The organism is Mycobacterium liflandii (assembly GCF_022354805.1).
GTDB classification, from domain to species: domain Bacteria; phylum Actinomycetota; class Actinomycetes; order Mycobacteriales; family Mycobacteriaceae; genus Mycobacterium; species Mycobacterium marinum.
In genome coordinates this window covers 2131704-2247046 of the sequence record NZ_CP023138.1, presented here as the reverse complement: position 1 = coordinate 2247046, position 115343 = coordinate 2131704, and the positions used below count along the sequence as shown (strand labels likewise).

General features: G+C 65.8%; 93 protein-coding genes, 1 tRNA gene and 19 pseudogenes (1 of these 113 only partly in view). 56 read left to right on the top strand and 57 right to left on the bottom strand.

Annotated elements, in window-relative coordinates; genetic code table 11:
* A protein-coding gene (locus CKW46_RS10200) for an NADPH:quinone oxidoreductase family protein (protein WP_015354951.1) crosses the window boundary here: on the top strand, positions 1-837 show its 3' portion. The gene continues 135 nt to the left of window position 1, outside the view; 837 of the gene's 972 nt are visible here — the last part of the coding sequence; its start codon lies beyond the left edge, outside the window; it ends in the stop codon at positions 835-837.
* A 17-nt stretch (positions 838-854) separates the two neighbouring features.
* Here CKW46_RS10200 and CKW46_RS10195 read toward each other — a convergent pair whose 3' ends face one another.
* The gene (locus CKW46_RS10195; RefSeq protein WP_482053118.1) at positions 855-2036 is read right to left on the bottom strand and encodes a PE-PPE domain-containing protein; all 1182 of its coding nucleotides are present in this window, start codon (positions 2034-2036) and stop codon (positions 855-857) included.
* Between the two features lie 147 nt (positions 2037-2183).
* Between CKW46_RS10195 and CKW46_RS10190 the strand changes: the two are divergent.
* Positions 2184-3387 (top strand): annotated as a pseudogene (locus CKW46_RS10190) (ISAs1-like element IS2404/ISMul1 family transposase).
* On the opposite strand, the gene CKW46_RS10185 reads toward CKW46_RS10190, so the two are convergent.
* Positions 3384-4214 carry a PPE family protein gene (locus CKW46_RS10185; RefSeq protein WP_238559542.1) on the bottom strand — a complete coding sequence of 277 codons (831 nt, stop codon included), beginning with the start codon at positions 4212-4214 and terminating at the stop codon, positions 3384-3386. The pseudogene CKW46_RS10190 and the gene CKW46_RS10185 overlap by 4 nt on opposite strands.
* A gap of 315 nt (positions 4215-4529) precedes the next feature.
* Here CKW46_RS10185 and CKW46_RS10180 point away from each other — a divergent pair.
* The 11 genes and pseudogenes from CKW46_RS10180 (at position 4530) to CKW46_RS10130 (ending at position 13594) form a co-directional block, all read left to right on the top strand.
* Positions 4530-5632 (top strand): annotated as a pseudogene (locus CKW46_RS10180) (homogentisate 1,2-dioxygenase).
* 2 nt (positions 5633-5634) lie between these two features.
* Positions 5635-6822: an alpha/beta hydrolase gene (locus CKW46_RS10175; RefSeq protein ID WP_482053117.1), complete on the top strand. Its 1188-nt coding sequence runs from the start codon at positions 5635-5637 to the stop codon at positions 6820-6822.
* On the top strand, positions 6819-8024 hold the full coding sequence (locus CKW46_RS10170; RefSeq protein ID WP_015354948.1) for a CaiB/BaiF CoA transferase family protein: 1206 nt from the start codon (positions 6819-6821) through the stop codon (positions 8022-8024). The genes CKW46_RS10175 and CKW46_RS10170 overlap by 4 nt, the downstream gene beginning before the upstream one ends.
* The gene (locus CKW46_RS10165; protein ID WP_011740412.1) at positions 8021-8917 is read left to right on the top strand and encodes a hydroxymethylglutaryl-CoA lyase; all 897 of its coding nucleotides are present in this window, start codon (positions 8021-8023) and stop codon (positions 8915-8917) included. Before CKW46_RS10170 ends, CKW46_RS10165 begins: the two co-directional genes overlap by 4 nt.
* Positions 8917-9558 carry a TetR/AcrR family transcriptional regulator gene (locus CKW46_RS10160; RefSeq protein WP_012393335.1) on the top strand — a complete coding sequence of 214 codons (642 nt, stop codon included), beginning with the start codon at positions 8917-8919 and terminating at the stop codon, positions 9556-9558. The genes CKW46_RS10165 and CKW46_RS10160 overlap by 1 nt, the downstream gene beginning before the upstream one ends.
* Before the next feature lie 24 nt (positions 9559-9582).
* Entirely contained in the window at positions 9583-10821 is a 1239-nt protein-coding gene (locus CKW46_RS10155) for an acyl-CoA dehydrogenase family protein (RefSeq protein ID WP_015354946.1), read from the top strand.
* Positions 10818-11780 carry a phosphotransferase family protein gene (locus tag CKW46_RS10150; protein ID WP_015354945.1) on the top strand — a complete coding sequence of 321 codons (963 nt, stop codon included), beginning with the start codon at positions 10818-10820 and terminating at the stop codon, positions 11778-11780. The genes CKW46_RS10155 and CKW46_RS10150 overlap by 4 nt, the downstream gene beginning before the upstream one ends.
* A complete protein-coding gene (locus CKW46_RS10145; RefSeq protein ID WP_020786332.1) occupies positions 11780-12121 on the top strand; it encodes a DUF6285 domain-containing protein in 342 nt (113 codons plus the stop codon). The genes CKW46_RS10150 and CKW46_RS10145 overlap by 1 nt, the downstream gene beginning before the upstream one ends.
* 11 nt (positions 12122-12132) lie before the next feature.
* Positions 12133-12543, top strand: coding sequence for a nuclear transport factor 2 family protein (locus tag CKW46_RS10140; protein ID WP_482053116.1), 411 nt, complete (start codon positions 12133-12135; stop codon positions 12541-12543).
* A 35-nt stretch (positions 12544-12578) separates the two neighbouring features.
* A complete protein-coding gene (locus CKW46_RS10135; RefSeq protein ID WP_015354942.1) occupies positions 12579-13118 on the top strand; it encodes a YceI family protein in 540 nt (179 codons plus the stop codon).
* A gap of 74 nt (positions 13119-13192) precedes the next feature.
* Positions 13193-13594 (top strand): Rv3143 family two-component system response regulator, encoded by a 402-nt coding sequence (locus CKW46_RS10130; RefSeq protein WP_011740418.1) that lies wholly within the window; start codon positions 13193-13195, stop codon positions 13592-13594.
* 36 nt (positions 13595-13630) lie between these two features.
* Here the strand turns inward: CKW46_RS10130 and CKW46_RS10125 are convergent.
* The 3 pseudogenes from CKW46_RS10125 to CKW46_RS10115 form a co-directional block, all read right to left on the bottom strand.
* Positions 13631-14263, bottom strand: a pseudogene (locus CKW46_RS10125) (alkaline phosphatase family protein); the annotation flags it as partial.
* 21 nt (positions 14264-14284) lie between these two features.
* Positions 14285-15488: pseudogene (locus CKW46_RS10120) on the bottom strand (ISAs1-like element IS2404/ISMul1 family transposase).
* Positions 15489-15631: 143 nt separating this feature from the next.
* Positions 15632-15820, bottom strand: a pseudogene (locus tag CKW46_RS10115) (PPE domain-containing protein); the annotation flags it as partial.
* A gap of 419 nt (positions 15821-16239) precedes the next feature.
* Between CKW46_RS10115 and CKW46_RS10110 the strand changes: the two are divergent.
* The 14 genes and pseudogenes from CKW46_RS10110 to nuoN all read left to right on the top strand — a co-directional run bounded on the left by CKW46_RS10110 (position 16240) and on the right by nuoN (position 31748).
* Positions 16240-16623 (top strand): NADH-quinone oxidoreductase subunit A, encoded by a 384-nt coding sequence (locus CKW46_RS10110; protein WP_011740422.1) that lies wholly within the window; start codon positions 16240-16242, stop codon positions 16621-16623.
* Between the two features lie 8 nt (positions 16624-16631).
* Positions 16632-17186 (top strand): NuoB/complex I 20 kDa subunit family protein, encoded by a 555-nt coding sequence (locus CKW46_RS10105; protein WP_011740423.1) that lies wholly within the window; start codon positions 16632-16634, stop codon positions 17184-17186.
* Positions 17183-17899 (top strand): NADH-quinone oxidoreductase subunit C, encoded by a 717-nt coding sequence (locus CKW46_RS10100; RefSeq protein WP_012393325.1) that lies wholly within the window; start codon positions 17183-17185, stop codon positions 17897-17899. The genes CKW46_RS10105 and CKW46_RS10100 overlap by 4 nt, the downstream gene beginning before the upstream one ends.
* Positions 17900-17918: 19 nt before the next feature.
* Positions 17919-19217 carry an NADH dehydrogenase (quinone) subunit D gene (gene nuoD, locus CKW46_RS10095; protein ID WP_015354938.1) on the top strand — a complete coding sequence of 433 codons (1299 nt, stop codon included), beginning with the start codon at positions 17919-17921 and terminating at the stop codon, positions 19215-19217.
* Positions 19214-19969, top strand: a complete 756-nt coding sequence (gene nuoE / locus CKW46_RS10090) for an NADH-quinone oxidoreductase subunit NuoE (protein ID WP_117437223.1) — start codon at positions 19214-19216, stop codon at positions 19967-19969. The genes nuoD and nuoE overlap by 4 nt, the downstream gene beginning before the upstream one ends.
* On the top strand, positions 19969-21315 hold the full coding sequence (gene nuoF / locus CKW46_RS10085; protein ID WP_482053115.1) for an NADH-quinone oxidoreductase subunit NuoF: 1347 nt from the start codon (positions 19969-19971) through the stop codon (positions 21313-21315). Before nuoE ends, nuoF begins: the two co-directional genes overlap by 1 nt.
* A complete protein-coding gene (locus CKW46_RS10080; protein WP_015354937.1) occupies positions 21312-23798 on the top strand; it encodes an NADH-quinone oxidoreductase subunit G in 2487 nt (828 codons plus the stop codon). Before nuoF ends, CKW46_RS10080 begins: the two co-directional genes overlap by 4 nt.
* Positions 23779-25053, top strand: a complete 1275-nt coding sequence (gene nuoH, locus CKW46_RS10075; protein ID WP_011740429.1) for an NADH-quinone oxidoreductase subunit NuoH — start codon at positions 23779-23781, stop codon at positions 25051-25053. Before CKW46_RS10080 ends, nuoH begins: the two co-directional genes overlap by 20 nt.
* A gap of 43 nt (positions 25054-25096) precedes the next feature.
* On the top strand, positions 25097-25591 hold the full coding sequence (gene nuoI / locus CKW46_RS10070) for an NADH-quinone oxidoreductase subunit NuoI (RefSeq protein WP_420891829.1): 495 nt from the start codon (positions 25097-25099) through the stop codon (positions 25589-25591).
* An 8-nt stretch (positions 25592-25599) separates the two neighbouring features.
* Positions 25600-26375 (top strand): annotated as a pseudogene (locus tag CKW46_RS10065) (NADH-quinone oxidoreductase subunit J).
* Positions 26372-26671 carry an NADH-quinone oxidoreductase subunit NuoK gene (gene nuoK / locus CKW46_RS10060; RefSeq protein WP_015354935.1) on the top strand — a complete coding sequence of 100 codons (300 nt, stop codon included), beginning with the start codon at positions 26372-26374 and terminating at the stop codon, positions 26669-26671. Before CKW46_RS10065 ends, nuoK begins: the two are co-directional and overlap by 4 nt.
* A gap of 10 nt (positions 26672-26681) precedes the next feature.
* Positions 26682-28583 carry an NADH-quinone oxidoreductase subunit L gene (gene nuoL / locus CKW46_RS10055; RefSeq protein WP_482053114.1) on the top strand — a complete coding sequence of 634 codons (1902 nt, stop codon included), beginning with the start codon at positions 26682-26684 and terminating at the stop codon, positions 28581-28583.
* A pseudogene (locus CKW46_RS10050) lies at positions 28580-30165 on the top strand (NADH-quinone oxidoreductase subunit M). The gene nuoL and the pseudogene CKW46_RS10050 overlap by 4 nt, the downstream one beginning before the upstream one ends.
* On the top strand, positions 30162-31748 hold the full coding sequence (gene nuoN / locus CKW46_RS10045; RefSeq protein WP_482053112.1) for an NADH-quinone oxidoreductase subunit NuoN: 1587 nt from the start codon (positions 30162-30164) through the stop codon (positions 31746-31748). Before CKW46_RS10050 ends, nuoN begins: the two are co-directional and overlap by 4 nt.
* 58 nt (positions 31749-31806) lie before the next feature.
* On the opposite strand, the gene CKW46_RS10040 is transcribed toward nuoN, so the two are convergent.
* From CKW46_RS10040 to CKW46_RS10025, 4 genes and pseudogenes are all read right to left on the bottom strand, one after another.
* On the bottom strand, positions 31807-33195 hold the full coding sequence (locus tag CKW46_RS10040; protein WP_412176900.1) for a beta strand repeat-containing protein: 1389 nt from the start codon (positions 33193-33195) through the stop codon (positions 31807-31809).
* 2 nt (positions 33196-33197) lie between these two features.
* A pseudogene (locus tag CKW46_RS10035) lies at positions 33198-33687 on the bottom strand (PPE family protein); the annotation flags it as partial.
* A 462-nt stretch (positions 33688-34149) separates the two neighbouring features.
* Positions 34150-35352, bottom strand: coding sequence for an ISAs1-like element IS2404/ISMul1 family transposase (locus tag CKW46_RS10030; protein WP_420811857.1), 1203 nt, complete (start codon positions 35350-35352; stop codon positions 34150-34152).
* Positions 35353-36003: 651 nt separating this feature from the next.
* Positions 36004-36489 (bottom strand): annotated as a pseudogene (locus CKW46_RS10025) (pentapeptide repeat-containing protein); the annotation flags it as partial.
* A 142-nt stretch (positions 36490-36631) separates the two neighbouring features.
* Between CKW46_RS10025 and CKW46_RS10020 the strand changes: the two are divergent.
* A pseudogene (locus CKW46_RS10020) lies at positions 36632-37835 on the top strand (ISAs1-like element IS2404/ISMul1 family transposase).
* Positions 37836-37854: 19 nt separating this feature from the next.
* Here the strand turns inward: CKW46_RS10020 and CKW46_RS10015 are convergent.
* From CKW46_RS10015 to CKW46_RS09980, 8 genes and pseudogenes are all read right to left on the bottom strand, one after another.
* A pseudogene (locus CKW46_RS10015) lies at positions 37855-38925 on the bottom strand (PPE family protein); the annotation flags it as partial.
* A gap of 220 nt (positions 38926-39145) precedes the next feature.
* Positions 39146-39538: a hypothetical protein gene (locus tag CKW46_RS10010; protein WP_117436503.1), complete on the bottom strand. Its 393-nt coding sequence runs from the start codon at positions 39536-39538 to the stop codon at positions 39146-39148.
* A 58-nt stretch (positions 39539-39596) separates the two neighbouring features.
* Positions 39597-40874 carry a DUF58 domain-containing protein gene (locus CKW46_RS10005; protein ID WP_482053391.1) on the bottom strand — a complete coding sequence of 426 codons (1278 nt, stop codon included), beginning with the start codon at positions 40872-40874 and terminating at the stop codon, positions 39597-39599.
* A 13-nt stretch (positions 40875-40887) separates the two neighbouring features.
* Positions 40888-41856: an AAA family ATPase gene (locus CKW46_RS10000; RefSeq protein WP_015354926.1), complete on the bottom strand. Its 969-nt coding sequence runs from the start codon at positions 41854-41856 to the stop codon at positions 40888-40890.
* A 48-nt stretch (positions 41857-41904) separates the two neighbouring features.
* Positions 41905-42387, bottom strand: coding sequence for a hypothetical protein (locus CKW46_RS09995; protein ID WP_015354925.1), 483 nt, complete (start codon positions 42385-42387; stop codon positions 41905-41907).
* Positions 42384-43364 (bottom strand): annotated as a pseudogene (locus tag CKW46_RS09990) (DUF4129 domain-containing protein). The gene CKW46_RS09995 and the pseudogene CKW46_RS09990 overlap by 4 nt, the downstream one beginning before the upstream one ends.
* Positions 43365-43480: 116 nt before the next feature.
* Positions 43481-44347, bottom strand: coding sequence for an SDR family NAD(P)-dependent oxidoreductase (locus CKW46_RS09985; RefSeq protein ID WP_482053111.1), 867 nt, complete (start codon positions 44345-44347; stop codon positions 43481-43483).
* Positions 44344-44946: a TetR/AcrR family transcriptional regulator gene (locus CKW46_RS09980; protein WP_012393258.1), complete on the bottom strand. Its 603-nt coding sequence runs from the start codon at positions 44944-44946 to the stop codon at positions 44344-44346. The genes CKW46_RS09985 and CKW46_RS09980 overlap by 4 nt, the downstream gene beginning before the upstream one ends.
* A gap of 101 nt (positions 44947-45047) precedes the next feature.
* On the opposite strand from CKW46_RS09980, the gene CKW46_RS09975 reads away from it, so the two are divergent.
* Both CKW46_RS09975 and CKW46_RS09970 read left to right on the top strand, forming a co-directional pair.
* The gene (locus tag CKW46_RS09975) at positions 45048-46127 is read left to right on the top strand and encodes a phosphotransferase family protein (RefSeq protein ID WP_482053390.1); all 1080 of its coding nucleotides are present in this window, start codon (positions 45048-45050) and stop codon (positions 46125-46127) included.
* Positions 46127-47251: pseudogene (locus tag CKW46_RS09970) on the top strand (Rv3169 family protein). Before CKW46_RS09975 ends, CKW46_RS09970 begins: the two are co-directional and overlap by 1 nt.
* A 60-nt stretch (positions 47252-47311) precedes the next feature.
* On the opposite strand, the gene CKW46_RS09965 reads toward CKW46_RS09970, so the two are convergent.
* On the bottom strand, positions 47312-47578 hold the full coding sequence (locus tag CKW46_RS09965; RefSeq protein WP_341723497.1) for a hypothetical protein: 267 nt from the start codon (positions 47576-47578) through the stop codon (positions 47312-47314).
* On the opposite strand from CKW46_RS09965, the pseudogene CKW46_RS09960 reads away from it, so the two are divergent.
* A pseudogene (locus tag CKW46_RS09960) lies at positions 47465-49631 on the top strand (PE family protein). The gene CKW46_RS09965 and the pseudogene CKW46_RS09960 sit on opposite strands and share 114 nt — an antisense overlap.
* 61 nt (positions 49632-49692) lie before the next feature.
* On the opposite strand, the gene CKW46_RS09955 reads toward CKW46_RS09960, so the two are convergent.
* Complete coding sequence (locus tag CKW46_RS09955) at positions 49693-50691, bottom strand: TIGR03617 family F420-dependent LLM class oxidoreductase (RefSeq protein ID WP_015354921.1); 999 nt, start codon at positions 50689-50691, stop codon at positions 49693-49695.
* Positions 50692-50794: 103 nt separating this feature from the next.
* On the opposite strand from CKW46_RS09955, the gene CKW46_RS09950 reads away from it, so the two are divergent.
* Positions 50795-52141, top strand: coding sequence for a flavin monoamine oxidase family protein (locus CKW46_RS09950; protein WP_482053109.1), 1347 nt, complete (start codon positions 50795-50797; stop codon positions 52139-52141).
* Here the strand turns inward: CKW46_RS09950 and CKW46_RS09945 are convergent.
* Positions 52136-53116, bottom strand: coding sequence for an alpha/beta fold hydrolase (locus tag CKW46_RS09945; RefSeq protein WP_161964823.1), 981 nt, complete (start codon positions 53114-53116; stop codon positions 52136-52138). The genes CKW46_RS09950 and CKW46_RS09945 overlap by 6 nt on opposite strands.
* A gap of 160 nt (positions 53117-53276) precedes the next feature.
* On the opposite strand from CKW46_RS09945, the gene CKW46_RS09940 reads away from it, so the two are divergent.
* Entirely contained in the window at positions 53277-54668 is a 1392-nt protein-coding gene (locus tag CKW46_RS09940; RefSeq protein WP_482053108.1) for a flavin monoamine oxidase family protein, read from the top strand.
* Between the two features lie 10 nt (positions 54669-54678).
* Here the strand turns inward: CKW46_RS09940 and CKW46_RS09935 are convergent, their stop codons facing one another.
* From CKW46_RS09935 to prpD, 8 genes and pseudogenes are all read right to left on the bottom strand, one after another.
* On the bottom strand, positions 54679-55083 hold the full coding sequence (locus tag CKW46_RS09935) for a nuclear transport factor 2 family protein (protein ID WP_011740450.1): 405 nt from the start codon (positions 55081-55083) through the stop codon (positions 54679-54681).
* A gap of 69 nt (positions 55084-55152) precedes the next feature.
* A complete protein-coding gene (locus CKW46_RS09930) occupies positions 55153-55530 on the bottom strand; it encodes a nuclear transport factor 2 family protein (RefSeq protein ID WP_117435748.1) in 378 nt (125 codons plus the stop codon).
* 48 nt (positions 55531-55578) lie between these two features.
* A pseudogene (locus CKW46_RS09925) lies at positions 55579-56312 on the bottom strand (DUF2652 domain-containing protein).
* Positions 56313-56382: 70 nt separating this feature from the next.
* Positions 56383-56616 (bottom strand): hypothetical protein, encoded by a 234-nt coding sequence (locus CKW46_RS09920; protein WP_117435747.1) that lies wholly within the window; start codon positions 56614-56616, stop codon positions 56383-56385.
* A 129-nt stretch (positions 56617-56745) separates the two neighbouring features.
* A complete protein-coding gene (locus CKW46_RS09915; protein ID WP_223162077.1) occupies positions 56746-57264 on the bottom strand; it encodes a DUF5994 family protein in 519 nt (172 codons plus the stop codon).
* A 360-nt stretch (positions 57265-57624) separates the two neighbouring features.
* Positions 57625-58758: a bifunctional 2-methylcitrate synthase/citrate synthase gene (locus tag CKW46_RS09910; RefSeq protein WP_015354915.1), complete on the bottom strand. Its 1134-nt coding sequence runs from the start codon at positions 58756-58758 to the stop codon at positions 57625-57627.
* The gene (gene prpB / locus CKW46_RS09905; RefSeq protein WP_482053107.1) at positions 58755-59672 is read right to left on the bottom strand and encodes a methylisocitrate lyase; all 918 of its coding nucleotides are present in this window, start codon (positions 59670-59672) and stop codon (positions 58755-58757) included. Before prpB ends, CKW46_RS09910 begins: the two co-directional genes overlap by 4 nt.
* Positions 59672-61177 carry a 2-methylcitrate dehydratase PrpD gene (gene prpD, locus CKW46_RS09900; RefSeq protein WP_482053389.1) on the bottom strand — a complete coding sequence of 502 codons (1506 nt, stop codon included), beginning with the start codon at positions 61175-61177 and terminating at the stop codon, positions 59672-59674. The genes prpB and prpD overlap by 1 nt, the downstream gene beginning before the upstream one ends.
* Before the next feature lie 110 nt (positions 61178-61287).
* Here prpD and CKW46_RS09895 point away from each other — a divergent pair, with 110 nt between their 5' ends.
* A complete protein-coding gene (locus CKW46_RS09895; RefSeq protein WP_015354912.1) occupies positions 61288-62718 on the top strand; it encodes a short-chain fatty acyl-CoA regulator family protein in 1431 nt (476 codons plus the stop codon).
* A 50-nt stretch (positions 62719-62768) separates the two neighbouring features.
* Here the strand turns inward: CKW46_RS09895 and CKW46_RS09890 are convergent, their stop codons facing one another.
* The 7 genes and pseudogenes from CKW46_RS09890 to CKW46_RS09860 form a co-directional block, all read right to left on the bottom strand.
* On the bottom strand, positions 62769-63701 hold the full coding sequence (locus CKW46_RS09890; protein WP_482053106.1) for a TIGR03619 family F420-dependent LLM class oxidoreductase: 933 nt from the start codon (positions 63699-63701) through the stop codon (positions 62769-62771).
* A complete protein-coding gene (locus CKW46_RS09885) occupies positions 63698-64153 on the bottom strand; it encodes a nuclear transport factor 2 family protein (RefSeq protein WP_231991308.1) in 456 nt (151 codons plus the stop codon). The genes CKW46_RS09890 and CKW46_RS09885 overlap by 4 nt, the downstream gene beginning before the upstream one ends.
* Before the next feature lie 112 nt (positions 64154-64265).
* Complete coding sequence (locus tag CKW46_RS09880) at positions 64266-65606, bottom strand: sulfatase-like hydrolase/transferase (RefSeq protein ID WP_252872329.1); 1341 nt, start codon at positions 65604-65606, stop codon at positions 64266-64268.
* Entirely contained in the window at positions 65575-65844 is a 270-nt protein-coding gene (locus CKW46_RS09875; protein WP_499019371.1) for a hypothetical protein, read from the bottom strand. The genes CKW46_RS09880 and CKW46_RS09875 overlap by 32 nt, the downstream gene beginning before the upstream one ends.
* Before the next feature lie 28 nt (positions 65845-65872).
* Positions 65873-66451, bottom strand: a pseudogene (locus CKW46_RS09870) (sulfatase-like hydrolase/transferase); the annotation flags it as partial.
* 411 nt (positions 66452-66862) lie between these two features.
* Positions 66863-67237 carry an FKBP-type peptidyl-prolyl cis-trans isomerase gene (locus CKW46_RS09865; protein WP_015354909.1) on the bottom strand — a complete coding sequence of 125 codons (375 nt, stop codon included), beginning with the start codon at positions 67235-67237 and terminating at the stop codon, positions 66863-66865.
* 259 nt (positions 67238-67496) lie between these two features.
* A tRNA-Met gene (locus CKW46_RS09860) sits at positions 67497-67573 on the bottom strand.
* 243 nt (positions 67574-67816) lie between these two features.
* On the opposite strand from CKW46_RS09860, the pseudogene CKW46_RS09855 reads away from it, so the two are divergent.
* Positions 67817-68814 (top strand): annotated as a pseudogene (locus tag CKW46_RS09855) (TIGR03617 family F420-dependent LLM class oxidoreductase).
* A gap of 171 nt (positions 68815-68985) precedes the next feature.
* Here the strand turns inward: CKW46_RS09855 and CKW46_RS09850 are convergent.
* Both CKW46_RS09850 and CKW46_RS09845 read right to left on the bottom strand, forming a co-directional pair.
* Positions 68986-71973: a UPF0182 family protein gene (locus CKW46_RS09850; protein WP_482053105.1), complete on the bottom strand. Its 2988-nt coding sequence runs from the start codon at positions 71971-71973 to the stop codon at positions 68986-68988.
* Between the two features lie 121 nt (positions 71974-72094).
* Positions 72095-73117, bottom strand: a complete 1023-nt coding sequence (locus CKW46_RS09845; RefSeq protein WP_011740464.1) for a YlbL family protein — start codon at positions 73115-73117, stop codon at positions 72095-72097.
* Between the two features lie 78 nt (positions 73118-73195).
* Between CKW46_RS09845 and CKW46_RS09840 the strand changes: the two genes are divergently transcribed.
* Together CKW46_RS09840 and CKW46_RS09835 are read left to right on the top strand one after the other, a co-directional pair.
* A complete protein-coding gene (locus tag CKW46_RS09840; RefSeq protein ID WP_240275010.1) occupies positions 73196-74614 on the top strand; it encodes a zinc-dependent metalloprotease in 1419 nt (472 codons plus the stop codon).
* Between the two features lie 38 nt (positions 74615-74652).
* Positions 74653-75492, top strand: a complete 840-nt coding sequence (locus CKW46_RS09835) for a TOMM precursor leader peptide-binding protein (protein ID WP_015354904.1) — start codon at positions 74653-74655, stop codon at positions 75490-75492.
* 19 nt (positions 75493-75511) lie between these two features.
* Here CKW46_RS09835 and CKW46_RS09830 read toward each other — a convergent pair whose 3' ends face one another.
* A complete protein-coding gene (locus CKW46_RS09830; protein WP_012393233.1) occupies positions 75512-75685 on the bottom strand; it encodes a hypothetical protein in 174 nt (57 codons plus the stop codon).
* Between the two features lie 191 nt (positions 75686-75876).
* On the opposite strand from CKW46_RS09830, the gene CKW46_RS09825 reads away from it, so the two are divergent.
* A complete protein-coding gene (locus CKW46_RS09825; RefSeq protein WP_012393232.1) occupies positions 75877-77220 on the top strand; it encodes a macrolide-binding ATPase MABP-1 in 1344 nt (447 codons plus the stop codon).
* Between the two features lie 102 nt (positions 77221-77322).
* Here CKW46_RS09825 and CKW46_RS09820 read toward each other — a convergent pair whose 3' ends face one another.
* Positions 77323-77586, bottom strand: a complete 264-nt coding sequence (locus CKW46_RS09820; protein ID WP_036451446.1) for a WhiB family transcriptional regulator — start codon at positions 77584-77586, stop codon at positions 77323-77325.
* 431 nt (positions 77587-78017) lie between these two features.
* Positions 78018-80117, bottom strand: a complete 2100-nt coding sequence (locus CKW46_RS09815; protein ID WP_482053388.1) for an ATP-dependent DNA helicase UvrD2 — start codon at positions 80115-80117, stop codon at positions 78018-78020.
* A gap of 256 nt (positions 80118-80373) precedes the next feature.
* Between CKW46_RS09815 and CKW46_RS09810 the strand changes: the two are divergent.
* From CKW46_RS09810 to CKW46_RS09800, 3 genes and pseudogenes are all read left to right on the top strand, one after another.
* Positions 80374-81577, top strand: a pseudogene (locus CKW46_RS09810) (ISAs1-like element IS2404/ISMul1 family transposase).
* A gap of 72 nt (positions 81578-81649) precedes the next feature.
* A complete protein-coding gene (gene mrx1, locus CKW46_RS09805; protein ID WP_117437014.1) occupies positions 81650-81904 on the top strand; it encodes a mycoredoxin Mrx1 in 255 nt (84 codons plus the stop codon).
* Positions 81905-82151: 247 nt separating this feature from the next.
* Entirely contained in the window at positions 82152-82814 is a 663-nt protein-coding gene (locus tag CKW46_RS09800; RefSeq protein WP_238559541.1) for a sensor domain-containing protein, read from the top strand.
* A gap of 3 nt (positions 82815-82817) precedes the next feature.
* On the opposite strand, the gene nudC is transcribed toward CKW46_RS09800, so the two are convergent.
* The 5 genes from nudC to CKW46_RS09775 all read right to left on the bottom strand — a co-directional run bounded on the left by nudC (position 82818) and on the right by CKW46_RS09775 (position 92448).
* On the bottom strand, positions 82818-83756 hold the full coding sequence (nudC, locus tag CKW46_RS09795; protein ID WP_174524105.1) for an NAD(+) diphosphatase: 939 nt from the start codon (positions 83754-83756) through the stop codon (positions 82818-82820).
* Positions 83757-83852: 96 nt separating this feature from the next.
* On the bottom strand, positions 83853-84923 hold the full coding sequence (locus CKW46_RS09790) for a potassium channel family protein (RefSeq protein WP_012393226.1): 1071 nt from the start codon (positions 84921-84923) through the stop codon (positions 83853-83855).
* Positions 84924-84984: 61 nt separating this feature from the next.
* Positions 84985-88290 (bottom strand): ATP-dependent helicase, encoded by a 3306-nt coding sequence (locus CKW46_RS09785; protein WP_482053104.1) that lies wholly within the window; start codon positions 88288-88290, stop codon positions 84985-84987.
* Positions 88287-91460, bottom strand: coding sequence for a PD-(D/E)XK nuclease family protein (locus CKW46_RS09780; protein ID WP_482053103.1), 3174 nt, complete (start codon positions 91458-91460; stop codon positions 88287-88289). Before CKW46_RS09780 ends, CKW46_RS09785 begins: the two co-directional genes overlap by 4 nt.
* A gap of 145 nt (positions 91461-91605) precedes the next feature.
* Entirely contained in the window at positions 91606-92448 is an 843-nt protein-coding gene (locus tag CKW46_RS09775; RefSeq protein WP_015354896.1) for a DUF6159 family protein, read from the bottom strand.
* Positions 92449-92617: 169 nt separating this feature from the next.
* Here CKW46_RS09775 and CKW46_RS09770 point away from each other — a divergent pair, with 169 nt between their 5' ends.
* The 3 genes from CKW46_RS09770 to CKW46_RS09760 all read left to right on the top strand — a co-directional run bounded on the left by CKW46_RS09770 (position 92618) and on the right by CKW46_RS09760 (position 94000).
* On the top strand, positions 92618-92839 hold the full coding sequence (locus CKW46_RS09770; protein ID WP_117437016.1) for an Rv3202a family protein: 222 nt from the start codon (positions 92618-92620) through the stop codon (positions 92837-92839).
* 64 nt (positions 92840-92903) lie between these two features.
* On the top strand, positions 92904-93689 hold the full coding sequence (locus CKW46_RS09765) for an alpha/beta fold hydrolase (RefSeq protein ID WP_117437017.1): 786 nt from the start codon (positions 92904-92906) through the stop codon (positions 93687-93689).
* A gap of 2 nt (positions 93690-93691) precedes the next feature.
* The gene (locus tag CKW46_RS09760) at positions 93692-94000 is read left to right on the top strand and encodes an MGMT family protein (RefSeq protein ID WP_015354894.1); all 309 of its coding nucleotides are present in this window, start codon (positions 93692-93694) and stop codon (positions 93998-94000) included.
* Here the strand turns inward: CKW46_RS09760 and CKW46_RS09755 are convergent.
* The 3 genes from CKW46_RS09755 to CKW46_RS09745 all read right to left on the bottom strand — a co-directional run bounded on the left by CKW46_RS09755 (position 93997) and on the right by CKW46_RS09745 (position 97295).
* Positions 93997-94851, bottom strand: coding sequence for a TIGR02569 family protein (locus tag CKW46_RS09755; RefSeq protein ID WP_482053101.1), 855 nt, complete (start codon positions 94849-94851; stop codon positions 93997-93999). The two genes, CKW46_RS09760 and CKW46_RS09755, sit on opposite strands and share 4 nt — an antisense overlap.
* A 65-nt stretch (positions 94852-94916) precedes the next feature.
* The gene (moeZ, locus tag CKW46_RS09750; RefSeq protein WP_012393218.1) at positions 94917-96098 is read right to left on the bottom strand and encodes an adenylyltransferase/sulfurtransferase MoeZ; all 1182 of its coding nucleotides are present in this window, start codon (positions 96096-96098) and stop codon (positions 94917-94919) included.
* A 171-nt stretch (positions 96099-96269) separates the two neighbouring features.
* Complete coding sequence (locus CKW46_RS09745; protein ID WP_482053100.1) at positions 96270-97295, bottom strand: DUF3152 domain-containing protein; 1026 nt, start codon at positions 97293-97295, stop codon at positions 96270-96272.
* Between the two features lie 185 nt (positions 97296-97480).
* On the opposite strand from CKW46_RS09745, the gene fasR reads away from it, so the two are divergent.
* Complete coding sequence (gene fasR / locus CKW46_RS09740; protein WP_011740487.1) at positions 97481-98164, top strand: HTH-type transcriptional activator FasR; 684 nt, start codon at positions 97481-97483, stop codon at positions 98162-98164.
* On the opposite strand, the gene CKW46_RS09735 is transcribed toward fasR, so the two are convergent.
* Positions 98161-98406 (bottom strand): DUF3107 domain-containing protein, encoded by a 246-nt coding sequence (locus CKW46_RS09735; RefSeq protein WP_012393216.1) that lies wholly within the window; start codon positions 98404-98406, stop codon positions 98161-98163. The two genes, fasR and CKW46_RS09735, sit on opposite strands and share 4 nt — an antisense overlap.
* Positions 98407-98420: 14 nt before the next feature.
* On the opposite strand from CKW46_RS09735, the gene CKW46_RS09730 reads away from it, so the two are divergent.
* Positions 98421-99407, top strand: coding sequence for an MmpS family transport accessory protein (locus CKW46_RS09730; RefSeq protein WP_117437020.1), 987 nt, complete (start codon positions 98421-98423; stop codon positions 99405-99407).
* 12 nt (positions 99408-99419) lie between these two features.
* Here CKW46_RS09730 and CKW46_RS09725 read toward each other — a convergent pair whose 3' ends face one another.
* Complete coding sequence (locus CKW46_RS09725; protein ID WP_012393214.1) at positions 99420-100115, bottom strand: ferritin-like fold-containing protein; 696 nt, start codon at positions 100113-100115, stop codon at positions 99420-99422.
* 262 nt (positions 100116-100377) lie between these two features.
* Between CKW46_RS09725 and CKW46_RS09720 the strand changes: the two genes are divergently transcribed.
* A complete protein-coding gene (locus CKW46_RS09720; RefSeq protein WP_482053099.1) occupies positions 100378-101931 on the top strand; it encodes a DEAD/DEAH box helicase in 1554 nt (517 codons plus the stop codon).
* Positions 101932-101945: 14 nt separating this feature from the next.
* Positions 101946-103160 (top strand): Rv3212 family protein, encoded by a 1215-nt coding sequence (locus tag CKW46_RS09715; protein WP_482053098.1) that lies wholly within the window; start codon positions 101946-101948, stop codon positions 103158-103160.
* A gap of 22 nt (positions 103161-103182) precedes the next feature.
* Here CKW46_RS09715 and CKW46_RS09710 read toward each other — a convergent pair whose 3' ends face one another.
* Entirely contained in the window at positions 103183-103983 is an 801-nt protein-coding gene (locus tag CKW46_RS09710; protein WP_015354889.1) for a ParA family protein, read from the bottom strand.
* Between the two features lie 76 nt (positions 103984-104059).
* Between CKW46_RS09710 and CKW46_RS09705 the strand changes: the two genes are divergently transcribed.
* Genes CKW46_RS09705 through CKW46_RS09695 form a run of 3 tightly spaced genes read left to right on the top strand, consistent with a single transcriptional unit; the run spans position 104060 to position 106235 of the window.
* Complete coding sequence (locus tag CKW46_RS09705; RefSeq protein ID WP_015354888.1) at positions 104060-104659, top strand: acid phosphatase; 600 nt, start codon at positions 104060-104062, stop codon at positions 104657-104659.
* The gene (locus tag CKW46_RS09700; protein ID WP_117437023.1) at positions 104656-105756 is read left to right on the top strand and encodes an isochorismate synthase; all 1101 of its coding nucleotides are present in this window, start codon (positions 104656-104658) and stop codon (positions 105754-105756) included. Before CKW46_RS09705 ends, CKW46_RS09700 begins: the two co-directional genes overlap by 4 nt.
* Positions 105753-106235 carry a GNAT family N-acetyltransferase gene (locus tag CKW46_RS09695; protein WP_011740496.1) on the top strand — a complete coding sequence of 161 codons (483 nt, stop codon included), beginning with the start codon at positions 105753-105755 and terminating at the stop codon, positions 106233-106235. The genes CKW46_RS09700 and CKW46_RS09695 overlap by 4 nt, the downstream gene beginning before the upstream one ends.
* Here CKW46_RS09695 and CKW46_RS09690 read toward each other — a convergent pair.
* Complete coding sequence (locus CKW46_RS09690; RefSeq protein WP_036426849.1) at positions 106187-106618, bottom strand: hypothetical protein; 432 nt, start codon at positions 106616-106618, stop codon at positions 106187-106189. The two genes, CKW46_RS09695 and CKW46_RS09690, sit on opposite strands and share 49 nt — an antisense overlap.
* Before the next feature lie 125 nt (positions 106619-106743).
* Between CKW46_RS09690 and CKW46_RS09685 the strand changes: the two genes are divergently transcribed.
* Positions 106744-107778, top strand: a complete 1035-nt coding sequence (locus CKW46_RS09685; RefSeq protein ID WP_482053097.1) for a diacylglycerol/lipid kinase family protein — start codon at positions 106744-106746, stop codon at positions 107776-107778.
* Between the two features lie 215 nt (positions 107779-107993).
* Positions 107994-108248: a transcriptional regulator WhiB1 gene (gene whiB1, locus CKW46_RS09680; protein ID WP_012393205.1), complete on the top strand. Its 255-nt coding sequence runs from the start codon at positions 107994-107996 to the stop codon at positions 108246-108248.
* A gap of 62 nt (positions 108249-108310) precedes the next feature.
* Here whiB1 and CKW46_RS09675 read toward each other — a convergent pair whose 3' ends face one another.
* Positions 108311-109810, bottom strand: a complete 1500-nt coding sequence (locus tag CKW46_RS09675; protein ID WP_015354884.1) for a sensor histidine kinase — start codon at positions 109808-109810, stop codon at positions 108311-108313.
* A 49-nt stretch (positions 109811-109859) separates the two neighbouring features.
* The gene (locus CKW46_RS09670; protein WP_012393203.1) at positions 109860-110075 is read right to left on the bottom strand and encodes a biotin/lipoyl-binding carrier protein; all 216 of its coding nucleotides are present in this window, start codon (positions 110073-110075) and stop codon (positions 109860-109862) included.
* A 190-nt stretch (positions 110076-110265) separates the two neighbouring features.
* On the opposite strand from CKW46_RS09670, the gene CKW46_RS09665 reads away from it, so the two are divergent.
* A complete protein-coding gene (locus CKW46_RS09665; RefSeq protein WP_011728008.1) occupies positions 110266-110340 on the top strand; it encodes a 50S ribosomal protein bL37 in 75 nt (24 codons plus the stop codon).
* A 100-nt stretch (positions 110341-110440) separates the two neighbouring features.
* On the opposite strand, the gene rsrA is transcribed toward CKW46_RS09665, so the two are convergent.
* Together rsrA and CKW46_RS09655 are read right to left on the bottom strand one after the other, a co-directional pair.
* The gene (gene rsrA / locus CKW46_RS09660) at positions 110441-110746 is read right to left on the bottom strand and encodes a mycothiol system anti-sigma-R factor (protein ID WP_011740502.1); all 306 of its coding nucleotides are present in this window, start codon (positions 110744-110746) and stop codon (positions 110441-110443) included.
* The gene (locus CKW46_RS09655; protein ID WP_161628269.1) at positions 110743-111393 is read right to left on the bottom strand and encodes a sigma-70 family RNA polymerase sigma factor; all 651 of its coding nucleotides are present in this window, start codon (positions 111391-111393) and stop codon (positions 110743-110745) included. Before CKW46_RS09655 ends, rsrA begins: the two co-directional genes overlap by 4 nt.
* A 316-nt stretch (positions 111394-111709) precedes the next feature.
* Here CKW46_RS09655 and CKW46_RS09650 point away from each other — a divergent pair, with 316 nt between their 5' ends.
* Both CKW46_RS09650 and CKW46_RS09645 read left to right on the top strand, forming a co-directional pair.
* A complete protein-coding gene (locus CKW46_RS09650; protein ID WP_015354883.1) occupies positions 111710-112558 on the top strand; it encodes an SDR family oxidoreductase in 849 nt (282 codons plus the stop codon).
* Between the two features lie 11 nt (positions 112559-112569).
* Positions 112570-113025, top strand: coding sequence for a YbaK/EbsC family protein (locus CKW46_RS09645; RefSeq protein ID WP_015354882.1), 456 nt, complete (start codon positions 112570-112572; stop codon positions 113023-113025).
* Between the two features lie 25 nt (positions 113026-113050).
* Here CKW46_RS09645 and CKW46_RS09640 read toward each other — a convergent pair.
* A pseudogene (locus CKW46_RS09640) lies at positions 113051-115184 on the bottom strand (EspK C-terminal domain-containing protein).
* Positions 115185-115343 lie beyond the last annotated feature (159 nt).

Sequence of the window (115343 nt, the reverse complement as noted above, 5' to 3'; positions counted from 1 at the left end):
CGCGGCCTCTATCAATACCGACCGCAGCTTCCCTTCGTGCTCGGGGCCGAGATCGCCGGTGTGGTTCGGAGCGCCCCACCGGACTGCCACGTGCGCGCCGGCGACCGGGTCGTCGGTTTGACCATGCTTTCCGGCGGCATGGCCGAGGTCGCGGTGCTCGCGCCCGACCGGGTGTTCCGGCTGCCCGACAACGTCAGCTTCGAAGCCGGAGCGGGCTTGCTGTTCAACGATCTGACCGTGTACTTCGCCCTGGCCGTCCGGGGCCGCCTACAGCGCGGCGAGACGGTCCTGGTGCACGGCGCGGCCGGCGGCATCGGCACCTCGGCGCTGCGGCTGGCCCCGGTGCTGGGCGCGTCTCGCACCATCGCGGTGGTCAGCAGTGAGGAGAAGTCCGCAATCGCGACGGCCGCCGGTGCCACCGACGTGGTGCTCGCCGACGGGTTCAAGGACACGGTCAAGGAGCTCACCAACGGCCGCGGCGTCGACGTGGTTGTCGACCCGGTCGGCGGTGACCGGTTTACCGATTCGCTTCGCTCACTGGCTCCGGCCGGGCGGCTGCTGGTGATCGGCTTCACCGGTGGGGAGATACCGACGGTAAAGGTAAATCGGCTGCTACTGAACAACATTGATGTGGTCGGCGTCGGTTGGGGCGCCTGGGCCGGAACCCACCCCGGCGCGCTGGCCGAGCAGTGGGCCGCCCTCGAGAGTCTGCTGAGTTCGGGCGCGTTACCCCCTCCCGAGCCAGCGGTCTATCCGCTCGAGCAGGCCGGCGCGGCGGTGGCGTCGCTGGAGAATCGCACCGCCCGCGGCAAAGTGGTGCTGCGGGTACGGGGCTGAGTGGCATCGCGAGCGACTCAGAGGACCCCCGGCAAGATCTTGTTGAACGCGTACAAGTAGGCGTAGAGGTTGAAGCCGGCCAGCAGTGTCACCAGCGCGGTGTCGGCGGCGATTGGTGCCCCGAGTGCATAGATCAATCCGGCCGGATCACCATCGAGGACCTGCAGAATTCCGTCCAGGAAAAGCTTGAGGTTGTAAGCCGGAAGCGTCGTGACCATCGCGTTCACCACATCCGCGGTTGGCAGCAAGGTTGCGTACGCCGTGGTGGCATCGAATGAGATGGTATTGGCGATATCGGTAGTCGCGGTCTGGACGCCCTTGATGGCGTTCTCGATCGTCGATACCGAAAGCGTGGGCAAGGTCGCGTTCCTCAGCGCCGACCATGGATCCGAGCCAAGGGCGTTGGAGATGCCCGAGAGCGAAATGTCGGGCAACGACGACAACTGCCACGCACCGATATCGGCCGCGGCATCGCTGATGCCCTGCTGAGTGCCGGCGACCAATGCGTCGAACACCGTGGCTGGGGCGACATCCGGGAACAAACCAAACGGCGTCGGCACATTGGCCGGTCCGGTCGAATAGCCATAGTTGGGGTCGCCATAGCCCAGGTTGACCAGCACCTTCAGGTCCGGTTGCACCAGATCTGCCAGGGTATTCCCGATAAACGGAACCCCACGTAGCGGTTCCAGCAGCGGCAGGTTCTCGGTCGGAATCATGTGGTAGGTGGTCATCGTTGCCCCCTCCGTCGGCAAGGTGAATGCGGTAGCAACTTGCGCGGCGGTGAGAGTCGGATATTGGGTGTGCACGTAGTAAATGCCCATAATGGCGTTCAGGTCGGACACGAAGTTGAGCGGGTACCGGGGGAAGTCCGCGAAGCCGTCGTATTCGAGCGTGTAGACGTCCGTCGTGTAGTAATTGTCGGGCGTTGCGCCCCAGAATGTTTTGCCCAGACTTGGTGAAACCAGGCCGGCGAAACGCTCATATAGCCCCCCGTTGGGGTTCATGGCGTTACCGATCAGCGAGAAACTCACCGACCCGGTCGGCACCCCCGCCGCTTTGAGGTTGGACATCTCCAGCGACGCGATCCCGGCGCCCTGCGAGTAGCCCTGGACGACAACGTTGTTGCCGGCGGCGAGCTGCGCTTTGATCGCGGTATCGAGGATGGTGAGACCCTCGGCCCACGACGCGTCCTCGGTCATGGTCCAGGGCTCCGGCGTTGTTGATTAGCAGGCTTGTGAGCTGGGTTGATGATCTTTGGTGCCGCGCTATTGGGGCCGGAGTGTAGGCACGGGCTATCTGGAGAACGATCGAGTTGGTTACTGTTCGTCGTTGGTCTGGAGTTGCCCGTGCCTACCGTTTCAGTATTGCCTGTGTCGTCGGTTCCAGAGGTGTTCGACCGCTGGAGTCCTGGTGAGCGTAGCGAGCTCATCGGATCGGAGTTTCTCGATGTGTTGGTCTCGGTGCCAGACCCGAGGGACCCACGCGGTCGGAGGTATTCGCTGATGGCTTTGTTGGCGATCGCGGTTCTGGCCACTGCCGCGGGGATGCGCGGCTATGCTGGTTTTGCTACATGGGCGGCCACCGCTCCCGATGATGTGTTGGCCTAATTAGGGGTCCGGTTCCGGCGGCCCAGTGAGAAGACCTTCCGCGATGTTTTGTCTCGGCTAGACCCCGCCGACCTCAACGCCAGGATGGGCAGTTACTTCACTGCACACGTGGCCAGCAGCGACCCCAGTGGATTGGTGCCGATCGCGTTGGACGGCAAGATGCTGCGTGGTGCCTTTACGCGCCAAAGCGACAGCCACGCATCTCGTGTCGGTGTTCGCCCACCGTGCCCGATTGGTGCTCGGTCAACTCGCTGTCGCCGAGAAAAGCAATGAAATTCCCTGCGTACGTGCCCTGCTCACGCTGCTGCCGGGTAGCTTGCGGTGGCTGGTCACCGTGGATGCGATGCATACCCAGGTCGTCACCGCGAAGTTGATCTGCGCCACCTTGAAGTCGCACTACCTGATGATCGTCAAGTCCAACCAAGCCAAAATACTTGCGCGTATCACCGCGCTGCCCTGGGCCGAGGTGCCCACAGCCGCTACCGACGACTCCCGCGGCCACGGCCGTGTCGAGACCCGCACCCTGCAAATCATCACCGCTGCACGAGGAATCGGCTTCCCCTACGCAAAACAAATCATCCGGATCACTCGTGAACGCTTGATCACCGCCACCGACCAGCGCAGCGTGGAGGTGGTCTATACCATCTGCAGCCTGCCGTTCGAGCACGCCCGCCCTACCGCGATCATGACCTGGATGCGTCAACACTGGGGAATCGAGAACAGCCTGCACTGGATACGCGACGTCACCTTCGACGAAGACCGTCAAAGGGCACATACCGGAAACGGCGCACAGGTCCTAGCAACGCTACGCAACACCGCGATCAATCTGCACCGCCTCAACGGCGCCGACAACATCGCCGAAGCCTGCCGGATCACCGCTTTGACCGCCAACCGCCGCCTAGACCTCCTCAATCCACAATTCCCCAGCTCACAAGCCTGCTAATCAACAACGCCGGAGCCCTGGGTCATGGTCTTGATGCCGGTAATCCAATACGACTCAGCGGGGGTAAACAGGGAGATCGCGTTGCTCACCGTGAAACTCGGGAAATTGGGGGTAACGAAATTGTTCACCACATTGTCCACATAGCTCTGTGATGGAATCGGGAAGCCGCTGCCGCCAATCACCAAAGTGACGTCGGTCGCGGCGGCCGGTAGCGCGCTTCCCGCCGCGGTCAGCGCGGTGGGGCCAAGCGCCGCCGCGGCGGCCGCGGAGGTCCCTTCCAGCGCGCTCGCCACTCGACCCGACACACCCGACAGCACCTCCTGCCACGGCGCGAGCCCAGAGAGCGCCTCCGAGACTCCGACGTGGTAGCCGAACATCGCACCCACATTTTGAGCCCACATCTGCTCGTACTGCGCCTCGATCGCCGCGATTGCCGTGGCATTCAGCCCAAACACGTTGGCGGCCACCATCGACATCAACGCAGATCGGTTCGCCGCCACCAGCTCCAGCGGAACCGTGGCCGTGCGCGCTGCCTCGAACACCGCAGCCGACGTCGCGGCTTGACGCGCAGTCTGCACCGCGCCGGACGCCGCGGATCCCAGCCACCGGACATACGACGTCGCGACGCTGGCCATCGCCGCCGCCGACGGGCCCTGCCACGCCGCCCCGGCCAGGTCGGAGGTCAGCGAAGAAAACGCGCTTGCCGCCGCGGCCAGCTCTTGGCCGATCCCATCCCAAGCTGCCGCCGCAGCCAACAACGGTCCCGGCCCCGGACCGGAAAGGATTCGAGCCGAATTTGCCTCCGGCGATAGCACGGCAAAATTCACCTAACCCACCTCGTTCATCCGGATCGAGCAGGACCAGCAATACGCAAGCGTATGGCGCGAACGTTAGCCCAGACGGCCGAATGACGTTCACGTTTCAGCCCAATGTCGCCGGCGCAATTGCGGTCGCACAGACATCGAAATGCGCAGGCATTTCGAAATTGAACGTTTTCAGCCGATCGACCGGCGCCCTGATGGTGCGGCGTTGCCGAGGCCGGCCCCCGACTCGCGCGAAGCTGCGCGCAGGGCCCTTGTTCACCACCAAAAGAGAAAGTAATGTCACTTTTAGTTTTGTATCCGACGAGTCCCGGAGCACCCATGGAATCGTTCGTTCACCTGCGCAAAGGCAGGACACCGCGGCGCCTGCACGCCGACCTCGACGGGCTCAAGGACGACGAGCTCGGCCGCGGCGGGTTCACCGGCCGCACCGCGAACCTCTACCGTCGCCATGACCCCACCGCCTACCGCGCGGTGGGACCGTTGCGCCCCGTCGACGTGCTGGCCGACCAGCTCGAGCCCAGCGATGCCACCGACGCCAACGGCGGCCCGCTGCTGATGTTCAGCAACGCCGACTGCCGCATCCTGCTCAGTCGCCGCCACCAAGTGATGCCGTTCTACAACCGCCATGTCGACGGCGACCTGCTGTGCTTCGTGCACGACGGCGCCGGGCTGCTGGAAACCGAGTTCGGGCCGCTGCGTTACCGCACCGGCGACTGGGTGTATATCCCGAAGGCGACCACCTGGCGCCAGCTGCCGGACACCGAGACGACGCTGCTCATGGTGGAGGCCACCGACGAGTTCCGCGTCCCCGCCCCGGGCGCGCTCGGCCGGCACTTCCCCTTCGACCCATCCCAAGCCGTGATCCCCGAACCGGCCCCCGTCGATAACCCGCCGGGGTTGGGGGCGCGCGACGAATACCAAGTCCGGCTCGTACATGAGGGTGGCCCGACAACGCTTTTCTACCAACATAATCCGATCGACGTCGAAGGCTGGCGGGCGACAACTTCGCCTTCACCTTCAACATCGCCGACTACAACGTGATCACCTCCGACAGTGTGCACCTGCCCCCGACGGTGCACCTGTTCATGCAGGCCACCGGCGTATGCGTGATGAACTTCCTGCCCAAACCCGCCGAAGGAGTTCCGGGGACCGAGCGCACACCTTGGTATCACCGCAACGTCGACTATGACGAGATCGCGTTTTTCCATGGCGGCTCGCTCTACGGCATCCCGATGCCGCCGGGGCTGATTTCCCATGCACCGCAAGGGGTTCATCACGGCGCACCCGAACGTGCCCGGGAACGGGCCCGGCGCAAGTTCGCCGAATATTCCCGCGTCGACTGGCAGGTCATCGCCGTCGACACCCGCCGGCGCCTGACACCCTCGCCCGCGGTGCTGGCCCACGACCTGGGGCAACACTGACCATGGCGACCCGACACGAATACGATCGAATCCCCTATCTCGTTGCTTTCCAGAACAATTCCGGGGTCCGCGATGTTTATGGCGGACTCGCCGAGATCACCGTCCTGGAGAGCTATCTGCTCAAGCCGAAGGACAAACCGTCGGAGACCGTGCTGGTATTCATGCACCCGATCGGCGGCGCATATCTGCCGATGATCAACGCACTGGCCCGCGCCGGCCACCACGTCATCTACTGCAACAGCCGGTTCCGCGGCACCGACTCGGCGCTGCTGATGGAGAAGGTGGTCGAAGATCTCGGCGAATGCATCAAGGACGCGAAGAAGCGGCTGGGCTACTCCAAGGTGGTACTGGCCGGATGGAGCGGCGGCGGCTCGCTGTCGGTGCTCTACCAGCAGCAGGCCCAGCGGCCGACACTGACGGCCAGCCCCTCCGGCGACGGCCCCGACCTGACCCAGCTGGACCTGCCCGCCGCCGACGCCATCATGTTGCTCGCCGCGCACATCAGCCGCCACGGCACGCTCACCGAATGGCTGGACGCCTCGATCATCGACGAATCCGATCCGAGCAAACGCGATCCCGACCTGGATCTCTACGACCCGAACAACCCCAACCAACCGCCCTACAGCGCACAGTTCCTCACCCGCTACCGGCAGGCTCAGATCGACCGCAACCGGCGCATCACCGCCTGGGTGAAAGACAAGCTGGCCGAACTCGAGGCCAGCGGGCGCCCCGACTCCGATGTTGCGGAATTCTGCTTCGTGGTGCACGACACCATGGCCGACCCGCGCTGGCTCGATCCCAGCGTCGACCCCAACGAGCGCACGCCCGGCACCTGCTATCTGGGTGATCCGCAGGTGGTGAACATGAGCCCGGTCGGGCTTGCACGCTTCTGCACGCTGCGCAGCTGGTTGTCGCAATGGAGCTACGACGATGCGCGGGGCGACGGCGTGGTATGCGGCCGGGATCTTGCCGTCCCGGCACTGGTCATCGGTAATCTGGCCGATGACGCTTGCACGCCCAGCCACACCCGACGACTCTTCGAGGCCATCGGGCATGCCGACAAGGAGATGTACGAAATCCCTGGTGCTACTCACTATTACGCGGGCCCCGACCAGCGCGACAAGCTAAGTCAGGCCGTCGACATTGTCACCGACTGGCTGCTGCGACACGACTTTGCGAGCAGGCCATGACCGAACCCGGGGCACTGGACGGTATCCGGGTGCTCGAACTGGGCACCCTGATCGCCGGCCCCTTCGCCGGCCGGCTCCTCGGCGACATGGGTGCCGACGTCATCAAGGTGGAAGCGCCCGGCGCCCCCGACCCGCTGCGGACCTGGGGCCAGGCCGAAGTCGACGGACACCACGTGTTCTGGACGGTGCATGCCCGCAACAAACGGGCCATCACGCTCGACCTGCGCCGGCCGCAGGGCCGGGAGCTGTTCCTGGAGCTGGTCGACAAGTCCGACATCGTGGTGGAGAACTTCCGGCCGGGCACGCTGGAGAAGTGGGACCTGGGCTACGACGTACTGCGCGAACGCAACCCCGGCATCATCCTGGTGCGGGTATCGGGTTACGGGCAGACCGGCCCTGATGCCCACAAGGCCGGTTACGCGTCGGTAGCCGAGGCGGCCAGCGGGTTGCGCCATCTCAACGGCTTCCCCGGCGGACCCCCGCCCCGGCTGGCCCTGTCCCTGGGCGACAGCCTGGCCGGGATGTTCGGCGCCCAAGGTGCGCTGGCCGCCCTGTACCGCCGCAGCGTCACCGGGACGGGCCAGGTGGTCGATGTCGCGCTGACCGAATCCTGTTTGGCTCTGCAGGAGTCCACCATTTCGGACTACGACGTGGGCGGAGTGGTGCGTGGGCCGTCCGGTACCAGGCTGAAAGGTATCGCGCCGTCCAATATCTATCGCAGTGCCGACGAATCGTGGGTGGTGATCGCGGCGAACCAGGACACCGTGTTCACGCGGCTGTGCCAAGCGATGGGATGTCCGGAGTTGGCCACCGATGACCGCTTCGCCACCCACCGCGCCCGCGGCCGCAACCAGGACGAACTGGACAAGATCATCGGCGCGTGGGCCGCGCAGCGCCAACCCGATGAGATCATCGAAACGCTTTCGGCCGCGGGGGTGATCGCCGGGCCGATCAATACCGTCGCCGAAGTGGTCAAGGATCGGCAACTGCGGGCCCGCGGCATGCTGGTCGAGCACTACGACGAACGAATCGGGCGCAACGTGCTGGGCCCCGGGATTGTGCCGGCGCTCTCCGAATCCCCCGGCCAGGTGCGTAGCGCCGGGCCTGCGCGGCCGGGGCAGCACAATGACGACGTCTACATCGGCTTGCTGGGCAAGAGCATCGAAGAGCTCGAGCAGCTGCGCGCCGAGGAGGTGCTATGACCACCCACGTCACCATTCGCGAGGTAGCGCTACGCGACGGATTGCAGATCGAGAAGCCGGTGCCGTTGTCCGCCAAGCTGGAGCTGCTGGCAGCGGTGGCCGCAACCGGAGTCCGTGAAGTCGAGGCGACGGCGTTCGTGTCGCCGTCGAAAGTGCCGTCGATGGCCGACGCCGCCGAACTCGCCGCGGAGCTGCACAGCTACCCCGACATCGAGTTCTCCGCGTTGGTAGCCAGTCCCAACGGGGCCAGGCGGGCGATTGCCGCGGGCTTGCACGCGATCGAATACGTGGTGGCGGCCAGCAATTCGTTCAGCATGGCCAATGTCGGACGGAGCACCGCCGACGCGACCGATCAGATCAGCGAGATCCTCGCCATCGGCCGCGACGGCGAGGTCACCGTCGAGGTGATCGTGGCCACCGCTTGGGACTGTCCGTTCGACGGGGCCGTCGCGCCACAGCAAGTTCTCGACATCGCGGCCACCGCCGTTGACCAAGGGGTGGACCGGTTCTCGATCGCCGACACCATCGGCACCGCCACGCCCGGCCGGGTCAGTGCGCTCATCGCGCAGCTGGGGCCGGTGCTCGGCGACATGCCGCTGGGCGCGCACTTCCACAACACCCGCGGCTCCGGGCTGGCCAGTGCCTATGCGGCGGTGTGCTCCGGTGTCACCCGGCTGGACGCCTCGGTCGGCGGGCTCGGCGGTTGCCCCTTTGCACCCGGGGCCACCGGAAACATCGCCACCGAGGACCTGGTGTACCTGCTGGCCGACAGCGGCTTTGCCGTCGACGTCGACTTGGCCGCCGCCATCGCCGCGGCCGAGGTGGCCAAGGCGGTTGTTGGCCATGACCTGCCAGGCGCACTCTTGCGCGCAGGAGACCGGATTCGCAGCTGATGCCCGCCCGGCAAGAGTCACGAGAACTCAGCTCCAAAGGCCGCCAGACCCGGCAGGCCATCGAGCAGGCCGCGCGCAAGCTGTTCGCCGAGCGAGGATTCCACGGAACCACGCTGGCCGACATCACCTCCGCCGCGGGCAAGTCCTCAGCGGTGTTCTACCGATACTTCACCGACAAGGAAGACCTACTGGCCGCCCTGGCGCAGTCGTTCTTACACGATGTGGTGACTCCCTCCGGGGTCAGCCTGCAACTGCCGGACTCTCCCGACGATGACACGTTCTTCACCGCGGTGGTGACCGGCTACTGGAACATCTTCAAACAGAACATCGGCATCATGATCGCCGTCGACCAACTGGCCGCCACCCAGCAGCGCTTTGCCGCGGTGCAGAACCAATTCCGGCGCTTCGGCATGGACATCATCGCCGCCTCGGTACGGCACGCGCAGGATCAGGGCTACGGAACCGAACTCAACCCGGACCACACCGCGGTGGCCATCGCGTTGTTGTTCGAGAACTTCACCTCGGTCCTGGTCGGCACCTCGGGATCCTCGGGACCCGGCGGCCTGGGTGTCACCATCACCGACGAGGACGCCATCACCACGCTGTCGCGGATCTGGAAGAAGACTCTATACGGTTTCTAGCGGCACGACAGGAGGAGATTCAACGTGGAATTCACTCTGCCAGAACATCTTCAGAGCCTACTCGCCCAGATGGACGAGTTCATCGAGGCCGAGATCAAACCGCTGGAACACGAACACATTCAATACTTCGACCATCGTCGCGAGCACGCCCGCACCGACTGGGACAACGATGGTGTCCCGCGCCGGGAATGGGAAGAACTGCTAGCCGAGATGCGCAGGCGCGCCGACCAGGCGGGCTGGCTGCGCTACGGGCTGCCGGCCCGGTTCGGCGGTCGCGACGGGACCAACCTGGACATGGCCGCCATCCGCGAACATCTGGCGCACAAAGGCCTTGGCCTGCACAACGACCTGCAAAACGAGTCCTCCATCGTCGGCAACTTCCCGCAGGTCATCATGATGGATCGCTTTGGCACCGACGCTCAGAAAAGCGAATGGACCGAGGCGCTCATCACCGGCGAGCGGTCGATGGCGTTCGGGCTGACCGAGCCGCTGCACGGGTCGGATGCCACCTGGATGCAGACCCAGGCCGAGCACGCCGGTGACAGCTGGATCATCAACGGCGCCAAGCGGTTCAACACCGGTGTGCATCGCGCGACCCACGACCTGGTGTTCGCCCGAACCTCGGGCGAGCCGGGGCAGGCCCGGGGCATCACCGCGTTCCTGGTCCCAACCGACACCGCGGGATTCAACGTCCCGTACTACTGGTGGACGCTGAACATGCCCACCGATCACGGCGAGGTCGAGCTCACCAACGTGCGCGTCCCCGATGACGCGGTGCTGGGCGAGGTCGATCGGGGCCTCGAGGTGGGCCAGACTTTTCTGCACGAGAACAGGATTCGCCAGGCGGCCAGCAGCCTGGGCGCGGCCCAATACTGTATCGACCGGGCCGTCGGCTACGCCGGCGAACGCCGCGTGTTCGGCAAGCCGCTGTCGGTGAACCAGGCCATCCAGTGGCCGCTTGTCGAACTGCAGACCGAGGCGCAGATGGTGCGGCTGCTGGTGTACTACGCGGCCTGGCATCTGGACCGAAATCACCATATGGAGGTGTCCGACAAGGTCTCGATGGCCAACTACCGCGCAAACCGACTGGTGTGCGAGGCCGCCGACCGGGCCATGCAGGTGTTCGGCGGCGTCGGCTACAGCCGGCACGAACCATTCGAGCACATCTATCGCCACCACCGCCGATACCGGATCACCGAGGGCGCCGAGGAAATTCAGATTCGCCGGGTCGCGCAGCGGCTGTTCAAGTTTGGCCAGAAGTGACCGAGTTGGCCGACCGCCTGGCCACCGTGTTGCGCCCGATGCTGGGCACCGAGGTGGCCATCGACAAGCTGCGCGCACTGACCGGCGGAGCCAGCAGGACCACCTGGGCATTCGACGCCGTTACCGGCCACCGACGCCGATCGCTGATCCTGCGCACCGGGCCGCCCGACGATGTGCACGCCGGCATGGAGCTCGAAGCCCGCGTTCAGGCCGCCGCCGCGGCCGCCGGTGCACCGGTCCCCCACGTGCTGGTCGCCGACGACTCCCCCGCCGCACTGGGCAATCCGTTCCTGATCTGCGACGAGGTCGGCGGCGAAACCATCGTCCGGCGCATCCAACGCCAGCTCGACGACGCGGGCCGGCAGCGGCTACTGGGTGAATGCGCGCAGGCGCTGGCCGCGATTCACCGCGCCGACGCCGGCGACGCCGGCCTTGTCCACGAAGACCCGGTGGCGCACTGGCGTGAACGGCTCGACGCGATGGGTGAGTCCACCGCCACCTTCGAATGGGCGTTCCGCTGGCTCGATGCCCATCGGCCGGCCGAGTCGGCACCGGTTCTGGTGCACGGCGACTACCGGATGGGGAATCTGATCGTCGAGGGATCCAGGCTTGCCGCCGTGCTGGATTGGGAGCTGGTGCACGTCGGTGCGGGATACGAGGACCTGGCCTGGTTCTGCGTGCGGGCCTGGCGGTTCGGGGCTCCGGCCAGCTACGGCGCCGGCGGGCTGGGCAGCATCGAGGACTTCCTGCGGGCCTACGAGCGGGCCGGCGGCACCGCCGTCGACCGAGGCGCTTTTCACTGGTGGCTGGTGTTGGCCACGCTGCGTTGGGGCGTGATCTGCCAATACCAGGCATGGCGCCACTTGAGCGGGCAGGCCCGCTCGGTGGAGTTGGCGACGATCGGCCGACGGGTATGCGAGAACGAATGGGATCTGCTGGACCTATTGGAGGGGGCCTGATGCGCACCGGCAACTACGGGCGTCCAACCGCGGCCGAGCTCGTGGCCGCCGTCGCCGAGTTCCTGGAGGGCGATGTCCGGGCGGCGACCGACGGCCAGGTCAACTTTCATGCCAGGGTGGCCGCCAATGCCCTGCGCATCGTCGAGCGAGAGCTGCTCGGCCCCGGTGACGCCGAGGTGCGGACCGCGCTGGGCGAGTTGGGCTTCGCCGACGAGGCCGCTCTGGCCGCGGCCATCCGGGCCGGCGAACTCGACGGTCGCGCCGAGGTGGTCATCGGGTGCCTGCGCACACTGGTGCGACATCGATTGGCAGTTGCCCACCCCGGATACGACAGCGAATAGGAGCCCGGCGCATGCCCCCACCGCCCCTATCCAGCACCGAGGCTATCACTAAGGTAGCCGACCCATTGTTCACCGCGATCGAGAACGGCGACCGGGCCGAAGTCGACCGGATGTGGAGCCCCGACATTGCGGTCTGGCGGGTCGGCGCGCGCCGGGACAACGACAAGGCGCGCGCGCTGCGGGTGATCGATTGGTTCCTCTCGGCGACCACCGAGCGCCGCTATGAAATCCTGGACCGTCGGGTGTTCAGCGACGAATCAGCCAGCGGCTTCGTCCAACAACACACGTTGCACGCGACCGGCCGAGCCGGCCAGGTGATCGCGATGCGGGTCTGCATCGTGATCAAGCTGGACAGAGATGGTGTGATCAACCGTATCGACGAATACTTCGACCCCTCCGAACTCGCGCCCCTGCTCGACTAGGGCGCCGACGAGCTCGACAACCGTGAGGAGCGATGATGACGACCCTGGAAGCTCTGCTGAGCGATCCCGCCGCCCAAGGCCCATGGCATCTCGTCGCCGACCGCTCGACCATCACCTTCAAGATCAAGAACATGTGGGGTCTGCTGACCGTCAAGGGCGAATTCACCAACTTCGGCGGCTACGGCGAGTTGGCCGACCACGGCGCAGTCTCCGGTCATCTGGAGATCGAAACGGCCTCGGTGCGCACCGGCATCGGCAGCCGGGACAAGCATCTGCGCTCGGCCGACTTCTTCGATGTCGAGCGTTTCCCGCAGATCCGCGTGGTGGTCACCGGACTGCAGCCGACCAACGGCCGCGGGGCCGACCTGCGGGCGAACTTCACCATCAAAGGCGTCGGCGACCCGGTACCGCTGCCGGTGACAATCACCGAGTTCGGCGACGGCTCGGTGCGGATCTGCGGCGAGGCCGAAATCGATCGCGCGCAGTTTGGCCTGGACTGGAACAAGTTCGGGGTGATGGCCAGGACGGCGACCGTGTCGGCGGTGTTGGTCTTCGCCCCGGCGCGGGTCGTCTGATTCAACGCGGGTCCAGCGCACTTGCCGTGGTGCCACCCGGCGCCGGGCAACCGGAGACCAGTAGCATCTGCACCGTGGCCGACTCCAGCGAAGACCTGCGGATCCTCGTCTACAGCGACAATGTCCAGACCCGCGAACAGGTAGTGCGGGCGCTGGGCAAACGGCTACATCCGGACTTGCCCGCGCTGACCTACGTCGAGGTGGCGACGGGCCCCATGGTTTTGCGGCGAATGGACGAAGGCGGCATCGACCTGGCCATTCTCGATGGTGAGGCGACACCCACCGGGGGCATGGGAATCGCCAAGCAGCTCAAGGACGAACTGGATAACTGCCCGCCGCTGGTGGTGCTCACCGGCCGCCCCGACGACGCCTGGCTGGCCAGCTGGTCGCGGGCCGAGGCCGCGGTGCCTCACCCCATCGACCCGATTGTGCTGGGCCGAACGGTGCTGGGTCTGCTCCGCGCGCCCGCGCTGTAGCCCAAGCGCTTGGTCCGGCCCGGTGTGGCCGACCGGTCAGCAAGGCCCGCTGGGGATCCCGCGGGCGGGGGTGGTTTCCTGCGACGGCAGGGACTGTGGGAACGGCACCCGATAGGGAATTCCCTGCGGGGAGCCGGTGTAGGGATTCGGGTTCACCCCCACCGTGCCCAACCACACGTTGGGAATGCACTGCGGCAGCTTGGGCAGGGCGGCCAATCCCGGATGACTCAGGCTGGGCCGCGACGGGTTGGGCGGGACGGCGAAGTTGAATGCCGAGGTCATGTCGCCCACCGTGCTGTCGCGCCAGGGGGTGAGATTGGGGACCGGTACCGAAAACCGCTTGCTGATCAACTTCAGCTGCGAGGTGTGGTCGAACACGTCGTGGACCATCAAGCCGCCGCGGCTAAATGGCGAGATGACAATGCCGGGGACGCGATAGCCCAAGCGGATCGGCCCGCGTATGCCACCGGCCCCCGAGACCGAATTGATGTCCGGCACGGTGAGGTATTCGCCGGGAGTTCCCTCCGGCGCGGTAGGCGGAACGACGTGATCGAAAAAGCCGCCATTTTCGTCGTAACCGACGATCAGCGCCGTCTTCTCCCATACCGCCGGATTGGATAGCAAGATCCTGAGCAGGTTCACGATGACGACGGCTCCGACGGCCGGCGGGCAGGGCTCCGGCGTTGTTGATTAGCAGGCTTGTGAGCTGGGGAATTGTGGATTGAGGAGGTCTAGGCGGCGGTTGGCGGTCAAAGCGGTGATCCGGCAGGCTTCGGCGATGTTGTCGGCGCCGTTGAGGCGGTGCAGATTGATCGCGGTGTTGCGTAGCGTTGCTAGGACCTGTGCGCCGTTTCCGGTATGTGCCCTTTGACGGTCTTCGTCGAAGGTGACGTCGCGTATCCAGTGCAGGCTGTTCTCGATTCCCCAGTGTTGACGCATCCAGGTCATGATCGCGGTAGGGCGGGCGTGCTCGAACGGCAGGCTGCAGATGGCATAGACCACCTCCACGCTGCGCTGGTCGGTGGCGGTGATCAAGCGTTCACGAGTGATCCGGATGATTTGTTTTGCGTAGGGGAAGCCGATTCCTCGTGCAGCGGTGATGATTTGCAGGGTGCGGGTCTCGACACGGCCGTGGCCGCGGGAGTCGTCGGTAGCGGCTGTGGGCACCTCGGCCCAGGGCAGCGCGGTGATACGCGCAAGTATTTTGGCTTGGTTGGACTTGACGATCATCAGGTAGTGCGACTTCAAGGTGGCGCAGATCAACTTCGCGGTGACGACCTGGGTATGCATCGCATCCACGGTGACCAGCCACCGCAAGCTACCCGGCAGCAGCGTGAGCAGGGCACGTACGCAGGGAATTTCATTGCTTTTCTCGGCGACAGCGAGTTGACCGAGCACCAATCGGGCACGGTGGGCGAACACCGACACGAGATGCGTGGCTGTCGCTTTGGCGCGTAAAGGCACCACGCAGCATCTTGCCGTCCAACGCGATCGGCACCAATCCACTGGGGTCGCTGCTGGCCACGTGTGCAGTGAAGTAACTGCCCATCCTGGCGTTGAGGTCGGCGGGGTCTAGCCGAGACAAAACATCGCGGAAGGTCTTCTCACTGGGCCGCCGGAACCGGACCCCTAATTAGGCCAACACATCATCGGGAGCGGTGGCCGCCCATGTAGCAAAACCAGCATAGCCGCGCATCCCCGCGGCAGTGGCCAGAACCGCGATCGCCAACAAAGCCATCAGCGAATACCTCCGACCGCGTGGGTCCCTCGGGTCTAGCACCGAGACCAACACATCGAGAAACTCCGATCCGATGACCTCGCTACGCTCACCAGGACTCCAGCGGTCGAACACCTCTGGAACCGACGACACAGGCAATACTGAAACGGTAGGCACGGGCAACTCCAGACCAACGACGAACAGTAACCAACTCGATCGTTCTCCAGATAGCCCGTGCCTACACTCCGGCCCCAATAGCGCGGCACCAAAGATCATCAACCCAGCTCACAAGCCTGCTAATCAACAACGCCGGAGCCCTGCATCGCCGCCGAACCCTGCCAGGCCTGACCCGCCAACCCTGCGGTCACCGAAGCAAACGATTGCGCCGCGGTGCTCAGCTCCTCGGCAAGCCCCTGCCAGGCCGCGGCCGCCTCCAGCATCGGCGCTGTGCCAGCACCAATAAACATTCGCAGAGAATTGATCTCCGGTGGCAGCACAAAGAAACTCACGGCATCAATCCTCCCAGATCGCGGGGCAGTATTGCACTGCCTTTCGCGAACTCCCCAGCGACAACCCGCCAGCAGCAAACATTAGCAACAAGTGGTGCCAGTTATCCGACGGTTTACCTGACTTTCATAGGAATCCGCACCGGCACTCGACGGCAACCAGCTACGTCAATCGGCGGCAATCGCCGATGCCGCGACCCCGCGCTGACCCTGGCCGCTCATCACCGTGACCAGCAAGCCAGGCGCGACGCGGCCGCGCATCCTGGGGATGTCCACCAGGTTGACCCCCCGGCATGTAGCCCCGCCGAAGCGCGACTATGTTGAAGGTCACTGTGACGGTCCACACGCCCGGTCCGTCACAGCAGCCCAGTCAGCCGCCCGGCCGCCGTGCTGGCGGCCCGTACGACGGATCATGGAGCGACTTGAACGCTTACATACCCATCCTGGTACTGGCGACGCTCGCCGCCGGCTTCGCCGTGGTCTCGGTTGTGATCGCAAGCCTGGTCGGACCGACCCGCTTCAACCGGTCGAAACTTGCCGCCTACGAATGCGGAATCGAACCCACCGAGGCGCAAGCCGGGGCCAGCGGCCGCGAAACGGCGAGCGGGCAGCGGTTCCCGGTGAAGTATTACCTGACCGCAATGTTGTTTATCGTCTTCGACATCGAAATCGTGTTCCTCTATCCATGGGCGGTCAGCTTCGATGCACTGGGGACGTTTGCTCTAGTTGAGATGGCGATATTCATGCTCACGGTGTTCGTGGCGTACGCATACGTGTGGCGCCGCGGGGGCCTGACGTGGGATTGAGGTAGGTCGTGGGACTGGAAGAACAGCTACCCGGCGGAATCCTGTTGTCGACAGTCGAGAAAGTAGCGGGCTATGTCCGCAAGAACTCACTGTGGCCGGCAACGTTCGGGCTGGCATGCTGCGCAATCGAGATGATGGCAACCGCGGGGCCGAGGTTCGACATCGCCCGGTTTGGGATGGAGCGGTTTTCGGCGACACCACGCCAAGCGGACCTGATGATTGTGGCGGGGCGGGTCAGCCAGAAGATGGCGCCGGTGCTGCGCCAGATCTACGACCAGATGGCCGAGCCGAAATGGGTTCTGGCCATGGGCGTGTGCGCATCGTCGGGCGGGATGTTCAACAACTACGCGATCGTGCAAGGCGTGGACCACGTTGTTCCGGTCGACATCTACCTGCCCGGCTGTCCACCCCGTCCGGAAATGCTGTTGCACGCAATCCTCAAGCTGCACGAGAAGATTCAGGAAATGCCGCTGGGCGTCAACCGGGAACGCGCCATCGCCGAAGCCGAAGAGGCGGCGATGTTGGCCAGGCCCACTATCGAGATGCGTGGATTGCTGCGATGAGCTCGCCAGACCAGAACCCATCAGACGCAGCGGGCCAAACCGGCTCCTCCAATGAAGAAGTGGTCGACGTGCGTCGCGGCATGTTCGGCGTCAAAGGCACCGGCGACACCTCCGGATACGGGCGACTGGTGCGCGAGATCGTGCTGCCGGGCAGTAGCCCCCGCCCGTACGGCTTCTACTTCGACGAGATCGCCGATCGCCTGGCCGAGGCGCTGAACCGCGACGGCGTCGAATTCGAGGATGCCATAGAGAAAGTCGTGGTCTATCGCAACGAGTTGACCCTGCACGTTCGCCGCGAGGCCCTACTGCGAGTCGCACAGTCCCTCCGCGACGAGCCGGAATTGCGCTTTGAGCTGTGCCTGGGAGTCAACGGGGTGCACTACCCGCATGAGACCGGCCGCGAACTACACGCGGTTTACCCGCTGCAATCGATCACCCACAACCGTCGCCTGCGGCTGGAAGTGTCTGCCCCCGACAGCGATCCGCATATCCCGTCGCTATACGCCGTCTACCCGACCAACGATTGGCACGAGCGCGAGACATACGACTTCTTCGGCATCATCTTCGACGGGCATCCCTCGCTGACGCGAATCGAGATGCCTGACGACTGGCAGGGGCACCCACAGCGCAAGGACTATCCACTCGGCGGCATCCCGGTCGAATACAAGGGCGCGCAGATACCCCCACCCGACGAGCGAAGGGGTTACAACTGATGACGAAACAAGAAGAGAAATGACCGACACCGAAACCGTGCTGGTCGCGGGCGGACAGGACTGGAACGAGATCGTCGAGGCCGCCCGCGGCGCCGACCCTGGGGAACGCATCGTCGTCAACATGGGGCCCCAGCACCCTTCCACCCATGGGGTGCTTCGGCTGATCCTCGAGATCGAGGGTGAAACCGTCACCGAGGTCCGGTGCGGAATCGGCTACCTGCACACCGGAATCGAGAAGAACCTCGAATACCGGTACTGGACTCAGGGCGTCACCTTCGTGACCCGGATGGACTACCTGTCGCCGTTCTTCAACGAGACCGCCTACTGTCTGGGTGTCGAGAAACTCCTGGGCATCACCGACGAGATTCCCGAGCGGGTCAACGTCATCCGGGTGATGATGATGGAGCTCAACCGGATCTCCTCGCACTTGGTCGCATTGGCCACCGGCGGCATGGAATTGGGTGCCATGACACCGATGTTCGTCGGTTTCCGGGCCCGCGAGATCATTCTCAGCCTGTTCGAATCGATCACCGGCCTGCGGATGAACAGCGCCTACATCCGGCCCGGCGGTGTGGCACAGAACCTGCCACCGGATGGGCCTACCGAGATCGCCAAAGCCATTGCGGATCTTCGCCAGCCGCTGCGCGAGATGGGGGATCTGCTCAACGAAAACGCCATCTGGAAGGCGCGCACCCAGGACGTCGGCTACCTGGATCTGGCCGGATGCATGGCCCTGGGCATCACCGGCCCGATCCTGCGATCCACGGGGCTGCCCCACGATCTGCGCAAGAGCGAGCCCTATTGCGGCTATGAGAACTACGAGTTCGACGTGATCACCGCTGACGGTTGCGATGCCTACGGCCGCTACATGATTCGTGTCAAAGAGATGTGGGAATCGATCAAGATCGTCGAGCAGTGTCTGGACAGGCTGCGGCCCGGGCCGACCATGATCGAGGACCGCAAACTGGCGTGGCCGGCCGATTTGAAGGTGGGGCCCGACGGCATGGGCAACTCACCCGAACACATCGCCAAGATCATGGGTAGTTCGATGGAAGCCCTGATCCACCACTTCAAGCTGGTCACCGAGGGGATCCGGGTGCCGGCCGGTCAGGTGTATGTGGCCGTGGAATCACCGCGCGGCGAGCTCGGCGTGCACATGGTCAGCGATGGCGGCACCCGCCCCTACCGCGTGCACTACCGCGACCCCTCATTCACCAACCTGCAAGCGGTTGCAGCAATGTCCGAAGGCGGGATGGTTGCCGACTTGATTACCGCGGTCGCCAGCATCGATCCCGTGATGGGAGGGGTGGATCGGTGAACGCGCCACAGAGTCAGCCGGTATTCGTCCGGCTCGGACCGCCACCCGAGGAGCCCAACCAATTCACGGTTGAGGGCGCCCCGCAGGCCTACCCGCCGGATGCGCTGGCACGGCTGGAGATCGAAGCCAAGGAGATCATCGGCCGCTATCCCGACCAGCGCTCCGCGCTGCTGCCGTTGCTGCACCTGGTGCAGGGCGAGGACTCCTACCTGACCCCCGCGGGCCTGCAGTTCTGCGCAAATCAGTTGGGCCTGACCGGAGCCGAGGTTTCGGCGGTGGCCAGCTTCTACACCATGTATCGCCGTGGGCCGACCGGCGAATACCTGGTCGGCGTCTGCACCAACACCCTGTGCGCGGTGATGGGCGGCGACGCAATCTTTGAGACCCTCAAAGACCACCTCGGCGTCGGCAACGACGAGACCATCTCCGATGGCTCGGTCACCTTGGGGCACATCGAATGCAACGCGGCCTGCGACTACGCGCCGGTGGTGATGGTCAACTGGGAATTCTTTGACAACCAGACACCGGAATCGGCGCGCGAACTCGTTGACTCGCTGCGCTCTGGCGAACCGATCGCGCCTACCCGGGGCGCTCCGCTGTGCGGCTTCCGCCAGACATCGCGCATTCTGGCCGGCTTGCCCGACACCCGGCCCGACCAGGGCCAGGGCGGTGCGGGTGCCGCGACATTAGCCGGACTGCGGGTGGCGCAAGACAACGACATGCAGGCACCGCCGGCACCTGGAGGGCAGTGATGACTTCCCAGGCAACACCTTTGACGCCGGTCATCAGTCGTTACTGGGACGACCCCGAGTCGTGGACGCTGGCCACCTACCGTCGCCACGACGGGTACCGGGCGTTGGAGAAGGCCCTGGCCATGGGGCCCGACGCGGTGATCGAAACGGTGAAGGACTCGGGTCTGCGCGGACGCGGCGGCGCCGGCTTCTCCACCGGCACCAAGTGGTCGTTCATTCCGCAGGGCGATGCCGGTCCCGCGGCCAAGCCCCACTATTTGGTGGTCAACGCCGACGAGTCCGAACCCGGCACGTGCAAAGACATTCCGCTGATGCTGGCCACACCGCACGTGCTCGTCGAGGGCGTCATCATCGCCGCCTACGCGATCCGGGCCAGCCACGCGTTCATCTACGTGCGTGGCGAGGTGCTGCCGGTGTTGCGCCGCCTGCAGAACGCGGTGGCCGAGGCATACGCCGCGGGCCTGTTGGGCCGCAACATCAATGGCTCCGGATTCGATCTGGAACTGGTGGTCCACGCCGGCGCGGGTGCCTACATCTGCGGCGAGGAGACCGCGCTGCTGGATTCGCTCGAGGGCCGGCGCGGTCAGCCACGCCTGCGGCCCCCCTTCCCCGCGGTTGCCGGGCTCTACGGCTGCCCGACGGTGATCAACAACGTCGAAACGATCGCCAGCGTCCCGTCCATCATCCTCAACGGCGTCGACTGGTTCCGCTCGATGGGCAGCGAGAAGTCGCCCGGCTTCACCCTGTATTCGCTGTCCGGCCATGTAACCCGGCCCGGACAGTACGAGGCCCCGCTGGGGATTACCCTGCGCGAATTGCTCGACTACGCCGGCGGGATACGGGCCGGGCACCAACTGAAGTTCTGGACGCCGGGCGGATCGTCGACCCCATTGCTCACCGACGAGCACCTCGATGTGCCGCTGGACTACGAGGGCGTCGGCGGCGTGGGGTCCATGCTGGGCACCAAAGCGTTGGAGATCTTCGACGAGACCACCTGTGTGGTCCGTGCGGTGCGGCGCTGGACCGAGTTCTACAAGCACGAATCATGCGGCAAATGCACCCCGTGCCGAGAAGGCACGTTCTGGCTGGACAAGATCTACGCGCGCCTCGAAACGGGCAAGGGCACCCGCGAGGATATCGACAAGTTGCTCGACATCTCGGATTCCATCTTGGGAAAGTCGTTCTGCGCCCTGGGTGACGGAGCTGCCAGCCCGGTGATGTCCTCGATCAAGCACTTCCAAGACGAGTACATCGCCCACGTCGAACAGGGCGGTTGCCCCTTCGATCCCCGGGACTCCATGCTCACAGCAGGCCGGAATACCGCGAAAGGGACTGGGCCACAATGACAAGTGCGGCCAATACCAAGACCGGCGACGGGGTGAGCCAGCCGGAGCTGGTGACGCTGACTATCGACGGTGCCGAAATCAGCGTTCCCAAAGGAACTTTGGTTATTCGGGCCGCCGAGCTCATGGGTATACAGATCCCACGGTTCTGTGATCACCCGCTGCTCGAGCCGGTCGGCGCGTGTCGGCAATGCCTGGTCGAGGTGGAGGGGCAGCGCAAGCCGTTGGCGTCGTGCACCACCGTCGCCACCGACGACATGGTGGTTCGCACCCAGCTCACGTCCGAGGCCGCCGACAAGGCACAGCACGGCGTGATGGAATTGCTGCTGATCAACCACCCCTTGGACTGCCCGATGTGCGACAAGGGTGGTGAATGCCCGCTGCAGAACCAGGCCATGTCCAACGGGCAGCCCGAGTCGCGGTTCACCGACGTCAAGCGCACCTTCGCCAAGCCGATCAACATCTCCGCGCAGGTGTTGCTGGACCGCGAACGCTGCATCCTGTGCGCCCGGTGCACCCGGTTCTCCAACCAGATTGCCGGGGACCCGTTCATCGACATGCAGGAGCGCGGCGCCCTGCAGCAAGTCGGCATCTATGCCGACGAACCGTTCGACTCCTACTTCTCGGGCAACACCGTGCAGATCTGCCCGGTGGGTGCGCTGACCGGGACCGCCTACCGGTTCCGGGCGCGCCCATTCGATCTGGTCTCGAGCCCCAGCGTCTGCGAGCACTGCGCATCGGGGTGTGCGCAACGCACCGACCATCGCCGCGGCAAAGTACTGCGCCGGCTCGCCGGTGATGACCCTGAAGTCAACGAAGAGTGGAACTGCGACAAGGGCCGCTGGGCGTTCACCTACGCGACCCAGCCGGACGTCATCACCACTCCCCTGATCCGCGACACCGACGGCAACCTGGTCCCGGCATCGTGGTCGCACGCCATCGTGGCAGCGGCCCGGGGCCTGCAGGAAGCCCGCGGCCGCACCGGTGTGCTGGTCGGCGGCCGGGCCACCTGGGAGGATGCCTACGCCTACGCCAAGTTCGCGCGAATCACCCTGGACAGCAATGACATCGACTTCCGGGCCCGGCCGCACTCGGCCGAGGAGGCCGACTTCCTGGCCGCACGTATCGCGGGACGGCCGGTAACCGTCAGCTACGCCGACCTGGAATCCGCGCCGGTGGTGTTGCTGGTCGGGTTCGAGCCGGAAGACGAGTCGCCGATCGTGTTCTTGCGGCTGCGTAAGGCGGCGCGCAAAAACGGTCTTCCCGTTTACGCTCTCGCCCCGTTCGCCACCCGCGGCCTGCAGAAGATGTCGGGCCGGCTGATCAAGACCACTCCCGGCGCCGAGCCCGCGGCGCTGGACGCCCTGGCCACCGGCGAGCTAGGTGACCTGCTGGCGACGCCGGGCGCGGTCATCATGGTCGGCGAGCGCATGGCCACGGTGCCCGGTGGATTGTCCGCCGCGGCACGGTTGGCCGACAGCACCGGCGCCCGGCTGGCCTGGGTACCACGGCGGGCCGGGGAACGTGGCGCGCTGGAAGCCGGCGCGCTGCCCACGCTGCTGCCCGGCGGCCGTCCGCTGGCCGATGACACCGCCCGCTCGCAGGTTCGTGCGGCGTGGCACGTTTCCGACTTGCCGACCGCCCCTGGACGTGACGCGGCCGGCATCCTGGCCGCCGCCACCGACGGGGACCTGGACGCCCTCCTGGTGGGAGGCTTGGAGCCCGACGACTTCGCGGACCCTGACGCGGTGCTGGCCGCGCTGGACGCCGCCGGGTTCGTGGTCAGCCTGGAACTGCGGCACAGCCCCGTCACCGAGCGCGCCGACGTGGTGTTCCCGGTCGCGCCGACCACGCAGAAGTCCGGAGCGTTCGTCAACTGGGAGGGCCGCTACCGGGAATTCGAACCGTCGCTGCGGGGCAGCACCCAGCAAGCCGGCCAGTCAGATCACCGGGTCCTCGACGCGCTGGCCGATGAGATGGGCGTCTATCTAGGGATGTCGTCGGTCGAGTCGGCGCGCGAAGAGCTCGCGGCGCTGGGCAACTGGGATGGCAAGCACGCCGCCAGCCCCCATGTCACTGCCGCCGGTGCGGCCCAACCCGCGGCGGGTGAGGCCATCCTGACGGGCTGGCGGATGCTGCTCGACGCGGGGCGGTTGCAGGACGGCGAACCCCATCTGTCCGGCACCGCACGCCCACCGGTGGTGCGTCTGGCGGCAGAAACTGCCGCCGAGATCGGCGCCGCCGACGGCGACGCGGTGACCGTCAGCTCGTCACGTGGCTCGATCACCTTGCCGCTGAACATCACTGACATGCCCGAACGGGTGGTGTGGCTGCCCCTCAACTCGCCTGGTTCGGCGGTGTATCGCCAGCTGGGCGCGGGGATCGGCAGCGTCGTACGAATCGGCGCCGGCTCATGGCCCGCACCAGCGACGATGCAGAGCGAAGCGATGAACAGGAGTGGCGCCCATGACCGATTTCGGACATGACGTCTGGTGGCTGGTCGTCGCCAAGGCGATCGCCATCTTCGTGTTTCTCATGCTGACGGTGCTGGTGGCGATCTTGGCCGAACGCAAGTTGCTGGGCCGGATGCAATTGCGCCCCGGCCCAAACCGGGTGGGGCCCAAGGGCTCGCTGCAAAGCCTGGCCGACGGAATCAAGCTGGCGCTCAAAGAGAGCATCACCCCCGGCGGCATCGATCGATTCGTTTACTTTGTCGCCCCGATCATCTCGGTGATTCCCGCGTTCACCGCGTTCGCGTTCATCCCGTTCGGTCCGGTGGTGTCGGTGTTCGGGCATCGCACGCCGCTGCAGTTGACCGATCTGCCGGTGGCGGTGCTGTTCATCCTGGGCCTGTCGGCGATCGGGGTGTACGGCATCGTGCTCGGCGGCTGGGCATCCGGATCCACCTACCCGCTGCTGGGTGGGGTGCGTTCGACCGCACAGGTCATCTCCTACGAGGTGGCCATGGGGCTGTCGTTCGCGGCCGTGTTCCTCTATGCCGGCAGCATGTCGACCTCGCAGATCATCGCCGCACAGGATCGCGTCTGGTACATCTTCCTGCTGCTGCCGTCGTTCGTGATCTACCTCATTTCGATGGTGGGCGAGACCAACCGGGCCCCCTTCGACCTGCCCGAGGCCGAGGGTGAGCTGGTGGCCGGTTTCCACACCGAGTACTCGTCGCTGAAGTTCGCGATGTTCATGCTCGCCGAATACGTCAACATGACAACGGTTTCGGCGCTGGCGGCCACGTTGTTCCTGGGCGGCTGGCACGCGCCATGGCCGTTGAACCTGTGGCACGGGGCCAACGCGGGCTGGTGGCCGGTGCTTTGGTTCACCGCCAAGGTGTGGGGATTTTTGTTCATGTACTTCTGGCTGCGCGCCACGCTCCCTCGGCTGCGCTACGACCAGTTCATGGCGCTGGGCTGGAAGCTGCTGATTCCCGTCTCGCTGGTGTGGGTGCTGATCGCGGCGGTGATCCGGACCCTGCGCAACCAGGGCTACCAATACTGGACACCGGCGCTGGTGGTCAGCAGCATCGTCGTGGCCGCAATCCTGGTGATGTCGCTACGAAAACCGTTCAGCACGCCCAACGCCGTGACAAAGGCCCGGCGGCGCGGCAAACAGCCGGCCGCCGGCCCCGACGAGCAAGGCGCCTTGGAACCGCTGTTCCCGACGCCGCCGCTGCCCATGAAGCCGCTGGCTCAGCCAGTTGGTGCGAGCAAGGAGAACGCCCGTGGTTAAATTCCTGGACTCCATTGCCGGATTCGGCGTGACCTTCGGGTCGATGTTCAAAAAGACGGTCACCGAGGAGTACCCGGAGAAGCCGGGTCCGGTAGCTCCCCGGTATCACGGCCGCCATCAGCTCAACCGCTACCCCGACGGCCTGGAGAAATGTATCGGTTGCGAGTTGTGCGCCTGGGCCTGCCCGGCTGACGCGATCTACGTCGAGGGCGCGGACAACACCGACGAGCAACGGTTTTCCCCGGGTGAACGCTACGGCCGGGTGTATCAGATCAACTACCTGCGCTGCATCGGTTGCGGTCTGTGCATCGAGGCTTGTCCGACCCGGGCGCTGACCATGACCAATGACTACGAGTTGGCCGACGACAACCGTGCCGACCTGATCTATGAGAAGGACCGGCTGCTGGCCCCGCTGCAGCCCGAGATGACCGCGCCGCCGCATCCCAGGGCTGCCGGCGCCACCGACAAGGACTACTACCTGGGCAACGTGACCGCCGAAGGCTTGCGCGAAACACAGAAAACCGGAGAGTCGCGGTGACTTCGACCCTGGCTTCCAGTCTGGCCGCGGACACCATCACCGTTACCTCGACCGGTGAGGCGGTGACCTTCTGGATTCTGGGTGCGCTGGCGCTGGTCGGTGCGCTCGGGGTGGTGATGGCCGTCAATGCCGTGTACTCGGCGATGTTCTTGGCGATGACGATGATCATTTTGGCCGTGTTCTACATGATCCAGGACGCGCTGTTCCTGGGGGTGGTCCAGGTCGTCGTCTACACCGGCGCGGTGATGATGCTGTTCTTGTTCGTGCTGATGCTCATCGGTGTGGACTCCGCGGAGTCGCTCAAAGAGACGCTGTGCGGGCAGCGGGTCGCCGCGCTGGTGATCGGGGTCGGATTCGGTGTCCTGTTGATCGCCGCCATCGGCAATGTGGCGGCCGGAGGCTTCGCGGGGTTGACGGCCGCCAACGCCAACGGCAACGTCGAGGGCTTGGCGGCGCTGATCTTCTCGCGCTACCTGTGGGCCTTCGAGTTGACCAGCGCACTGCTGATCACCGCGGCCATCGGCGCGATGGTGCTGGCCCACCGGGAGCGCTTCGAGCGCCGCAAGTCCCAACGCGAACTCTCCCAGGAGCGCTTCCGCCCCGGCGGTCACCCCACACCGCTGCCGAACCCCGGCGTCTACGCACGCCACAACGCGGTCGATGTGGCCGCGCTGCTGCCCGACGGCTCCTACTCCGAGTTGTCGGTCCCGGGATCCTGCAGACCCGCGGGGCGGATGGACTCCAGACGCCTTCGCCCGAGGCCATCACAGGTGGTGCGTCATGAATCCCGCCAACTATCTGTATCTTTCGGCGCTGCTGTTCACCATTGGCGCCTCCGGGGTGTTGTTGCGCCGCAATGCGATAGTCATGTTCATGTGTGTCGAGCTGATGCTCAACGCCGTCAACCTCGCGTTTGTCACGTTCGCCCGAATGCACGGGCATCTGGACGGACAAATGATCGCGTTCTTCACGATGGTGGTCGCAGCCTGCGGAGTCGTCGTCGGTCTGGCCATCATCATGACGATTTTCCGTACCCGCAAATCGGCGTCGGTCGACGACGCGAACCTACTCAAAGGCTGATAGCGCCACAGTGACGAACTTTCTGGGGACTCAACACACCTGGCTGCTGGTGGCGCTGCCGCTGGCGGGTGCCGCGATCTTGCTGTTCGGCGGTAGGCGGACCGACGCGTGGGGACACTGGTTGGGTTGTGCGGCGGCCCTTGCCTCATTCGGCGTTGGCGCGACCATGCTCGCCGACCTCGTGGGGCGCTCCGCCGACGATCGGCTCATCCACCAAACGGTCTTCACCTGGATGCCGGTGAGCCAGCTGCAGGTGGACTTCGGACTGCAAATCGATCAGCTGTCCATTTGCTTCGTGCTGCTGATCACCGGAGTCGGATCGCTGATCCACATCTACTCGGTCGCCTACATGGCCGAAGACCCCGATCGCCGTAGGTTCTTCGGCTACCTCAACCTGTTCTTGGCCTCGATGCTGCTGCTGGTGGTCGCCGACAACTACGTGTTGCTCTACGTCGGGTGGGAAGGCGTGGGCCTGGCGTCCTACCTGCTGATCGGCTTCTGGTACCACAAGCCGTCGGCCGCCACGGCGGCCAAGAAGGCGTTCGTGATGAACCGGGTTGGCGACGCCGGGCTGGCTTTGGGCATGTTCGTCATGTTCAGCACCTTCGGCACGCTGTCCTACGCCGGGGTCTTTGCCGGTGCGCCGGCCGCCAGCCGGGGAGCGCTGACCGCGATGGGTTTGCTGCTGCTGCTGGGGGCGTGCGCCAAGTCCGCCCAGGTGCCGCTGCAGGCCTGGTTGGGCGACGCGATGGAGGGCCCCACCCCGGTATCCGCCCTGATCCACGCCGCCACCATGGTGACCGCCGGGGTGTACCTGATCGTGCGGTCCAACCCGCTCTACAACCTGGCGCCGGACGCACAGCTGGCCGTGGTCGTGGTGGGTACCGTCACGCTGCTGCTGGGGGCGGTCATCGGGTGCGCCAAGGACGACATCAAACGCGCGCTGGCCGCCTCAACGATGAGCCAGATCGGCTACATGGTGCTGGCCGCCGGCCTGGGCCCGGCCGGCTACGCGTTCGCGATCATGCACCTGCTCACCCACGGTTTCTTCAAGGCCGGACTGTTCCTGGGATCCGGATCGGTCATCCACGCGATGCATGAGGAACAGGACATGCGCCGGTACGGGGGGCTGCGCGCCGCCCTGCCCGTCACCTTCGTCACCTTCGGGCTGGGCTACCTGGCGATCATCGGTGTGCCACCCTTCGCGGGCTTCTTCTCCAAGGACGCGATCATCGAGGCAGCGCTGGGCGCCGGCGACACCCGCGGCTATGTGCTCGGCGGCGCGGCCCTGCTGGGAGCGGGGGTCACCGCGTTCTACATGACCCGGGTGATGCTGATGACCTTCTTCGGTGAGAAGCGGTGGGCGCCGGGAGCCCACCCGCACGAGGCTCCGGCCCTGATGACCTGGCCGATGATCCTGCTGGCCTTCGGCTCCGTCTTCTCCGGTGGTCTGCTGGCGATGGGCGGCACGCTGCAGCGTTGGCTCGAGCCCGTCGTCGGAGCCCATGAGGAAGCCACCCATGCGCTCCCGACCTGGGTCAGCACCACGGTGGCGCTCGGTGTCGTCGCCGTCGGTATCGCGGTCGCCTACCGGATGTACGGCACCGCTGCCATCCCCCGGGCGGCCCCCGTCCGGGTTTCGGTGCTGACGACGGCCGCGCGCGCCGACATGTATGCCGATGCCTTCAACGAGGAGGTGTTCATGCGCCCTGGCGCGCAACTGACCGACGCGGTGGTCGAGGTCGACAACGCGGGTGTGGACGGCTCGGTCAACGCTTTGGCCGGATTGGTGAGCATGACGTCGAATCGGTTGCGACGAATGCAAACCGGCTTCGCCCGCAACTACGCGTTGTCGATGCTGGCCGGTGCAGTCCTGGTGGCCGCGGTGCTCTTGGCGGTGCAGCTGTGGTGAACTCACACGTACCGTGGCTGACGCTGCTGTGGCTGGTCCCGCTGGCCGCTTCGGTGCTCATCATCTTGCTGCCCCCGGGGCTGCGCCAGCTCGCCAAGTGGACCGGCCTGATCGCCAGCGTCCTGACGCTGGCGGTGTCGGTTGTCGTCGCTACCGGGTTCAAGCCGAGCGGCGAGCACTACCAGTTCGTCGAAAACCGTTCCTGGATCCCGGCGTTCGGCGCCAGCTACACGCTCGGGGTGGATGGCATCGCGGTGGTGCTGGTGCTGCTGACCACGGTGCTGATCCCGCTGCTGCAGATCGCCGGCTGGAATGACGGCGGCGAACGCACCAGGGGTGTGCACGCCTACGTCGCGTTGACGCTGGCCATCGAGTCGATGGTGCTGATCTCGGTGGTCGCGCTGGACGTCTTGCTGTTCTACGTGTTCTTCGAGGCCATGCTCATTCCGATGTACTTCCTCATCGGGGTTTTCGGGCAGGGCCGCGCGCGCTCCGGGGCCGCGGTGAAGTTCCTGGTGTACAACCTGTTCGGCGGGCTGATCATGCTGGCAGCGGTCATCGGGCTCTATGTGGTGACCGCCCAAAACGGGTCTGGAACTTTCGACTTCCGCGACATCGTGGCCGGCGTGCAGGGCGGGCATTACGGCGAACATCCGGCGGTCTTCAAAGCCTTGTTCCTCGGATTCATGTTTGCGTTCGCCATCAAGGCCCCGCTGTGGCCCTTCCACCGCTGGTTGCCCGATGCGGCGGTGGAGTCCACGCCGGCGACCGCGGTGCTGATGATGGCGGTGATGGACAAGGTCGGCACGTTCGGCATGCTGCGCTATTGCCTGCAGCTGTTCCCGGACGCCTCAACCTATTTCCGCCCGTTGATCGTGACGCTGGCCATCATCGGCGTGATCTACGGCGCAGTCGTGGCGATCGGTCAGACCGACATCATGCGACTGATCGCCTACACGTCGATCTCGCACTTCGGGTTCATCATCGCGGGGATCTTCGTGATGACCACCCAGGGCCAGAGCGGTTCGACGCTGTACATGCTCAACCACGGACTGTCGACGGCCGCGGTCTTCCTGATCGCCGGCTTCCTGATCTCGCGCCACGGCAGCCGGGCGATCGCCGACTACGGCGGTGTGCAGAAGGTGGCTCCGGTGCTGGCCGGCACCTTCCTGGTTTCGGCCATGGCCACCCTGTCCTTGCCCGGCCTGGCCCCATTCATCAGTGAATTCCTGGTCCTGCTTGGCACTTTCAACCGCTACTGGCTGGCCGCAGCCTTTGGCGTCACCGCGCTGGTGCTTTCCGCCATCTACATGTTGTGGCTGTACCAACGCGTGATGACCGGACCGCTGGCCAAGGGCAACGAGCGCATCGATGACCTGGTGCCACGCGAAATGATCGTGGTCGCGCCGCTGATCGCGATGCTGCTGATCCTCGGGGTCTATCCCAAACCCGTGCTCGATGTCATCAACCCGGCGGTCGAGCACACCATGAGCACCATCGGCCAGCACGATCCCGCGCCCAAGGTGCCACACCCGGTTTCGGGCGTGAGCGCCCCCGGACAGCCGAAGGACCACACGAATGATTTTGCCCAGCCCAAGCATCGAATACTTCCTGCTGTGTCCGATGCTCATCGTTTTCGGCATCGCCGTCGTCGGCGTGCTGGCCGAGGCGTTCCTGCCGCGCCGGCTGCGATACGGCGCGCAGGTGACACTGGCCCTGAGCGGGTTGGTGGCCGCATTCGTCGCGGTCATCGTGCTGGCCCGGTCGATTCCGGTGACTGGCCGCCGCGCCGTGCTCGGGTCGATGGCAGTGGATCGGCCAACGCTGTTCTTGCAGGGCACGGTGTTGCTGGTGGCGGTGATGGCGGTCATCTTCATCGCTGAACGCAGCGCCCACCGGGTGGCCGCCCAGACCAAGACGGCGGTCGCCGCGGGCAGCGGCGGACTCGACTCCTTCACGCCGCAGGCTTCGGCCGTGCCCGGCAGCGACGCCGAACGCGAGGCGCAACGTGCGGGGGCAGCGCAAACCGAAATCTTCCCGCTGCTCACGCTTTCCGTCGGCGGCATGATGGTATTTCCCGCGGCCAACGACCTGTTGACCATGTTTGTCGCGCTCGAAGTGCTCTCCCTGCCGCTGTATCTGATGTGCGGACTGGCGCGACACCGCCGGTTGCTGTCGCAGGAATCGGCGCTGAAGTACTTCCTGCTGGGCGCGTTCTCTTCGGCATTCTTTCTCTATGGTGTCGCGTTGCTCTATGGCGCTACCGGCTCGCTGACCCTGACCGGTATCCGGGATTCGCTGGCGGCACGCAGCGATATGTCCATGGCCTTGGTGGGCGTCGGTCTGCTGTCGGTCGGTCTGCTGTTCAAGGTTGGCGCCGTCCCCTTCCACTCGTGGATTCCCGATGTGTACCAAGGCGCACCCACGCCGATCACCGGGTTCATGGCGGCGGCCACCAAGGTTGCCGCTTTCGTCGCCCTACTTCGGGTGGTCTACGTGGCGCTGCCCCCGCTGCACGATCAGTGGCGGCCGGTGCTGTGGGCGATTTCGATATTGACCATGGCGGTTGGCACCATCACCGCGGTGAACCAGACCAATGTCAAACGGATGCTTGCCTATTCGTCGGTCCCACACGTCGGCTTCATCCTGACCGGCGTGATCGCCGACAACTCGGCGGGTCTGTCGGCGACGCTGTTCTACCTGGTTGCCTACAGCTTCAGCACGGTGGGCGCATTCGCCATCGTCGGCTTGGTCCGCGACGCGGACGGGGTCGAGGACGCCAACCTGTCCCATTGGGCGGGGCTGGGTCAGCGCTCCCCGATTGTGGGCGTGATGCTGTCGATGTTCCTGCTGGCCTTCGCCGGCATCCCGCTGACGAGCGGGTTCATCAGCAAGTTCTCCGTGTTCAAGGCCGCCGCCGAGGGCGGTGCGGCGCCGTTGGTGGTCATCGGTGTCATCTCCAGCGGAGTGGCCGCCTACTTCTACGTCCGGGTGATCGTGTTGATGTTCTTCACCGAAGAGTCCAGCGACACACCGCAAGTGGTGGCGCCCGGCATCTTGAGCAAGGCGGCGATCGCGGTTTGTGCGGCGGTCACTGTGCTGCTGGGGATCCTGCCGCAACCGGTGCTCGACCTCGCCAACCAGGCCGCCCACTTGCTGCACTGAACCAGCTGTGGGGTGACCCGGCTGGTGACTCACGGGGGTAATCGCCCCTACCAGCGGGCTAGAGGTGGAAGAACCCCGACTGGTTGTCCATGGTGTTGAAGAAGCCCGAAGTGAAGGCTCCTGAGCTGAAGACGCCCGAGGTGAACGAAATGGTGATGAACGGCGCCACGTACACATAACCGTTGTCACCGGAGTTTGCGATACCGATGTTCAGAAAGCCGTTGTTGAACAGCCCCCTGTTGAGGCCGCCCCCGGAGTTACCGATGCCCGCGGTGCCGGGGCCCATGTTGAAAAAGCCCGATGTCCCCTGGTTGAAATGAATGGGGATCGGCGGCGCCGGCGGCGGAAGCGTCTTGGTGGTTTCGTACTGGGCGTTTTGGATACCGGAGGTATCGACACCGGAGTTGTTGAAGCCGGAGAGTCCGGCACCGGTATTGCCGAAGCCCGAGTTCGGGCCAGCCTGGGTGGCGGAGCTCGCGATGGACGTGTTCAGGTTGCCCGAATTGAACAGACCGGTATTGATGTCCCCCGAATTCCCCCATCCGGTGTTGGTGCTGCCCGAGTTGAAGTCACCGGTGTTGACGTCGCCAGCGTTGAAGCTGCCGGTGTTCGACAGGCCCGAGTTTCCGAAGCCGAAGTTGCCGCCGCCACCGTTGCCGAAACCGAAATTGCCGCCTCCCGCGTTCCAGGCGCCGAAGTTGGCGGCACCAGCGTTCTGAACGCCCGTATTGACGCTGCCGGAATTTTCGAATCCCGTGTTGGTATCACCGGAGTTCAAGAAGCCGTAGTTACCGTTGCCCGAGTTGAAGAAGCCCACGTTGTGGTCACCAGAGTTGAAGAACCCGATGTTGTTGCTTCCCGAGTTGCCAAAACCCGTGTTGGCGAGTCCGGTGTTCAACGCGCCAATGCCCATCTGGTTGTCGCCGGTGAGCCCAAAGCCAATGTTGTTGTTACCGGTGTTGGCAAACCCCACGTTGCCATCTCCGAGATTGGCGAAACCAAAGTTGTTGCTGCCAAGGTTGGCAAAGCCGCGGTTGGTGTCGCCGATATTTCCGCTGCCGATGTTACTGCTGCCGGTATTACCGTTGCCGAAGTTGTGACTGCCGAGGTTGCCACTGCCGACATTACTGTCACTGCCGACCGATGAGAGCACCCCGTTTCCGCTACCCAGATTCGAATTGCCGTAGTTGCCGCTGCCCAGGTTTCCGTCGCCGTAGTTGCCACTGCCGACGTTGGAGCCGCCGGTGTTTCCGCTCCCGAGGTTGAGGTTGCCGATGTTGCCGCTGCCCAGGTTGTTATCCCCGGTGTTGCCGTTGCCCAGGTTGAAGTCGCCAATATTGCCCAGCCCCAGGTTGAAAGCGGGAATTGCCGATGCGGCGGCCTGTAGCTGAGCTACCCCCGGTAGGCCCGAGATCCATTGCTGTAGCCCCGCCTCCCAGGACGGCAATGCTGCCGCTGCCGCCGACGCCCCACCGTGATAGCCCACCATCGCCGCCACATCCGCGGCCCACATCTGCTCATAGGCGCCTTCGGTCGCAGCGATCGCCGGCGCATTCTGCCCAAACAGATTCGACATCACCAACTGCACAAACACATTGCGATTGACCGCCACCGCCACCGGATGCACCATCGCCGAGCGCGCTGCCTCAAAAACCTCGGCAACCGCCCTGGCCTGGGCCGAAGCCCCCACCGCACGCGCCGCCGCCGCGCTCAACCAACCCGTATAGGGCGCCGCCGCAGCCGCCATCGCCGCGGCCGCCGCACCCTGCCAGACCTGACCGGCCAGCCCCGAAGTCACCGACTCAAACGACCGCGCCGCGGTCCCCAATTCCTCAGCCAGCCCACCCCAGGCCACCGCGGCATCCAGCATCGGCGCAGCCCCAGCACCGGCAAACATTCGCACCGAATTGATCTCCGGCGGCAGCAGCAAGAAGCTCATCACTCAGTCCTTCCGTGAACCACACCAAGCGTCTGTCCGCGGCGGTTCGCCATGACGCGTGGCCATGCGCTCCGCTCGACCAGTAGCAATAGACTGTAGGCAAAACTTGCCGCTTTGCCAGCGGTTCTGTCAAATTCCGTCGGTTTCTGGGCAATTGCACGAGAAATTGCTGGAATCCGGCTGCCGATCGTGCACACAATTCCAGAATGCTATTTCAATTTATCGCGCGCATTGGCACGGCCCCCGAAATATCCCGCCCCGCATGGCCGGCCCGACGTTGTGGCGGCGGCCGTCGATGCACCGGCTCCTACCAAACCGCCCCGCCACCCTCACCGCGGCACCAAGCGACATGGGCATGGGCATGGGCACTCATGGGCACTGCAGCTTCACCAGTGCGGGCTTCCCGAGACCCACGCTAGCTGAGTGGAAATCCCCGGCATTGCAGGGCTCCGGCGTTGTTGATTAGCAGGCTTGTGAGCTGGGGAATTGTGGATTGAGGAGGTCTAGGCGGCGGTTGGCGGTCAAAGCGGTGATCCGGCAGGCTTCGGCGATGTTGTCGGCGCCGTTGAGGCGGTGCAGATTGATTGCGGTGTTGCGTAGCGTTGCTAGGACCTGTGCGCCGTTTCCGGTATGTGCCCTTTGACGGTCTTCGTCGAAGGTGACGTCGCGTATCCAGTGCAGGCTGTTCTCGATTCCCCAGTGTTGACGCATCCAGGTCATGATCGCGGTAGGGCGGGCGTGCTCGAACGGCAGGCTGCAGATGGCATAGACCACCTCCACGCTGCGCTGGTCGGTGGCGGTGATCAAGCGTTCACGAGTGATCCGGATGATTTGTTTTGCGTAGGGGAAGCCGATTCCTCGTGCAGCGGTGATGATTTGCAGGGTGCGGGTCTCGACACGGCCGTGGCCGCGGGAGTCGTCGGTAGCGGCTGTGGGCACCTCGGCCCAGGGCAGCGCGGTGATACGCGCAAGTATTTTGGCTTGGTTGGACTTGACGATCATCAGGTAGTGCGACTTCAAGGTGGCGCAGATCAACTTCGCGGTGACGACCTGGGTATGCATCGCATCCACGGTGACCAGCCACCGCAAGCTACCCGGCAGCAGCGTGAGCAGGGCACGTACGCAGGGAATTTCATTGCTTTTCTCGGCGACAGCGAGTTGACCGAGCACCAATCGGGCACGGTGGGCGAACACCGACACGAGATGCGTGGCTGTCGCTTTGGCGCGTAAAGCACCACGCAGCATCTTGCCGTCCAACGCGATCGGCACCAATCCACTGGGGTCGCTGCTGGCCACGTGTGCAGTGAAGTAACTGCCCATCCTGGCGTTGAGGTCGGCGGGGTCTAGCCGAGACAAAACAGCGCGGAAGGTCTTCTCACTGGGCCGCCGGAACCGGACCCCTAATTGGGCCAACACATCATCGGGAGCGGTGGCCGCCCATGTGGCAAAACCAGCATAGCCGCGCATCCCCGCGGCAGTGGCCAGAACCGCGATCGCCAACAAAGCCATCAGCGAATACCTCCGACCGCGTGGGTCCCTCGGGTCTGGCACCGAGGCCAACACATCGAGAAACTCCGATCCGATGAGCTCGCTGCGCTCACCAGGACTCCAGCGGTCGAACACCTCTGGAACCGACGACACAGGCAATACTGAAACGGTAGGCACGGGCAACTCCAGACCAACGACGAACAGTAACCAACTCGATCGTTCTCCAGATAGCCCGTGCCTACACTCCGGCCCCAATAGCGCGGCACCAAAGATCATCAACCCAGCTCACAAGCCTGCTAATCAACAACGCCGGAGCCCTGGATGAATACCGGATATCTCCCCTTCGGGCAGCAGGCGATATACATCTCGAACAGCCCCAGCGGCGTCGGGACCACCATCTTTCACAACTGACACGCAGGTTGCCGAGCGCCCACCCGATTTCCGCTGATGTCGACCGGGCGGACTGTCGCGATCGTGTCGTGTGCATGCCCAACCCGAAGTGACCACCGGCGTCGCCGGTGCGCCGCCTTGGCAATCGGTAGCGTCCGCACCTTGTGCGTATTTCAACGCACCATGAATTATCAAGAACTCCGGTTAATTTCACCAAATGGAGTGTTGGCGACATTTCATCGAGTTATGAAATAATCTAAGCGACAATCTATTTCGCTTCTAGCAGGTCGTTGAATATCTCATTCAACTATGAATTATCAAGTGGCTCAAAGTTATTCCCGATAATCGACATCTATGTAGACTCCGTCGCAATAACTGGGCGGGCGGTCGCCGATGGTTGCGGCCGGAAGGGGATGTTGTGATGAATTTTTCGGTCATGCCACCCAGGGCTCCGGCTGGGGTGTCGGCGCTGCCCACGGTGGTGTTGAAATCACCCGAGTTGAGGAAGCCGGTGTTGACGCTGCCGGCGTTGCCGCCGCCAGTGTTGAGGTCACCCGAGTTGAAGAATCCCGTGTTCCCACCGATGAAAGTGGCTGAGCCCCCGGAATTGAAGAAACCGGTGTTGCTGTAGCCGGCGTTACCGGAGCCTATGTTGGAACCACCGGCATTGCTATCACCCACATTGCTGGAGCCCGCGTTGTTAAAACCGAGGTTGTTGGCGCCCGCGTTACCGAAACCGGTGTTGAGCCCGCCTGAATTCCAGAAGCCGGAGTTCACGCCGCCGGAGTTGCCAAAACCGGTGTTGCCGTCCCCGGAGTTGAACACCCCGACGTTGCCGCTGCCGGAGTTGAAGAATCCGATGTTGTTGTCACCGGAGTTGCCGAAACCGAAATTCCCGGTGCCCGCGTTCAACGAACCGATGCCAGGGCTCCGGCGTTGTTGATTAGCAGGCTTGTGAGCTGGGTTGATGATCTTTGGTGCCGCGCTATTGGGGCCGGAGTGTAGGCACGGGCTATCTGGAGAACGATCGAGTTGGTTACTGTTCGTCGTTGGTCTGGAGTTGCCCGTGCCTACCGTTTCAGTATTGCCTGTGTCGTCGGTTCCAGAGGTGTTCGACCGCTGGAGTCCTGGTGAGCGCAGCGAGCTCATCGGATCGGAGTTTCTCGATGTGTTGGCCTCGGTGCCAGACCCGAGGGACCCACGCGGTCGGAGGTATTCGCTGATGGCTTTGTTGGCGATCGCGGTTCTGGCCACTGCCGCGGGGATGCGCGGCTATGCTGGTTTTGCCACATGGGCGGCCACCGCTCCCGATGATGTGTTGGCCCAATTAGGGGTCCGGTTCCGGCGGCCCAGTGAGAAGACCTTCCGCGCTGTTTTGTCTCGGCTAGACCCCGCCGACCTCAACGCCAGGATGGGCAGTTACTTCACTGCACACGTGGCCAGCAGCGACCCCAGTGGATTGGTGCCGATCGCGTTGGACGGCAAGATGCTGCGTGGTGCCTTTACGCGCCAAAGCGACAGCCACGCATCTCGTGTCGGTGTTCGCCCACCGTGCCCGATTGGTGCTCGGTCAACTCGCTGTCGCCGAGAAAAGCAATGAAATTCCCTGCGTACGTGCCCTGCTCACGCTGCTGCCGGGTAGCTTGCGGTGGCTGGTCACCGTGGATGCGATGCATACCCAGGTCGTCACCGCGAAGTTGATCTGCGCCACCTTGAAGTCGCACTACCTGATGATCGTCAAGTCCAACCAAGCCAAAATACTTGCGCGTATCACCGCGCTGCCCTGGGCCGAGGTGCCCACAGCCGCTACCGACGACTCCCGCGGCCACGGCCGTGTCGAGACCCGCACCCTGCAAATCATCACCGCTGCACGAGGAATCGGCTTCCCCTACGCAAAACAAATCATCCGGATCACTCGTGAACGCTTGATCACCGCCACCGACCAGCGCAGCGTGGAGGTGGTCTATGCCATCTGCAGCCTGCCGTTCGAGCACGCCCGCCCTACCGCGATCATGACCTGGATGCGTCAACACTGGGGAATCGAGAACAGCCTGCACTGGATACGCGACGTCACCTTCGACGAAGACCGTCAAAGGGCACATACCGGAAACGGCGCACAGGTCCTAGCAACGCTACGCAACACCGCAATCAATCTGCACCGCCTCAACGGCGCCGACAACATCGCCGAAGCCTGCCGGATCACCGCTTTGACCGCCAACCGCCGCCTAGACCTCCTCAATCCACAATTCCCCAGCTCACAAGCCTGCTAATCAACAACGCCGGAGCCCTGGAACCGATGCCGACCTGGTTATCTCCGGTGAGACCGAAACCGATGTTGTTGTTACCCACGTTGCCGAATCCGAAGTTGTTATTTCCGATATTCGCCAACCCGATGTTGGACAAACCGATGTTGGCGCTGCCGAGGTTGAAGGCACCGAGGTTTGCGTCACCGATGTTGTTCCCGGTGCTAAACGACACGGGGTCCATGCCGTTGGCGTTGCCGAAGTTTCCGCTCCCGAAGTTGCCGAGACCGAAGTTTCCGTTCCCCAAGTTTCCGCCGCCGAAGTTGAGGTTGCCGTTGTTGCCGCTACCGAAGTTGGTATTGCCGATGTTGCCATTGCCCAGGTTGGCGAAACCAAAGTTCCCACCACCGAGGTTGAGGTTGCCGATGTTGCCGCCGCCCAGGTTCAGATTTCCGAAGTTTCCGCTGCCCAGGTTGAACGAGCCGTTGTTTCCGCCGCCGAGATTCCACTGGCCCGAGTTGCCCAGGCCAGTGTTGACGGTAGGCAAGTTGAACAACGCTGCCGCGGGCGCCGCCGCCGCTTGACCTATGCCGGGCAACCCCGACAACGCCTGCTGCCACGACGGCAGCCCCGACGCGGCAGCCGAGGCGCCACCGTGATACCCGACCATCGCGGCCACGTCCGCGGCCCACATCTCCTCATACGTGCCTTCGGTCGCCGCGATCGCCGGCGCGTTCTGACCGAACAGATTCGACATCACCAACTGCACAAACACGTTGCGATTGGCCGCCACCGCCAGCGGATGCACCATCGCCGACCGTGCCGCCTCAAACGCAGACGCCACCATCTTGGCCTGCCCGGCCGCCCCCGCCGCCCGGGCCGCCGCACTCAACCAACTGGAGTAGGGCGCCGCGACCGCCGCCATCGCCTTGGCCGCCGCGCCCTGCCACGCCTGACCCGTCAATCCTGAGGTCACCGATGCGAACGACTCCGCCGCCGTCCCCAACTCTGCCGACAGCCCATCCCAGGCCACCGCTGCCTCCAACATCGGCGCGGACCCCGCGCCAGCGAAGATTCGCAATGAATTGATCTCCGGAGGCAACACTGCAAAGCTCATCAGCCCATCCCTTTCTCGAAGTCGCTACAGACCGCAGCCCCGCACCCGGACACGTCCACATCTGGCCCTGCTCAGACGGTCGGCCCCTGGACCCGGCCTGTAGAACAGGACTCTAGGAAAATCGGAGTCCGATATCCGGGGTTTCGCGAAATTTCTTTTACGTGCCGGAAATACGCCAGTCCGCGCCGGCCCGCAATCCTCGCCGGCGCCGCAAAAACGTTCAGTGCAGAAACGGACGGGTGGCCAATACATAGATTGCCAGCACCGCCAACGGCGCCGCCAATGGCAACCACGGCACCTGCAGCGGAAATGCGGTGGCCGCCAGGCCTGCGAACGCAAATCCAAGGGCGGCAACGATAGTCGGCCAGGTAGCCATCGCGACGCCGGCGGGAGCCCCGGCCGCGTGCCGGCTCACCAGGTAGGCCACGGCGCAAAGGCCACACAGTGCGGCAAGCAATTGCGGCGGCGCCGACAACACCAGCGCCAGCACCGTCAGCAATACCGCAACCGTTGCCGCCGTACGCACCAAGATTCCCGCTACCAAGGCAATGACGGCTCCGGCCAGAGCGACGATTACCGGCCCCTGAGCTCCGGCACCGGCGGCGCCCACCATGAGCAGCCCGAATACCGGGGACAGGACTCGACTGCCGGTTCCGGCCACCTATCCCATGTCAGACGCTCCCCCGCAGCCGTCCGCGGATCCGACGGCGGCGATCGGGCAACGCCCCCATCGACTGCTCGAGTGCACGGTTTCCCGGCCAGTCGAGTACGTCGACGCCCACCGTTGCCATGTCCCGATACATCCCGGCACGCTGCAGCGCCCACATCCGGACCACGAGCGGGTCCTGCTCCCCCTCGAAAGGAGCGCCGTCGAGTACGTCCACGGCAACCACGACATGGCCCCGCTTACGCAAGTCGATCAGCGCCAGCGCGAATTCGGTGTCCAGCAAAATGGAGAACGCGATGACAATGGCCCCGGTCGGAACGGCGGCACGCGGAGCGAGTGTCCCGGTCGTCTTCTCGAACCGGTCGCCGCTACCGAGCACGGTGTCGAGCACCCGATAGAACTGACGTTGGCCGATGTCGGCTCCCATCCACCGCGGGCGATTGCCGCCCAGCGCGATGATCCCGGCCCGATCACCATTGCGCAGGGCGGTCTGAACCACCTGAGCCGCCCCGCGCGCTACTCGCTCGGTGGCTTCGCTGGCCGGGCCCGGCGGCTGCCGGTAAGTGTCGATCAGCACGATGACGTCGGCGGCTCGGTCGGTCAACCGCTGCGTCACATGCAAACGTCCGCGCCGCGCGCTGACCGCCCAGTTCACCGCCCGCAGCTGGTCCCCCGGAACATAGGGGCGAATGTCGGCGTATTCGACGCCTGGGCCGATGTACCGGGTGAGGTGGGCACCCAACCGGTCGAGCAGCTCGGTCTGCGGAATGGCCGTCGGCTGCGGCGGTGTGAGCGGAAAGACGACCACCTGGGCGGCCTCGACCGTCCCATCGCCTATCAACAGCCCGCCGCGCGCGACGACATCGACGCGCGCCTCGATGGGATAGCGGCCCCACCGCTGTGTCACCACCTCAACGCTTTTTGCCTGGCGTGAACTCGACGCGTCGATGTCGAGCTGCATGCCGGCCGGCGCCCGGACGGTGACCAGGACCGCCTCGCTTCCCTCCCCGGCCGCCGAATCCACTGTTGCCCAAACCTTCACGCCCACCCGCTCGTCTTCAAAGCAACGCTGCAGATCGGGCTCGGCGTGCACATGAACGGTCGGGACCGGCCGCTGCCAGTAGATCGAGCACAGCACGCCGAGCAGTGGCGCCGCGAACGCGGTCAGTTGCCACCGGCCGGCAATGAGGGCGGCGGCCAGGGCCACTCCGGCGCACGTGGCGACGGCCAGCGTCAGTGGCGAAGCACGCCAGCGCAACTCGACATCACGAGTTTGGATCACATCGCGCCGTCGCTCATCGGCTTCCCGCATTGGTGCGCGGAACGGGCAAGCGCCGCAACAGTTCTGCGATGACATCGGCTCCCTGGATCTTGCGCACCCACATTTCCGGACGCAAGGTGATCCGGTGCGCGATTGACGCGGTAGCCAGCGCTTTGACGTCTTCGGGGATCACGTAGTCGCGCCCGAGTAGCAGCGCCCGGGCGCGGGAGAGCTGGACCAGGTCGAGTTCGGCCCGAGGGCTGGCACCGACGGCGACCTGCGGATGGTTGCGGGTCGCGGTGGCCAACGACACCACGTACTGCAAGACATCGTCGTGAACGGTCACCTGCTCGACCGATTCCCGCATGGCCAACAGGTCGTGCAGGTCCACCACCTGGTTCACCGTCGCCTCGGCTGACCCGCGTTCGAGCCGGCGCCGCAGCATCGCCGTCTCATCCTGTTCGGAGAGGTAGCGCAGTTCGAGCCGGATGGCGAACCGGTCCAGCTGCGCCTCCGGCAGTGGATAGGTGCCCTCGTACTCGATCGGGTTGTCCGTGGCCAACACGATGAACGGCATGGGCAACTTGTGCGTTTGGCCGTCGATACTGACCTGTCCTTCGGCCATCGCCTCCAGCAGCGCCGCCTGGGTCTTGGGCGGCGTGCGATTGATCTCGTCGGCCATCAGCAGGTTGGTGAAGATCGGCCCCGCCCGAAACTCGAAGCGACCCGATTGCATGTCGTAGATGGTGGAGCCGAGCAGGTCTGCCGGCAGCAGATCGGGAGTGAACTGCACCCGTTTGAACTCCAGCCCCAACGCGGCGGCAAACGAGCGCGCGATCAACGTCTTACCCAGGCCGGGGAGGTCTTCGATGAGAACGTGGCCCCGAGCCAGTACCGCGGTGAGTATCAGGGTCAGTGCCGCGCGTTTGCCGACCACGACGCGTTCGATCTCATCGATCACCGCCTCGCAGGCAGCGGTCGTCAGCGCGGCCGGCATGGTCATGTTCGGCTCACATCCGCTCCCGCTTCAACTCCCGATGCCAAGGGCCTGTCACACCTGCTCCAACCGCTGCAGTATCGCTTCGAGGGTCGCACGACCGGGACCGGCCTGGCGATCCCCGGTGCGCGCGACATTGTTCGGATTGACCCACTCCCACAGGTCCTCCCCGAACAGCATGCGCCCGGTGGCGTGAAATGCCGCCGGATCTTTGGCTTGCCGCTGCCCGGTCGCGATTTCGTATCGTCGCGCCAGCATCGGACGCAGATGCCGGTCCCAGTCCGCCCGGGTGGATTCCGACCTACGGATCGTGGTCTCGGTACCCGACAGCCAGCGACGCAGTCCGTCGCCCACGTCATCGGGGTCCGTCTCCGCCGGCGGCGCCATTGCGTGCCCCACCACTCGACGAATGTTGAGCAGCACCAGGGCGACGGCCACCCCCGAGGCCGCCAGGACCAGTCGGTGGTCACGCACGGCCAGCGTCAGCAGCTCCACCGCGACAATGAGCAAAACGCCCAGCACAATAAGCCTTTTCACATTTCATCGCCTCGGCCGGTCGAGGCACCCACGGGCGCCGCGAGTTCGTCGAGCACTAGCCGCAGAACGCGCACCGCCAACTCGCGGTGGCCCTCGTTCATGACATGCGTGCTGAACCGCGCTTCAGCGAACAGGTTCACCAGCTGTACGGCGTTATCGGCCTGCAGCGCATGATGTTGCACTGCGCGCGCCAACACCTCGGTTGGGGTGTCGAAGTCGCGCGGCGCGGCCGCGGGGACATTGGCCAGTTCGCGTTCCATGGCCGCATAGCAGGCGATGATCGCCTCGCGTGGATCGCGCTCGAGGTCGGCTATCTCGGCCAGTCCGACTTTGGCCGCCCGCACCAGCAGTTGCGAACGTTGCGGCGGCTCCGGGGATTCGCCGGCAACGTCGGTGTGGGTATTGGAGGTCTCGGCACGCCATCGGCGCCGCCACAGAACCGCCACCGCAGCCAGGATGGTCAGGAGCAACGGCGCTGTTGCTGCGAGCAGAATTTCGAGGGTATTGATGTTGTCGTCGGAAGGCTGTTGTGGTTGTTGCGGCCTGGGCGCACCGTCGCCGGTCGGCGCCGGCACGCCGGGATCGGAAGCGGGCGCCGACGGCGCGACTTCGTCCGGGGTAAACAGGCGCGACAGCAGCAGCGTGAGCAGCAGATAGGCGGCAATCACCGCGAGTCCGATCAGCAACACCCGTCAACTGGTTCGTCGGTGTCCGCCGCCAAGCATTTGGGCGAGGTCCCCCGCGCTGGGCGCCACTGCGCGCGGATCCCGCAGCCGCGCAATGATGGCGAATGCCATCAAGGCGACACTGCCGCTCAAGACCGCTATGACGAATACCAGCGCCGGACGGCTGGTAGCCGGTTCGGTGTGCGAGGTGCCATCGTCGTCCGGGAGATAGCCGCGCAGGGCAGCGGCAACCAGAATCAGCAACACGATCAGCGCAACAACGCGTCCCGTCGGCTTGTCAATTCCGGGCATCGGCACACACCTGCCTGCCGCCATCTGCGGCATGGTCTTTGTTCATAGTTGCACGTCAGGAGTCCGCGCCGCCAGGAACACGCACACTATCGCTGGCCGCCTCGGCGCCCTGGGCGCTAGTCGCGCCCGAACGCCCGAAAGCTACCGTCGAGGACTTCGTGATGGCCGATGGTGCGCCCGGTAACCAGGTCGGCGTCCACCGACGCCAGCACCACGGCCGCCCGCGCGAATTCCTCCGCCGAAGCGGTGTCATCGAATTCGCGTGCGTAATAGGACAGCCCCGGGGTCGGAATCGGCTTCGAAAGCGCCAGCGCGTTCACCGCGATGTGGTGGTCGGCGAGATCGAAAGCCGCACATTGGGTCAGGTGTTCGAGCGCGGCTTTGGAGCCGCCGTATCCGGGCAGGACGCCGCCGCTGCGGTCAGAATAGGGCCCGTCGCCGGGTAGCCGGGATGCCACCGAAGTGATGTTGATGATCGAGCCGGCCCCCGCCGCGATCATGTCGGGGCAGCTCAGTTGCATCAACTCGTATGCGGCAAAAACCGAAGTCTCGAAGTGCCGGCGGTACGCCGCCAACGGGACGCTGACGAATCCGGGCCAGCCCGGCTTGCCGACCGCGGCTCTGCTGGATTTGGCGCGCGGTGCCGCACCGGGCACCGGTGGCCGTCCGGGGGCGGTGAACGCGGCGTTGTTCACCAGAATTGTGATGGGGCCCAGGCTGTCCCGGGCCGCCGTCACCAGCGCCGCGACGTCGTCGCGGTCGGTCAGATCGGCGCGCACCTCCACCGCACGTCCCCCTGCCGCCTCGATCTGGGCGACGGTGTCACCGATGGTTCCGGGCAAGCGGCTGTCCCACACCTGCTCGGTACGCCCGGCCACGACAACGGCGGCCCCTTCGGCGGCCAAGGCAAGCGCAATGGCGCGCCCCAGCCCACGGCTGGCGCCGGTGACGATGGCCGCCCGCCCGGCGAGCGCACCCGTCACCGGGTCACACCATGCACGAGTATCGCGGTGGTCTGATCCACCCATGCCTCGTCGAGCATCTGGTCCGGATACAGCAGTACCCGCAGCATCGTGGCTCCCCCGATCAATTCGATCATCCGGTTCGGATCCACGTCGGGATGCGCCTCGCCACGGTCGACGGCCTCCTGCAGCCGGATACGCACCGTGGCGAACAACTCGGTGAAACGCGACAGCACCCGGGCGTTGAGGTCGGCGTCCGCGGTCATGTCGGCGACCAGCCCCGGCAATGCGGCTCGAACCACCGGGGTGGTGAAGACATCGCGCGTCGCCGCGACCATCATCCTGATATCTCCGGCGAAGTCGCCGGCCGGAGCCGACAGCGCGCTGGGCGTCACCGGAAACGCGGCCTCATGGACCAGCTCGGCCTTGCTCGACCACCGCCGGTACAACGCAGACTTGGTGGTGCCCGCCCGCTCCGCGACAGCAGCCAGGCTGAGGTTGGAATAGCCGATTTGCACAAGCAGTTCCATGGTCGCGCTCAAAATGGCAAAGTCGATGCGGGGATCCCGCGGCCGCCCGGCGCCGGGGGCCTTGTCAAGGGAAGAGGGGTCTGCTTTCATAACGCTACCTACCGTATCGTAATTGCCTCTTGAAGGAAGCAGCTGTGGCCAACGAAACGCCGGTCGAAGATGTAGCCCACCTACAGCGCTCCAGCCGCGACATGACGACTTTGCCGGCAGTGATGGCACGGTGGCTGGCGGGCGTGCTGCCCGGCAACGCGGCACCCGAGGTGACCGTGGAAAGCGGTGTCGACTCGACGGGGATGTCTTCGGAAACGATCATCCTGACCGCACGTTGGCACGAGGATCACCGGCCGGTGCAGCAGAAGCTGGTGGCCCGGGTGGCGCCGGCCGCCGGAGATGTGCCCGTGTTCCCCAGCTACCGACTCGACCACCAATTCGAAGTCATCAAGCTGGTGGGTGAACTCAGCGACGTCCCGGTGCCCCGAGTGCGCTGGATGGAACCCACCGGAGAAGTGCTGGGGACGCCGTTTTTTCTGATGGACTACGTCGAGGGCGTGGTACCGCCCGACGTGATGCCCTACACGTTCGGCAACAACTGGTTCGCCGATGCGCCGGCCGAGCGGCAGCGTGAGCTACAGGACGCCACCGTCGGACTGTTGGCCATGCCGCATTCAATACCGAAGCCGCAAGACACATTTGGCTTCCTGTCCGACGGGCCGTCCGGTGACACCGCGCTGCGCAGGCATTTCGACTGGGTGCGCTCGTGGTACGACTTCGCGGTACCTGGCATCGGCAACTCCGCGCTGATAGAGCGGACCTTCCAGTGGCTGCAAGAGCACTGGCCCAGCGAGGTGGCCGCACGCGAACCCGTGCTGCTTTGGGGCGACGCCCGGGTGGGCAACGTCTTGTACCGCGACTTTCGGCCCGTGGCGGTACTGGACTGGGAGATGGTCACGTTGGGACCCCGCGAACTCGATGTCGCGTGGATGATATTTGCGCACATGGCTTTTGAAGAATTTGCCGGATTGGCGACGTTGCCCGGGCTGCCCACGGTGATGCGCGAGGACGACGTACGCCGCACCTACCAGCGACTCACCGGTACCCAACTTGGTGACCTGCACTGGTTTTACGTCTATTCCGGAGTCATGTGGGCCTGCGTCTTCATGCGCACCGGGGCGCGTCGGGTGCATTTCGGTGAGGTGGAAAAGCCCGACGATGTCGAATCACTTTTCTACCACGCTGGATTGATGAAACGTCTGATCGGAGATGAGCGCTGATGCCGCAACCACTTGGCCCCCTCGACGAGTACCCGGTACATCAACTTCCCCAACCGATCGCCTGGCCCGGCTCCTCCGACCGCAATTTCTACGACCGCTCCTACTTCAACGCCCATGACCGCACCGGAAACATCTTTGTGATCAGCGGTATCGGCTACTACCCCAACCTCGGCGTCAAGGACGCGTTCCTGCTGATCAGGCGCGGGGATACCCAAACCGCGGTGCACCTTTCGGACGCGATCGATCAGGACCGGCTGCACCAGCATGTCAACGGCTACCGGATCGACGTGATAGAGCCGCTGCGCAAGCTGCGCCTGGTGCTGGACGAAACCGAAGGCGTGTCAGCCGATCTCACCTGGGAGGGGTTGTTCGACGTCGTTGCGGAGCAGCCGCATCTGCTGCGGTCCGGCAACCGGGTGACCCTGGATGCGCAGCGCTTCGCCCAGCTCGGCACCTGGAGCGGCCAAATCCAGGTCGACGGGCAGCAGATCGACGTCGACCCGGCGACCTGAATCGGTAGTCGGGACCGATCGTGGGGCATCCGGCCGGTCGGCGAGCCCGAGCCGGCTGGGCGACCCGCGGACCCGCCGTTTGAGGGCATGTGGTGGCTGTATGTCCCCATGGCGTTCGACGACTTCGCGATCGTGCTGATCATTCAAGAGGAGCCCAGCGGATTCCGCTCGCTCAATGACTGCACCCGGATCTGGCGTGATGGCCGCGTCGAACAGCTGGGCTGGCCGCGGGTCAAGATTCACTACCGCTCGGGCACCCGCATCCCGACCGGGACAACCATCGACGCCACCAGACCCGATGGCACGCCGGTGCACTTCGATGTGGAATCCAAGCTGGCGGTTCCGATTCATGTCGGCGGTGGCTACGGCGGCGATTCGGACTGGCTGCACGGCATGTGGAAGGGCGAGAAGTTCGTCGAGCGGCTGACCTACGGCATGACCGATCCGGCGATCATCGCGCGGTCCGGCTTCGGCGTCATCGACCACGTGGGCCGCGCGGTATGCCGTGACGGCGACACGGATCCGGTGGAAGGCTGGGGCCTCTACGAGCACGGGGCGCTGGGACGCCACGACCCGTCGGGATTCTCCGACTGGCTCACGGTTGCGCCCTGACCGCACCGCGCGTTGCTCGACGCCCGGCGTACGCGATCAGAGCGCCAAGAACCTGGTATTTCACACCGCATCCGCAGTAGGCTCCAGTTTGCCGAGCGTATCGATGGAGATCCGAGCCGCAGCCCGGGTGTAACGACCCAGCGGAGGTGTGACATGACGCTTGTTGACGTGGTGCCCGGCATGGTGCAGGCCGCGGCAAACGATCTGGCAGGCCTGAATACGACCCTCAATGCGGCCAATGCGGCCGCCGCTACCCAGATAACAACGGTCGTGGCCGCGGCCCAAGACGAGGTGTCGGCGGCGATCGCGGCGCAGTTTTCCGGCCATTGCCTGGCCTACCAGCAACTCAGTACCCAGGTGGGGGTCTTTTCCGACCAGTTCGTGGCGGCCCTGAGCGCCAGCGCCAGCGGCTATTCCGCCGCGGAAGCGGCCAACACCGGCCCGCTGCAGCAGCTGTTGACCCTCATCAACGCGCCGTTGCTGGCGGCCACGGGACGCCCGCTGATCGGCAACGGCGCCAACGGGGCCCCGGGGACCGGAGCCAACGGTGGCGATGGCGGCTGGTTGCTCGGTGACGGCGGGATCGGCGGCTCGGGGACACCGGGCACCGTCGCCAACCCGACCGGCGGGGTCGGCGGGGTTGGCGGGGCGGCGGACTGTTGGGTGCCGGGGGTCTCGGTGGCGCCGGCGGGTACGGCCCCGGCGGGGTCGGCGGGACCGGTGGGGCCGGTGGCGCCGGCGGGCTGCTGGCCGGGCTGGTCGGTGCCGGCGGCGGCCATGGCGGGACCGGCGGGTTCGGCGCCGGTGGGACCGGGGGCGATGGCGGGGCGGGCGGCAACGCCGGACTGTTCGGTGGCCCGGGTGGGGCCGGCGACACGGGCGGAGTCGGTACCGGCGGGGACGGGGCAATGGTGGGGCCGGCGGCAACGCCGGCGCGCTGTTCGGCACGGGCGGGGCCGGTGGGGCCGGTGGCAGCGGAGTTGCCGGCGCCGGTGGGGTCGGCGGGGCCGGCGGCAACGCCGGGTTGCTGTTCTCGGCCGGCGGCGTCGGCGGTGCCGGCGGGTACGGCTCCTCCGACGGCGGCGCGGGCGGGGCCGGCGGCAACGGCGGGCTGCAGTACTCCAACGGCGGGGTCGGCACCACCGGCGGGGACGGTGGCGCGGGGGGCACTGGGGTGCTCATCGGCAACGGCGGCAATGCCGGTGTCGGCGGGACCGGCCCGGCGGCCGGCGCGACGGGGGTCGGCGGGACCAGCGGGCTGTTGCTGGGGCTGGACGGATTCAACGCGCCAGCCAGCACCTCGCCACTGCATACCTTCCAACAACAAGCACTGGGCGCGGTCAACGCGCCCGTCCAGACCCTCACCGGGCGCCCGCTGATCGGCAACGGCACCCCCGGGGCCGCGGGCAGCGGCGCCGCCGGGACCGCGGGCAGCGGCGCCGCCGGGACCGCGGGCGGATGGGTGTTCGGAGACGGCGGGGCCGGCGGGTCCGGCGCGATGAGCACCGGTGCCGATGGCGGGGCTGGCGGTGCGGCCGGCATGTGGGGCACCGGCGGGTCCGGCGGGGCTGGCGGGGCCGGCGGATGGCTGACCGGCACCGGTGGGGCCGGCGGTTCCGGCGGATACTCATCGACCGCGGATGGCGGCGTCGGCGGGGCCGGCGGCGCCGGCGGGCTGTGGGGCGGCGGAGGGATCGGCGGGACTGGCGGCTTCGGCGCGTTGAACGGCGCGGCCGGTGGTGTTGGCGGAGCCGGCGGGCTGCTGGGTGGGCTGGTCGGAGCCGGCGGCGGTGACGGTGGGGCCGGTGGTTACGGCCTTACCGGTGCTGGTGGCGCCGGCGGGGCCGGCGGCAATTCCGGGCTGCTCAGCGGCCCGGGTGGTTCCGGCGGAACGGGCGGAGCGGGCGCCGTCGCCGACGGCGCTGTCGGTGGGGCCGGCGGCAGCGCCGGGTTGCTGTTCGGCAGCGGCCGGATCGGCGGCGACGGCGGGTTCGGCAGCAACACCGGCGGTGCCGGTGGGGCCGGCGGCAATGCCGGGTTGTTGTTCTCCAGCGCCGGGGCCGGTGGCTTCGGCGGATTCGGTGTCGCCAACGGCGGCGGTTCCGGTGGGGCCGGCGGCAATGCCGGCTTGCTCGGTTGCGGTGGGGCCGGCGGGGCCGGCGGAATACTGCTGGGTACCGGCGGGGCCGGCGGTTCCGGCGCAGAATCGTTGGGTGTCGGCGATAGCGGCGGGGCCGGTGGCATTGGCGGTAACGCCGTGCTGATCGGCACCGGCGGCAACGGCGGCAACGGCGGTGTGGGCGCCGGCACCGGCACTCGCGGTGCCGGCGGCTCCGGTGGGCTGCTGCTCGGCCAAGACGGAAGCGACGGCCTGCCCTAGCCGATGCGCCCGCCCCGAATCCATCAGGGCCCCGAAGCGCTTGACAGACAACCCAATTGGTTCAGCGCAGCTCGTCGATGATCGCAGCGAGCGTGCGAAGCCCAATGGGTGCGGCCTGATACAGGCACACGGTGTCAGAGATCCCATCCACCCGATCGCGGATGTGCGCCGCAACGTCGGCGGGTGTGCCGCAGGCCGCCAAGGTGTGCATCATGGTGTCGTCGATCAGCGCGCCCATTTCCTGCCAGCGCCCCTGCTTGGACAGGGCATTGAGTTCGGGCTGCAAGCCTTCCCAGCCGTGCGCCGCCAGCACCGGCCGGTAGGCGGGGGTAGACCCGTAGAAGGCCAGCAGCCGTCGGGTGCCCGCGGCGGCTTGTTCCCGGTCGGCCTCGGTGTCGCCGGCCGACACAATGATCTCCGGAATTATCGTGAATTCGCCGGCCTGACGCCCGCCGGCACGCAGCCCCTCGTGTACCGCCGGCATCGTGTTGGCATGCAGAAAACGCTTGGAGCCAAACGGCATTACCAGCAGACCATCGGCATGCTGGGCGACGGCCCGGGTCAGCCTGGGCCCGAGCGCACCGACGTATATCGGGGGCGGGCCGAAGGGAATTGGGCCGGGGTTGAAAGTCGGTGTCATCAGCGTGTGCCGGTAGAACTGTCCGCGAAAGTTCAACCGGTCACCGCAATTCCAGGCAGCAAAGATTGCCCGCAAGGCAGCGATCAGCTCGGTCATCCGGGCCACCGGGTGGTCGAACGCGGCGCCGAACCGATCCTCGATCTGGGCGCGCACCTGGGTGCCAAGGCCCAGGATGAATCGGCCGCCGCTGAGCAGCTGGTGGTCATAGGCCTGATGGGCCAGGTGTATCGGATTACGTGGAAAAGCGATCGCCACGTTGGTCATCAGATCCAGGCCGCCTACCGTGGCGGCGAGGGTCAGTGGAGCGAATACGTCGTGTGGGCCCTCAAAGGTGGCTACCCCACTCGCACCGGCGTCCCGCAGCTCCCGCGCCCGCTCGGCGGCGTCGGCTAACCCGTACAACGCGGTGAAGACCCTCAACGCACCTGCCTGTCGACAATGTGGGCAGCGCCGCCGCCCGCCGGAATTTCGGGCAATCGAAATTTAGCGTACGGATGGGCTGAGATGCTGTTCACTGGAGGGCGTGACAAACCCATCGTGGATTGTCGACGTGGTGATAGTGGGCGCCGGCTTTGCCGGTCTGGCCGCAGCCCGCGACCTGGCGCGTCAAGGTCATGATGTGCTGGTACTAGAAGGTCGCGATCGCGTTGGCGGCCGCTCTTTCACCGGCTCCATCGCCGGATTGCCGGCGGATATGGGCGGCTCGTTCGTTGGCCCCACCCAGGACGCAGTCCTGGCGCTGGCCGCCGAGTTGGGTGTTCCCACCGTTCCGACCTTCCACGACGGCAAGAACGTGATCCGCTGGCGCGGCGGGGTCCGCCCCTACAGCGGCACCATTCCCAGACTTTCGCTGACGGGGCTGCTCGACATCGCGCGGCTACGCTGGCAATTCGAGAGGCTTGCCCGCAGCATCCCGATATCGGCTCCCTGGGCTGCGAACCGGGCCGCCGACCTCGACGGTGTCTCGCTGCGGCAATGGCTGAGATCGGTTCGCGCTTCTGCGTCCTCACACGACCTGATGGCGATCATGACCCGGGTGACCTGGGGGTGCGAGCCCGACGACGTGTCCATGCTGCACGCGGCCCGCTACGTGCGGGCCGCCGGCGGGCTGGACCGGTTGCTCGATGTGGAAAACGGGGCCCAGCAGGAGCTCATCCCCGGCGGCACCCAGCAGATCGCCGAACTGGCCGCGGCCGAACTGGGCACCCATGTCGTGCTGGACGCACCCGTTCGTCGCATCGACCGACACGGTGCCGGTGTGACCGTCACCTCCGATCAAGGCCAGGCCGAGGCGGGCTTTGTCATTGTCGCGATTCCGCCCGCGCATCGCGCCGCCATCGAGTTCAACCCCCCGCTGCCCACCGGGTACCAGGAACTCGCCGACAACTGGCCGCAGGGCCGGTTGAGCAAGGCCTACGCGGCGTATTCGACGCCATTTTGGCGCATCAACGGCTTCACCGGGCAGTCGTTGTCAGACATGGGCCCCGTTTTCATCACCTTCGACGCCAGTCCGCACGACGACGGTCCCGGCATTCTGATGGGCTTCGTCGACGCCCGTGAATTCGACTCGCTATCTGCCGACCAGCGTCGCGACCGGACGCTGCGCTGTTTCGCCTCGCTGTTCGGAGATGACGCGCTCGAGCCCCTCGACTACGCCGATTACTGCTGGGGCACAGAACAATTCGCGCCAGGCGGACCCACCGCCGCGGTACCGCCAGGGTCGTGGACCAGATACGGCCAGTTATTGCGAAAACCGGTCGGGCCGATTCACTGGGCCGGTACCGAGACCGCGGACGAATGGACCGGCTACTTCGACGGGGCGGTCAGGTCGGGCCAACGCGCTGCCGCGGAGGTCGCCGCCCTGCTATGAGCTGATGCGGGCCCGGGAGCGGCCGCCGACCGAATCGACGACTGTCCGCAAGTGCCGGTTCACCTCGTGGTGCTGTTCCAGCATCGAGCAATGCCCGCCCGGCAATTCGACCAAATCGAAGACGTTGGGCGCAGTGCTTGCGATCTTGCGGGTCTGGCTGATCGGCGTGAGCCGATCACGCTCACTGCCGATCACCAGCGTCGGTACCGTCAAACCGTCCAGACTGATGTGGCGCGATCCGACCTCGCCGACCAGCATCCGCGCGCAGCCGCCACGGCCCGCCGCCGACGTCTGCGCGAACAGTTCGTAGAGCAGGCGTGCCGCGGTTGGATGGGCGTCGGCCCCGACCGCCATCATCGCGATCAAGTACTGGGTGGGAATCCGGACTGCGCTCGGGAGCGGAAACCCGCCGAACGCGTTGATCAGACCCCGGCCGGCAAAGTCTCGAGCCGCCGACAATTCCCGCGGCACCGACAGCATTCTGATCTTGCGCAGCAAGTCGCCGGTGGCGGTGTTGATCAATGCGACGGCGTCGGCACGCCGATGCACCTTGTGCCGGTAGCGCTCGGACCAAGCGGAGATAGCGATGCCGCCCATCGAATGTCCGGCGATCAGCGCCCGCTCGTGCGGGGCCAACGTCGCATCCAATACCGAATCCAGTTCGGAGGCAAGGTGTTCGAGGGTGTAGCCGCCGCGCCGCGGGATGCCGCTGCGCCCGTGACCACGATGATCGAATGCAATCACCCGGTAGTCGGTCGCCAGGTCGGCGATCTGGTAGGCCCAGGCCCGGATGGAGCAGACGAAACCATGCGTCAACACGATCGGGTAGCCATCGGCCGGCCCGAAGACCTGGGTGTGCAGTGCGGTGCCGTCCGCCGCGCGGACGGTAAGGCTGCGGCTCGGGGGTAGAACGTCCGGCAATGCAGCGGGCGCCTTGGTATGCGCCTTGCCGTCGGTGGCCTTCCGAGCACTCATCGCCGCTCCCCCTTCAACGCGGCCCCGTTGCCGCCTTCTGGATGGGCGCAAGTTTACATGAGCGCAATGTGCCGCCGATCACAATCCCCGAACACGGTCCGATAACGACCCCCGGGCCGCGGACCAGCCGCGATCGGGTGAAATATGAGACGCTGACGACGTGTCCCGGGTACCCCGCAGGAAATTCTTGGCGGCGACAGCGGGCCTGAGCTGCGGCGCCGCTGCCGAGTTGGGCGCCGGATGCGCGTCGGATCACGCAGCCCGGCCGAGCGCCCCCGCAACGCCGGCGGATAAGACGGATACGCGGTCGATTCTGGTCATCGGCGCCGGGATGGCCGGGCTGGGCGCCGCGCGTGCACTTGCCAATGCCGGATGGCCGGTGCGGCTGATCGAGGCCCGCGATCGGGTCGGCGGCCGGGTCAATACCGTCCGGGACTGGGGCGTGCCGCTGGAAATGGGCGCCTCCTGGATCCACGGCACGACCGACAATCCGCTCGTCGAGCTGGCCGGCCAAGTCGAGGCACGGCTTGCGCCAACCGACTATGACACCCCGGCCAAGCTGGCGGTTGACCCGCGCCTCGAGCCGATCAGCTACGACGACGACACCTGGCGACGGCTGGTGGCCCAAGCTCGCCGCGATGTCGACGACGGGAGTCTGGCCGCGGCGCTGGACGCTCAGGCCCCCCGTGACGACCTGTCCGACCGGGAGCGCGCCGAGTTGGCCTACTACGTCAACACCGTGATCGAAGACGAGTACGCCGCGGACGCGGATCAGCTCTCCGCGACGACTTACGACCAGGGCACGTATTCGAGCGGGCCGCAGGTCGTTATCACCAGCGGCTACGACGCATTGCCGCGGCGCCTCGCCGACGGGCTGCCGATCGTCTTCGGCACGAAGGTCGATTCCATTGTGCACAAGGATGACTCGGTGTTGGTGCGGGCGGCGGGCCGAACCTTCCAGGGGCCCGCGGCAATAGTCACCGCCCCACTGGGCGTCCTGAAAGCCGGCGCCATCACCTTTGATCCTCCCCTGCCCGATGACCACCGTCGCGCCATAGCCGCGTTGGGATTTGGAGTCCTGTCCAAGAGCTACTTCCGGTTCGACAGACGCACCTGGGATGCCGACAACGCCTTCTACCAGTTCCTCGGCCCCCCGGGCAGCATGTGGTCACAGTGGCTTACCCTGCCGGCCGCCGCGGGCCCAATTGTGCTGGCCTTCAACGCCGGCCGTCGTGGCCGGCACGTGGAGTCCTGCTCCCCCAGTGAGTTGATGTCTGGCGCGCTACCGGTCGCCCGGCAGCTGTTCGGCAAAGACATCGCCCCCGCCGAGGTCCGATCGTCGGGTTGGAGCACCGATCCCCTTGCCCTCGGCTCGTATTCCTTTCACGCACCGGGATCCGGCCTCGACGATCGCCGCCAGCTGCAGGAACCGATCAGCGATCGGCTCTACCTGGCCGGTGAAGCCGTGGGGGTCGACAATCCCGCCACCGTGCACGGAGCGCTGATCAGCGGCCGATCCGCGGCCGCCGAGTTGATGCGCCAGCTGCAGTGACGACGCCGCGCTAGGCCCAAAACCTGGCGCTTTCAGCGGGTTTCGCGTCAACCATGTGGAGTTCTGCGATCTGTCCGCGCACGACCCGCAATAAGTGGGCCGCGTAGTTGTGCAGGTCTTGGAGCTGGTCACTGTCGCCTTTACGGGCACGGACCTCGACCATGACCAGGACACGATCGGTATCGACGGGCTGGGGCGGCTGGGTCAACTCGACCCGGAACTGCGCCGCATCCAGATCCATTGCCTCGATGCGGCGCAGGTAGTCTTCGCGTCCGTTGACGACGTCCGCACCGCCATCGGCGTTGGTGATGTGCGCAATCAGGTCGGCGGCGAGCAGATGTCGCATCGCGCCAAAGTCCGCCGCCGAGAACGCCGCAATGAAGTCCCGGGCGACCGCCGCAGGTTCAGGCCTCATCCACCACCGCCCGATCGGTGGTCGCTGGCGCGCGCATCAGGCCGTCGCGGTGCTACCGGACGGGGCCGATCAGTAGTCTTCGAGCGCGGCCACATTGCGCCAACTCGGCCATGTTGTCTCCCAGATTCGGTGGATGCGGCCGTCTCGGTATGCGGCGATGAGTATGACTTCGATTCGCCTCGGCTTTTCCCCGGGCCGCGATGTGGTGATCCACACGCGTCCGGCGACCCGGTCGGGGGCTTGCACCCACGCGTCCTCGTCGTATTCGATCGCGTAGCTGATGGCGCTCGCATAGATCTTGCGGTGCCCCTCGCTGAACTCGGCGAATTCCTGGCGCAGCCCGTCGGAATACATCACGAAGTCAGGGTCGTAGTAATGCCCGATCAACTCGGCGTTCTTGGCAACGACCATCTTCTCGAACATCTCACGAAGCAGCGCAATCGACACCCCGTGATCCTAGCCAGGCTCGGGTGGGCTTACGACGGCGGCGCCACGTCAGGCCGCCGGCAGTCCCTCGGCTCGGCCGCGATCGAGGTTGCGGAAGCCCGCGCACGCCTGCTTGGCGCCCAGGATGAATGGCAGCGACTTCAGCTCGAACTTGAACATCTCCGAAAACCGGCTCACGAAACCGCGTTCGGGCACCACGGGACGCACCTCGGCGGTGGCCAGATCGATGTAGTACGTCGGCGTTTGACCAATGCCTTCGAAATCGTGGGTCAGCGGCATCGAGAGCCCGCGTATCGACTCATCAAGGCATTCCGCAACGGACTCGGTCATCAGCACGTACTCCGACACCGGCACCGAGTTTTTCAGCATCCGGTGCACCAGGATGACGTCGACCCCGGCCAATTCAAGTCGGCGCTTGACCTTTTGCTCGGCAACCTCGCCCTCGTGCGCGACGAACTTCAGCGACAGATCATCGAGCTGTGCGCAGCTCTTGCAGTCGCAGGAGATGTCCTTCTTGATCCGTTCCCGTCGTTCCATAAAGGCTTGCCGCATGGCCGCGATACGTTCACAAACAACGACTTTCGCGTCTCCGCCGGGGGCCCAGAAGAATGCCGCGTCCCCTCCAGCTTGGCCAGCTTGAGGCCTTTGCCGGCGTCGATGACCGCCTCGAGCAGTTCGGCGACCGCCCACTGCGCGTGGGCCAGGTGCATCCGGTTCCAATTCATGTAATTGGTGTATCCGCCGATGTCGGAGATGGCGAGCACAGCGCGACGAATGGCCATGAACTCCGGAGTCTAGTGACTCAATCCCGGTCGAGGTAGGGGCACTGGCAATCGGGTGATAACGGCGCCGTCACGACGCCTTGCTGTATCGGTGAACCAATTGGTCCTCGCCACAGGTGCTCACGTGCTGCAGACCCCGCTCGTCGCTGCCGAAAAATGTCCAGCGCTGCGGACTTCGCTGCGGTTCGCTGATCAGCTTGACCAGGAATGGAAGATGTTCGTCGTCCATGGTGCCGATGGTGTCACCGATCCGAATCTCGGATGGATGAACCTGTGGTGCATCACACCTGTCCTGCATGGCCATAACACCCATCCTTTTCTCACTGCGCGCCAAAGGTGACGCGTTGCCGATACGGTCGCTCGGATTGGGCGGACCGGAGTTTGTGGTACCCGCACGTAAGCTCGCCGACGCCCCGGGGTTCGGGCGGATTGATCAATCGGGAATCGCTGGAGCAGCGGGGTCAGGTTCGCAATCGGGCGGATGTTGCCCACCCAAGGCGCTCTGTGCACGCGCGGCCCGCACCACGTCGTCGCTGGTCCGGAATTCCTGGGTTTCGCGTTCGATGGGCATGATGGGCAGCCGCGCGGCACTGCGCAGGATCATCTTCGCCAGGGCGACCGAGGTTCGGCACGGTACGACCAGCAGGTTTGCCGAGGCCCGGCTACCCGTGATCATCATCAGCCGCTGGCGCCCGGCGGGCCGAGCGGGTTCACCACTTCTGAGCGGGTTCAGCGCGTCGAGATCCGGTGAGCCGTCCAGCGAAGACCAGTTGACGCTGATCTCGATGATCTTGCCCAGGCGCGAGGACAGGGCGTCGACCAACTCGGGCAGCTCCTGGGATATCGAGGCTGTACGTGGCCACCATGCCCCGTCAAGGACCGCACCCAGATCGATCGCCACGGCAACCCGCACCGGACTAGCCAAGCGCCGAGCAGCCGCAGTTGCGCTCATGGCGTCAACAACATCGCGCCGGCGACAGCACGCTTTGTGCCGTCAAGACCTTGGCGCCCAATTTGCCGCGGCGAGATTGGCGGCGCAGGAACGGGTACCGCCTCCCGTTGGCCCGGCCAAGACACTTGGCGATCCATCCGCGATCCCTTCGCTTCGGGTAGACCCGGCACACGCATGTGAGGATCGACAAACAAAACCACGCACGGCCTGGCGTCTCAGTTATGAACAAGCACTCCGGTCAGCCCTGGCCGATGGATTCATGACCGACGTTACACCGTCGCCAGCTGCCACGGCGCCGGATCCCGTATTGATTGACATCGTCCGGCGCCCCGGCGGGCAGCCGCTCGCGGCCCAACGTCTCTATCGGGCGAACTTCAGCATGCGTTGGGCCGGACCCACATATTCGCTGAGCGGACGGATCAACTCGTTGGACGCGGTCTGTTCCATGATGTGTGCGGTCCACCCGGTAATACGGCTCATCACGAAGATCGGGGTAAAGGAGCCGATATCGAATCCCATCAAGTGGTAGGCGGGACCGGTGGGAAAGTCCAGATTCGGCCTGATTCCCGTGGCGGCCAGCATCTCCCGCTCCAAGACCTGGTAGATGTCCAGCCACCGCTGGCCATCACGCACGGCAGCCACCCGGTCGAGGGCCCGTTTCATGGTCGGGACCCGGGAATCGCCGTTGCGATACACCCGATGGCCAAAGCCCATCACCTTTTCCTTGCGAGCCAGCTTGCGCCGCAACCATTCCGATGCCTGGTCCGCCGAACCGATCTCGAGCATGTCGCGCATCACCGCTTCGTTTGCCCCGCCGTGCAGCGTCCCCTTGAGCGCACCGATCGCCGCCGCTACCGCGCTGTAGATGTCGGATTGGGTGGAGGTGACGACCCGGGCGGCGAACGTGGAAGCGTTGAAGCTGTGTTCGGCGTAGAGCACCAGGGATTGCTCGAAGGCATCCACAACCGCGCTCTCGGGGACATCGCCGAAGCACATGTGCAAGAAGTTCTGCGCGTAACTCATGTGGCTGTGGGGCGCGATGGGTGCCAAGCCGCGCCGACGCCGCATATCGGCCGCAACGATGGTGGGCAGTACCGCAAACATCCGCAGCGACTTGGCGTAGTTGGACCTCGGGCTGCTGTCGTCCTCGTCGGGGTCTTCGGCCCCCAGGTAGCTGATCAATGTCCGCACCACGTCCATCGGGTGGCAGGTATCGGGCAGTTTCGCCAACAGCGACAACATGGATCGGTTCAACCGGCGGGCGGCGCGCTCGCGCTGCATGAACAATGCCAGCTGCTGGTCGTCGGGAAGCTCGCCGTGCCACAACAAGTAGGCCACCTGCTCGAAGCTGCAGTGCGCGGCGAGGTCCTCAACCGGATACCCGCGATAGGTGAGCGAGTTGGTCTCGGCAACAACCTTGGAGATGGCGGTGTTGTCGACCACGACGCCGGCCAGGCCCTTACAGATTCGAGGTGTGTCGTCGAGGGTGCTCATGGCCGATCTCCTTGGCGGACGAAGTTGTAGATGCTGGAGTCGAACTGCTGGTAGTCGGCGTAGCGCAGTAGCTCGTAGAGCCGGCTACGCTGCTGCATGCGGTTCAGAAGTCCGGATTGGGTTCCCGCATCGGCGATTTCGCGAAGACCGGCCTCGACAGCGTACATGGCTAGTCGCAGGGTGGTCACCGGATAGATCACCACGTTGTAGCCGATCCCGCGGAGCTCATCGGCGCTCAGCAGCCCAGACTTTCCGAACTCGGTCATGTTGGCCAGCAACGGTGTATCCACCGCCGCGCGAAACTGTTCGAACTCCGCGGGGGTGCGCAGCGCCTCGGTGAAGATCAGGTCGGCGCCCGCGTCGGCGTAGGCCTTGGCCCGATCGATCGCAGCGGAGGGCCCTTCGACCGCCGCGGCGTCGGTGCGAGCGCAGACGATGAAATTGGGGTCGCGCCGCGCCGATACCGCGGCCCGCAGCCGACTGACCATCACGCCGACGGGCACCACCGCCTTGCCGTCCAGGTGCCCACACCGCTTGGGGTTGACTTGATCTTCCAGGTGGCAGCCGGCCAGCCCGGCATCTTCGAGCACGGCCACCGTGCGGGCCGCGCTCATCGGTTCACCGAAACCGGTGTCGGCATCGATGAAAGTGGGCAGCTCGCTGGCGGCCGCGATCTGCGCTCCCCGCGCGCTGACCTCGGTCAGGGTGGTCAAGCCGATGTCGGGCAACCCCAGGTCGGCCGAGAGCGCAGCACCGGATACGTACACCCCGTCGAAGCCGATCTCGCCGACCAATCGGGCCACGAGCGGCGAATAGGCTCCCGGGAATCGCAGCAGCCGGCCACTTTCCAGCGCAGCGCGAAACCCGGTGCGCTTCTCGGTCGCCGACACCGCGGTGCCCAACACCGTTTTCATCACAAGATCCCGGGCGGAATCGTCGGGGACCGGTCCAGCACCCCCGCATCGGCGATCGGGTTGAGCCCACCCAGCGAGCCCGCCGGCAGGCTCGACAGGCCCTCGACCGTCGAGAGGAACCGTCGCTGCTCGGTTTCACCGATCACCCCGTCGGACAGGCCGAGGAACTTGGCCACGTACTGCTTGCGCTCAAAAGGACGGGCCCCCAGCGGATGAGCGTCCGCGACGGCCAGCTCGTCGACGATCACCTGGCCAGTGTTGAGGGTGATTTCCGCGCGCGCACCGAATGCCTTTTCCGCCGGATCGGCGCTGTGGTAGCGCCGGGTCCACTCCGGATCTTCGACCGTGGAGATCTTGTGCCACAGCGCCACCGTGTCCGGTCGGTGCGCCCGCTGCGGCGAGTAGGAGCGCACGTGATGCCAGCTGCCGTCCTGCAGGGCGACCGCAAAGATGTACATCACCGAGTGGTCGAGGGTCTCCCGCGAGGCATCCGGGTCGAACTTCTGCGGGTCGTTGGAGCCGGTGCCTATCACCACGTGCGTGTGATGGCTGGTGTGCAGCACGATGGTCTCGATCTGGTCTGAGTCACCGATGCGCCCGCGCATCCGCCGGGCCAGATCGATGAGGGCCTGGCTCTGATATTCGGCCGAATGCTCTTTGGTGTAGCTGTCCAGAATGGCCCGCTTTGGTTCACCGCGGCCGGGCAGTGCGACGTGGTAGGTGTGCTCGGGGCCCGACAGTAGCCAGGCGATCACGCCGTCCTCGCCCTCCCAGATCGGCGCCGGCGCCCCTTCCCCACGCATCGCGCGGTCAACCGCTTCGATGGCGACCTTGCCCGCCCAGGCGGGTGCGAACGCCTTCCAGCTGGAGATCAATCCCTTGCGCGACTGCCGGGTGGACGTCGTCAGGTGCAGGGCCTGGCCGACCGCGGAGTAGATGGTGTCAGGGTCCAGCCCGAGCATGGTGCCCAGACCGGCCGCCACCGATGGGCCCAGGTGTGCCACGTGGTCGACCTTGTGCTCGTGCAAGCAGATTCCGCGGACCAGGGCCATCTGGATCTCGTAGCCGGTGGCGATGCCTCGGATCAGGTCGGTGCCATCCAGGCCGAGGTGCTGGGCGACGGCGACCAAGGGTGCGATGTTGTCGCCCGGGTGGGAGTATTCGGCAGCCAGAAAGGTGTCATGAAAATCCAACTCGCGCACCGCGACTCCGTTGGCCCAGGCCGCCCACTCCGGCGCATGGTTCCCAGTGATGCCGAAAACCTTTGCGCCCCTGTCTGACCGCGGATACGCCCGTGCCTGCGCCCGGGCCACGGCCACCGGGCGGCGGGTGAGCGAAGCTGCCGACACCGCAGCGTTGTCGATGATCCGGTTGATCACCATCGCCTCGGTTTCGGCGGGCACCGCGACCGGGTCCGCCGCCACCTCGGCGATCTGGTACGCCAGGTGTTCACGGCATGGGAAGTCCTCGGCGCTGCGCCTGGTTCGAACGTCGTGCATCCGCATAAACCGCACAGTACGCAGCCACACATTCGGGGTAAATGCCCTATAAGGGCGTAATTTTGTGTCCTCACCGGCGCGATTTCGCAAATCTTGTGAAAGGCGGTACGCGTAGGGTGTCACACGTGCCAAAGACCTTCGCCGGGGCGCGGCTGAGGCGACTCCGCGAGGACCACGGGCTGACCCAGGTGGCGCTGGCACGCGCGCTGGGCCTGTCGACCAGCTACGTCAATCAGCTGGAAAACGACCAGCGCCCGATCACGGTCTCGGTGCTGCTCGCTCTTGCCGAACGTTTCGACTTGCCGACCCACTATTTCGCGCCGGACTCCGATGCACGGCTGGTCTCGGACTTGCGTGAGGTCTTCGCCGAGGGGCCCGCCACCCCGGCGCAGATCGAGGAACTGGTGGCCCGGATGCCCGCGGTGGGACAGACGCTGGTCCACCTGCGTCGACGGCTCTACGACGCCACCACCGAGCTCGAAGCGCTGCACAGCCGCGCCACCGCCGACGTTTCGGCGGTGTCCGGGCAGCCGATGCCCTTCGAAGAAGTCCGCGACTTCTTCTATGACCGAAAGAACTACATCGGCGAGTTGGACATCGCCGCGGAGCAGATGTTCGGCCGCCACGGCCTGCACCTCGGGGGGCTTGACGCGCAATTGGCGCGGCTACTCGGCGACAACCTCGGCATCACCGTGGTGCTCGACGATGGGCAGTCGCTAAACCCCAACTCCAAGCGCATGTTTCAGCCAGAGTCCAAGACGCTCTACCTGGCCCGCTGGCTCAACCGCGGCCAGCGCGCCTTTCAGCTGGCCACTCAGATCGCGCTGCTGACCCAGGCCGACCTGATCACCGGCATCATCGCCGGTGACGATCAGCTCAGCGATGAGGCGCGGGGGGTGGCCCGCATCGGTCTGGCCAACTACTTCGCCGGAGCGTTGCTGCTGCCCTACCGGCCGTTTCTGGACGCGGCCGCAAGCACGCGCTATGACATCGATCAACTGGCGCGCCGATTCGAGGTCGGCTTCGAGACCATCTGTCACCGGCTGTCCACCCTGCAGCGCCCCAACGCCCGCGGGGTCCCGTTCATCTTCGTCCGCACCGACAGTGCCGGAAACATCTCCAAGCGCCAATCCGCCACGGCATTTCACTTCTCCCGAGTCGGCGGGAACTGTCCGCTGTGGGTGATTCACCAAGCGTTCGCCCGGCCCGGTCAGTTCCTGACCCAGGTGGCCCAGATGCCCGATGAGCGAACCTATTTCTGGATCGCCCGAACCACCACCGCCGAGCCCAGCCGCTACCTCGGACCCGGGAAGAGCTTTGCCATCGGCCTGGGATGCGACCTGGCCCACGCCGACAAGCTGATCTACTCCGTCGGGGTCGACCTGACCGACACCGAGGCGATCGCCGCCATCGGCGCGGGCTGCAAGATCTGCGATCGCCCCTCCTGCCCGCAACGCGCCTTCCCCTACCTGGGCCGCCCGGTGCGGGTAGATCCGCACACCAGCACCGATCTGCCTTATCCGCCTGCGATCAGCACAGAGCGCTAGGGCGCCCTCTCGGCTAAGGCGACGAACGTTGGGCCCCAGCGCAAGTGGCCTCAGCCGCCGGTGGCGGCGCGCACCGCTTCGACGACGGCGCAGATGTCACGTTCGCGGTTTTCAGGCGCGAGTGGCCAGTGGGTCATCCTCAGCTCGGTGACGCCCGCGTCCCGCAGCGTTTTTGCCCGCTCGGCCACGTCGGCCAGGTCGGGTCGGCCATCCGCATCAGCTTTGACCCGCAGCGCGCCCGCTACGCCGAAACCGTTCGGGTCGCCACCGGCATGTGCCACCGCCGCGCGCATCCGCGCGATTCCCGCGTCGACATCGCGCGCGTCGGGACCCCAGGGAATCCAGCCCTCTCCGAAGCGCGCCAGCCGGCGGGCGACCGCCCGGTTGACCGTCCCACTCACCCAGATCGGCACTCCCCCCGGCTGCGCGGGCTTGGGCATCTGATGGATCCGCTCGAAATTCAGCCCCGCAGACTCAAAGCTGACCTCGTTCTCCCGCCACAAGCGCTGACACACTTCCAGGGTCTGATCCAGGACCGCCCCGCGGCGGTCGAAGTCGACACCAGCGGCCTCGTATTCCTCGCGCTGCCAGCCCACGCCCACACCGATGTCGATGCGCCCACCTGACAGCACATCCATGGTGGCCAGGGTTTTCGCCAACACCGCCGCGGGCCGCAGCGCGGCGAGCAGGATGTTGGTGCCCAACCGGATTCGTTCGGTGCGAGCGGCAAGATAAGTCAGCGTGGTCAGCGGCTCCAACCAGTGGCCGTCCGGGCCGGTGGGCTGGCGGCCACCGGCGGTTCCCCCCGTCGCGGGATCTGCGTAGGCGTCCATGTGCGCGCCGAACGCGATGTGCTCGGAAACCAGCACTCGATCAAACCCAAAGCCCTCGAGAAGTTGGGCCCAGTCGGTCAGGTGTTCCCAGCCCGGTGGCGGCTCGGCCGAAAATGAGGGGATCCCCATCGACAGTTGCACCGAGGTCATGCCCCGCCTTCGGTGATCGACACGGGACGGTCCTCGGTGGCATCGATGGCGACGGTGCGGTGCGAGATCCGCCACGCCCCGTCGCCGCCGAGCAGATACCGGTCCAGGTAGCGGATGTACATCACGTGGTTACGCCAGGCACCTTGCTTCTCACTGAAATGGTTGGCGGTGCAATAGACTTCGCCGCTGGCCGTCTTCCCTTCGATGACGTAGAGGCTTTGCGCCACCAGGTGTACGGTGCGCGGGAAGCGCGCCACGATGGTGATGATCCCCGCTAGCTCGCTGTGACCGGTGAGCAGTGCGGGTTCGCGTCCGGGGCGGTGGATTCGCATCGTCGCATCGGGGGTGAACACCTCGATGAGGGCAGCACTGTCTCGGTGATCGACCGCTGCCGCGTATCGGCGGGACAGCGCTTCGAGCTCGGGACTGGAAATTGCCGTCGAGATATCCATCTGCATGCCAAAGCCAACCGGGAAAGGGACGCCGTCGACAATACCGGCCAGGCCTGCGGGCCGTGGCGGACTCCGCAACAGTCGCGCCGGAGTGGCCGCATCGGCCGGCGGATCAGCGCAACTGGATGGTCACCTGCTCGATCGTGGCGTTGAACACGAAGGTGCCTTCGTAGGTGTCTGCGGCCGGGGTTCCGCAGTCCATGCCGATGTCGACGCCCTCGTCGGCGCTGAAGCCCAGCGGCACGGTCCGTTCGATGCGAGATTGCCCGACGTCGCGTCCGTTGAGCAGCAGTCTGACCAGTCCCCCTTTGCCCAGACCGCCGCCGTCGTAGTCGAATTCCATCGCCACGGTGGCTTTGCCGGCGGGCAGGGCCTCGGTGGCCGCGACGGTGGTGTAGGTCGACCCGAAATAGTTGTAGGTGAACTTGGGGATCCCGTGCTGCACATACAGCGACAAGCCGGCGAAGTATCCCCCGGCCGCCAGCAGCACCCCTTCGACCGTGCTGCCGCCGGGGGTGTCGATGACTGCGGTGATCGAATACGACCGATTGAAGGCGCTGCGAATGATGTCTTCGGGGATGCGGGTGGCGCCTTGGCGGAATGAGATCGAGGTCCGCGATCCCAAGATCGTGGGCCGGGGCTCCAGCGCGCGGGCGAGGCGGCCCCGGTCATCGAGCGGAAAGACGTTGTTCTTCACGCCTTCGGCGTCAAACAGCGCCTTGAGTTGCTCGAGCTTGTCGGGGAATTGCGCCGAAAGGTCCACGGCCTGGCTGTAGTCGCGGGACAGGTCATAGAGCTCCCAGCGATCGTCGGAGAACGCGGGCAGCGCCCCCGGTCGCCACAGGATGCGACCGTGGTAGGTGCAGGCCATCCAGTCCTCGTGGTAGATCCCGCGCAGACCGCCGATCTCGAAGTATTGGGTGCGGCGACGATCGGCGGCCTCCGCGTCGTCGAACGTGTACATCAGGCTGATCCCGTCGTGGGGCTTTTGCGCCACCCCGTTGACGATCTCGGGTGCGGGGATACCCGCGGCCTCCAAGATGGTGGGTGCGATGTCCACGACGTGGTGAAACTGCGAACGCAGCCCGCCGCGGTCGGTGATCCGCGCGGGCCAGCTCACGATCATCGGGTTGCGGGTGCCGCCGAAATGGCTGGCGAACTGCTTGGTGAACTGAAACGGCGTGCACATGGCCCAGGCGAATCCGACCGGATACTCGTTGCTGGCCCTCGGCCCGCCGATCTCGTCCATCTTCGACAGCACCACATCGACGTCCTCCTGGAGTCCGTTGAGGGTGACCATTTCGTTGAAGACGCCACCGAGCCCGCCCCCGGGGGCGGCGCCGTTGTCACCGATGATGTAGATGAACAGCGTGTTGTCCCATACGTCAATCTCTTTGAGGGCGTCCATGATTCGCCCGACCTCATGGTCGGTGTGGGCCAGAAACCCTGGCATACACCTCCATCAGTCGCGATGCGATGCGCTGGCGCTGCTCGGGCAGCGAGTCCCACGCGGGAAGCGACTCGTGGCGCTCGGTCAGCTCGGCATCGGCGGGAATCACCCCCAACCGCTTCTGCCGGGCGAAGATCTCCTCGCGCAGCACGTCCCAGCCCTGGTCGAAGCGGCCCCGGAACGGATCGCTCCACTCCGGCGCCACATCGCGCGTGGGTCGCGCCGGGCGCCCAGTAGGCAAAGAATGGCCTGTCCGGCGCCATGGCCCGCTGCCGGTGGACCCACTCGATCATGCGATCGGCGAGATCGGTGCTCAGGTGATAGTCCTCGGCGTCTTCGGGTCGTTCGATCGGCGTGGTGCCGTGATACAGACCCGGGTTGTACTGGTGGGCTTCACCCCCCATGAATCCGTAGAACTCTTCGAAGCCCATCCCAGTGGGCCACCGATCGAACGGTCCGGCCGCGCTGACTTCCCATACCGGAGTGTTGTGCCATTTACCGAAAGCCGCTGTGCTGTAGCCGTTCTGTCGCAACGTCTCGGCTACGGTCGCCGCCGATTTCGGGATGATGCAGTTGTAGCCGTCGTAGCCGGTGGCAAACTCTGTGATGGTTCCGGTGTTGACGACGTGGTGGTTGCGGCCGGTCAGCAACGCGGCCCGGGTGGGCGAACACAGCGCCGTGGTGTGGAAACGGTTGTACCGCAGCCCTTCCTGGGCCAACGCGTCACCGGCCGGGGTTTCAACCGGCCCACCAAATGTTGCGGTGGCGCCGAAGCCGACGTCGTCGAGCAGCACGATCACCACGTTCGGCGCCCCCTGCGGGGGCCGGATGGGGGTGATGGTCGCCATCTTCGACTCGGCGACCGTCTTGCCGGAATGGCCGCCGGTCGGTGTATCCGGCAGCGGTAGTCGGGTTCGGTCCAGGTTTTCGCCCGGGTCATGCGCGGTCGCGTCATGCGCCATCGCGGCCCTCCACTTCACCCTCGATCGAGCTGATGACCTACGCGCCACTCACGCCCGCCGGCGCTCTTGGAACATGCCGTCGGCGGGCTTGGGCAATTGTAGGTAGTGGCCGCGCCGCTGCGGGGTCAGGCGCGCTCGCCGGCGCGAATGCACCGGGGTCACGCTCGCAGAACGCATGAAGATGGCCCCCGGAGTCTCTCCGAGGGCCATCTTCGCTGGTAGCGGGGACCGAATTTCGAACCTGCGGCCGCTGGGCTAGCGGCCAGAGGTTGTCGAATGTTCGCCTGGTCTCATTTGCTATCTGACATCGAGCAGGTCCACCACGAAGATCAGCGACTCGCCGGGCTTGATGACGCCTCCGGCGCCACGGTCGCCGTAAGCGAGGTGGGCGGGGATATGCAGCTGTCGGCGGCCGCCGACCTTCATGCCCTGCACGCCTTGATCCCAACCCTGGATGACCTGGCCGACGCCGAGTTTGAACATCAACGGGTCACCGCGGTTGTAGGAAGCGTCGAACTCCTCGCCGGTGGAGTGGGCCACCCCGACGTAGTGCACGACCAGCGTCTTGCCGGAGGTAGCCTCCGCACCGTCACCCTCCACGACGTCGGTGATGACCAGGTCGGTGGGCGGCTCCCCGCCGGGAAAGTCGATCTCAGGCTTCTTTGCAGTCATGCCCACCACACTGGCAGATGGTCGCCGGTGGACTTGCCGGCGGGTGCCGTCGCGAGTTGCTCTGGCGCGGGAAGACGCGTGGTTGCACTCGCTCAATATGTAAACAAGCTGATCAAACGCATCGGCTGCGGCTTCACCAGCTACCGCATCCGAGCACTTCTACGCCGGCAAAACCAACCGGCCCGTCCTCACATCCATCGTCGTCCGATGGACGCCAATGAAAATGACCCCCGGAGTCTCCTCCGAGGGCCATTTCCGCTGGTAGCGGGGACAGGATTCGAACCTGCGACCTCTGGGTTATGAGCCCAGCGAGCTACCGAGCTGCTCCACCCCGCGTTGGTGAATGCAAGGTTACCGAACACGTACGGGGCTCTCCAAATCGCACGCTCAGCGGCCCGCGCGGCCCGAAAACGCCTGGAAACGCGGCGCCGTCGGCGCCCGACACCGAACAAACAATCCGGCCCGCGGCAAGACGACCCAACAGCGGCGCTCAACTGGACGTTTTGGGCACTACCGCCCGCGGAGGCATCGCCAGCGACGGCTTCGCGGGCATACTGTGACGGCGTGCACATCGATGTGATGACGATCCCGCAACCATTGGCTCAGATCGGCGATCTGGCCCGTCGCACCCAGGCCGCGGGGTTCTCCGGTCTACTGTTCACCGAAACCGGCCGCACGGCCTATCTCAACGCCGCTATCTCCTCACAGGCCGCGCCCGGCCTGGAGCTGTCCACCGGCGTGGCGGTGGCCTTTCCCCGCAGTCCGTTCGTCACCGCGGCCACGGCCTGGGAGCTGCAGGAGGCGACGGGCGGAAAGTTCCGGCTCGGTCTGGGCACCCAGGTACGCACCCACGTGGTGCGGCGCTACGGCATGGCTTTTGAACGCCCCGGCCCGCGCCTGCGCGATTACGTGCTCGCCGTCAAGGCGTGTTTCTCCGCCTTCCGCACGGGGACGCTGGACCACCATGGCGAGTTCTACGATCTCGACTTCATCACCCCCAATGGAGCGCGGGCCCCATCGATGCCCCCGACCCCAAAGTCGATATCGCAGCGGTGAATCCGTGGATGCTGCGGATGGCGGGCGAGGTGGCCGACGGGGTACACATCCATCCGCTCGGCGAGCTTGGCTACCTCACCCGCCATGTCGTGCCCAACGTCGCCAAGGGCGCCGCGAAAGCCGGGCGCTCACCGGCGGACATCGCCGTCATCCTGCCGGTGATGAGCATCGTCGGCGACAGCGACGAGGAGCGTGCGATCGAACGCGAGTCGGTGCGCGCCAGCATGGCCTTCTACGGAAGCACGCCCAATTACGCGTTCATCTGGGACGAGGCCGGGTTCGAGGGGACCACCGCGCGGATTCGGGAAAAGCAGAAAGCCGGGGATTTCCCCGCCATGATGGCCCAGATCTCCGATGAGCACATCGATGCCTTTGCCACCGAGTCCAGCTGGGATGGGCTGGCCGATGCGCTGACCGACAAATACGGGGGCATCGCCACCCGCCTGGTGATGTACAACGCCCTGGGCGACCCTGGGCGATTCGAGCGCTACGGCGAAGTGGCCCGCCGCATGCACGGGTAACGACAACCACCACGTCGGCCACGGCCAGCACCAGCGTGCGCAAAATGCCGGCCCAAGCGGCGTGTCAGTGCACAGACACGCACGCTCGCGGCGGCAAGGGCGACAAGAGCAACAAGGGCGACAAGAGCAGCAAGGGCGACAAGAGCAGCAAGGGCAAGCCCCAGCCCGCCCCTACTGGGTGTTGTTGAACTTCGTGATCGCGTCGTCCAACCGTTGCAGCGCTGCCCCGTAGGCGGCGAAGTCGCCCTTCTTCTGCGCATCACGCGCCGCGCCGATGGCCGACTGAATCTCTTTCATGGCCGCGGCCTTGGCCGGTGACAGCGTCACCGACGCCTCGGGAGCCGGCGGCACCGCTGTGGGCGGTGATGGCGGCGTTCCCGGTAGCGCCTCCGGCGAGGGCGCGTTGTTGGGCGGAACATTGGCGGGTGCTCCGCCCTCGGTGGGCTGGATTCCGGTGGCGGCATCACCGGCACCCGGCCCGAACAGCCCGTTGAGCGCATCGCGCACGGTGGGGCCGTAGCCGATCTTGTCGTTGTACATCATCGCCACCCGGATCAGGCGCGGGTACGAAGAGGCCGCGTCGCTGGCACCCGGGGATGCATACACCGGTTCGACGTAGAGCAGCCCGCCCTGGCCCACCGGAAGAGTCAGCAAGTTGCCCCAGCGGATGCGGTTCTGGTTATCTCGCCCGATCACACCCAGGTCCTGGGACACCGCCGGATCGGTGGTGATCGCGTTATTGGCCAGTTTGGGACCGTTGACCTGCCCCGGGATGGTCAATACGGTGATCTTTCCGTACGTCGCGGGATCCGAGCTGGCGCTGATATAGGCGGCCAGATAGTCGCGCTTGAACCTGTTCATCGCGCTGATCAGCTGATATGACGCCGAATTGTCATTATTCGCAATGTTTTTCGCGACGATGTAGTACGGCGGCTGATAGCTGCTGGCGGTCGGGTTCGGGTCCAGCGGCACGTCCCAGAAATCCGAGGTGGAGAAGAAGGTCACCGGGTCATTGACGTGGTACTTGGCCAGCAGCATGCGCTGCACCTTGAACAGGTCTTCGGGGTAGCGCAGGTGTGCGGCGAGCTCCGGGCTGATGTCACCCTTGGGCTTGACCGTCCCGGGGAAGACCTGCATCCAGGCTTTGAGCACCGGATCCTGCTCGTCCTGCTGGTACAGCGTGACGGTGCCGTCGTAGGCGTCGACGGTGGCCTTCACCGAGTTGCGGATGTAGGAGACCTGCTTGTCCGGGAGCAGCCGGTTGAAGGCGACCTCGTTGGAGTCCGCGGTCGCCGACGACAGCGAGGTCAGCTGCGAGTACGGGTAGTTGTCCAAGGTGGTGTAGCCGTCGAGGATCCAAACCATCCGCTTGTTGACGATCGCCGGGTAGACCGCGCTGTCGGTGGTCAGCCACGGCGCCACCGCCTCCACCCGCTGCGCGGGATCACGGTTGAACAGGATCTTGCTGTTGGAGCCGATCACGTTGGAGAACAGGAAGTTACGCTCGGCGAACTTGGCCGCGAACACGGTGCGGGAGATCCAGCTGCCGACCGACACTCCCCCGCTACCGGTGTAGGTGTAGTTCTTGGTGTCCGCACTGGTCTCGTAGTCGTATTCCCGGTCGGCACCGGTCTTGCCCACGATCGCGTAGTCGGCGGGGGTGTTGGAGATGACCGGCCCGTAGTAGATCCGCGGCTGATCCAGCGGCGCCGGACCGTCGGACACGACGGTGCCGTTGGCGCCCACGACGTTGACCAGGAACTCGGGGTAACCGCCGTTTTGGTTCGGGTCGTTGGCGATGCCCCGAACGGTGTTGGCCGGCGAGGCGATGAATCCGTTGCCGTGGGTGTACACGGTGTGCCGGTTGATCCAGTCCCGCTGGTTGTCGATCAGCCGGTCCGGGTTGAGTTCGCGCGCCGCGACCACGTAGTCACGCAGGTTGTTGTTGCGGTCGAAGTAGCGGTCGATCGACAACTGGTCGGGGAAATAGTAGAAGTTCTTGCCCTGCTGGAACTGGGTGAATGCCGGGCTGACGATCGTCGGGTCGAGCAGCCGGATGTTGGAGGTGGTGGCGCGGTCGGCGGCGACCTGCTGTGCGGTCGCTTCGCCGTCGCCGGTGTAGTTGCGATACGTCACCACATTTGAGGTCAGCCCATAGGCTTGCCGCGTCGCCGTGATACTTCGGCTGATGTACTCGCTTTCCTTCTGCGCCGCATTGGGTTTGACGCTGATCTGCTCGACGATCATCGGCCAGGCGGCGCCGACGATCAGCGACGATAGCAGCAACAGCACCAAACCGATGGCGGGAATCCGCAAGTCGCGCAGAACGATCGCCGAGAACACCGCCGCCGCGCAGATGACGGCAATGGCCATCAGAATCAGCTTCGCCGGCAACACGGCATTGATGTCGGTGTATCCGGCGCCGGTGAACGGTTTGCCGCCGCGGGTGTGTGACAGCAGCTCATAGCGGTCCAACCAGTAGGCGACCGCTTTGAGCAGCACCAGCACCCCGACCAGGCTGACCAACTGAATGCGCGCCGAGCGGCTCAGGGCGCCGCTGCGGCCGGTCAACCGGATGCCGCCGAACAGGTAGTGCGACACCACGTTGGCCACGAACGCCAGGAAGATCGCGACAAACAAGTAGCTGAGCAGCAGCCGGTCGAAGGGCAACTCGAAGGCGTAGAAGCCGAGGTCCTTGCCGAACTGCGGGTCGGTGATCCCGAAGTCACCGCCATGCAAGAACAGCTGGATCCGAACCCAGTAGCTCTGGGCGACAATGCCGGCCAACAGGCCGATCGCCGCCGGAATCCCGATCCCGAACAGCCGCAGCCGAGCCAGCACGACGGTGCGATAGCGCGCCACCGGATCGTTGTCGTTGTTCGGCACGAAAACCGGGCGGGTGCGGTAGGCCAGCGCCAGCCCGGCGAAGACAATGCCGCCGACCAGCACTCCTGCCACCAGAAAAACCAGGAATCGGGTGACCAGCACGGTGGTGAACACCGAGCGATAGCCAAGCTCGCCGAACCACAGCCAGTCCACGTATGCGTCGATCAGACGCGGACCCGCCAACAACAGGGCGATCACACCCAAAGCGATCAAGATCAAAACCCGGCTGCGCCGAGTCAGCTTCGGCATCCTTGCGGTGGGCCGCATCCCCACTAGCTACGCTCCCTGCTCGGTTTGGCTGGCGCCGTTTTGAAGGCCGTCGTTCCACGAGACGTTTCCCGACCGGCTGCTAGAGATTTGTCTAGACGGTCACAACTCTACGCATCCCCTGGTGCTAGCAACTCGGCGTCGCTGTCCCCGAGGTCATGGCGTGCAATGCGTCCACCGCTTGGCCCAGCGTTTCGACCTTCACCAACCGAAGGCCGCTGGGCGTATCGGAGGCCGCCTCGTAGCAGTTTTTGGCCGGCACCAGGAATACCGAGGCGCCGGCGGCCCGGGCCGCCGCCATCTTGTGGGTGATGCCGCCGATGGGGCCGACCTTGCCGTCGGCGGTGATCGTTCCGGTGCCGGCCACAAAGGTCGAACCGACCAGATCGCCGGTGGTCAGTTTGTCCACCACGGCGAGACTGAACATCAACCCGGCCGAGGGGCCGCCCACGTTGGCGAGGTGGAAATCGACCACGAACGGCGCCCACGGCGCATCGAGCACCGCGACGCCCATGAAGCCGTAGTCGCGATCCTTGTTGGTGCCCAGCGTGATCTGCGCGACGCCGGGCGCCTCGTTCTTCCGGCGGAAGTCGATCACCACGACGTCGCCGGGCTTGGTGTCCTTCAAGATCGAGGTGAACTGCTCGACATTGGCCACCGCGGTGCCGTTGACCGCGTCGATGGCATCACCGGCCTTCAACTTGCCCGCGGACGGACCGGGCTCGCTCACGGTGGCCACCGTCACCGCGTCGGGGTACTTCAGGTACTCCAGGGCCGCGTACTCGGCGCTTTCCTCGGAGTTCTTGAAATCCGCACTGTTGGCGTTGTCGACCTCTTCGCGCGACTTACCCGGCGGATACACCAGGTCGCGCGGCACCAGCTGCTCTTGCCCGGACAACCACAGGGTCAGGGCCTCACCCAGGCTCAGCCCATCGCGTTGAGACACGGTCGTCATATTGAGGTGACCCGTTGTCGGGTGCGTTTGGGTACCTTCGATCTGGACAACCTGCTTGCCGTCGACCTCGCCGAGGGTGTCGAAGGTGGGGCCGGGGCCCAGTGACACAAACGGCACCGTCACCACCGCTAGCAGCACCCCGAACACCACAATCGGTACCAGCGCCACCATCAACGTCAATATCCGCCTGTTCACGCCGCATACACTAGACGGACTTAGCAGGTGCCGGTTCAGCTACAAGCATGACGGTGCCTCGCGCTTTCTGTTCCCCCGGTGGGTACCGTTGGGGTTATGGCTGACCTGCCTTTCGGCTTCTCCTCCGGAGACGACCCCCGCGACGATCGATCTGGGCGCGACAAGCCCGGTAACAACGATCCCGAGTCTGGGTCGGACGCCAACCCGCTGGGCGCGTTCGGCATCGGCGGGGATTTCGGCATGGCCGATCTGGGCCAGATCTTCACCCGCCTGGGCGAAATGTTCGGCGGCGTCGGCAGCGCCATGACCTCGGGCCAGAGCTCGGGCCCGGTCAACTACCAGTTGGCCCGGCAAGTCGCCGCCAGCTCGATCGGCTTCATCGCGCCCATCCCCGACGCGACCAACTCCGCCATCTCCGACGCGGTGCACCTGGCTGAGACCTGGCTCAACGGGGCGACCTCGCTGCCCGCCGGCACCGCCAAGGCGGTGGGCTGGAGCCCCACCGACTGGGTCGACAACACCATGGACGTCTGGAAGCGGCTGTGCGATCCCATGGCCCAGCAGATCTCGTCGGTGTGGGCATCCTCGCTGCCGGAGGAAGCCAATAGCATGGCCGGACCGCTGCTGTCGATGATGTCGCAGATGCGCGGCATGGCGTTCGGTTCGCAGCTGGGCCCGGCGTTGGGCCGGCTGTCCCGTGAGGTGCTGACCTCCACCGACATCGGTCTGCCGTTGGGCCCCAAGGGCGTGGCGGCGATCCTTCCCGAGGCCGTCGAATCGTTTGCCTCCGGCCTCGAACAGCCGCGCAGCGAGATCATGACCTTCCTGGCCGCCCGGGAGGCGGCGCATCATCGTCTGTTCAGCCATGTTCCCTGGCTGTCCAGCCAGTTGCTGGGCGCGGTCGAGGCCTACGCGGCGGGCATGAAGATCGACATGAGCGGCATCGAGGAGCTGGCCCGCGACTTCAACCCGGCCACGCTGGGCGATCCGGCGGCCATGGAGCAGTTGTTGAGCCAAGGGGTGTTCGAGCCGCAGGCAACCCCGGCGCAGACCCAGGCGCTCGAGCGTCTGGAAACACTGCTGGCCCTGATCGAAGGCTGGGTCCAGACCGTGGTGACCGATGCACTCGGTGACCGGATTCCGGGCACCGCCGCGCTCAGCGAGACACTTCGTCGCCGCCGGGCCAGTGGCGGGCCCGCCGAGCAGACCTTCACGACACTGGTCGGTTTGGAACTTCGGCCCCGCAAACTGCGCGAGGCCGCGGCCCTATGGGACCGGCTGACTCAGGGCGCCGGTATCGACGCGCGCGACGCGGTCTGGCAGCACCCCGACCTGCTGCCCTCCATCGAGGACCTCGATGACCCGGCGGCGTTCATCGATCGGACCATCGGGGGCGACACCTCCGGTATCGACGAGGCACTGTCCGACCTGAAAGCCGAGCTCGACCGCGACATGCGCAACCGGGAGGACCCGGGCGCCGGTCCTGTGGATAACTGAGCGGGGTCTGCCCGGCCGGCCTGGCACAGTCTCGGGTCATGCCCGCCTTGTACTCGCTGGATCCGGCGATGCCGGTGCTGCTGCGTCCCGACGGTGCGGTGCAGGTGGGCTGGGATCCGCAACGGGCCGTGCTGATCCGCCCGCCAGAGGGGCTGACGACGACGGCGGTCGCCGAACTGCTGCGGTCCATGCGATCACCGATACCGATCACCGAACTGCAACGCCACGCCACCGGCCGCGGATGGGTGCCCGGTGACGTGGCCAACCTGGTCAGCCAACTGGTCGGTGCCGGCGTCGCGACCCGCCGGCACCGGGATCGGACCGGCCGAACGGCGTCAATCCGGATCCACGGCCGCGGGCCGTTGTCCGACCTGCTGGTGCAGGCGCTGCGTTGCTCGGGGGCACGAATCGGCCAAAGCAGTCAGCCACACGCGGCGGTCACCCGCAGCGCCGTGGATCTGGTGGTGTTGTCCGACAACCTGGTGGCCGAGCCGCGCCTGGTGCGCGACCTGCAAAGGGAGGGCATCGCGCACCTGCCGGTTCGGGTTCGCGACGGCACCGGGCTGGTCGGACCGTTGGTGATTCCCGGCGTGACCAGCTGCCTGCGGTGCGCCGACTTACACCGCAGCGACCGCGACCCGGCCTGGCCGGCCATCGCGGCGCAGCTTCGTGACACCGTGGGGGTGGCCGATCGGGCCACCGTGCTGGCGACGGCGGCGCTGGCGCTGCGCCAAATCAACGGTGTGATCGCCGCGGTCCGAGATCAGGAAAACCCGTCCGATCCGCCGTCGGCGCTGAATGCCACGTTGGAATTCGACCTCCAGGCGGGCTCCGTCGTGGCGCGGTATTGGGCCAGGCACCCGTTGTGCTCGTGCTGACGCCGGCCCCGCGGGCCCGCTAGCCCAGGCGACCCTGCTCGGGAACGTTGGTGGAGATCGCCGCGTACGCCCTGGCCAAGTCGTCCAGTACGCCCTCGGTCAAGGTGCAATCTTTGCGGTGCTTGTCCAACGTTTCGATGATCGCCCTGAACAAGGCATCTGCGGCCTCGTGCTGCGTCTGTTTTGCTGACATGGCTTCTCGGGGTCCACCCTCCGGACGTGGGTTTCGATGAGTCACACCATTGCGACCTGCAAGAGATTACATATGCGCTGCTGATCGCGCCGGTCTCGACGCAACGTCAGCGCTGGGACGGCCGCACCAATTGCGATTGAATCAATTGAAATCAGTTGTAGCCAGATCAATACCCTGCGCACAGGTCCGTAATGGATGATGGGGGTGTGTCGGACATCAAACGCGGCCGGGCCGCGCGCAACGCAAAGCTGGCCAGCATTCCGGTCGGCTTTGCTGGCAGGGCAGCGCTAGGGGTCGGCAAGCGACTGGCCGGCAAGTCAAAAGATGAGGTCAACGCCGAGCTGATGGAGAAGGCGGCCAACCAGCTCTTCACGGTCTTGGGTGAGCTCAAGGGCGGAGCGATGAAAGTCGGACAGGCGTTGTCCGTGATGGAAGCGGCCATTCCCGAGCAATTTGGCGAACCGTACCGCGAGGCACTGACCAAGCTACAAAAAGACGCACCACCGTTGCCGGCGGCCAAGGTGCATCGAGTGCTGGACGCGCAGCTAGGCACCAAATGGCGCGATCGATTCGGCTCGTTCGACGACACCCCGGTCGCTTCGGCGAGCATCGGCCAGGTGCACAAGGCGATCTGGTCGGATGGCCGGGAAGTGGCGGTCAAGATCCAATACCCCGGCGCCGATGAGGCGTTGAAGGCCGATCTGAAGACGATGCAGCGAATGGTCGGTGTCTTCAAGCAACTCTCGCCGGGTGCCGACGTGCAGGGCGTCGTCGACGAGCTGATCGAGCGGACCGAAATGGAGCTCGACTACCGGCTCGAAGCCGATAACCAGCGTGCCTTCGCCAAGGCCTACGCGGGTCACCCACGCTTCCTGGTACCGCACATCGTGGCCAGTGCGCCAAAGGTGGTGATCCAGGAGTGGATCGACGGCGTGCCGATGTCGCAGATCATCCGCAACGGGACCCAGCAGGAGCGCGACCTCATGGGCACGCTGCTGCTCGAGCTCACCTTCGACGCGCCGCGGCGGCTGGAGATGCTGCACGGCGATGCGCACCCGGGAAACTTCATGCTGCTGCCAGACGGGCGGATGGGCGTCATCGACTTCGGCGCGGTGGCGCCGATGCCCGGCGGCTACCCCATCGAGCTCGGGATGACCATTCGGTTGGCTCGTGACAAGAACTATGACCTGCTGTTGCCGACGATGGAGAAAGCCGGGCTCATCCAGCGGGGGCAACAGGTCTCGGTGCGAGAGATCGACGAGATGCTGCGCCAGTACGTCGAACCCATCCAAGTCGAGGTCTTCCACTACACGCGTAGGTGGCTACAGCGGATGACCGTGAGCCAGATTGACCGCTCGGTCGCGCAGATCAAAGCGGCTCGGCAAATGGATCTACCGCCCAAGCTGGCCATTCCGATGCGTGTGATCGCGTCGGTGGCCGCCATTTTGTGCCAGCTAGATGCGCATGTGCCGATCAAGGCGCTGTCCGAAGAGCTGATCCCCGGTTTTGCCGAGCCCGATACCGCCGCTGTCTGAGCGGGCGCCCGGGCCGCGGGATCCGGGTTCCGCGTAAGGATCGCCAGGGTGCGGCCATCGAGAATCGGTGCGATGGCCGCGCCCCGGCGATTCGGGCGGTTACTAGGCGGCAACCTTGGGCGGACGCCCGCGCGGGCGCTTGCGGTTCACTATCGAGCCACGCTCGAAGATCTCGCCACCCCATACTCCCCACGGCTCGGCGCGTTCAAGCGCAGCGGCCAAGCACTGGGGGCGAATCGGGCAGCTCGCGCAGAGTTCCTTGGCCTGCTCGAGATCGGCCGGGGTCTCGGCGAACCACAAGTCCGGATTACCGACATGACAGGGCAACACCGGCAGCGTCTGTCTAGGGACGGTCAGTGCCGACATGTCCATGCTCACCTGCTTCCTGGTCTAGGGGCTTTCGTTCGAAGTGATCCGGACCAGGCGGCGGGCGGTTGACCCAAAAAAAAATTGGCCACGGATCCTGGTGACTGAGGTCCGTGGCCACTTGGGCGGAAATCGGGCTTTACGTAGTGCCTACGTTGGGCTCCGATCCACGGACGAGTCAGTCGCGGCGGCGACGCGGTGCTTACCCGCTGCCGCCGGGATGGCGGTGCGGGCGGCATGACGGGCGGCCGGGTACCACACGGCGGCAGCCACGCCTACACCGAACGTATTCATGTTCATCATCGTGGCCGCCTCCTTTCGTGTTGCTCGCCGCCGTGCCAGCGTTCAGCGCCGGCACCTATAAGCCTGTTAGAGGTTAAACGGTCGCGACCGAACATCACAACCGATTTTTTGACCAGCGGTTTTGCCGCTTACCGTGCTTGGCGCACCAGCTCGAGCACATCGGCCCCGTACTGCTCCAGCTTTCGGGCGCCAATGCCTGGTATCGCGATCAGGGATGCATCATCGGCGGGAAGCAGCTCGGCGATCGCGATGAGCGTGTTGTCGGTGAAGACGACGTAGGCGGGCACGTTCTGTTCCTTGGCGGTGTTGAGCCGCCAGGACTTGAGCTGCAGCAGCAATTCCTCATTGACGTCGCCGGCACACGTTTCGCACCGGCGCAGCATCACGGCCGCCGGCGTGGTCAGCTCCTTGTTGCAGATCCGGCAGCGCACTGGGCCGCGGTTGCGCCGGTTCTTGGCCGGCCCCGGATCGGCACGTGTCTGCGGCGCAATGCCGTTGAGAAAGCGCGACGGCTTGCGGCCCTGACGCCCGCCCGGAGACCGGGTCAGCGCCCAGGTCAGCGCCAAATGCACTCGGGCCCTGGTGACTCCGACATAAAGCAGCCGGCGTTCCTCTTCGACCTGTTCACTCTCGGGGCCATGCGCCAACGCGTGCGAGATCGGCAGCGTGCCGTCGGCCAAGCCGACGAGGAACACCGCGTCCCACTCCAGACCCTTGGCCGCGTGCAGTGAGGCGAGGGTGACACCCTGCACCACCGGTGGATGGCGTGCGTCGGCGCGCGCTCGAAGCTCGGCGAGCAATCCGGCAAGCTGCAGGTGCGGTCGCTGCGCCACCTCGTCGTCGACTAGTTGCGCCAATGCGCTCAGCGCCTCCCAGCGCTCCCGGGCCCGGGTCCCGGCGGGTTCTTCGGCGGTCAGCCCGAGGGGTTCTAGGACCGTGCGGACCACATCGGGCAACGCTGCCTCGATATCGCGCTCCGCCGCACGCTGCAGGGCCACCATCGCCTGCTTGACCTCTTGGCGGTTGAAGAATCCCTCGCCGCCACGCACCTGGTAGGCGATACCGGCCTCGGTCAAGGCTTCTTCGTAGACCTCGGACTGCGCGTTGACGCGGTAGAGGATGGCGATCTCGAATGCGGGCGTTCCGGATTGGATCAGCCGGGCGATCGACGCCGCCACCGCGGTGGCTTCGGCGACCTCGTCGGGATATTCATCAAACGACGGAGCCGGGCCGGGCTCGCGCTGGCCGGTCAGCTGCAGCCGGCTACCGGCAACCCGGCCGCGGGCCGCCGCGATCACCCGGTTGGCCAACGAGACCACCTGCGGAGTGGACCGGTAGTCGCGCTCCAGACGCACCAGGGTGGCGTCGGGAAATCGGCGGGAAAAGTCGAGCAGGAATCGAGGCGATGCCCCGGTGAACGAATAGATGGTCTGGTTGGCGTCACCGACGACTGTCAGGTCGTCGCGATCTCCCAACCAAGCCAACAGGACTCGTTGCTGCAGCGGAGTGACATCCTGGTATTCGTCGACGACAAAGCAGCGGTACCGGTCCCGGAATTCCTGGGCCACCGCGGCGTCGTTTTCGATGGCGGCCGCGGTATGCAGCAGCAGATCGTCGAAATCGAGCAGGGTGAGGCTCTCATCGCGCACCTTGAGTGACTCGTATTCGGCGTAGACGGCCGCGATCTGCGCGGCGTCCAGCGGAGTATCTCGGGATGCGGCGGCCACCGCCGCCGGGTATTGCTCGGGGGTGATCAGCGATGCCTTGGCCCACTCGATCTCGCCGGCCAGGTCGCGCACGTTATCACTGCTGGCGTTGAGCCTGGCACGGCCGGCCGCGCGGGCAACGACGGCAAACTTGCTGTCCAATAGCTGCCAGCCGATATCGCCGACGACGCGCGGCCAGAAATATCGCAGCTGGCGGTGGGCGGCCGCGTGAAACGTCAGCGCCTGGACGGCACCGACACCGGAGCTTGTCTGTGCCGCGGCATCCAGCCCTCGCAACCGGGCGCGCATCTCCCCCGCCGCCCGCTGAGTGAATGTCACCGCGAGTACCTGCCCGGCGGCGACGTGGCCGCTAGCGACCAACTGAGCGATCCGATGCGTGATGGTGCGCGTCTTGCCGGTTCCGGCCCCGGCGAGCACGCAGACGGGTCCGCGGGGCGCGAGCACGGCTTCGCGTTGCTCGTCGTCCAGCCCGGCGGTCAGTGGCTGAGCGAGCGTCGGCATGGTCTCCATCTTGACAGTGCGGGCTGACAATCCGGGGGCCCCGCCACGCCGCCAGACGCGGCCGGCACCCTGCCGGACGCCTCTACCCTAAGCCGTCCGCCGCTGATCAGCCCCAGGGCTCCGGCGTTGTTGATTAGCAGGCTTGTGAGCTGGGTTGATGATCTTTGGTGCCGCGCTATTGGGGCCGGAGTGTAGGCACGGGCTATCTGGAGAACGATCGAGTTGGTTACTGTTCGTCGTTGGTCTGGAGTTGCCCGTGCCTACCGTTTCAGTATTGCCTGTGTCGTCGGTTCCAGAGGTGTTCGACCGCTGGAGTCCTGGTGAGCGCAGCGAGCTCATCGGATCGGAGTTTCTCGATGTGTTGGCCTCGGTGCCAGACCCGAGGGACCCACGCGGTCGGAGGTATTCGCTGATGGCTTTGTTGGCGATCGCGGTTCTGGCCACTGCCGCGGGGATGCGCGGCTATGCTGGTTTTGCCACATGGGCGGCCACCGCTCCCGATGATGTGTTGGCCCAATTAGGGGTCCGGTTCCGGCGGCCCAGTGAGAAGACCTTCCGCGCTGTTTTGTCTCGGCTAGACCCCGCCGACCTCAACGCCAGGATGGGCAGTTACTTCACTGCACACGTGGCCAGCAGCGACCCCAGTGGATTGGTGCCGATCGCGTTGGACGGCAAGATGCTGCGTGGTGCCTTTACGCGCCAAAGCGACAGCCACGCATCTCGTGTCGGTGTTCGCCCACCGTGCCCGATTGGTGCTCGGTCAACTCGCTGTCGCCGAGAAAAGCAATGAAATTCCCTGCGTACGTGCCCTGCTCACGCTGCTGCCGGGTAGCTTGCGGTGGCTGGTCACCGTGGATGCGATGCATACCCAGGTCGTCACCGCGAAGTTGATCTGCGCCACCTTGAAGTCGCACTACCTGATGATCGTCAAGTCCAACCAAGCCAAAATACTTGCGCGTATCACCGCGCTGCCCTGGGCCGAGGTGCCCGCAGCCGCTACCGACGACTCCCGCGGCCACGGCCGTGTCGAGACCCGCACCCTGCAAATCATCACCGCTGTACGAGGAATCGGCTTCCCCTACGCAAAACAAATCATCCGGATCACTCGTGAACGCTTGATCACCGCCACCGACCAGCGCAGCGTGGAGGTGGTCTATGCCATCTGCAGCCTGCCGTTCGAGCACGCCCGCCCTACCGCGATCATGACCTGGATGCGTCAACACTGGGGAATCGAGAACAGCCTGCACTGGATACGCGACGTCACCTTCGACGAAGACCGTCAAAGGGCACATACCGGAAACGGCGCACAGGTCCTAGCAACGCTACGCAACACCGCGATCAATCTGCACCGCCTCAACGGCGCCGACAACATCGCCGAAGCCTGCCGGATCACCGCTTTGACCGCCAACCGCCGCCTAGACCTCCTCAATCCACAATTCCCCAGCTCACAAGCCTGCTAATCAACAACGCCGGAGCCCTGTGATCAGCCCTGCCGCGCGCAGCCCCCGATCACCGGGCTACGTTTACGTCCCATGACCAATGCTGCGCTCACCATCTACACAACTTCATGGTGCGGTTATTGTCTTCGGCTCAAGACGGCCCTAAAAACCGAAGGAATCGCCTACGATGAGATCGACATTGAACGCGAACCTGCCGCAGGGGATTTCGTAGGCTCGGTCAACGGGGGCAACCGGACCGTTCCGACAGTGAAGTTCGCAGACGGCTCGACGCTGACTAACCCCAGCGCCCGGGAGGTCAAGAAAAAAATGGCCGACATTGGCGGCTAGCTAATTGGGGACCGCGCACTCACGGCGCGTTTCCGACACAGCTTGTCGCCCAATGCATGGGTGCCCGACAAAGAATGCAGCCGCCCGTACCATGGCCATTATGTCGTCGAGTACCGGTGACTCGCCGGTACAGCAACGCCAACTCCGACCGCGGATAGCAGTCCGCAGAAAACGGCTATCAACGATGAGGCCAGACGGCTCAACCCGAACGACAGCGATGCGTTTCGCAGGCTGGCGCAAGTGGCAGATGGTCTTTCGTGCCGCGTCTAGCCGTCGCAACAGGTCGGCTTTCATCGTCTGCATTGCGGTGTTGGCGATTTCAGCCTGCTCGCATCAGAGCACCACAGCCAAGCCCAGCACCACCACTTCTACACCTCCCAGCGGCGCCGACGCATTGATCATCAGCGTCGAAGAAGTGCGTCGCATTGCTAACTACGAAGAACTGACCGCACACGCGCACGCAGACTTGCGCCATCCACCGCCGGGTGACCTGAGCGCGCCGGGCCCCTGCCGGGCGGCCGGAACCAGTGACCTCACCTTTGCCAGTGGATGGCTGGAATTTCGTAGCGCGGGCTACAGCGGGGTCACCGACGACATCGATCCCGGCGGAAAGGCCTTGATTGACTCGGTCAGTCAGGCGGTAGCCATCTACCCGGACGAGCACGCCGCTCGCAATGCACTCGATCAGCTCGAAACGTCCCTGACGACGTGTGTGGCAATGCACGACCCCAATTACGATTTCGATGTGGACAAGTCGGATCCCACCACGCTGAGGATCACCGACGCGGGATGGAGCCACCTGTATCGGGCCAAGAATTCGGTTCTAATATCCGTTGGCGTATTGGGCATCGAACCCGCCGAGCGGATCGCGAATGCGGTGCTCGAAGCCATTTGTGATCGAGTCAAATAGCGCTTAGTCGCGCGCTGCCGCCCAAGATTCAATGATCACGCGGGCGATCGAAATCGATCCCGGCAGCAGCAATTTTGAGTCCGATGCACTCGTCCAATCACCGACCGCAAGGGCGGCTCGCACCTCATCGCGGGTAAACCAGGCCGCCTCGGCGATCTCGCCGTCATTAAAGGAAAAGTCTTCATCTGGGTCACCCACCGCATGGAAACCGACCATCAGCGAGCGCGGTAAGGGCCAGGGCTGGCTGCCCAGATAACGCACATCGCGCACCGTCAGACCGATTTCCTCACGAATCTCCCGGGCGACACAGACTTCGAACGATTCGCCGGCCTCCACAAACCCGGCCAGCAGCGAGAACATCCGGTGCGGCCAGATTGCCTGGCGGGCCAGCACCACCCGGTCGCCGCCATCGTGCACCAAGCAGATCACCGCGGGGTCGATGCGCGGGAACTCCTCGTGGCCGGTCAGGGAGTTCACTCGCGACCAGCCGGCCCTGGCCGGTTTGGTCGGACTGCCGTCGACTGGGCTGAACCGCGAACCGTCGTGCCAGTTCAATAAGGCCATGGCAGATGCCACCAGCTGGCTGCTGGTGTCATCGATGATGCTGCCGAGTTTGCGCAGGTCGGCCACCTCGGACTGAGCTCCAGGATCCTCGGGAGCTTCCAGCGCGGCTCGGACTGCCCAGACATGGCGACCGCCCTCGAGACAGCCCAAAAACACCGCCTCCGGCGGCGGCTTCTCGGCGAAATCGGCGGCCGGGCTGAGCACCACCCGGCCGTCGGCCATCAATACCCGATTACGAGAATCCACCCTCATCAGCGCCGCATCGGCCCACCCCGCGGCCGCCGCTTCGACGTCGGTTCGCAAGTGGTCGGCCCGGTCTGCGCCGATGCGGGACAACAACGGAACCTCGCGCAGCTGGAAGTCCACGCTAGCTCTCACCCCCCTGGCGACCCGGCTGCGCCGAGCTTACGATCGCCACGCCGCCACCTTGGTGGCGACCCGCTGCCCCCGGCTGCGCCGCGCTTGCGATCGCCACTAGTGCCCCGTGTTGCGGATGTAGAGCAGGCGGTCGTTGGCCTCAATGGCGTCCACTTCGGGGGCGCCGATGCGCAGCAACTGGCCGCCACGAACGACACCGAGCACGATGTCGCGCAAATGACGCGGAGATCCACCGATCTCGCTTTGTTCCACCTCGCGTTCGGCGATGGCCAGCCCGGCATCCGGAGTGAGCAGATCTTCGATCATCTGGACGACACTGGGTGTGGTGGTGGCCAGCCCCAGCAGCCGGCCGGCGGTTTCGGAAGAAACCACCACCGAGTCGGCTCCCGACTGCTCGAGTAGGTGCTGGTTCTCAGCCTCTCGGATGGATGCCACGATCTGCGACTTGGGCGAAATCTCGCGAGCCGTCAACGTGACCAGCGCCGCGGTGTCATCGCGACTGGCGGCCACGATGATCGAGGCCGCGTGCTGTGCACCGGCCAACCGCAGCACATCGGATTTGGTGGCGTCACCGTGCACGGTGACCAACCCGGCCGCGGCGGCGCGGTCGAGGGCGCCCCGGTCGGTGTCGACAACAACGATCTCACCGGGAACGGCCTCGTCGCCGAGCATTGCGCTGATTGCCGTCTTGCCCTTGGTGCCATAGCCGATGACCACGGTGTGGTTACGCACTCTGCTCCTCCAACGCTGGATCTTCAGTGCCTGACGCGACGTTTCGGTGACAACCTCGAGCGTCGTCCCGACCAGCAAGATCAGAAACGCAATCCTCAGCGGTGTGATGATCAGGACGTTCGCCGCGCGCGCCAGTTCGGAAATCGGTGTGATGTCGCCATACCCGGTGGTCGACAGGGTCACCGCCGAGTAATACAGGCAGTCCAAGAAGGACAGTTCATCACCCTGCGAATCGTGATACCCATCGCGATCCAGATAGACCGTGATGGCACCCGCCAGCAGCGCCGCCAAGGCGATCGTCACCCTGCGCGTAATGATGCGAGCAGGACTGGCCTGCCCTTGAGGAATACGCAGCACGCCGACAAGCGCGTAACTGGGCTGAGCGGTCAGTCTCTCGTCGAGACGCCTCAGCCGCCGCCAACTACCTTTCGCCACGGAAATCCGTCATCGGCTAACCCCAATGCACGACACAGGCACGAGAAACATGTAACCACGATTAGCAACTGCAAGGCGGATCGGAGTCGGCGAGCAACTCGGCCAACGCCATCCCATCAGGCAGCTCATCGGGGATGACGGTGACTCCGGTGCGCACATAGTGAAAGGCGGTACGCACCGACGATTCGGGGCATCCGCGCAGGGCAGCCCACGCCATCCGGTACACAGCCAGCTGAACGGCGGCTTGCCGCATGGCTTCGGGCCCACGCGGCGGCTCACCGGTCTTCCAGTCGACGACGGTTGCGCCGCCATCGGGGTCTTCGAATACCGCGTCGATGCGGCCCCTCACCACGGTGTCGCCGACCGGCATTTCGAATGGCACCTCGACGGCGATCGGCGTGCGCGCCGCCCAAGGAGATCCGGCGAAGGCCTCCTGCAACGGCGCAAGATCCTCGACTTGGCCCACATCGGAGTCGGCAGCACCCGGGAGGTCCCCCAAGTCGAACAGCAGCTCCGCGCCGTAGAACTGCTGTACCCATGTGTGAAAGGCATTGCCCAGCTGGGCATGCGGATCCGGCCGAGTCGGTAAGCGATGCACCAACCGTTGCCTGGCCCCCACCGGGTCGCGGGCCAGCTCGACGAGCCCGCTCACCGACAACTGGTTCGGCAACGCTCGCGTCGGCGGCCCCACGGCACGCGCCCGCTCGGCCAACAGCGCATCGACGTCGGCTGTCCAGCCCTCGATATCGGCGACCGCGGCACCGCCAGCGGGGGCCTCGACACCGGCATCGGCAGAGATCGCCTCCGCGACCAACCTGGCCCCACGTTCGACATCGCCGCGCCGCGTGGCCAACGGATCAGTTGGCCAAACCGCTTCGACAACGTCGTCCAGCAGCGGGTTCCGTTCACCAGCGACCGGTGCCCGATCCCACTGATCCACCGTCCCGCAGGGATCGCCGGCCGCGGCCGACCGCTCGATGATGTCCTTGAGTTCACACAAGAAGTCCGATGGTCCGCGCGGCTTCAGCCCGGTGGCCCCCCAGTGGTGACCCGATACCAGCACGGTGTCCTCGGCCCGGGTAACGCCGACGTAGAGCAACCGGCGCTCCTCATCGACGCGCCGCTGATCTAGCTGCTCCCGATGCGCGGAAATGGTGTCCGACAACTGCTTTCGGTTTGTCACCGCCGAGGTATCTAGCACCGGGATGCCCAGCGCGCCCACCGACGCCCGGTCCCCCCGAAGCAGCGGCGGTAACTCGCCCGGATCGGTGAGCCAACTGCTTCGCGACGCGGTCGACGGGAAAACACCTGCCGATAGATGTGCCACCGCCACCACCTGCCATTCCAGGCCCTTCGCGGCATGCACGGTGAGCACTTGAACTCGGTCCCGTGCCACCGTCAACTGGGCCGGCGGTAACCCGTTCTCTACCTCCGCCGCGACATCGAGATAGGCGAGCAGACCGTCCACCGATGCCTTGGTTGACAGGGCGCTACCAGCCGAGATAGCGGCCCGCTCGGCGTAGTCGGCGACCACGTCGGCAAACGCATCGAGGTGCTCGGCACCGGCCCATGCCCCCGAAGCCGTCGCCGCGGCACGGACATCGCAATCCAGCCCAAGCACGCGTCGTACCTCGGCGACAAAATCCGGCAGCCAATGACCAAGATGCCCACGCAGGGCGTTCAATTCCGCTGCCAGCGCACCGATGCGCTCGTAGCCCGCCGACGAGTACCAGTCGGCGGGGCCCGGGTCGCAGATGGCATCGGCCAGACACGCCGTATCGGTGTCCGGACCCGCCGCCGCCGCGACGGCACCGGGAGAGACCGATGCGCCCACCTGAGGACCGCCCACCAACGCGACCGCCCGTCGCCAAAGTGCGGCGACGTCGCTGCCGCCCAACCGCCAGCGCGGACCGGTCAACACTCGCATCGCCGCGGCCCCGGCCGTCGGGTCACCCACCAGTCGCAGCATCGCTACCAGGTCGGCCACCTCCGGAATGGACAACAGGCCGGCCAGCCCGACAACCTCAACCGGGATTCCCCGCGCAACCAGTGCATCGGCGATGGGTGCGGCGTCGGCGTTGCGGCGCACCAGCACCGCTGCCGTCGGCGGGCTAACCCCGTCGGCCGCCGCGCGCTGATAGTGACCCTGCAATTGGTCTGCGATCCAGTCCCGTTCGGCCTGCACATCGGCGAGTAGCGCACAACGAACCGTCCCGGCCGGCGCATCCGGGCGCGAACGCAGTGCATGTACGGCCACCGACCGCCGGCGGGGCTCCGCCGAGATCGCGTTTGCCAGGTGCAGTGCGCGCGGCGGGTTGCGCCAGCTGGTCCGCAGCTCCAGAACCGGTGCCGGGGCACCGTCGGACAGCGCGAAATCCGTGCTGAACCGGGGCAAGTTCGTCGCCGAGGCACCACGCCAGCCGTAGATCGACTGAATCGGATCACCGACTGCCGTCAACGCCAACCCGTCATCGACGCCGCCACCAAACAGTGCCGACAGCGCGATGCGCTGGGAGTGGCCGGTGTCCTGGTACTCGTCGAGCAACACGACGCGGTACCGGCTGCGCAGCTCCCCGCCGACCTGCGGGCACGTCGCTGCCAGCCGTGCGGCGGCGGCCATCTGCATTCCGAAGTCCATCACCTTGGCGGCGCGCATCCGCTCATGCAACGCGTCGAGCAAGGGCACCAGCTCGGCCCGCTCGGTCTGGGTGGCCAGCATCCGCAACAGCCACTGATTCGGGCCGCTATCGCGCTGGTTTGGGCCCGCCGGCAGGGCGTGCACGATTCGTTCCAGCTCGATGTGGGTATCGCGAAGCTGCCGGGTGTCAACCAGGTGCTCGGCGAGCTGGCCCCACAGCCGCAGCACCGTGGCGGTGACCGCCGCCGGGGTCTTCTGGGTGCACAGCTCACCGCGATATCCGTTGACGACCTCGAACGCCAGCTGCCACAGCTCTGTCTCGCTGAGCAACCGGGTGTCGGGCTCGATGGGCAGCAACAAGCCGTGGTCACGCAGCAGTGAGCCGGCAAATGCGTGATAAGTGCTGACCGTGGGCGCACCCGCTGCTTCGCCGACGGCGACACCCACGGTGGTACCTGCCAATCGGGCCAGCCGCGACCGGACACGGCGCAGCAATTGGCCGGCAGCCTTGCGGGTGAACGTCAAGCCCAACACCTGGCCTGGTTCGGCGTAGCCGTTGGCGACCAGCCAAACCACCCGGGCGGCCATCGTCTCGGTCTTGCCCGCTCCCGCGCCCGCGATGACAACCAACGGACCCGGAGGGGCGGCGATAACGGCGGCCTGCTCGTCGGTGGGCGGGAAAATTCCTAGCGCACTTGCTATCTCATCCGGGCTGTAGCGCGGGTTCATCGCGGCGACCGGTCGGTGTGGGCCGGACACGACGGCCGGATCGGGCAGTGCGAGCAGCCATCGTTGCGCCGAGCGATGAAGTGCGGCCCGGCCGCTGCCTCGGCAGCCTGACGGACCAGATTGCGCCACTGGTCACGAGCGGCCGGCGTCAGTGGATCCTGATCCCGTTGGGCGGCACCGGCGGCCGCGCTCTTGCCCGGATAGACCAGTCGCGCACCACCGGGCTCGGCACCGGCCTCCACCATCCCCTCGGCCACCGCAAGCTGATACATGGCCAGCTGGGCATTTTGCTGTGCGTCGTCCTTGCTGACTGGTGTCTTTGCGGTCTTGATGTCGACGATCACCAATCGCCCCGCACCGTCGCGCTCGAGCCGATCGACCCGTCCCCGCAGACGAATTGCGCCGCCGTCGTCGCGGGCCGCGTCCAGGACTCCATCGATGTCGATCTCGACTCCCACTTCGGTCAGTTCACTGCGCGTCTGGCCCCGCCACTCGACAAACGCCTGGATCATCGCTCGGTGCCGGGCAAGCTCGTTGCTCGAAAACCAATCCGCCTCGAACGGCAGGAGCTTCCACACCCGGGCCAGCTCGGCCAGCAGTTGCTCTTCACTTGCGCCCGGCTCGGCGATCAGCGCATGCAGCACCGAACCGATGGTGGCTCGCAGGTCACGCGGGTTGGTCCCACCATGACGTTCGGCCAGCCAACGCAGCGGACAGTCGTTGAGGGTCTGCAGGGTGGAGGGCGTCAGCGTGACAACATCGCCGGCGCCGTAGAGCGCAGCAGTCGTGCTCACCGGGATCAGCCCGTGCCATCCCGCGGGATCGGCCCCCGCCACGCCGGCCTTGGCCAACCGAGCCAATTGTGTTGCTGCACATTGCCGGGCAGCGTCGTCAACCGCGCCGTCCGGCGCGCACACCACGCCGCGCAATCTGCCCACCACCGCCGCGGCCGACAGCACGCGCGGCGCCGAAACCGGCGGCGCTGCGACGGCTTGGCTGTCCCCGTTGGCCCACTGCGCGATCTCGAAGAAGAATTCCGACGGAAGCGCGGCCTGCTGGCTACCCCCGCTCGTGTCGCCGTCGACGGCAGTCACCAGTAGTTGCCGCCGCGCCCGGCCCATTGCCGCCAGCAACAGCCGGCGTTCCTCGGCCAGTAGCGGTGCCCGCGCCGAGGCATTGCCGCTGACGCCGTCGAGTTCATCAAGCAGGCGCTGCGTGGCCAGCACTCCCCCGCGCGGAATCGTGTTGGGCCACAAGCCGTCCTGCAATCCGGCGATGACCACCAGGTCCCATTCATGACCGAGCGCCGCGTGCGCGCTGAGCACCCGGACCTGCTCGTTCTGTGCTACCGGCTCCTCGCTGACTCGAGGCAACTGCAGGGCCGCAACGTGCTCGAGGAGTCCGCTCAGTGATGCGCCCGACGTGCGCGAGACGTACTGGTCGGTGATGTCGAACAAGGCCGTTACCGCTTCAAGGTTGCGGGTCGCCTGGACACCGGCCGGGCCGCCGCGATCGATGGCTGCGAGCCAGCGATTCTGCAGACCCGACCGATGCCATGCGGCCCACAGGATGTAGCGCGGGTCTTGGCCCGCACGGTGGCATCGCGTTGCCGCGGCCAGCACGGCACGCACCCGCCGTAGCGGCCCAAACTGTGGCCCTGGCGGCTGGTTTGACCCCGCTGACCCGACTGCAGGGCGCCCATCCTCGGACAACGTCGCAACCAGCAAGTCCCCGAAATCCTCTGGCGAACGACCGGCGACGGCGCGCCGCAGGGTGCGGCGCAGCTGCCGCAGCGTGACGGGGTCCACGCGGCCGATGGGTCCGGTGATCAGTGCCAGCGCCTGATCGGCGTTGAGCCCTTCGGCGGTCGCAGCCAGAACCGTAAGCAGCGCGCCTACCGCGGGTTCCTCGGCCAGTGACCCCCCGATCGGGGGTATCGACACCGGAACACCCGCGGCCGCCAGTGCCCGCGGCAGCCGCGCGGCGACCCGGGGTACCGACCTGACGATCACCGCCATCTGCGACCACGGAACTCCGTCGACCAGATGTGCCCGTCGCAGCGCATCGGCGATCGCCGCCGCCTCCGCATGCGCCGTGGCGGCCAGGCGCACGGTGACCGACCCGTCCTCGGTTCCGGTGCCATCGATGTGGCGACCGGCACTGCCGCCCGGCAGCCGGCGGGCGATGCCGCTGACGGCGCGCGCCACGGCGGGGGCACAGCGATGCGACATCGTCAAGGTCACCGCCGGACCGCCGTCCAGCGGGCCGCCCAGCAATCCGGCGGGCTCACCGCCGCGAAAACCGAACACCGCCTGGTTGGGGTCGCCAGCGATCAAGGCGAACTCGGCACCGGCCGCCAGCACCTCAACCAGCCTTGCCGCCTGCGGATCGAGTTGCTGAGCGTCGTCAACCAGCAAGAACCGCAGCCGCGCACGTTCGGCGGCCAGCAATTCGGGATCGCTGGCGAAGGCCTCCAGTGCGCTCCCGACCAGTTCGGCGGCACCCAATGCCGGTGCGGTGGCTTGTAGCGTCGCCGTCCCGACCGCCGCGCGCAACAACATCACCTGCTCGTACTGTCGGGCGAATCGGCCGGCAGCGGCCCATTCGGGGCGTCCGCTGCGACGGCCCAGCCGCTCCAACTCCATTGGGTCTACCCCGCGTTCGGCGCAGCGTGCCAGGAGGTTTCGGAGCTCGGTCGCGAATCCCGCGGTCGTCAGGGCGGGCAGCAGGTGTCGCGGCCAGGCCGACCTGGCGCTCGGTCCGTCTTCGAGGTCCCCGGCAAGCAGTTCCCGAATGATGGCGTCCTGTTCGGCGCTGGTCAGCAGCCGCGGCGGCGCATCGCCGGTGCGTTCGGCCGCCCGCCGCAGCACCGCGTAGGCGTAACTGTGCACGCTACGCACCAACGGCTCACGGACCGCGGCGCGGCCGGTCCCGGTGGTGTGTGAGCGCAGTAGCGCCGTGGTCAACGAGCTGCGCGCCCGCATCCCCATCCGGCCGGAACCGGTAAGCAGCAGAACCGATTCCGGATCGGCACCCGCGGCGATATGAGCGATTGCCGCCTGTACCAGCAAGGCGCTCTTCCCGGTGCCGGGACCACCCAGGACCCGCACCAGTCCCCGTGACCCCGGCGTCAGCAGCTCCCGCGCCTCGGCACCCCAGCTCAGTGACATGACGGCATGCAATCACAGGGGTCTGACAAGGTTGGCCCGGCTGATGGCGGCCAAGGCGCCAGATCGGACCAAATTCGCTAGTGCATAGGTGGTTTCAGGTACAAAGCTGACCACGGTGCGGCCAAGCCGACTCGGCAGGGCTCGGCTAGCGCCGCTCGAACGCCGCCTGCAGCAGCCCCGCGTCGAACCCGCTGGGCGCCTGGCCGGAAACGGCGTACTGGTAAACCGCAACGCGGAAGATCTGGCCCAGCGCACTCGAGATCAACGAGACGACAATGATGCAGGCGACCGCGATCGCCACCACGGCGGCAGCCAGCACCGGCTGATTGACCGCAAGTAGCGCGACGGCACCCCCCACGCCGGTGAGCACGATCATGATGCTGACCAGCCAGATGATCACCGTGATGGTGGCGGCCCCGGTTGCGCTTTCACCCCACCGCGCCTTGACGACGGTCGCCGAACGTTTCAGGGATTCGATCGGCCCGCTGCCCTCGAGCGCCACGACTGGGATCACGAAAAACGTTGCGATGGCCCAAGCGGCTCCGGTCAGCCAGACCGCGATCTTGCCCAACAGCGGCATCCGTTCTTCAAGGGCCCGCAGGATCAGCCCAACCGTGGTGGCCACCAGAGTCCAACCCAGGATCGGGCCGATGCGGTGCATGGCGGCCCTGACCCCATCGCTGACCTTGGTGTCCTCACCGCGCATGGAACGCGCCGCGCAAGCGGCCAGTGCCACGTTGAAGAAGATGGCGATGAAAGTGGACACGTACGCCGTTGCCAAGCCGGCAATGTAGAAGACCGGGTCATGCTCGTCGATGTATTGGCCGTCAAACACTCCCCGCAGGATCAGCGTGGGCGCCCAGATGGCGACCACGGCCAGGAACGCGAAAAGCGTGGAAAGAAGTGGGAACAGCATCAGCGACAGGTCGCCTTTGAGGATCCGCCAGCTCTGCCCGGTCAGCGCCCAACCGCGCTTGATGCAGTCCATTGCTGCTCCCGGTGGATTTCGGCCCGCTCCACGCCGTCAGACGTGAAAAGTTCGCTGGCGCGCACTGTGAACGGCTATCGTAGCCCGCGGCAACAGCAACGGCGACGGGCATCAGGTCAGGCCGATTAAGCTGGCTTGATGCCGGATGTCTACGGCAGGAGTATCGATCATGAACAATGCCGACAACAATGCCGAAGTAGTAGGTACACCCGATCCCGTGCCTGAAGGTGATGGCGCCGAACAGAGCATTCCGGCCGGTTACGACGAAGAGCCGGGGTTGGACACCGAGTACCTGAGCGACGCCGGGGACCGCGATGCCAACGAAGCCGATGTGATCGATCAGGCCTACATCGTCGCGACCTCCGACGACGACTTGGGCGCTGACCGCTGATCGGTGTTTTTGCCGCGCACCTCCCTCGAGGGGCGACTCGTGCTCGACCTGGCACCATCGACACGTGAGCACCGACCTGCACGTGCACCGCTATGGCCCCGAGGAACCCGTGCGGGTGCTGACCATCCATGGCGTCACCGAGCATGGGCAATCCTGGGAATACCTGGCCGGCTACTTGCCCGAAGTCAGCATCGCCGCACCGGATTTGCTGGGCCACGGCAGATCGTCGTGGGCCGCGCCCTGGAGCATCGATGCCAACGTTTCGGCATTGGCCGCATTGCTCAAGGACCAAGCCGACGGGCCGGTAGTGGTGGTGGGGCACTCCTTTGGCGGGGCGGTGGCGCTGCAACTGGCCGCGGCGCATCCGGACCTGGTCGCAGCGCTGATACTGCTGGATCCCGCGATCGGTTTGGATGGTTCACGGGTGCGCGAGGTGGTCGACGCCATGGTGGCCTTCCCCGACTACACCGACCCGGCCGAGGCGCGAATGGAGCGGGCATACGGCGCGTGGGCGGACGTGGATCCCGCGGTGCTCGACGCCGAACTCGACGAGCACCTCATCACCCTGCCGAACGAGCGGTACAGCTGGCGAATCAGCCTGCCCGCCATGGTGTGCTACTGGAGTGAGCTCGCCCGCGACGCCGTGCTGCCTCCCCCGGGAATCGCGACCACGCTGGTGCGGGCGGTGCGTGCCGATCCGCAGTACGTCAGCGACGAACTCATCGCGGCCCTGCGGGAACGGCTGGGAGCCGACTTCGCCCTGCGGGAATTCGAGTGCGGACACATGGTTCCCCAGGCCAAACCCACTGAAGTCGCCACACTGATCCGCGAACAGCTGAAAACACCCTGACCATGGCCCCCGTCACCGACGAGCAGGTCGAGCGGGTCCGCCGGCTGGTCGCAGCGATTCCGTCGGGCAGGGTAGCCACCTATGGTGATATCGCCTCTGCCGCCGGGCTTTCCAGCCCCCGCATCGCCGGCTGGATCATGCGTACCGACTCGGTCGATCTGCCGTGGCACCGGGTGATCACTGCCTCCGGGCGTCCGGCCCGGCACCTGACCAGCCGCCAACTCGAGCTGCTGCGCGCCGAAGGGGTGCTCAGCGTGGACGGCAAGATCGCGCTGGATCAGGTGCGTTACGAATTCCCGCCCAGTTGCTAGAGCAACATCCGGATCAGCCCAGCGGTGCGGGCCAGACCCGGAAATGCCTCACTGGTAGAGCGGGGATGCAGCGCATGCACAGCCAGACGGAACATCAAGGCACGCAATAGCATTTGCGGCCATTCCGGCAGAGCACCCCACCGTTCGATGAGTCCGTCGTCGGCATCGCCCCAGGCCAGCGCGTCGATGACAACCACTCCGGCGGCCCAGGACGCGGGCCGCCAATACGGTGTGATGTCGGTGATCCCCGGCGGAGCCGTTCCGGCGAACAGCACGGTGCCGTAGAGGTCCCCATGCACCACCTGAGTGGGGCTGCGCGTCGGTTTGCGAAGCTTCGCGAGGTGATTGACGAGTTCGATCGACTGCTCTGCGTCCTCGGTCATCTGGGTCGGGCGGGCCCCCGGCGGGATCGATTGCAGGGGTCGCTCCTCCCACGCGGCGCGGTCGGCGACGATGAAAACGTCGACCTCCGCCCACGGCGTGGCGGGCCCCTGGGTCAAAAACCGCGGCCGTTCCAGCTTGCTGGTGGCCTCGTGCAGTCGCACCGCCGCCGAAACGACCTCATCGTGGCGCGGCTCCGGTGTTCCGGCCACGAATGTATCTGCCCGCCAGCCGGAAACCACGTACCGCCCGTCGGTGGAACGGACCGGTCGGGCCAGGCGCACGCCGTCGACGAAGAGGGTCTCGCGTACCCGGGCCGACCAGGCCGCCCGGGCATTCTCTGCCACCATCGACAACACGACTTCACCGCACCGCCAGCCGCCTTCCCAGCTGGCGCCCAAAGAGGCGGGCTCCACACCGGTCAAACCAAATGCCGCCAACACGTGCTCGGGCGGTGGCTCGACACTCACGGCAGTCAGCCTAGTGGAGGCCCCGCGGGGTGCTGGGCCTGTATCCGGCTTAGAAGACATCCGGCTTAGTACATCACCATGTCGGGCTGCATCTGATTGGCCCAGGCCACGATCCCGCCCTGCAGGTGGACCGCATCGGCGAAACCGGCCTTCTTCAACGCGGCCAACGCCTCGGCCGACCGCACGCCGGTTTTGCAGTACAGCACCGTGGTGCGGTCTTGGGGCAGCTTCGCCAGGCCCTCACCGGTGCTGATCAACGACTTGGGGATCAGTTGAGCTCCGTCGATGTGCACGATGTCCCACTCCACTTGCTCGCGCACGTCGATCAGGGCCAGCTTCTTGCCAGAGTCGATCATCGCGCGCAGTTCTTGCGGGGTGATGGTGGAGTCGCTGGCGGCCCTGGCGACGTCGTCGGAAACCACGCCACAGAACTGCTCGTAGTCGATCAGCGCGGTGATCTTCGGCGTCGCCGGATCCTTGCGAATCCTGATCGTGCGGTAGGTCATCTCCAACGCGTCATAGATCATCAGCCGGCCCAGCAGTGTCTCTCCGATCCCGGTGATCAGCTTCACCGCCTCAGTGCCCATCACCGACGCGATGGAGGCGCAGATGATGCCCAGCACCCCGCCTTCGGCACAGGAAGGCACCATTCCCGGCGGCGGCGGTTCGGGGTAGAGGTCTCGGTAATTGAGCCCCAGCCCGCCCGGGGCGTCCTCCCAGAACACCGATACCTGGCCCTCAAACCGGTAGATGGAACCCCACACATAGGGTTTTCCGGCCAGTACCGCGGCATCGTTGACCAGATAGCGGGTGGCGAAGTTGTCGGTGCCATCGATGATCAGGTCGTAGTGGCCAAACAGGTCGACCGCATTGTCGGATTCCAGCCGGAACTCGTGCAACCGGACCTCGATCAGGGGGTTGATCGCGACGATCGAGTCACGCGCCGACTGGGCTTTGGAGCGCCCGACGTCGGCGACGCCGTGAATGATCTGGCGCTGCAGATTCGACTCGTCGACGACGTCGAAGTCGACGATGCCGATGGTGCCCACACCCGCGGCAGCCAGGTACAACAACGTGGGCGAACCCAGCCCTCCGGCACCGATCACCAGGACCCGCGCGTTCTTGAGTCGCTTCTGCCCGTCAACGCCCAGATCGGGGATGATCAGGTGGCGACTGTAGCGGGCCACCTCTTCGCGGCTCAGCGTTGCGGCGGGCGCAACCAGGGGCGGCAATGCTGTCGTGGACACCGAACATCTCCTCGGCAATCATGGCGGTTCAACGCCGATACACGTTGCCCAACCAATCACAGCAGGTACGCGGGTAGGCGGCAACGATGCGCAACAGTGCTCAACAGCCAAACTGTCGGCGCAATTTCGGCACGCGGATCGGCGCCGAAGGACGGTGACGCCCCGCCGCTCTCAGGCGATCGGGTAGGGCCAGGGATTGAAATGACAGGTCTTGCCATCTGCCTTGACGAATTCGGGATCGAACGGCGCGGCCTCGTCATCCGACGTCGAGAAGGTCTGCTGCATCATCACCGGGGCCAGGCCGCCCGGCTTCTCGCAGGCCTCGTGCCGCAGGTACCCGATGGCGTGACCGACCTCGTGATTGATCACGTACTGCCGGTAGGAACCGATATCGCCCTCGAACGGTACGGCGCCGCGCACCCAGCGGGCTTCGTTGATGAAGACCCTGGCCTGCCGGTCCGGGCCGTAGGACGGGTTGTAGCAGGATGTTTCCAGCGGGAATTCGTAGCCACATCCTTCGCGCACCGTGACCGGGGACACCAGCGAAATGCGGAAGTCGGGCTTTCCGGTATCAATCCGCATGAACGCAAATTGCGGATCGTGCGTCCACCCCTTGGGATTGGCCAGCGTCTGGTCAATCATCTGGGCGAACGCATCGTCGCCGCCGTACATCGTCGGGTCCAGGCCGTTCTCGACTTCGACGGTGTACTTGAACACCTTGCCGGTGCCCTGCCCCACCTGCGGTGTCGTACCCGGAACCACCCGCCAAGTCTTGTCCCCCGCCTGGGTATAGGGACCGCCCGCCGGCAGCGTGCCGGCGGGCAGATTCGCGTCGAATGTGGCCAGACCACGTGGCGGCGTGTCGATGATGGAAGTGCCGACCGAACCAATGTTGGGCGTGTCATGAACGGCCTCGGCCGCCGCCGGCTTCGGCGACGTGGTCCCGGTGACCGTCTGATAGCCGACGACCACGGTGAGCACCATCAGAACGGGTAAGGCATAAGCCCGCCACCCGTAGGTCGACACAAAGCGCCCCAGCCAGCTTTGTTTGCGCCACTGGCGCGGCCGGTCCCGATCGACGCGGGCCCGCCCGGCCGCCTGGCCGAGGGGGTCACGTTGGGCCCGTAAGGGCTCTCGCCACTCATCACGCAGCACAGGTACCTGACCGGAGCTGCGCGACGGGCGCGGATGCGTCATTTTCCCAGGATGGCACAGCCATCGCTGAGTAGACCCCTGGCACGCCCGAATGGACCGTCCGACTACTATCCACCGGCACCGATAGCGTCCAGTAAGGATCGACCCGGCGGCGCGGGTAGTAATGTCGTTGCGACAAACAGTGCGGCCGCGGGGTTGGCAAGTGGCCGACAAGCAGATGAGGACCGATGAGCGATCTCGCCAAGGCGGCGCAGCACCGCGCCGTCAGATCAGCCGACCGCGTGCGGTCGACTGAGGGCGCGACCCCCAAAGCGCGCGGTAACCGACTGCCCCGAGACGAGCGACGCGGCCAGCTGCTCATCGTCGCCAGCGACGTTTTCGTCGATCGCGGCTACCACGCCGCCGGCATGGACGAGATCGCCGAACGGGCGGGCGTCAGTAAACCTGTTCTTTACCAACACTTTTCGAGCAAGCTCGAACTCTATCTGGCGGTATTGAATCGGCACGTGGACAAGCTGGTGGCCGGGGTACAGCAAGCTCTGCGCACGACCACCGACAACCGGGGACGGCTGTATGCCGCGGTTCAGGCGTTCTTCGACTTCATCGAGCACGACAGCCAGGGTTACCGGCTGATCTTCGAAAACGACTACGTCACCGAACCCGAGGTCGCCGCGCAAGTGCGGGTTGCCACCGAATCCTGCATCGACGCGGTGTTCGCCCTGATCAGCGCCGATTCCGGGCTGGACCCGCACCGAGCGCGGATGATCGCGGTAGCCCTGGTCAGCATGAGCGTCGACTGCGCCCGATACTGGCTGGACTCCGACAGGCCGATCTCCAAGTCGGATGCCATCGAAGGCACCGTGCAGTTCGCCTGGGGCGGACTGTCGCACGTGCCGCTGGCTCGGTCTTAGCTGCGCGCCGCTTCCGCACCGACCCCGAAGCCAACCCGACGGGCGTCGGCCACTCCGATCTCGACATAGGCGATCTTGGCGGCGGCGACCAAGAACCGACGGCCCCGCTCGTCGTCCAAGCTCAACAGGCCCGAGTCATCACGCAGCGCTGCGCTGACGAGTTCTTCGACCTCGCCGGGCGTCTGCGCGCTGCCGAACACCAGCTCGCGCGGACTGTCCGTGATTCCGATCTTGACCTCCACGGGGGCCCCTTCCGTTGCTACTCCGTCGTCGACGTATCAGCAGCAGGCTAGTAGACGCGTTCGAGGCGCCGCACATCGGCCTGTCGGCCCGTACCAGCAGGTCACGGCTAGCAGATTGGTTCATCACAATTGGGTCTAACCTGGCCCGACACGCCATCGCAGCCCTGAAGCGGCACCGTCGCGTAGATACCATCGGCCCCATCAGCAACTCAGCTCACACCCAGTACGACACCGTCCGGGACGTCGAGGACTACCCGGACGATGAGAGCTATGGCGGCTACAGCGACTACGGCTACCAAGACAGCCAAGACGACCAAGACGAATACCCAGACAGCTATGCGGACCTCGCCTGGCCGGCGGATCGCCGGTGGCGCCCCGTCGCCGCGGTGCTGGGCGTCGTGGTGGCCCTGGGCGCCATCACGACCGCGCTCGTGATCAATAGTGGCGACAGCGCGACCACCAAGGGCAAGGTTGGCGTTCCGACGCCGCGGACAGTCATCTCTACGACACCGCGCACCACTGCGCCATCAGCGCCACCGCGGACGGCTCCCTATCCCAGCACCAGCACCAGCACCAGGCCAGGCCCCGGCACCTCCGCGTCCCAACTCCCCCCGGAAACCTTCACAACGGTGACACCACCGGGCGCAGCGCCGACGTGGCCACCCACCGCCGTGGCGCCGCTGCCGGGCATGCAGCCGCTACCCGCCGAACCCCCCTCGGCCGCGCTGAATCCGCGCACCGTCATCTATCGCGTGACCGGAACCAAGCAGCTCCTGGACATGGTGAACATCGTCTACACCGACGCACGCGGCTTCCCCGTCACCGAGTTCAATGTGGCCCTGCCCTGGACCAAGATGGTGGTCTTGAACCCGGGCGTGCAGACCGAGTCGGTGGTCGCGACCAGCATCTACGGCCGTTTGAACTGCGCGATTGTCAACGCGCAGGGACAGCTGGTGGTGGCATCCACCAACACGTCGATCATCGCGACGTGCACCCGCTAGCGCCGAGGGCAGTCAGCCGAGGCCGAGCTCACTCATCCGCTTGTCATGCGTCTGCTGCAGACGTTCGAAAAACGTGCCGAGCTGGCTGAGACCACCGGTACCGGCGACCACCAGGTCGACCAGCTCGTCGTGGTCGGCCAGCAGGAACTGGGCCTGCGTGATGGCCTCGCCCAACAGACGACGTGACCACAGCGCCAGCCGACTGCGCTGTTTCCCGCTGGTTGTCACCGCGGCACGCACCTCGGCGATAACGAACTGAGAGTGGCCGGTCTCGGCCAACGCCGCCCGGACCACGTCCGCAACTTCATCGGGCAGCCCGCCCGCGATCTGCAGGTAGAGATCGGCGGCCAGTGCGTCACCCACATAGGTCTTCACCAAGGCTTCCAGCCACGTACTCGGCGTGGTCAGCCGGTGGTAATTCTCCAGCGGCGAGACGTACTTGGACATGGCCGGCACCACATCGACACCGCGCCGTTCCAGCGCGTCCCGCAACAGCTCGTAATGCCCCATCTCAGCCGACGCAATGCTCGCCATCGAAATACGTCCCCGCAGGTCCGGGGCCATCCGCGCCTCGTCGGTCAGCCGGTAGAAGGCGGCCACCTCGCCATAGGCCAGCAATGCGAACAACTCGTTGACGCCGGGGTGATCCGCCGATAGCTGTGGCCCGGTCGAATCGGCCACCTGATCGGCGGATGAGGGCGAAGTCATGGCAACACTCTAGTCGGCGAGAACGACGGAAAGCCGGTGGCCGTGAGCCGACCAGCTATGATGAAGGTTAGGTAGCGGCCGTATGTTTGTGCTGCCGCTACCAGTGCAATGTGCGTGCACGTAGCTGGCCCCGCCCAGACGAGCGGTGGGCCGGCGACTCGGCGACGTATCGGAGTCGGAAACTCGTGCGCGCGATGAACCGCGATTGAGATGACCGACCAATAAATACCTATACTGTCACCGAAAGGCTCTTCACTCCCGTATGACTGCGCTGAAAAGCACAACCGAAACAACCCCAAAAACATTTGCTGAACTTGGAGTTCGCGACGAAATAGTACGCGCACTGGACGAACGGGACATCGAGTGTCCTTTCGCCATCCAAGAACTCACCCTGCCGCTGGCACTGGCCGGAGACGATCTGATCGGCCAGGCCCGCACGGGCATGGGCAAGACCTTCGCGTTCGGCGTGCCGCTGCTGCAGCGGGTCAGCTCCGGAACCGGCGTGCGACCGCTGACCGGCGCCCCCCGCGCCTTGGTCGTGGTCCCCACTCGCGAGCTGTGCTTGCAGGTCACCGAGGACCTGGCGGTGGCCGCCAAGTACCTCACCGCCACCACCGAGACCGGCGACCAGCGCCCGCTGTCGGTGGTCTCGATCTATGGCGGACGCGCCTACGAGCCGCAGATCGAGGCCCTGCGGGCCGGCGCTGACGTCGTGGTCGGCACCCCCGGCCGGCTGCTCGACCTGAGCCAGCAGGGCCATCTACAGCTGGGCGGATTGTCCGTGCTGGTCCTCGACGAAGCGGACGAGATGCTCGACTTGGGCTTCCTGCCCGATATCGGGCGCATCCTGCGCCAGATTCCCGCGGACCGGCAGTCGATGCTGTTCTCGGCGACCATGCCAGACCCGATCATCACGCTGGCGCGGACCTTCATGATCCAGCCCACCCACATCCGGGCCGAGGCGCCGCACTCGCTGGCGGTGCACGACACCACCGAGCAGTTCGTCTACCGCGCCCACGCCCTGGACAAGGTCGAGCTGGTCACCCGGGTGCTGCAGGCTCGGGAGCGGGGCGCGACGATGATCTTCACCCGCACCAAGCGCACCGCGCAGAAGGTTGCCGACGAGCTGAACGAGCGCGGTTTCGCGGTGGGCGCCGTGCACGGTGACCTCGGACAGGTGGCCCGCGAGAAGGCCCTCAAGTCCTTCCGCAGCGGCAGCGTCAACGTGCTGGTGGCCACCGATGTCGCCGCGCGCGGTATCGACATCGACGACGTCACCCACGTCATCAACTACCAGTGCCCCGAGGACGAGAAGATGTACGTCCACCGCATCGGGCGCACCGGCCGGGCCGGCCGCACCGGCGTCGCCGTCACGCTGGTGGATTGGGATGAACTGCCCCGCTGGACGATGATCGACAAGGCATTGGGCCTGGGCTCACCCGACCCGGCCGAGACGTACTCCAGCTCGCCGCATCTCTACACCGAGCTGTCGATCCCGACCGATGCCGCTGGCACCGTCGGCCCGCCGAGCAAGTCCGGGTCCAAGCCCCGTACGACGGAAAAACAGGACGACCAGCAGGGCGAGAAGTCGGGGCGCGCGCGCTCGGACGCTGGGCGCCGGCGGCGCACCCGCGGCGGCAAGCCGGTCACCGGACATCCCGCCACCACGCCGGTGGCCAGTGGCGAGACGGCCACCGAGACGGGGTCGGGTTTCGGTGCGAGCTCTCCGTCCGGCAACGCCGGGGCCACCCGGCGCCGTAGCCGCCGCCGCAAGCCGGCCGGCGTCCAAGACAACGCCGCCGCATCGGCTAACTGAACCTGCACCCACGCATGGTGAAGCCGGAACGGCGCACCAGGGGTGACATCCTGGCCGCCGCAGCGATCGTGGTGGTCATCGCGCTCGTCACGTTGCTGATCTGGTGGACCAGTGATGCGCGGGCGACCGTCAGCCGGCCGGCCGCCGCTCCGGCACCCAACCCGAGCCCCGCCCGGGAGGTGCCGGGCACGCTCAAGCAGCTCTGGACGGCTAACAGCCCGGCCACCCGCGTGCCGGTGGTGGCGGGCGGGACCGTGGCCACCGGCGCGGGACGCCTGGTGGAAGGGCGGAACCCGACCACCGGTGAGACGCTGTGGAGCTACTCGCGCGACACCGACCTGTGCGGCGTGAGCTGGGTGTATCGCTATGCCGTCGCGGTGTACCGCGATGATCGTGGTTGCGGCCAGGTGAGCACCATCGACGGATCGACCGGTCGTCGCGGCCCCGCCCGCAGCAGCTACGCGGACCCAAAGGTGCGGCTGTCCTCCGATGGCACCACGGTGCTGTCGGCCGGCAGCACCCGCCTGGAACTGTGGCGGTCCGACATGGTTCGGATGCTGTCCTACGGCGAGACCGACGCTCGGGTGAAACCGGCAAACCGGGGCCTGCACTCCGGATGCACGCTGGAGTCGGCCGCGGCGAGCTCTTCGGCGGTCTCGGTGCTCGAAGCCTGCCAGGACCAGGCGGACCTGCGGCTGGTGCTGCTGCGCCCCGGCAAGGAAGAAGACGAACCCGAGCAACGGATCATGCCCGAGCCCGGGATTCGCGCCGGGTCGGGCGCACGCGTGCTGATCGTCTCGCAGAACAACACCGCGGTGTACCTTCCATCGCCGCAACCCCACGTCGAGGTGATCGACGAAACCGGAACCACCACGGCAAGCACCTTGCTGCCCAAACCCCCGTCACCGGCGGCCGTGGTGTCTCAGACCGGCAACCTGGTGACCTGGTGGACCGGCGATGCGTTGCTGGTCTTCAACACCGGAAAATTGACCCAGCGGTACACCATCGCCGCCGGTGACACGGCCGCGCCCCTGGGCCCGGGGGTGATGATGGCCGGCCAGCTGCTGGTACCGGTCACCGGCGCCTTGGGTGTCTACGACCCGGTCAGCGGCGCCAGCATTCGCTACATCCCGGTGGACCGACAGCCGAACACCTCGGCGGTGATCCCGGTCGTGGTGGGTTCCACGGTGATCGAGCAACGCGGCGACGCCGTGGTGGCGCTCGGCTGAGTGTCGGGGTGCCCGGGCGCGGCTAGGGCTCGACCGTGAAGGTGGGCAGGGGCTTGCCGGTCTTCCAGTGTTTGAGCAGTGCCTGCGCCAGCTCGCGATAGGCCAGCGCGCCCTTGTTCTTGCGTCCGGCCAGCACCGACGAACCCGACGCGGTGGCTTCGGCGAATCGCACGGTGCGTGGGATCGGTGGCGCCAGCACCGCCAGGCTGTACCGATCGGCGACGTCAAGCAGCACGTCGCGGGTGTGGGTGGTACGCGGGTCGTACAGCGTCGGCAAGGCGCCCAGCAACCGTAGGTCTGGATTGGTGATCTGCTGCACGTCGGAGACCGTGCGCAGGAACTGTCCCACGCCGCGGTGCGCCAGCGTCTCGCATTGCAGCGGGACGATGACCTCGTCGGCGGCCGTCAACCCGTTGAGCGTGAGCACACCCAGCGACGGCGGGCAGTCGATGATGACGACGTCGAACTCGTCCGACAATTTGGCCAGCGCCCGTTTGAGCGCGTACTCACGGCCGGCCCGCATCAACAACATCGCCTCGGCGCCGGCCAAGTCGATGTTGGCCGGCAGCAGCGTCATTCCCTCCAGCGTCGTCACCAACGCGGCGCTCGGCTCGACTTCCCCGAGCAACACCTCATGCACGGACACCGTCAGTTTGTCGGGGTCGTGGCCCAGCGAGAAGGTCAAGCACCCCTGCGGATCCAAATCGACCAGCAGCACCCGCCGTCCCTTGTCCACCATTGCCGCACCGAGGGAGGCCACCGTCGTCGTCTTGGCCACTCCGCCCTTCTGGTTGGCCACCGCCAGTACCCGGATCTCTGTCACAGTGTCATCCTGGCATGTACTCGTCAGTCTGGCTGGGGCGATGGGTCCGGCATGTCGTCCGGCACAATCGTTCGGCATGGGCGTGCACAACCACCGACTCCTGCTGCTCCGCCACGGCGACACCGAATGGTCGAAATCGGGCAAGCACACGGGTCGAACCGACATCGAGCTGACCGAAACCGGCCGCGCGCAAGCGGAGCTGGCTGGGCGGGCGCTCAATGAGCTCGAACTCGACAATCCGCTGGTGATCAGCAGTCCCCGCAAGCGAACCCTGGCCACCGCCGAGTTGGCCGGGCTGACCGTCGATACGGTCTCCGAACTGGTCGCCGAGTGGGATTACGGTTCCTACGAAGGCCTGACCACGCCGCAGATCCGCGAATTCGAGCCGAATTGGCTGGTCTGGACGCACGGATGCCCCGGCGGGGAATCCGTGCAGCAGGTCACTGAGCGCGCCGACCGGGCCATCGCACTTGCGCTGGAACACATGACTTCACGTGATGTGGTGTTCGCCAGCCACAGCCACTTCTCCCGGTCGGTGACAACGCGTTGGGTCGAATTGGCATTGGTCGAAGGCAGCCGGTTCTACATGCCCACCGCTTCCATCGCCATTTGCGGATTCGAGCACGGGGTGCGTCAGCTGAGCGCGCTCGGATTGAAAGGGTTTTCGGACAGTTGAGAGCCAGCGAACCGCCGTTCGCACTGTGCGGGCCCCGGGGAAATCTGATTGCCGAAGGGGTGCGTACCAGTTACTCCGCAATTGCGGCGGCCCAGGCCGCACTGCGCTCAGGATCAGCACCAATGTTGTTGGGCGCGTTGCCTTTCGACGTAAGCCAACCAGCGGCGCTGATGGTGCCGACGTCGGTGCGACGCGAGACGGGGCTGCCCGACTGGCCCACCGAAGCGCCGCCCAGGGTGCGCATCAGCGCCGCGGTGCCGCCACTTGCCGAACACCGCGCCCGGATCACCCGCGCGCGAGATCAGCTGGCCGCACCACAGGGCTTGCTGCACAAGGTGGTGCTGGCGCGGGCCCTGCAGTTGACCGCGGAGACCGCTCTGGACCCTCGAGTCGTCCTGCGCAGGCTGATGGCGGCCGACCCCACGTCCTACGGCTATCTGGTCGACCTGACCGCGGCTGGAGACTGCTACACCGGAGCGGCCCTGGTGGGCGCCAGCCCCGAGCTGCTGGTCGCCCGATTCGGCGATCAGGTCACCTGCCAACCCTTCGCCGGCTCCGCGCCACGCTCCGCGGATCCGGAGATCGACGCCGCCAACGCGACGGCGTTGGCCGGTTCGGCCAAGAACCGACACGAGCATCAACTGGTGATCGACACCATGCGCGAGGCGCTGGAGCCGCTCTGCGACGAGCTGAAAATCGCACCGGAGCCCGAACTGACCGGTACCGCCACGGTCTGGCATCTGTGCACTCCAGTCATTGGTAAACTGCGCGATACCGCAACTACGGCAATCGATCTGGCATTGGCACTGCACCCCACCCCCGCGGTGGGCGGTGTGCCGACGAACGCCGCCAGCGAGCTCATCGCCTCGCTGGAGGGCGACCGCGGTTTCTACGCGGGAACAGTCGGCTGGTGCGACGCGGGCGGTGACGGCTACTGGGTGGTGTCCATTCGCTGCGCACAGTTGTCAGCCGACCGGCGCACCGCGCTGGCGCACGCCGGTGGCGGCATTGTCGCCGAATCCAATCCCGATGACGAAGTCGACGAGACCACAACGAAATTCGCCACAATATTGACCGCTCTAGGAGTCAAACAATGACCGAGAACATCCGCCGGGCCAAGCCGGAAGACACCGCTGAAATTACCGCCATGATCCGCGAGCTCGCCGAGTTCGAGCGCGCCGCCGACCAATGCACGGTCAGCGAAAAGCAGATATTCACAGCACTTTTCGGAGCTCTGCCGACGGTGCGGGGACACATCGTCGAGATCGACGGTCAGATCGCGGCGATGGCGCTGTGGTTTCTGAACTTCTCCACCTGGGACGGCGCCGCCGGGATCTACTTGGAAGACCTTTACGTGCGGCCGCAATTCCGCCGGCGTGGGCTGGCCCGAAGGCTGCTGGCGACGCTGGCCGCCGAATGCCTGGACAACGGTTACACGCGGCTGTCCTGGGCGGTGCTGAACTGGAACTCCAATGCCATTGCGGTCTACGACGCCGTCGGCGGGCAGCCGCAGAACGAATGGACCACCTACCGGCTGTCTGGCCCGGATTTGGTGGCACTGGCCGGACCCCGCTGATCCCCGGCGCCGGCCCAGCGCAGCGATGGGGGGCTGAACAGCAGCAGCAACACGGTCAGTGCCACGGCCCCCAGCGGAATGCCGAACACCGGCTGGTGCGAATCAGCGGTCAGATACCAGGCAACCGGCAACAGCAGTAGCTGGGTGACCACGGCCAGCCCCCGACCCCAGCGCCTACCGGCCACCAGAGCACATCCAGCGGCCAGCACCGCGGCACCGATGAGGACAAACCACACCGCGGTGCCCAGGCCGTTGACCAGGCGCTGATCGGCCCCTGCGAGCCCGCGCACTGCCAACACCGCCGCCACGATCAGCCCTGCGGTCCCCTGCACCGCCACGACCACTCCAGCGCCGCGGATGGGGGTCGGGGCTGGCACAGTCACAGCCTCAGCGTAGTCTGTGGGGCCACGCCGAGGCGCACTCACGGCGCCGGGGCGTCCGATGGCGCGGCTAACCCGAAACAGACGACACCGACGCAGCAGGTTTACACGGCCTAGGCTCATGCCTCATGCGCGCCGTGTTGATCGTCAACCCAACCGCCACCTCCATCACACCGGCGGATCGCGAACTGGTGGTCAACGCGCTCAAGGGCCGCCTGGATCTCGACATCGAACACACCAAACATCGTGGCCACGCCACCGAGCTGGGCGAAGCGGCCGCCGCCGCCGGCGTGGACCTGGTGGTTGTGCACGGCGGCGACGGCAAGGTAAGCGGAGTGATCAACGGAGTCCTGGGCCGCCCCGGCTCAACCCCGACCGGCCCGCTGCCGGCCATCGCGGTCATTCCCGGCGGCTCGGCAAACGTCCTGGCCAGGTCGCTCGGGATCTCGCACGGCCCCGTTGCCGCCACCAACCAGCTGCTTCAGCTGCTCGATGACTACCGCCGCCGCCCGCAGTGGCGTCGAATCGGACTGATCGACTGCGGCGAGCGCTGGGCCGCCTTCAACACCGGCATGGGCGTGGACGCCGAGGTGGTCGCCGCGGTAGAAGCCGAGCGCGACGGCGGCAGGAAAGTCACCCCCTGGCGCTATGTCCGCGCGACGGTGCCCGCCATGCTGTCCAACGCCGGCCGCGAACCCGCACTCAAGCTGGAGATTCCGGGCCGTGAACCGGTCACGGAGGTGAGCTTTGTCTTCGTGTCCAACGCCAGTCCCTGGACCTTCGTGGGCAACCGGCCGGTGTGGACCAATCCGGGCTGCACCTTCGAAACGGGCCTCGGAGTGTTTGCCATGAGGAACATGAAGACGATCCCGATGCTGCGGCTGCTGCGGCAGATGTTGGCCAAACGACCGAAGTTCGACAGCAAACGCCTCGTCCGCGACGACGACGTCCCAAGCCTGCGTGTTACCAGCACAGCCGCGCCGGTGGCCTGTCAGTTCGACGGGGACTACCTTGGGGTGCGCCAAACCATGACGTTCAGGGCCGTTCCGGAAGCGGTGGCGGTGGTCGCCCCTCCCCCCCAAAAATCCCTGCTGAGCTGGGAAAAACCAAGTCGTGACAAGGTTGCGACAGCCAATCTACCCTCAACCGACGGGGCGGTGTAGTACAACTGTATAAGGGCTTTGGTAAGAGATCACCAAAGTGAGATAGCCCACGCGCTCACGTAACACTATTGACATCTGCGAAGCCTGTGAAACGATCAAAAGGTTGCATGCGAAGACATGTAGGGCTACAGAAACCTTTTCTTGTGCACATCGTTAACCGCCAAGGAAAAATCGGCTGTGCGCATTGCTGCGCACTTAGTGAGGAGTAGTGACTAATGGATTGGCGCCACAAGGCGGTCTGCCGTGACGAAGATCCGGAGCTGTTCTTCCCGGTTGGGAACAGCGGTCCGGCAATCGCGCAGATCGCTGACGCGAAACTGGTCTGTAATCGGTGCCCTGTGACCACCGATTGCCTCAGCTGGGCCCTGAACACGGGCCAGGACTCGGGCGTCTGGGGCGGTATGAGCGAAGACGAGCGACGCGCCCTAAAGCGCCGCAACGCACGGACCAAGGCCCGCAGCGGAGTCTGACAACTCGGTACGCAGCTGTACGGCCCCGACAACGCGTCGGGGCCGTATTGTTGCGCGCTGCATTAGGCCAGCAGCCGGCCCCGGCGACCGATTGGCACTCGAAGCACCACGTCGGTACCTCGCCCGGGCGCTTCTCGCATCCCCAGCGAGCCATCCAGCTCCGCTGACACCAGGGTGCGCACAATCTGCAGGCCCAGGCTGTCGGACTTCTCCAAGCTGAAACCGGAGGGAAGGCCACGTCCATCGTCGTGCACCACAACATCGAGCCAGCGCGCCGAGCGCTCGGCCCGAATGGTCACCGCCCCCTGAGCCGCGTGATCAAATGCATGCTCGATCGCGTTCTGAACCAACTCGGTGATCACCATGATCAGGGCGGTCGCGCGATCGGAGTCCAGCACGCCGAGGTCACCGACGCGGTTGATCCGGATCGGCCTATCCACTGACGCCACATCGTTCATGATCGGCAAGATCCGGTCGATGACCTCATCGAGGTTGACCTGCTCATCGACGGACATCGACAGCGCGTCGTGCACCAACGCGATCGACGAAACCCGGCGCACCGACTCGATCAGCGCCTCTCGCCCCTCGGCATTGGTGGTGCGTCGGGCCTGCAACCGCAGTAACGCAGCAACGGTCTGCAGGTTGTTTTTCACCCTGTGGTGAATTTCGCGGATTGTCGCGTCCTTGGAGATCAGGGCCCGGTCCCGGCGCTTCACCTCGGTGACGTCACGAATGAGAATGGCGGCTCCGGCGCTGACACCGCCCACCACCAAGGGCAAAGTACGCAGCAGTACCGTCGCGCCTCCGGCGTCGACCTCCATCCGCATACTTCTGCCACCGACCAGCAGATCTCGGACGTGCTCAGCCACTTCTTCGGCCTCAAACGGATCCGAAATCAGCGGCCGGGTCACTTCGATCAGCTCGTGGCCCTCCAACTCGGTGGTCAAACCCATCCGGTGGTAGGCCGACAACGCGTTGGGGCTGGCGTAGATGGCGACACCGTCGACATCGAGGCGGATGAAGCCGTCACCGGCCCGCGGCGTCGAACGCGACATGGCGACGTCACCGACATCGGGGAAGGTGCCCTCGACCAACATCTGCAGCAGGTCGGTGGCGCAGTCGCGGTAGGCGCTCTCCAAGTGTCCGGACGCGCGTTCGGCGGCGACCGCGGTTTGATGCTGCGTCAACACCGCGACCACCTGATCGCCGTAGCGCACCGGGGAGGCCTCGATGCTCGGCCCAGGCAGCTGGCCCAAGTGTTGTTGGTCGGCATCGCTGTCACGCCGGGCGCTACCGGAGGCGAACGTCTCGGCGACCAGCGGCAGCCGATCGGCTTCGACGACGCTGCCCACCGCGTCGGTCTGCAGAACCGTCGGCGCTGTGTTGGGCCGGCATTGCGCCACACAGACCAGGGCGCCATCGTCTCGGGCAACCCACATCAGGTAGTCGGCAAAGGACAAGTCGGCGAGCAGTTGCCACTCCCCCACCACCGCATGGAGGTGGTCCACCGCATTGCCGGGCAGCATCGTGTTTTCGGCCAGCAAATTACCGAGAGTGGACATCAACAGGCTCCAGAGTCGCTCCCGGACGCGGGGTTTTTGGGTTCAAGGGCTAACTGATCACCGCGATGAGGTCGCCGGCCTGGATAACGTCACCCACGGCCACACTCACTTTGCTCACGGTGCCGCCGATTTCAGCCAGGACCGGGATCTCCATCTTCATCGACTCCAGCAGCACGACTATGTCGCCTTTGCCGATCTGGTCACCTTCACTGACAACGACTTCGAGCACGCTGGCCACGATCTCGGCGCGAACATCCTCGGACATCTTCACCCCACTCGGTTCGGCCATTGCACATGCCGGCTGCTGGTCTATCGGCTCATGTATATCGAACCATAAGGCCACCCGGGGTCGCGGCGCGCGGGCTAGTGCGGTGGCACTGACTCCCGCGTGAGACACTTGCGACAACCCGGGCGGAACCTGGCCGCCCTGCATCGACCAACTACGGAGGTTCATCATGGCCAAGCGTGGCCGTAAGAAGCGCGACCGCAAGCACAGCAAGGCCAACCACGGCAAGCGGCCAAACGCCTAGCTCAGCGGCATAACCGCCCGCCCGCCCGCCCAGCCAAGCAAGCCGAAGGCTACCCGCCCCGCGGCCAGCCCGCTGAGCGGGCGGTTTTGTCGATCGCTCGTTACTCGCCGCCCCGGATGATGGTGGTGCGGCTGATCTGTAGGCGTACCCGCTCCCGCAGCCCCTCCGGGGCCTTCTCGCCCTGACACTTGGTGGCAATCAGTAGCTTGATCCGCTCCTCGAGCCCGTAATGCTTCAGGCATCCGGGGCATGCCTCGAGGTGCTTGCGCAGCTTCTGGCGCGTTTCCGGGGTGCACTCGCCATCAAGCAAGGTCCACACCTCGGCGATCACCTCCGCACAGCCAAAGTAGCCGTGCGAATCCTCATTGTCCGGCAACGAGTCGGGTGAGCCGGGAACTTCGCTCATGAAGACACCTCCTGGTGGGCCTGCTCACCGCGGACGAAGCCACGTTCCTTGGCCACATCCGCCAACAGGGTGCGCAGCTGCCGTCTGCCCCGGTGTAGCCGCGACATCACAGTCCCGATCGGCGTGTCCATGATCTCGGCGATCTCCTTGTAGGGAAAACCCTCCACGTCGGCGTAGTAGACCGCCATCCGGAATTCTTCCGGCAATGCCTGCAGCGCCTCTTTTATCTCAGTGTCCGGCAACGCCTCGAGGGCCTCGACCTCGGCCGAACGCAGCCCGGTCGAGGAATGCTCGGCGTTGGATGCCAGCTGCCAATCGGTGATCTCGTCGGTGGGATATTCCGCGGGCTGTCGCTGCTTCTTGCGATAGCTGTTGATGTAGGTATTGGTCAGAATCCGGTACAGCCACGCTTTGAGATTGGTGCCCTCCCGGAAAGAACGAAAACCCGCGTAGGCCTTGACCATGGTCTCCTGCAGCAGATCCTCGGCATCGGCCGGATTGCGCGTCATCCGCAGCGCGCCGCCGTACAGCTGGTCCAACAGGGGAATCGCGTCGCGCTCGAAGCGCGCAGTCAGCTGCTCGTCAGTCTCCTCAGGCGGCTCCGGGTCGGGCGCCTCAGCCAGGGTCACACCATCGATGTCGGCCATCTTGATAAACACGGTCCCTTCGGTCGAGGTGCCACCGGACAGCGTCGCTACCGACGCCGGACTCGCAGGGAAGCGCCCCAACCGCTCCTCGCCCAGCAGGCTCGTCGAGGTCGACACCAAGCTCCCTCCTCCCAATCTAAAGGCCACGACTGACAATGTCCGCGTCAGTCCGCCCTTTCCTTCGGCTCCCTCATCCCACCAACGCCCACGGTTGATGAGACCGCAATCAATCAACGGCATTTTCTCGCCCGCTATTTCCCGACCGATCCGCGATCCCGCAAACCTCGCTGATCCAGGGTGGCGTTAGTGTGACGCCATGTCCCTTAACGGCAAGACCATGTTCATCTCCGGCGCCAGCCGCGGTATCGGCCTGGCGATCGCCAAGCGGGCCGCACAAGACGGTGCGAACATCGCACTGATCGCCAAGACCGCCGAACCCCACCCGAAGCTTCCGGGCACCGTATACACGGCAGCCAAAGAGCTCGAGGAAGCCGGCGGTCAGGCACTGCCGATCGTCGGGGACGTCCGCGACCCGGACTCCGTCAGCGCCGCCGTTGCCAAGACGGTGGAACAGTTCGGCGGCATCGACATCTGCGTCAACAATGCCTCCGCCATCAACCTCGAGTCCATCACCGAAGTCCCGATGAAGCGGTTCGACCTGATGAACGGCATCCAGGTGCGCGGCACCTATGCGGTGTCGCAGGCGTGCATCCCGCACCTGAAGGGCCGGGAAAACCCGCACATCTTGACGCTTTCTCCGCCGGTGCAGCTGGACAAGAAGTGGCTGAAGCCGACCGCATACATGATGGCCAAGTTCGGTATGACGCTGTGCGCGTTGGGAATCGCCGAGGAGATGCGCGACGAGGGCATCGCCTCGAACACGCTGTGGCCCCGCACCCTGGTGGCAACCGCCGCGGTGCAGAACCTGCTCGGCGGCGACGAGGCGATGGGACGGGCCCGCAAACCCGATGTCTATGCCGATGCGGCCTACGTCATCCTCAACAAGAACTCCCGCGAGTACACCGGCAACTCGGCGCTGTGCGAGGACGTGCTGCTCGAGTCGGGAGTGAGCGACCTCTCGATCTACAACTGCGTGCCCGGGGCCAAGCTGGGCGTGGACCTGTGGGTGGAAGAGGTCAACCCGCCGGGGTACACGCAGCCCTGAGGTGCACCAGCGTGGCCAGGGCCGCAACACCGGGGGTCGCCGCGCTCATCAAAGCCGGTGTGACACACGAACTCTTGCACTTCGAGGCTGTCACGGACCTCTCGGACCGCACAGATATCGCGCCCGAGCAGGTGTTCAAGACTCTGGTCATCGCGCTACCCGGCGAGTTTGCGGTCGCGGTCGTGCCGGTGCCGTCGCGGTTGTCGTTGAAGGCCGCCGCCTCGGCGTTGGGGGCGGCCAAGGCCAGCATGGCCGAGCCCGCCGACGCCGAACGGACAACCGGATACGTGGTCGGCGGCATCTCGCCGTTTGGTCAGCGTAGGAAACTTCGGACGGTGGTAGACAGCTCGGCCCTCACGTGGGACCGGGTGCTGTGCAGCGCCGGGAAGCGGCATTGGGACGTCGCGGTCCCTCCGGCGGATCTGGTCAGATTGACCGACGCGCTCACCGCCGACATCCGGGCCTAGCGCACGAACCGCGCGGTGCCGTCCGTCATCCGCAGGCCGCGAGCTTCGGGTTCAGGGCGGCGTGCAGCAGCCCGCTGAGGTGTTTCCAGTACAGCCAGTCGGCGATGGCGGCCCGCGAATCGGCCGGTTCGGCGAGGGAATACGCCTGGTCGAGGGCGAACCGTTGCGCGTGTTCGGCAAAGGTCAGAAACGCCCGCAGATGCGCCGCCTCGCGGTCGACGGCGTTGCTGGCCATCGGCTTCATCACTTCGAGCCACAACATCGGGCGGCGATCCCCCGGCGGTGGGGCAGCTAGCTGAACTGAGGACCCCAGGTCGGGCAACCGCAGGTTGAAGGTGGCTGCCAGTCTTTCCGCCGTAGCGGCCACCGCCTCGGAATTCATTGTCTCCGAGGTGGCGCGAGTAGCGCGTCCATCCGCGTGCGCAGGGTCAACCGCCGACGCCGGCGGCAGCAGATCGGTCAAACCGGCATCGCTGGTGTCCGCCAGCCATTGCGCGGCTTCGGGATTGACCACCTGCAGCCGGGGCCGGCCGGTCATCTTTCCGCTGGCCGGGATGTCTTCTGGGTCCAGGACAATTCTGGCCACGCCCGGGTCGGAATCGGCGAACTGTTGCTCGGTGGCGATTACCGCTCGCAGTGTCTTGCCCTGACATGCCGCCCAGCGCTGCACGGCCCGCACTGGTCGAGTGGCCCAGCAGGCCCGCTCGGTGGCGGAAATGGCCTCATCCGCACTGGCCATCTGCACCGGCTCGGGCAACTGCACCCCATCGGGAATGTAGGCCAGCCCGTAGCTGTTGGCCACCACGATGGTGGCGTCGGTGGTCACCGCGGTCACCCAGAAGAATCCGAGATCGCCTTGCCCGCCACCGCCCGGTGCATTCAATGCCGCGGCAATGCGGCGCGCCAGTTGCAGCGGATCGGCCCCATTGCGACGGGCCGCGTCAGCGGTGGACGCCTCGGCGATGGCGTCGCGTTCGGCACGCGCCGCCGACACCGGGATGAGCGGCTCCATTACCGCCCCGGCATTGACCGCGGCGGTGCGATCGGTGGCATCCAGGCCGATGGTCGGCCCGGTCTTTGCGGCGGCCCGGGGTGGTCGCCGCCGCCGGCCTGATGGGCGCACTTGAAGGCTTCTGCCCCACGGGTGCGGCCGCTCCGGCTCGCGGACCCGCGGCGGCACCGGCCGGCCCCGCCGAAGCGTGCTCGGTGGCCTTGTCCTGCTCACGCAGGGGCTCCGAAGGCTGCGACGGTGCCGGCGCCGGCGGGTTGCCACGCCCGCCGGCACCTGGCGCGGACCGGGCCGCCGCGGCCCTCAACACCGGGCCCTGTGCCCCGCCATCGGCGGCAGCCGGTGCCGGCGACGCGGGCCCGGCAACGGATCCGGGAACAGGATGCGCCGGCGACGAAGGCATCATCGGTGGGCCCACCGGCGACATTGCCGCCGGTGCGGGCGGGATCCACCCCGGCTCGGCGGCACCGGGTGTTGACTGCTCGGCTTCCGGAACTATCACCGGGGTGACCGGCACCGGTTGTGCAGGCGCCGGCGGCGCCGGTTCTTGCTCGATCGGCTGCCCGGTCTGAACGTCACGGCGCTGCGGGGGTGCGGCCGGTGGCGGTGTCCGCTGGTTGAGCAAGTCTTCCAGCGCATTACGCGGGGGGGTCCACGTCCTGCTCGCGAGAATCTGCTCGGTGGTGTCGGCGACCACGGCGACATTGGCCCCGTGCGTAGCGACGACCAAGCTTTCGATCGCAATGGCTCGCTCGGCGGCGGTGAGGCCGGGTTCGTTCTGCAGAACGAGGATCTGTTGGTGTGCGACCTCCGCGTTTGTATCAATGGCCAACTTGGCTTGCACAACCAAACCGGCAACATATTTGTGCCACGTAATCGCGGTGGCAAGGTCGTTCTGCAGGGTCATCAGGTGACCGATATTGGTGCCGAGTTCGCCGTTGGCGGCATCGGCGGCACCACCCGACCAGACACCGTCGTCGAAAACTTGAGTCCGACGCTGTTGGCAACTCTCCAGCACTTCGGTGACTTGCCGCAAGAACTGCGTAAATTCCTGCGCCCGTTCATAAAAGGCGTCCTCATCGATCTCTGGCCATCCGCCCGGCTCCAATAGCTGGTCGAAATACCCACCCGTCGGCCTTAGCATGCTCATCGTTATTCCCCGCAATATTCGACACGACATATCAATCCGTACCTGCCGGCAACTTCGCCGCGGCCGCTGGCATCGTCAGCCCTGACCCGCTGATCGACGCTTGGGTCGGCCTTGCGGCAATCAGCGATTTGCCGGATGACACACGCCGACACCCGAACA

Excerpts from the sequence above, each read along its gene's own strand:
- CKW46_RS10195 (WP_482053118.1), bottom strand. The coding sequence starts at position 2,036 with ATGACCGAGGACGCGTCGTGGGCCGAGGGTCTCACCATCCTCGATACC.
- CKW46_RS10175 (WP_482053117.1), top strand. The coding sequence starts at position 5,635 with ATGGCGACCCGACACGAATACGATCGAATCCCCTATCTCGTTGCTTTC.
- CKW46_RS10170 (WP_015354948.1), top strand. The coding sequence starts at position 6,819 with ATGACCGAACCCGGGGCACTGGACGGTATCCGGGTGCTCGAACTGGGC.
- CKW46_RS10165 (WP_011740412.1), top strand. The coding sequence starts at position 8,021 with ATGACCACCCACGTCACCATTCGCGAGGTAGCGCTACGCGACGGATTG.
- CKW46_RS10160 (WP_012393335.1), top strand. The coding sequence starts at position 8,917 with ATGCCCGCCCGGCAAGAGTCACGAGAACTCAGCTCCAAAGGCCGCCAG.
- CKW46_RS10145 (WP_020786332.1), top strand. The coding sequence starts at position 11,780 with ATGCGCACCGGCAACTACGGGCGTCCAACCGCGGCCGAGCTCGTGGCC.
- CKW46_RS10140 (WP_482053116.1), top strand. The coding sequence starts at position 12,133 with ATGCCCCCACCGCCCCTATCCAGCACCGAGGCTATCACTAAGGTAGCC.
- CKW46_RS10135 (WP_015354942.1), top strand. The coding sequence starts at position 12,579 with ATGACGACCCTGGAAGCTCTGCTGAGCGATCCCGCCGCCCAAGGCCCA.
- CKW46_RS10100 (WP_012393325.1), top strand. The coding sequence starts at position 17,183 with ATGAGCTCGCCAGACCAGAACCCATCAGACGCAGCGGGCCAAACCGGC.
- nuoD (WP_015354938.1), top strand. The coding sequence starts at position 17,919 with ATGACCGACACCGAAACCGTGCTGGTCGCGGGCGGACAGGACTGGAAC.
- nuoF (WP_482053115.1), top strand. The coding sequence starts at position 19,969 with ATGACTTCCCAGGCAACACCTTTGACGCCGGTCATCAGTCGTTACTGG.
- CKW46_RS10080 (WP_015354937.1), top strand. The coding sequence starts at position 21,312 with ATGACAAGTGCGGCCAATACCAAGACCGGCGACGGGGTGAGCCAGCCG.
- nuoH (WP_011740429.1), top strand. The coding sequence starts at position 23,779 with ATGACCGATTTCGGACATGACGTCTGGTGGCTGGTCGTCGCCAAGGCG.
- nuoI (WP_420891829.1), top strand. The coding sequence starts at position 25,097 with ATGTTCAAAAAGACGGTCACCGAGGAGTACCCGGAGAAGCCGGGTCCG.
- nuoK (WP_015354935.1), top strand. The coding sequence starts at position 26,372 with ATGAATCCCGCCAACTATCTGTATCTTTCGGCGCTGCTGTTCACCATT.
- nuoN (WP_482053112.1), top strand. The coding sequence starts at position 30,162 with ATGATTTTGCCCAGCCCAAGCATCGAATACTTCCTGCTGTGTCCGATG.
- CKW46_RS10010 (WP_117436503.1), bottom strand. The coding sequence starts at position 39,538 with ATGGTGGGCGCCGCCGGTGCCGGAGCTCAGGGGCCGGTAATCGTCGCT.
- CKW46_RS10000 (WP_015354926.1), bottom strand. The coding sequence starts at position 41,856 with ATGACCATGCCGGCCGCGCTGACGACCGCTGCCTGCGAGGCGGTGATC.
- CKW46_RS09980 (WP_012393258.1), bottom strand. The coding sequence starts at position 44,946 with ATGAAAGCAGACCCCTCTTCCCTTGACAAGGCCCCCGGCGCCGGGCGG.
- CKW46_RS09975 (WP_482053390.1), top strand. The coding sequence starts at position 45,048 with ATGACGACTTTGCCGGCAGTGATGGCACGGTGGCTGGCGGGCGTGCTG.
- CKW46_RS09965 (WP_341723497.1), bottom strand. The coding sequence starts at position 47,578 with ATGGCCGGAAAACTGCGCCGCGATCGCCGCCGACACCTCGTCTTGGGC.
- CKW46_RS09945 (WP_161964823.1), bottom strand. The coding sequence starts at position 53,116 with ATGAGTGCTCGGAAGGCCACCGACGGCAAGGCGCATACCAAGGCGCCC.
- CKW46_RS09935 (WP_011740450.1), bottom strand. The coding sequence starts at position 55,083 with ATGAGGCCTGAACCTGCGGCGGTCGCCCGGGACTTCATTGCGGCGTTC.
- CKW46_RS09920 (WP_117435747.1), bottom strand. The coding sequence starts at position 56,616 with ATGGCCATGCAGGACAGGTGTGATGCACCACAGGTTCATCCATCCGAG.
- CKW46_RS09915 (WP_223162077.1), bottom strand. The coding sequence starts at position 57,264 with ATGAGCGCAACTGCGGCTGCTCGGCGCTTGGCTAGTCCGGTGCGGGTT.
- CKW46_RS09910 (WP_015354915.1), bottom strand. The coding sequence starts at position 58,758 with ATGAGCACCCTCGACGACACACCTCGAATCTGTAAGGGCCTGGCCGGC.
- prpB (WP_482053107.1), bottom strand. The coding sequence starts at position 59,672 with ATGAAAACGGTGTTGGGCACCGCGGTGTCGGCGACCGAGAAGCGCACC.
- prpD (WP_482053389.1), bottom strand. The coding sequence starts at position 61,177 with ATGCGGATGCACGACGTTCGAACCAGGCGCAGCGCCGAGGACTTCCCA.
- CKW46_RS09890 (WP_482053106.1), bottom strand. The coding sequence starts at position 63,701 with ATGACCTCGGTGCAACTGTCGATGGGGATCCCCTCATTTTCGGCCGAG.
- CKW46_RS09885 (WP_231991308.1), bottom strand. The coding sequence starts at position 64,153 with ATGGATATCTCGACGGCAATTTCCAGTCCCGAGCTCGAAGCGCTGTCC.
- CKW46_RS09880 (WP_252872329.1), bottom strand. The coding sequence starts at position 65,606 with ATGCCAGGGTTTCTGGCCCACACCGACCATGAGGTCGGGCGAATCATG.
- CKW46_RS09865 (WP_015354909.1), bottom strand. The coding sequence starts at position 67,237 with ATGACTGCAAAGAAGCCTGAGATCGACTTTCCCGGCGGGGAGCCGCCC.
- CKW46_RS09835 (WP_015354904.1), top strand. The coding sequence starts at position 74,653 with ATGCCCGCCTTGTACTCGCTGGATCCGGCGATGCCGGTGCTGCTGCGT.
- CKW46_RS09830 (WP_012393233.1), bottom strand. The coding sequence starts at position 75,685 with ATGTCAGCAAAACAGACGCAGCACGAGGCCGCAGATGCCTTGTTCAGG.
- CKW46_RS09825 (WP_012393232.1), top strand. The coding sequence starts at position 75,877 with ATGGATGATGGGGGTGTGTCGGACATCAAACGCGGCCGGGCCGCGCGC.
- CKW46_RS09820 (WP_036451446.1), bottom strand. The coding sequence starts at position 77,586 with ATGTCGGCACTGACCGTCCCTAGACAGACGCTGCCGGTGTTGCCCTGT.
- CKW46_RS09815 (WP_482053388.1), bottom strand. The coding sequence starts at position 80,117 with ATGCCGACGCTCGCTCAGCCACTGACCGCCGGGCTGGACGACGAGCAA.
- mrx1 (WP_117437014.1), top strand. The coding sequence starts at position 81,650 with ATGACCAATGCTGCGCTCACCATCTACACAACTTCATGGTGCGGTTAT.
- CKW46_RS09800 (WP_238559541.1), top strand. The coding sequence starts at position 82,152 with ATGGTCTTTCGTGCCGCGTCTAGCCGTCGCAACAGGTCGGCTTTCATC.
- CKW46_RS09785 (WP_482053104.1), bottom strand. The coding sequence starts at position 88,290 with ATGAACCCGCGCTACAGCCCGGATGAGATAGCAAGTGCGCTAGGAATT.
- CKW46_RS09780 (WP_482053103.1), bottom strand. The coding sequence starts at position 91,460 with ATGTCACTGAGCTGGGGTGCCGAGGCGCGGGAGCTGCTGACGCCGGGG.
- CKW46_RS09775 (WP_015354896.1), bottom strand. The coding sequence starts at position 92,448 with ATGGACTGCATCAAGCGCGGTTGGGCGCTGACCGGGCAGAGCTGGCGG.
- CKW46_RS09770 (WP_117437016.1), top strand. The coding sequence starts at position 92,618 with ATGAACAATGCCGACAACAATGCCGAAGTAGTAGGTACACCCGATCCC.
- CKW46_RS09760 (WP_015354894.1), top strand. The coding sequence starts at position 93,692 with ATGGCCCCCGTCACCGACGAGCAGGTCGAGCGGGTCCGCCGGCTGGTC.
- CKW46_RS09745 (WP_482053100.1), bottom strand. The coding sequence starts at position 97,295 with ATGACGCATCCGCGCCCGTCGCGCAGCTCCGGTCAGGTACCTGTGCTG.
- fasR (WP_011740487.1), top strand. The coding sequence starts at position 97,481 with ATGAGCGATCTCGCCAAGGCGGCGCAGCACCGCGCCGTCAGATCAGCC.
- CKW46_RS09725 (WP_012393214.1), bottom strand. The coding sequence starts at position 100,115 with ATGACTTCGCCCTCATCCGCCGATCAGGTGGCCGATTCGACCGGGCCA.
- CKW46_RS09720 (WP_482053099.1), top strand. The coding sequence starts at position 100,378 with ATGACTGCGCTGAAAAGCACAACCGAAACAACCCCAAAAACATTTGCT.
- CKW46_RS09715 (WP_482053098.1), top strand. The coding sequence starts at position 101,946 with ATGGTGAAGCCGGAACGGCGCACCAGGGGTGACATCCTGGCCGCCGCA.
- CKW46_RS09705 (WP_015354888.1), top strand. The coding sequence starts at position 104,060 with ATGGGCGTGCACAACCACCGACTCCTGCTGCTCCGCCACGGCGACACC.
- CKW46_RS09695 (WP_011740496.1), top strand. The coding sequence starts at position 105,753 with ATGACCGAGAACATCCGCCGGGCCAAGCCGGAAGACACCGCTGAAATT.
- CKW46_RS09685 (WP_482053097.1), top strand. The coding sequence starts at position 106,744 with ATGCGCGCCGTGTTGATCGTCAACCCAACCGCCACCTCCATCACACCG.
- whiB1 (WP_012393205.1), top strand. The coding sequence starts at position 107,994 with ATGGATTGGCGCCACAAGGCGGTCTGCCGTGACGAAGATCCGGAGCTG.
- CKW46_RS09675 (WP_015354884.1), bottom strand. The coding sequence starts at position 109,810 with ATGTCCACTCTCGGTAATTTGCTGGCCGAAAACACGATGCTGCCCGGC.
- CKW46_RS09670 (WP_012393203.1), bottom strand. The coding sequence starts at position 110,075 with ATGTCCGAGGATGTTCGCGCCGAGATCGTGGCCAGCGTGCTCGAAGTC.
- rsrA (WP_011740502.1), bottom strand. The coding sequence starts at position 110,746 with ATGAGCGAAGTTCCCGGCTCACCCGACTCGTTGCCGGACAATGAGGAT.
- CKW46_RS09655 (WP_161628269.1), bottom strand. The coding sequence starts at position 111,393 with ATGGCCGACATCGATGGTGTGACCCTGGCTGAGGCGCCCGACCCGGAG.
- CKW46_RS09650 (WP_015354883.1), top strand. The coding sequence starts at position 111,710 with ATGTCCCTTAACGGCAAGACCATGTTCATCTCCGGCGCCAGCCGCGGT.